The 114,711-nt window shown below is 69.0% G+C and carries 94 protein-coding genes (1 of these 94 only partly in view); 47 read left to right on the top strand and 47 right to left on the bottom strand.

Annotated features, from left to right (window positions below; genetic code table 11):
* Positions 1–2,187, bottom strand: the 5' portion of a protein-coding gene (locus G4D83_RS17805) for a hypothetical protein (RefSeq protein ID WP_163865966.1). Its footprint begins 615 nt before the window's first position; the window shows 2,187 of its 2,802 coding nt (coding positions 1–2,187); its start codon is at positions 2,185–2,187; the stop codon falls past the left edge of the window.
* A 308-nt stretch (positions 2,188–2,495) separates the two neighbouring features.
* Here G4D83_RS17805 and G4D83_RS17800 point away from each other — a divergent pair, with 308 nt between their 5' ends.
* Positions 2,496–3,518 (top strand): AraC family transcriptional regulator, encoded by a 1,023-nt coding sequence (locus G4D83_RS17800; protein WP_163865965.1) that lies wholly within the window; start codon positions 2,496–2,498, stop codon positions 3,516–3,518.
* A gap of 19 nt (positions 3,519–3,537) precedes the next feature.
* On the opposite strand, the gene G4D83_RS17795 is transcribed toward G4D83_RS17800, so the two are convergent.
* On the bottom strand, positions 3,538–4,368 hold the full coding sequence (locus G4D83_RS17795; protein ID WP_163865964.1) for a LysR family transcriptional regulator: 831 nt from the start codon (positions 4,366–4,368) through the stop codon (positions 3,538–3,540).
* 199 nt (positions 4,369–4,567) lie between these two features.
* Between G4D83_RS17795 and G4D83_RS17790 the strand changes: the two genes are divergently transcribed.
* Positions 4,568–5,341 (top strand): pirin family protein, encoded by a 774-nt coding sequence (locus tag G4D83_RS17790; protein ID WP_240356388.1) that lies wholly within the window; start codon positions 4,568–4,570, stop codon positions 5,339–5,341.
* A 58-nt stretch (positions 5,342–5,399) separates the two neighbouring features.
* On the opposite strand, the gene G4D83_RS17785 is transcribed toward G4D83_RS17790, so the two are convergent.
* The 7 genes from G4D83_RS17785 to G4D83_RS17755 form a co-directional block, all read right to left on the bottom strand.
* On the bottom strand, positions 5,400–6,146 hold the full coding sequence (locus tag G4D83_RS17785) for a hypothetical protein (RefSeq protein ID WP_163865963.1): 747 nt from the start codon (positions 6,144–6,146) through the stop codon (positions 5,400–5,402).
* Between the two features lie 25 nt (positions 6,147–6,171).
* Complete coding sequence (locus tag G4D83_RS17780; RefSeq protein ID WP_163865962.1) at positions 6,172–6,942, bottom strand: hypothetical protein; 771 nt, start codon at positions 6,940–6,942, stop codon at positions 6,172–6,174.
* Positions 6,943–6,957: 15 nt separating this feature from the next.
* Positions 6,958–7,986 carry a DUF4150 domain-containing protein gene (locus G4D83_RS17775; RefSeq protein ID WP_163865961.1) on the bottom strand — a complete coding sequence of 343 codons (1,029 nt, stop codon included), beginning with the start codon at positions 7,984–7,986 and terminating at the stop codon, positions 6,958–6,960.
* The gene (locus tag G4D83_RS17770; protein ID WP_163865960.1) at positions 7,976–9,079 is read right to left on the bottom strand and encodes a 3-oxoacyl-ACP synthase; all 1,104 of its coding nucleotides are present in this window, start codon (positions 9,077–9,079) and stop codon (positions 7,976–7,978) included. The genes G4D83_RS17775 and G4D83_RS17770 overlap by 11 nt, the downstream gene beginning before the upstream one ends.
* A complete protein-coding gene (locus G4D83_RS17765) occupies positions 9,079–10,179 on the bottom strand; it encodes a DUF2169 family type VI secretion system accessory protein (protein ID WP_163865959.1) in 1,101 nt (366 codons plus the stop codon). Before G4D83_RS17765 ends, G4D83_RS17770 begins: the two co-directional genes overlap by 1 nt.
* Positions 10,176–11,411 carry a TIGR02270 family protein gene (locus G4D83_RS17760; protein WP_240356422.1) on the bottom strand — a complete coding sequence of 412 codons (1,236 nt, stop codon included), beginning with the start codon at positions 11,409–11,411 and terminating at the stop codon, positions 10,176–10,178. The genes G4D83_RS17765 and G4D83_RS17760 overlap by 4 nt, the downstream gene beginning before the upstream one ends.
* A gap of 112 nt (positions 11,412–11,523) precedes the next feature.
* Positions 11,524–12,423, bottom strand: a complete 900-nt coding sequence (locus tag G4D83_RS17755) for a GNAT family N-acetyltransferase (RefSeq protein WP_240356387.1) — start codon at positions 12,421–12,423, stop codon at positions 11,524–11,526.
* Positions 12,424–12,634: 211 nt separating this feature from the next.
* Between G4D83_RS17755 and G4D83_RS17750 the strand changes: the two genes are divergently transcribed.
* On the top strand, positions 12,635–13,657 hold the full coding sequence (locus G4D83_RS17750) for a linear amide C-N hydrolase (protein WP_163865957.1): 1,023 nt from the start codon (positions 12,635–12,637) through the stop codon (positions 13,655–13,657).
* 173 nt (positions 13,658–13,830) lie between these two features.
* Entirely contained in the window at positions 13,831–14,577 is a 747-nt protein-coding gene (locus G4D83_RS17745) for a hypothetical protein (protein ID WP_240356386.1), read from the top strand.
* A 120-nt stretch (positions 14,578–14,697) separates the two neighbouring features.
* Here the strand turns inward: G4D83_RS17745 and G4D83_RS17740 are convergent, their stop codons facing one another.
* The gene (locus G4D83_RS17740; protein WP_176436452.1) at positions 14,698–15,678 is read right to left on the bottom strand and encodes an NADP-dependent oxidoreductase; all 981 of its coding nucleotides are present in this window, start codon (positions 15,676–15,678) and stop codon (positions 14,698–14,700) included.
* Between the two features lie 199 nt (positions 15,679–15,877).
* Between G4D83_RS17740 and G4D83_RS17735 the strand changes: the two genes are divergently transcribed.
* On the top strand, positions 15,878–16,348 hold the full coding sequence (locus tag G4D83_RS17735) for a hypothetical protein (RefSeq protein WP_163865956.1): 471 nt from the start codon (positions 15,878–15,880) through the stop codon (positions 16,346–16,348).
* Positions 16,349–16,354: 6 nt separating this feature from the next.
* On the opposite strand, the gene G4D83_RS17730 is transcribed toward G4D83_RS17735, so the two are convergent.
* Positions 16,355–17,164, bottom strand: a complete 810-nt coding sequence (locus G4D83_RS17730) for an HNH endonuclease family protein (protein WP_163865955.1) — start codon at positions 17,162–17,164, stop codon at positions 16,355–16,357.
* On the bottom strand, positions 17,161–18,516 hold the full coding sequence (locus tag G4D83_RS17725) for an AAA family ATPase (RefSeq protein WP_240356385.1): 1,356 nt from the start codon (positions 18,514–18,516) through the stop codon (positions 17,161–17,163). Before G4D83_RS17725 ends, G4D83_RS17730 begins: the two co-directional genes overlap by 4 nt.
* A gap of 167 nt (positions 18,517–18,683) precedes the next feature.
* Between G4D83_RS17725 and G4D83_RS17720 the strand changes: the two genes are divergently transcribed.
* Genes G4D83_RS17720 through G4D83_RS46840 form a run of 4 tightly spaced genes read left to right on the top strand, consistent with a single transcriptional unit; the run spans position 18,684 to position 26,173 of the window.
* Positions 18,684–19,769 (top strand): ATP-binding protein, encoded by a 1,086-nt coding sequence (locus tag G4D83_RS17720; RefSeq protein ID WP_163865954.1) that lies wholly within the window; start codon positions 18,684–18,686, stop codon positions 19,767–19,769.
* Positions 19,769–22,081 carry a DUF5682 family protein gene (locus G4D83_RS17715; RefSeq protein WP_163865953.1) on the top strand — a complete coding sequence of 771 codons (2,313 nt, stop codon included), beginning with the start codon at positions 19,769–19,771 and terminating at the stop codon, positions 22,079–22,081. The genes G4D83_RS17720 and G4D83_RS17715 overlap by 1 nt, the downstream gene beginning before the upstream one ends.
* Positions 22,078–23,289: a VWA domain-containing protein gene (locus tag G4D83_RS17710; protein WP_163865952.1), complete on the top strand. Its 1,212-nt coding sequence runs from the start codon at positions 22,078–22,080 to the stop codon at positions 23,287–23,289. Before G4D83_RS17715 ends, G4D83_RS17710 begins: the two co-directional genes overlap by 4 nt.
* Positions 23,282–26,173: a HEAT repeat domain-containing protein gene (locus tag G4D83_RS46840; RefSeq protein ID WP_163865951.1), complete on the top strand. Its 2,892-nt coding sequence runs from the start codon at positions 23,282–23,284 to the stop codon at positions 26,171–26,173. The genes G4D83_RS17710 and G4D83_RS46840 overlap by 8 nt, the downstream gene beginning before the upstream one ends.
* Before the next feature lie 151 nt (positions 26,174–26,324).
* Here G4D83_RS46840 and G4D83_RS17700 read toward each other — a convergent pair whose 3' ends face one another.
* Together G4D83_RS17700 and G4D83_RS17695 are read right to left on the bottom strand one after the other, a co-directional pair.
* Positions 26,325–27,158: an alpha/beta fold hydrolase gene (locus G4D83_RS17700; RefSeq protein ID WP_163865950.1), complete on the bottom strand. Its 834-nt coding sequence runs from the start codon at positions 27,156–27,158 to the stop codon at positions 26,325–26,327.
* A gap of 121 nt (positions 27,159–27,279) precedes the next feature.
* Positions 27,280–28,521 (bottom strand): AAA family ATPase, encoded by a 1,242-nt coding sequence (locus tag G4D83_RS17695; RefSeq protein WP_163865949.1) that lies wholly within the window; start codon positions 28,519–28,521, stop codon positions 27,280–27,282.
* Between the two features lie 146 nt (positions 28,522–28,667).
* Here G4D83_RS17695 and G4D83_RS17690 point away from each other — a divergent pair, with 146 nt between their 5' ends.
* The 9 genes from G4D83_RS17690 to G4D83_RS17650 all read left to right on the top strand — a co-directional run bounded on the left by G4D83_RS17690 (position 28,668) and on the right by G4D83_RS17650 (position 42,574).
* Positions 28,668–29,687, top strand: coding sequence for a hypothetical protein (locus G4D83_RS17690; RefSeq protein WP_163865948.1), 1,020 nt, complete (start codon positions 28,668–28,670; stop codon positions 29,685–29,687).
* Positions 29,688–29,834: 147 nt separating this feature from the next.
* Positions 29,835–31,895, top strand: coding sequence for a HEAT repeat domain-containing protein (locus G4D83_RS17685; protein WP_163865947.1), 2,061 nt, complete (start codon positions 29,835–29,837; stop codon positions 31,893–31,895).
* Positions 31,896–32,037: 142 nt separating this feature from the next.
* Complete coding sequence (locus G4D83_RS17680; RefSeq protein WP_163865946.1) at positions 32,038–33,678, top strand: TolC family protein; 1,641 nt, start codon at positions 32,038–32,040, stop codon at positions 33,676–33,678.
* Positions 33,666–34,811, top strand: coding sequence for an efflux RND transporter periplasmic adaptor subunit (locus G4D83_RS17675; RefSeq protein WP_163865945.1), 1,146 nt, complete (start codon positions 33,666–33,668; stop codon positions 34,809–34,811). The genes G4D83_RS17680 and G4D83_RS17675 overlap by 13 nt, the downstream gene beginning before the upstream one ends.
* A 9-nt stretch (positions 34,812–34,820) precedes the next feature.
* Positions 34,821–37,994 (top strand): efflux RND transporter permease subunit, encoded by a 3,174-nt coding sequence (locus tag G4D83_RS17670; RefSeq protein ID WP_163865944.1) that lies wholly within the window; start codon positions 34,821–34,823, stop codon positions 37,992–37,994.
* A gap of 78 nt (positions 37,995–38,072) precedes the next feature.
* On the top strand, positions 38,073–39,992 hold the full coding sequence (locus G4D83_RS17665; protein WP_163865943.1) for a patatin-like phospholipase family protein: 1,920 nt from the start codon (positions 38,073–38,075) through the stop codon (positions 39,990–39,992).
* Positions 39,989–40,957: a 3-oxoacyl-ACP synthase III family protein gene (locus G4D83_RS17660; RefSeq protein ID WP_163865942.1), complete on the top strand. Its 969-nt coding sequence runs from the start codon at positions 39,989–39,991 to the stop codon at positions 40,955–40,957. The genes G4D83_RS17665 and G4D83_RS17660 overlap by 4 nt, the downstream gene beginning before the upstream one ends.
* Entirely contained in the window at positions 40,954–41,712 is a 759-nt protein-coding gene (locus G4D83_RS17655; RefSeq protein WP_163865941.1) for a lysophospholipid acyltransferase family protein, read from the top strand. The genes G4D83_RS17660 and G4D83_RS17655 overlap by 4 nt, the downstream gene beginning before the upstream one ends.
* Before the next feature lie 25 nt (positions 41,713–41,737).
* Complete coding sequence (locus tag G4D83_RS17650; protein ID WP_163865940.1) at positions 41,738–42,574, top strand: SDR family NAD(P)-dependent oxidoreductase; 837 nt, start codon at positions 41,738–41,740, stop codon at positions 42,572–42,574.
* Here the strand turns inward: G4D83_RS17650 and G4D83_RS17645 are convergent.
* The 4 genes from G4D83_RS17645 to G4D83_RS17630 form a co-directional block, all read right to left on the bottom strand.
* A complete protein-coding gene (locus G4D83_RS17645) occupies positions 42,564–43,448 on the bottom strand; it encodes a methyltransferase domain-containing protein (protein WP_240356384.1) in 885 nt (294 codons plus the stop codon). The two genes, G4D83_RS17650 and G4D83_RS17645, sit on opposite strands and share 11 nt — an antisense overlap.
* Positions 43,441–46,983, bottom strand: coding sequence for a serine/threonine-protein kinase (locus tag G4D83_RS17640; protein WP_163865939.1), 3,543 nt, complete (start codon positions 46,981–46,983; stop codon positions 43,441–43,443). The genes G4D83_RS17645 and G4D83_RS17640 overlap by 8 nt, the downstream gene beginning before the upstream one ends.
* A gap of 149 nt (positions 46,984–47,132) precedes the next feature.
* Positions 47,133–47,792, bottom strand: a complete 660-nt coding sequence (locus tag G4D83_RS17635) for an exopolysaccharide biosynthesis protein (protein ID WP_163865938.1) — start codon at positions 47,790–47,792, stop codon at positions 47,133–47,135.
* Positions 47,793–47,830: 38 nt separating this feature from the next.
* Positions 47,831–48,373 (bottom strand): DUF2378 family protein, encoded by a 543-nt coding sequence (locus G4D83_RS17630; protein ID WP_163865937.1) that lies wholly within the window; start codon positions 48,371–48,373, stop codon positions 47,831–47,833.
* 143 nt (positions 48,374–48,516) lie between these two features.
* Between G4D83_RS17630 and G4D83_RS17625 the strand changes: the two genes are divergently transcribed.
* Both G4D83_RS17625 and G4D83_RS17620 read left to right on the top strand, forming a co-directional pair.
* On the top strand, positions 48,517–49,728 hold the full coding sequence (locus G4D83_RS17625) for a phospholipase D-like domain-containing protein (protein WP_163865936.1): 1,212 nt from the start codon (positions 48,517–48,519) through the stop codon (positions 49,726–49,728).
* Positions 49,729–49,805: 77 nt separating this feature from the next.
* Positions 49,806–50,459 (top strand): SDR family oxidoreductase, encoded by a 654-nt coding sequence (locus G4D83_RS17620; RefSeq protein WP_163865935.1) that lies wholly within the window; start codon positions 49,806–49,808, stop codon positions 50,457–50,459.
* Positions 50,460–50,525: 66 nt separating this feature from the next.
* On the opposite strand, the gene G4D83_RS17615 is transcribed toward G4D83_RS17620, so the two are convergent.
* On the bottom strand, positions 50,526–50,864 hold the full coding sequence (locus tag G4D83_RS17615) for a hypothetical protein (RefSeq protein WP_163865934.1): 339 nt from the start codon (positions 50,862–50,864) through the stop codon (positions 50,526–50,528).
* Positions 50,865–50,867: 3 nt separating this feature from the next.
* Positions 50,868–55,622, bottom strand: a complete 4,755-nt coding sequence (locus tag G4D83_RS17610) for a hypothetical protein (protein ID WP_163865933.1) — start codon at positions 55,620–55,622, stop codon at positions 50,868–50,870.
* A 408-nt stretch (positions 55,623–56,030) separates the two neighbouring features.
* Here G4D83_RS17610 and G4D83_RS17605 point away from each other — a divergent pair, with 408 nt between their 5' ends.
* The 4 genes from G4D83_RS17605 to G4D83_RS17590 all read left to right on the top strand — a co-directional run bounded on the left by G4D83_RS17605 (position 56,031) and on the right by G4D83_RS17590 (position 59,402).
* On the top strand, positions 56,031–56,987 hold the full coding sequence (locus G4D83_RS17605; protein WP_163865932.1) for an alpha/beta hydrolase: 957 nt from the start codon (positions 56,031–56,033) through the stop codon (positions 56,985–56,987).
* 740 nt (positions 56,988–57,727) lie between these two features.
* A complete protein-coding gene (locus tag G4D83_RS17600) occupies positions 57,728–58,093 on the top strand; it encodes an SMI1/KNR4 family protein (protein ID WP_240356383.1) in 366 nt (121 codons plus the stop codon).
* A complete protein-coding gene (locus G4D83_RS17595; protein WP_338041928.1) occupies positions 58,089–58,457 on the top strand; it encodes a DHCW motif cupin fold protein in 369 nt (122 codons plus the stop codon). The genes G4D83_RS17600 and G4D83_RS17595 overlap by 5 nt, the downstream gene beginning before the upstream one ends.
* A gap of 75 nt (positions 58,458–58,532) precedes the next feature.
* Positions 58,533–59,402, top strand: a complete 870-nt coding sequence (locus G4D83_RS17590; protein WP_163865931.1) for an RpnC/YadD family protein — start codon at positions 58,533–58,535, stop codon at positions 59,400–59,402.
* 74 nt (positions 59,403–59,476) lie between these two features.
* Here the strand turns inward: G4D83_RS17590 and G4D83_RS17585 are convergent, their stop codons facing one another.
* From G4D83_RS17585 to G4D83_RS17575, 3 genes are read right to left on the bottom strand one after another with little or no spacing between them, the layout of a single operon-like run.
* Positions 59,477–60,289, bottom strand: a complete 813-nt coding sequence (locus G4D83_RS17585) for a carbohydrate ABC transporter permease (RefSeq protein WP_163865930.1) — start codon at positions 60,287–60,289, stop codon at positions 59,477–59,479.
* Positions 60,286–61,197 carry an ABC transporter permease subunit gene (locus G4D83_RS17580; protein WP_163865929.1) on the bottom strand — a complete coding sequence of 304 codons (912 nt, stop codon included), beginning with the start codon at positions 61,195–61,197 and terminating at the stop codon, positions 60,286–60,288. Before G4D83_RS17580 ends, G4D83_RS17585 begins: the two co-directional genes overlap by 4 nt.
* A gap of 23 nt (positions 61,198–61,220) precedes the next feature.
* Positions 61,221–62,510, bottom strand: a complete 1,290-nt coding sequence (locus G4D83_RS17575; protein WP_163865928.1) for an ABC transporter substrate-binding protein — start codon at positions 62,508–62,510, stop codon at positions 61,221–61,223.
* A 234-nt stretch (positions 62,511–62,744) separates the two neighbouring features.
* On the opposite strand from G4D83_RS17575, the gene G4D83_RS17570 reads away from it, so the two are divergent.
* From G4D83_RS17570 to G4D83_RS17555, 4 genes are all read left to right on the top strand, one after another.
* Complete coding sequence (locus tag G4D83_RS17570) at positions 62,745–63,164, top strand: SpoIIAA family protein (RefSeq protein ID WP_163865927.1); 420 nt, start codon at positions 62,745–62,747, stop codon at positions 63,162–63,164.
* Positions 63,165–63,315: 151 nt separating this feature from the next.
* Positions 63,316–63,726 carry an STAS/SEC14 domain-containing protein gene (locus G4D83_RS17565; protein ID WP_163865926.1) on the top strand — a complete coding sequence of 137 codons (411 nt, stop codon included), beginning with the start codon at positions 63,316–63,318 and terminating at the stop codon, positions 63,724–63,726.
* Between the two features lie 438 nt (positions 63,727–64,164).
* A complete protein-coding gene (locus G4D83_RS17560; RefSeq protein ID WP_163865925.1) occupies positions 64,165–65,469 on the top strand; it encodes a cytochrome P450 in 1,305 nt (434 codons plus the stop codon).
* Between the two features lie 327 nt (positions 65,470–65,796).
* A complete protein-coding gene (locus tag G4D83_RS17555; RefSeq protein ID WP_163865924.1) occupies positions 65,797–66,861 on the top strand; it encodes a fatty acid desaturase family protein in 1,065 nt (354 codons plus the stop codon).
* A gap of 106 nt (positions 66,862–66,967) precedes the next feature.
* On the opposite strand, the gene G4D83_RS17550 is transcribed toward G4D83_RS17555, so the two are convergent.
* Positions 66,968–67,960, bottom strand: a complete 993-nt coding sequence (locus tag G4D83_RS17550) for a DUF4846 domain-containing protein (RefSeq protein WP_163865923.1) — start codon at positions 67,958–67,960, stop codon at positions 66,968–66,970.
* Between the two features lie 205 nt (positions 67,961–68,165).
* Between G4D83_RS17550 and G4D83_RS17545 the strand changes: the two genes are divergently transcribed.
* Entirely contained in the window at positions 68,166–68,759 is a 594-nt protein-coding gene (locus G4D83_RS17545; RefSeq protein ID WP_163866225.1) for a CDP-alcohol phosphatidyltransferase family protein, read from the top strand.
* 17 nt (positions 68,760–68,776) lie between these two features.
* On the opposite strand, the gene G4D83_RS17540 is transcribed toward G4D83_RS17545, so the two are convergent.
* Together G4D83_RS17540 and G4D83_RS17535 are read right to left on the bottom strand one after the other, a co-directional pair.
* The gene (locus G4D83_RS17540) at positions 68,777–68,995 is read right to left on the bottom strand and encodes a hypothetical protein (protein WP_163865922.1); all 219 of its coding nucleotides are present in this window, start codon (positions 68,993–68,995) and stop codon (positions 68,777–68,779) included.
* Between the two features lie 66 nt (positions 68,996–69,061).
* A complete protein-coding gene (locus tag G4D83_RS17535; RefSeq protein ID WP_240356381.1) occupies positions 69,062–69,706 on the bottom strand; it encodes a hypothetical protein in 645 nt (214 codons plus the stop codon).
* A gap of 221 nt (positions 69,707–69,927) precedes the next feature.
* On the opposite strand from G4D83_RS17535, the gene G4D83_RS17530 reads away from it, so the two are divergent.
* Positions 69,928–71,256, top strand: coding sequence for a DsbA family protein (locus G4D83_RS17530; protein ID WP_163865920.1), 1,329 nt, complete (start codon positions 69,928–69,930; stop codon positions 71,254–71,256).
* A 21-nt stretch (positions 71,257–71,277) separates the two neighbouring features.
* Here the strand turns inward: G4D83_RS17530 and mltA are convergent, their stop codons facing one another.
* The 5 genes from mltA to G4D83_RS17505 form a co-directional block, all read right to left on the bottom strand.
* Positions 71,278–72,492, bottom strand: coding sequence for a murein transglycosylase A (mltA, locus tag G4D83_RS17525; RefSeq protein WP_163865919.1), 1,215 nt, complete (start codon positions 72,490–72,492; stop codon positions 71,278–71,280).
* 112 nt (positions 72,493–72,604) lie between these two features.
* Positions 72,605–73,972, bottom strand: a complete 1,368-nt coding sequence (locus G4D83_RS17520; RefSeq protein WP_163865918.1) for an amidohydrolase family protein — start codon at positions 73,970–73,972, stop codon at positions 72,605–72,607.
* A 304-nt stretch (positions 73,973–74,276) separates the two neighbouring features.
* Positions 74,277–75,368: an isopenicillin N synthase family oxygenase gene (locus G4D83_RS17515; RefSeq protein WP_163865917.1), complete on the bottom strand. Its 1,092-nt coding sequence runs from the start codon at positions 75,366–75,368 to the stop codon at positions 74,277–74,279.
* Between the two features lie 131 nt (positions 75,369–75,499).
* Positions 75,500–79,237 carry an ATP-binding protein gene (locus tag G4D83_RS17510; RefSeq protein ID WP_240356380.1) on the bottom strand — a complete coding sequence of 1,246 codons (3,738 nt, stop codon included), beginning with the start codon at positions 79,235–79,237 and terminating at the stop codon, positions 75,500–75,502.
* 249 nt (positions 79,238–79,486) lie between these two features.
* Entirely contained in the window at positions 79,487–80,308 is an 822-nt protein-coding gene (locus tag G4D83_RS17505; protein ID WP_163865915.1) for an SDR family oxidoreductase, read from the bottom strand.
* Between the two features lie 132 nt (positions 80,309–80,440).
* On the opposite strand from G4D83_RS17505, the gene G4D83_RS17500 reads away from it, so the two are divergent.
* Positions 80,441–81,397 (top strand): dioxygenase family protein, encoded by a 957-nt coding sequence (locus G4D83_RS17500; protein ID WP_240356379.1) that lies wholly within the window; start codon positions 80,441–80,443, stop codon positions 81,395–81,397.
* A 23-nt stretch (positions 81,398–81,420) separates the two neighbouring features.
* On the opposite strand, the gene G4D83_RS17495 is transcribed toward G4D83_RS17500, so the two are convergent.
* A complete protein-coding gene (locus G4D83_RS17495) occupies positions 81,421–82,311 on the bottom strand; it encodes a LysR family transcriptional regulator (protein WP_163865914.1) in 891 nt (296 codons plus the stop codon).
* 65 nt (positions 82,312–82,376) lie between these two features.
* On the opposite strand from G4D83_RS17495, the gene G4D83_RS17490 reads away from it, so the two are divergent.
* Positions 82,377–83,333, top strand: coding sequence for an MBL fold metallo-hydrolase (locus G4D83_RS17490; protein WP_163865913.1), 957 nt, complete (start codon positions 82,377–82,379; stop codon positions 83,331–83,333).
* Between the two features lie 68 nt (positions 83,334–83,401).
* Here G4D83_RS17490 and G4D83_RS17485 read toward each other — a convergent pair whose 3' ends face one another.
* Entirely contained in the window at positions 83,402–84,412 is a 1,011-nt protein-coding gene (locus G4D83_RS17485) for an extracellular catalytic domain type 1 short-chain-length polyhydroxyalkanoate depolymerase (RefSeq protein WP_240356378.1), read from the bottom strand.
* A 43-nt stretch (positions 84,413–84,455) separates the two neighbouring features.
* Positions 84,456–85,271, bottom strand: coding sequence for an alpha/beta fold hydrolase (locus G4D83_RS17480; RefSeq protein WP_163865912.1), 816 nt, complete (start codon positions 85,269–85,271; stop codon positions 84,456–84,458).
* Positions 85,272–85,342: 71 nt separating this feature from the next.
* Here G4D83_RS17480 and G4D83_RS17475 point away from each other — a divergent pair, with 71 nt between their 5' ends.
* The gene (locus G4D83_RS17475) at positions 85,343–85,987 is read left to right on the top strand and encodes a TetR/AcrR family transcriptional regulator (RefSeq protein WP_163865911.1); all 645 of its coding nucleotides are present in this window, start codon (positions 85,343–85,345) and stop codon (positions 85,985–85,987) included.
* 138 nt (positions 85,988–86,125) lie between these two features.
* On the opposite strand, the gene G4D83_RS17470 is transcribed toward G4D83_RS17475, so the two are convergent.
* The 5 genes from G4D83_RS17470 to mhpA all read right to left on the bottom strand — a co-directional run bounded on the left by G4D83_RS17470 (position 86,126) and on the right by mhpA (position 91,437).
* Entirely contained in the window at positions 86,126–87,730 is a 1,605-nt protein-coding gene (locus G4D83_RS17470; protein WP_163865910.1) for a M56 and MltD domain-containing protein, read from the bottom strand.
* Positions 87,727–88,125 carry a BlaI/MecI/CopY family transcriptional regulator gene (locus tag G4D83_RS17465; RefSeq protein ID WP_163865909.1) on the bottom strand — a complete coding sequence of 133 codons (399 nt, stop codon included), beginning with the start codon at positions 88,123–88,125 and terminating at the stop codon, positions 87,727–87,729. Before G4D83_RS17465 ends, G4D83_RS17470 begins: the two co-directional genes overlap by 4 nt.
* 64 nt (positions 88,126–88,189) lie before the next feature.
* Positions 88,190–88,534, bottom strand: a complete 345-nt coding sequence (locus G4D83_RS17460; protein WP_163865908.1) for a protealysin inhibitor emfourin — start codon at positions 88,532–88,534, stop codon at positions 88,190–88,192.
* Positions 88,535–88,537: 3 nt separating this feature from the next.
* Positions 88,538–89,668: a M4 family metallopeptidase gene (locus G4D83_RS17455; protein WP_163865907.1), complete on the bottom strand. Its 1,131-nt coding sequence runs from the start codon at positions 89,666–89,668 to the stop codon at positions 88,538–88,540.
* Positions 89,669–89,850: 182 nt separating this feature from the next.
* The gene (mhpA, locus tag G4D83_RS17450) at positions 89,851–91,437 is read right to left on the bottom strand and encodes a bifunctional 3-(3-hydroxy-phenyl)propionate/3-hydroxycinnamic acid hydroxylase MhpA (protein ID WP_163865906.1); all 1,587 of its coding nucleotides are present in this window, start codon (positions 91,435–91,437) and stop codon (positions 89,851–89,853) included.
* A 250-nt stretch (positions 91,438–91,687) separates the two neighbouring features.
* On the opposite strand from mhpA, the gene G4D83_RS17445 reads away from it, so the two are divergent.
* Positions 91,688–93,760 carry an ATP-binding protein gene (locus G4D83_RS17445; RefSeq protein WP_163865905.1) on the top strand — a complete coding sequence of 691 codons (2,073 nt, stop codon included), beginning with the start codon at positions 91,688–91,690 and terminating at the stop codon, positions 93,758–93,760.
* On the opposite strand, the gene G4D83_RS17440 is transcribed toward G4D83_RS17445, so the two are convergent.
* Positions 93,761–94,744 carry a LysR family transcriptional regulator gene (locus tag G4D83_RS17440; protein WP_163865904.1) on the bottom strand — a complete coding sequence of 328 codons (984 nt, stop codon included), beginning with the start codon at positions 94,742–94,744 and terminating at the stop codon, positions 93,761–93,763.
* 103 nt (positions 94,745–94,847) lie between these two features.
* On the opposite strand from G4D83_RS17440, the gene G4D83_RS17435 reads away from it, so the two are divergent.
* Both G4D83_RS17435 and G4D83_RS17430 read left to right on the top strand, forming a co-directional pair.
* Positions 94,848–95,894: an NAD(P)-dependent alcohol dehydrogenase gene (locus G4D83_RS17435; RefSeq protein WP_163865903.1), complete on the top strand. Its 1,047-nt coding sequence runs from the start codon at positions 94,848–94,850 to the stop codon at positions 95,892–95,894.
* A gap of 141 nt (positions 95,895–96,035) precedes the next feature.
* On the top strand, positions 96,036–96,326 hold the full coding sequence (locus tag G4D83_RS17430) for a FruA-associating protein, FapA (protein WP_163865902.1): 291 nt from the start codon (positions 96,036–96,038) through the stop codon (positions 96,324–96,326).
* Between the two features lie 56 nt (positions 96,327–96,382).
* Here the strand turns inward: G4D83_RS17430 and G4D83_RS17425 are convergent, their stop codons facing one another.
* Positions 96,383–97,609: an acyltransferase family protein gene (locus tag G4D83_RS17425; RefSeq protein ID WP_163865901.1), complete on the bottom strand. Its 1,227-nt coding sequence runs from the start codon at positions 97,607–97,609 to the stop codon at positions 96,383–96,385.
* 150 nt (positions 97,610–97,759) lie between these two features.
* Between G4D83_RS17425 and G4D83_RS17420 the strand changes: the two genes are divergently transcribed.
* A complete protein-coding gene (locus tag G4D83_RS17420; RefSeq protein WP_163865900.1) occupies positions 97,760–98,377 on the top strand; it encodes an RNA polymerase sigma factor in 618 nt (205 codons plus the stop codon).
* Positions 98,374–98,877 carry a zf-HC2 domain-containing protein gene (locus tag G4D83_RS17415; RefSeq protein WP_163865899.1) on the top strand — a complete coding sequence of 168 codons (504 nt, stop codon included), beginning with the start codon at positions 98,374–98,376 and terminating at the stop codon, positions 98,875–98,877. The genes G4D83_RS17420 and G4D83_RS17415 overlap by 4 nt, the downstream gene beginning before the upstream one ends.
* Before the next feature lie 9 nt (positions 98,878–98,886).
* On the opposite strand, the gene G4D83_RS17410 is transcribed toward G4D83_RS17415, so the two are convergent.
* Both G4D83_RS17410 and glpD read right to left on the bottom strand, forming a co-directional pair.
* Positions 98,887–100,668, bottom strand: a complete 1,782-nt coding sequence (locus G4D83_RS17410) for a S8 family serine peptidase (protein ID WP_163865898.1) — start codon at positions 100,666–100,668, stop codon at positions 98,887–98,889.
* Between the two features lie 227 nt (positions 100,669–100,895).
* Positions 100,896–102,593 (bottom strand): glycerol-3-phosphate dehydrogenase, encoded by a 1,698-nt coding sequence (gene glpD, locus G4D83_RS17405; RefSeq protein WP_163865897.1) that lies wholly within the window; start codon positions 102,591–102,593, stop codon positions 100,896–100,898.
* 1,042 nt (positions 102,594–103,635) lie between these two features.
* On the opposite strand from glpD, the gene G4D83_RS17400 reads away from it, so the two are divergent.
* The 4 genes from G4D83_RS17400 (at position 103,636) to G4D83_RS17385 (ending at position 108,043) form a co-directional block, all read left to right on the top strand.
* On the top strand, positions 103,636–104,055 hold the full coding sequence (locus G4D83_RS17400) for a hypothetical protein (protein ID WP_176434343.1): 420 nt from the start codon (positions 103,636–103,638) through the stop codon (positions 104,053–104,055).
* A gap of 213 nt (positions 104,056–104,268) precedes the next feature.
* Positions 104,269–106,440 (top strand): TonB-dependent receptor, encoded by a 2,172-nt coding sequence (locus G4D83_RS17395; protein ID WP_217911248.1) that lies wholly within the window; start codon positions 104,269–104,271, stop codon positions 106,438–106,440.
* Positions 106,437–107,207, top strand: coding sequence for a hypothetical protein (locus G4D83_RS17390; RefSeq protein WP_163865896.1), 771 nt, complete (start codon positions 106,437–106,439; stop codon positions 107,205–107,207). The genes G4D83_RS17395 and G4D83_RS17390 overlap by 4 nt, the downstream gene beginning before the upstream one ends.
* The gene (locus G4D83_RS17385; RefSeq protein ID WP_163865895.1) at positions 107,204–108,043 is read left to right on the top strand and encodes a hypothetical protein; all 840 of its coding nucleotides are present in this window, start codon (positions 107,204–107,206) and stop codon (positions 108,041–108,043) included. The genes G4D83_RS17390 and G4D83_RS17385 overlap by 4 nt, the downstream gene beginning before the upstream one ends.
* A 75-nt stretch (positions 108,044–108,118) precedes the next feature.
* Here G4D83_RS17385 and G4D83_RS17380 read toward each other — a convergent pair whose 3' ends face one another.
* Positions 108,119–108,325: a hypothetical protein gene (locus G4D83_RS17380; protein ID WP_163865894.1), complete on the bottom strand. Its 207-nt coding sequence runs from the start codon at positions 108,323–108,325 to the stop codon at positions 108,119–108,121.
* A gap of 217 nt (positions 108,326–108,542) precedes the next feature.
* Here G4D83_RS17380 and G4D83_RS17375 point away from each other — a divergent pair, with 217 nt between their 5' ends.
* Positions 108,543–108,965 (top strand): hypothetical protein, encoded by a 423-nt coding sequence (locus G4D83_RS17375; RefSeq protein WP_163865893.1) that lies wholly within the window; start codon positions 108,543–108,545, stop codon positions 108,963–108,965.
* A 4-nt stretch (positions 108,966–108,969) separates the two neighbouring features.
* Here G4D83_RS17375 and G4D83_RS17370 read toward each other — a convergent pair whose 3' ends face one another.
* A complete protein-coding gene (locus G4D83_RS17370) occupies positions 108,970–110,817 on the bottom strand; it encodes an ATP-binding protein (protein WP_163865892.1) in 1,848 nt (615 codons plus the stop codon).
* A gap of 332 nt (positions 110,818–111,149) precedes the next feature.
* Between G4D83_RS17370 and G4D83_RS17365 the strand changes: the two genes are divergently transcribed.
* Positions 111,150–111,494, top strand: coding sequence for a hypothetical protein (locus G4D83_RS17365; protein WP_163865891.1), 345 nt, complete (start codon positions 111,150–111,152; stop codon positions 111,492–111,494).
* A gap of 156 nt (positions 111,495–111,650) precedes the next feature.
* Positions 111,651–112,535 (top strand): tetratricopeptide repeat protein, encoded by an 885-nt coding sequence (locus tag G4D83_RS17360; protein WP_240356377.1) that lies wholly within the window; start codon positions 111,651–111,653, stop codon positions 112,533–112,535.
* A gap of 139 nt (positions 112,536–112,674) precedes the next feature.
* Here the strand turns inward: G4D83_RS17360 and G4D83_RS17355 are convergent, their stop codons facing one another.
* A complete protein-coding gene (locus G4D83_RS17355; protein ID WP_163865889.1) occupies positions 112,675–112,974 on the bottom strand; it encodes a hypothetical protein in 300 nt (99 codons plus the stop codon).
* A gap of 64 nt (positions 112,975–113,038) precedes the next feature.
* On the opposite strand from G4D83_RS17355, the gene G4D83_RS17350 reads away from it, so the two are divergent.
* The gene (locus tag G4D83_RS17350) at positions 113,039–113,239 is read left to right on the top strand and encodes a SlyX family protein (RefSeq protein WP_163865888.1); all 201 of its coding nucleotides are present in this window, start codon (positions 113,039–113,041) and stop codon (positions 113,237–113,239) included.
* 4 nt (positions 113,240–113,243) lie between these two features.
* Here the strand turns inward: G4D83_RS17350 and G4D83_RS17345 are convergent, their stop codons facing one another.
* Entirely contained in the window at positions 113,244–113,690 is a 447-nt protein-coding gene (locus tag G4D83_RS17345; RefSeq protein WP_163865887.1) for a hypothetical protein, read from the bottom strand.
* 259 nt (positions 113,691–113,949) lie between these two features.
* Between G4D83_RS17345 and G4D83_RS17340 the strand changes: the two genes are divergently transcribed.
* Positions 113,950–114,492 (top strand): quinone oxidoreductase family protein, encoded by a 543-nt coding sequence (locus G4D83_RS17340; RefSeq protein ID WP_163865886.1) that lies wholly within the window; start codon positions 113,950–113,952, stop codon positions 114,490–114,492.
* Positions 114,493–114,711 lie beyond the last annotated feature (219 nt).

Raw genomic sequence — 114,711 nt, 5'->3', positions numbered from 1 at the left:
GGGGATGTTCTCGAAGCTCACCCGACCGTCCGTCCCGAAGAAGCCCTGAGACGCGTCGATGCGGTGACATCCCTCACACGTGAAGCCCAACCCCTCTCCAAACGGAATGCCGTCCGAGCGACGCGTGCCCGAGTAGAAGTTCAGGCCCCGCTGCTGCGCCGCCGTCAGCGTGTTGTCCAGGTTGCGCACCGGGTTCGGCGGCAACTGGACTTGCAACTGGAAGTCGGTGAAGCGCTGCATCTCCGCCACCGTGGGCATGCTCGCCCGGCCCAGCAGGCCCTCGAACGCGACGATGAAGTTCATGAAGGACAGGTTCGGGTCCAACTGCCCCACGCCGAAGAAGCCGGTGGAGCGGTCCCCACGCCAGTGCATCGCCCCGGAGTTCACCATGCCGCGCAAGGTCTGCGTCGTCATGGGGCCCTTCATCGGGTGGAAGTCCTCCACGTTGCCGGAGCCGTTGATGTGCGGCTTGAGCAGCTCCGCCGCGCCCAACAGGCGCCCCGGAATCGTGTTCACCGTCACGTCCTCGTCCGGATTGCCCAGGTCCCACGCGAGGTCATCCATGTCGCCGAAGATGTGGCAGCTCGCGCACGAGGCCTCGCCGTTGGCGGAGAGCGTCGAGGCGTCGTAGAGCACCGGCCGCCCCTGCACCACCGACGCCGGCTCCGGATTGGCCAGCACCTGCTTGCCCGTTTCCGCGCGCGTCGCCAAGTCGATGACCTTCACCGCGTTGTCGAAGCGGGTCATCACATAGAGCCGGTTGCGCGTCTCATCCAGAATCAGGCCGCTGGGCCCACCGCCGCTGACCGGGATGTACGCGGCGCTGGCGACCTTCGGATTGAAGCTGTCCGCCTCCAGGGCCTGCGTGTCGAACACGCCCACCTTGCTGGAGCTGTACGCGGCCACGTAGAGCTTGCGGCCGTCGCGGCTCACCACCATGTCCAGCGGCATGGAGAGGCTGTGCGCCTTCGCCGCCGGGTCGAACCCGGGCTCGTTCGCCAGCTTCGTGTAGTCCAGGTGCTTGTTCAGGTGCCGGGGCAACACGCTGCCACCGAGGATGGCGGTGATGCGCGTCTCCGCCAGGTGGCCCTGCACCGTGGTGCCGCCGTAGTTGCCAGGGCCTTCGAAGCGGACGTGGTTGAAGGCCTCCGTGTTGGACACGTACAGCGTGCCCGTCACCGGGTTGGTCACCATGTTGAACAGCGTGGTGCCCACGTGCGGATAGGCCGCCTTCTGGCCCAGTGTGTTCGCGTCGAGCGCGAAGACGTCCTGGTCCGGCAGCCGGAAGCGCACCGCGTTGTTCCAGTTGCGCCCCAGCTCGTCCCTCCACTGATTGACCTGGTTGTTGTACTTCACGATGAGCGCCACTTCGGGCGCGGGCACGCCCTGGTGGTTGGTGGCCGGGCCCGGGCTGCCGCCTGGATAGATGGAGCCATTCACCAGACAGGGCAGATAGGGATTGAAGCCCTCACACACCGTCTCCTCCAGGAGGGAGGTCGTCTGGTTGCCGGACTTGAACACGGCCGCGTACACCGTCTGTCCATCCGGGCTCACCGTCAGCGCCCGAGGCGTGTCACCGAACAGGTTGAGGATGCGCACCGGCGTGCCACCCAGCGTCGTGCCCAGGCTCGCCGGGTCGAAGACCCAGACGTCCGCGCGACCCACGCCCGGCGTGGTGAGCTGAGGGTCTCCCGCGCCCGGCACTCCCGCAATCGACGAGTGCGTGCGGTGCTGTCCCCGGTGCGCCGTGGTGATGAACGCCCGGCCTCCCGTGCCCGCGAAGACGATGTCTCGTGGCTCGTCGCCCACCAGCAGCGTGCGCACCACGCGCGGCGTCCCCGTGAGCGAAACGACGCTGACACTGTCCGACAGGTGGTTGACCACCCAGACCTCGTTGTTGCCTCGAGGCGCTACCGCGACGGGCTCCAGTCCCACCGGAACCTTCGCCTGCAGCGCGAGCCCCGCGGCCCCCACCGTGAAGATGGACAGACTGTTGTCCGGCGTGTTCACCGCGAACAGCCGCGTGCCATCCGGTGACAGCGCGAGCGGACGGACATGGCCGCTCTCGAAGGCGAGGAAGGAAGGTGCCGCCGCTTCCGCCGGAGTGAAGGCCGGAGTCATGACAGCGAGCAGCGACAGCGCCGCCAGCAAGGACTTCTGGATGCTTCTGAGTCTCGGGGGAGTCATGGGGAAGCCAGACCTCTGGGTATGACGAGGGGGACGACGCACACGCCGACCAAGGCGCGGCGGGCATCTGCCGACGGACGGGTGAAGCCGGAATGTGAGCGGGGTGGAAAAGCGTGGAGCCTCTGAACCGCTACGTTCGAGGCCGTCTACAGACAGACATAATGCAATGCGTCACAAGGAGGGCACGCGATGCGAGGGCAAGCATCCTCACCTCCGACATGGCAGGATTCCGAGGAAGACAAGGTACCGGGGGACGCGCCTTGGGTGCTTGCTCCGTTCCGCCAATTCCTTTGACCAAAGGCGACAACATGAGCTCTCCGGCGACCATGTTGACGAGCTGGGCGCTGGCGCTCCACCGCACGCTGGAGCTGCGCGGCGTGGACTCGCATGCGCTGTTCGTGCAGGCGGGGCTGAACCCGGGGCTGCTCGGCGACGCCAACGCGCGGTATCCGCAGGAGGGGATGACTCGGCTGTGGCGGCTGGCGGTGGAGCGCTCGGGAGAGCCGGCCATTGGACTGGCGATGGCGCGGCAGGTGAGCCCCACCACGTTCCACGCGGTGGGCTACCGGCTCAATGCCTCGAGCACGCTGCGCGAGGCCTTCGAGCGGCTGGTGCACGCGGTGGCGCTGGTCTCCGACGCGCTCCGGCCCGCCTTCACTCGGGATGGAGATTGCTATCAGGTGATCCTCTTCGACGGGGGCGATGGGCCGCACCTGTGCGAGGAGGAGACGGATGCGGTGGCGTACCTGCTCGTGCGCTTCTGCCGGGTGGTGTACGGCAAGGAGCTGTCGCCGCGCGAGGTGCTGCTGCGTCGCCCGGCGCCGGCGGACCTGACGCCCTACGCGAAGCTGTTCCGGTGCAAGGTGACGTTCGGGGCCAACGCGGACGTGCTGGTGTACGAGCGGGCTCCGTTCGAGGTGACGCTGCCGGGAGCGAACCCGGAGCTGGCGCGCATCAATGACGAACTCATCACCCGGCACCTGGCGCTGCAGGCGGGGCAGGACGTGGTGGCGCGCGTGCGCGCGGTGCTGCTGGAGCTGCTGCCACAGGGTGAGCCGTCACAGGAGAAGGTGGCAGAGCGGCTGCACATGAGCGCGCGGAGTCTGCAGCGGCGGTTGGTGGACTCGGGTTCGGGGTTTCGTGAGTTGCTCGCGGAGACTCGCCGGACGCTGGCCCTGTCGTATCTCTCCGAGCCGGGGCGGTCGGTGAGCGAGATTGCGTATCTGTTGGGGTTCTCTGATGTGAGCACGTTCACCCGCGCGTTCCGGCGGTGGACGGGACAGCCTCCGAGCCGCTTCGGCACGCCGGCTCGGGCTCGCTCGGGTTCGTGAGGCGTGCCTTGAGAGGAACTCATTCGACGAAGGCTCCTTCCGTCGCTCGCAGCGCGGCGAAGATGTCCCGCTGCACCTCGCGAAGCGCCTTCGGGATGCCATGGGCCATCGGCGCGAGGAGCCAGAGGGGTGGCCCTGCGTCGAGCTCCCTCTCGAACTGGAGCCGGGCGTCTCCATGCGCGAGGAAGGCCGGGAGCGCGGCTCGTCCGAGGCCAGCGCAGCACGCGTCGCGCATGGCCAGCAGAGAGCTGCACGTCACGGCCCCAGGCACGTCCTTGGGCACCTCGCGCCACCAACTCATCGAGGCCCTGGCGCGCAGGTCCACGCTCGGCTGCAGCCACTCCGGCGCTCCGCCTCGTGCGCGATAGACTCCGACCTTCAACCGTCCAAGCCGTCGACCGCGCAGCGCCCCGCTCGGGTTTTGACCAGGACGCAGCGCGAGGTCGACCTGACCTGGCAGCAGCTCGAGTTCGTCGTCACTCACGAGCACCTCTACCGCCTGCGCGGGCCTGGCCTTCGAGAGCGCGAGGAACAAGAGCGGAGCGAGCACGTCGCTCGTCGTGATGACCACGGTTCGTTCCCGGCCCCGTCTCTCGGCCCCCACGAAGTCCTCGATGTCCCTCGCGGCCACGCGCATGGTCGCGGCCCGCTCCGCGATTCGCAGCGTCAGCGCGCTCGGCACCAGGCGCGCGCCCCTCGCAAACAGCGCCGTGCCGAGGCGCGCCTCCAGCGCCGCGATGCGCCTCGACACCGAGGAATGTCGAAGCGACAGCTCACGTCCGGCGGCTTCGACGCTGCCAGTGCGTACAAGCGCCTCGATGGTCTGAAGCTCGTCCCAGGAGATGTGCATTCGCGCACATCTTCTGTGCGCCTATCTAGGGCTGTCAAACGAGCCGGGCCGGGCTAACTCCTTCACCGCGCACCCCAGCGTGGGAGGAGACGGACATGGGCAGGCACTGGGACAGAGGGCCCGCCACACTCAAGGCACGGACGTCGATGCGCTCCTCCCGCTCGATGCCGACGGCTCGCTCTTCGACGAGGCCGACATCGTGAAGCTCTCACGTCGCACGTTCGTCGCCGGAAGCGCCGTGGCCCTCTCCGGTTGTCACACCGAAAGAAACCTGCCCATGCCGCGCCTCGAACACCGCACGCTCGCATCGCTGCCGCGCACCACGCTTTCGTGGCTCTCGCTCCGGGACCACTTCGTCGCGACGGTGGGACCCCACTCCGGCCAGGGTCGACCACTGGGGCCACTGCTCGTCCTCGCGGATGCGACCTTTGCGCCGCGGTCCCGGTTCCCGCTTCACCCGCACGAGGAGATGGAGATCCTCAGCATCGTCGTGGACGGGACGCTGTCTCATCACGGAGACCAGGCTCACGGCGCGACGCTGGGTCCGAGGACCGCGCAGTTGATTTCGGCGCGGAGCGGGATGTTGCACGCCGAAGGAAACGACACGGACCAACCGACGCGGATGCTCCAGTTGTGGTTCCGGCCGCACACCTACGGCGGCCCCCCTGCCTACTACTCGCGCCAGCTCTCGGATGACGGGCGTCAGCTCATCGCGGGCGACGAAGGAATGCCTCTGCGCGCCGACGTGCGGGTCTGGTGGCTCCCGCTCGTCGCGGGCCGACCCGAGCGACTGACGCTCGACCGCGCCCGTACCGGATACCTGCTCGCGACGACGGGACCGCTCCGGGTGGAGGCGCTCCAAGGTGGCTCGGGGGTGGACCTGGCGCTCGGTGAGGGCGCAGCGCTCGGCGACGGTTCGGTCGCGGTGATGGCGGACACCGCGAGTTCAGCGCTCTGGATTGACCTTCCTTGAGGTGGAAATAGGAGGAATCGGGTTTGGCATCGGCATACCGGCTCGGGCGCGCCCGGGCTCATGAGCCCCGGGGCGATGGGGTGTATTGATAGGGTTTCGAAATCCCCCCCTCGCCAGCGAGCTCCCCTGGACTTCGCAGGAAGGGATTCAACTCGGGCCGCAGCCCGAGCAAGAAGGCATCCAGTAGCGCGGGGGCCGCGACGGGCGAGTAGGCCAATGCGGGATCGAATGCCTCTCTCGGCACCGGCGAGCCTTGCGAGGGAGCATCAGCGAAGATGTCCTCCTCACCCTGGCTGTCGACGGCCTTGTCATGAAACTGCTCCATCCGCTGGATGCACGCCTCGAACCAGGCTTCGAAGGCGCGGAGGTCCGGGAGGACGTGACGGGTCAGGTTGTAGAGCCAGCAAACCCGCACAGCCACACGAGGGTCATACGCGAGACCGAACAAAGCGTCGTTCACCAGCGCAATGGTCAGGGCCAGAGGCGCCCGGATGGGTCCTCTCCAGTCATCGTCGTGGGTCTCCGTGTACTTGCAGTACGCGGGGTGGATGGCACCAGCCCACGCCGCCTCGAGGTACGCCTTGGGCGTAGGGTCTGGCTCCACCGTGGAGAATCGCTCGCAGGTCCACTCACCCGTCGCGATGGCGAGGCCGGTGTTGGCCTTGTTCGTCAGGTGCTCCAACCGCGCCAACATCGCGTCATCCACGCTCCCGTAATACTGCCTGCAATTCCATTCATCCCAAGGGAAGCGGACCACGTTCAACGCTATCCCTGCCGCGGTGATGTACTGGGGGGTCGGACGCATTCAGGATTTCCACTCGAGCACGTGCTCAAGACTGACGATAGGGCGTACCCTCGAAGCCTTGCGCGCGCATCTCATCGGGCGACTGCAGATAGCGGTTCGAGCGCCAGTCGAGCTTCGCCAGATGCGCATCGAGCAGCGCCTCCCGCTCTTCGGGCCGGTACTCGATGGAGGGGTCGAGTACCCGTGGAGGAAGGGCCACTCCTCGGTGGGGCGCGAGGAACGCGTGATACGCCTCAATGGTGGCGAAGGTGGACTTCTTCCGGAAAGGCTCGTCGGGCTTCGGGGCAATGGCGTCGAGCCTCTTCGAGACGTTCTTCAACCAGTCACCAAAGGTCTTCTGAGCGGGCTCGGGAAGAATATGGCGGACGAGGTGAGCCCCGTGGAAGACCTCCGAAATGGGGGCATAGTAGCTGTACCAGTAGCGCTCGGGATTCGCGGCCTTCACCATGAGCCATCCGACCTGCAGCGCGGCGGACAAGGCAGGCGGCTGGTCGGGAGGGGTTCCCTTCGGGTGAGCGCTTCGTTTGAAGTACCGCGGATCGACCTGGTAGGCGAAGAGCGCATCGGAGAGCTCCAGGAGGAAGCCGACCTCCGTCTGATTCAGCAGCCTCCATCCGGCCCACTGAAGGAGGCCCGCGCCCAACGTCAGGTAGGCGGTGATGGACTTGTTGTCCAACATCTTCATGAGAGGGGTGACGGCTTCCGCGGGCCCGAGGTGTTCCAGGGCCCCCTGCCAGGGGAAGTCGATGGGGGCCCCTACGATGGTCTCAGGGATGTAGCCAGGTCGTGTCGTCATCGAAAGCGGCTCCGGTCATGGACAATCGGGCTTCGTCGGCTCGTTGTTCGCGTCACAGAATTGAATGTCCATGCACTCGGAGGCCGCGCATAGCAGCGCTTCACACTGGACGCAGGGAGATCTGCTCGTCCTGGTGCTCGGATGAGTGGGCCAGTCGATGGACATGAGGAGCTTGCCACCCCCATTGGGATACCTCGCGAACAGCTCTTCGATGATTCGCGCCTCCGCGTGGCTGGGGTAGTGCGGATACTGGTAGGGCTTCGAGGCATAGGTGAACTTGCCTCCCCCGCACGCCTGGGACATCACCCGTTCATTCTCGGCGATGAGGCCGCCCTTCTTGATTCGCTCCATGAGGGCCTCCTTCTTCTCTTGGGTCAATCCACGGGGCAGGAGGCCATTGAGGAAGGAGTTGTCATACTTCGAGAGCAGACCTCGACTCGAGGCCCTCACCACTTCGCGCCGCCCGTCTGGATTCGTGAAGATGCCCTGCGTGACGACGTCGCCGTCCGTCAGCTGGCCTTCGCTCGGGGCCTTCTTTTCCTCACGGGTCTTCTGATTCGCCGCTTCGAGCTGCTCGCAGGTCACCTCATCGGTCTTGGCCTCCTGGGCCATCTTCAAGGCGGCGATGCTCGAGGTGACAGCCCCGCCCCCGGTGTTCGCGTGGTTGTGGGTGGTCAGGTCCATGAACCGGACCACGTTCTGGCCTTCCACCTTCACGTTGAAGGACCAGGCCGCGAACTTCATCGCCCCCGTGATTTTGTGGGTGATGACGTTCGCACCGAAGTTGTTCGTGGCGGGCTGGTTGCCATTGCTCGTCTTGTAGGACGACTTGTTCTTGAGGTGGACCTCCTTGCCCTCTATCTGCACCGACTTGCTACCGTCGGTGGTGTCCGACGTCGTCGCGGTGTTTGGATAAGGAATGGGCACCGGCCCCGCCGGGGGCGGCGGGGGAGACATGCACACGTCCGGCATGGCGGCGATGGACTTGTTGCCAGATGACTTGCTGGAGATTTCCATGCCGTTCGCGAAGACTTTACCGCTCATCGTGTTTCCCCCCTTCGAACATCGTGACGACGGCAGCCCGGGTTCCCTGGTCCTCTCCCGAGAACAACATCATCTTCGCCCCCAGGGCATGGCCCGTACGCCCCGCTTCGAAGGCCCACCCAAGGAGGCACGGAAACACCGCGGACCCGATTTCGCCGAGGTATTCGATGGGATGCCACTCGTCCACGTAGCCGAGCGGGCGGGTGGACTTGCCGGATGGCGGCAATCGGTCCAGGCGACCGGTTGCGATGGTTCGCTCCTTGAACTTGAACCGCTCACCGTTGAGGTCGGAGAGCGACGTATTGATTTGGTGGTACTCGGTGCCCGCCGCGGAGAGGGCCGTCCGCATGGCCTTGGTCAGGCCGTCGCCCGTCACCGGTGACTGGGGTGTTCCTCCCGCCTGGCCGGGCTCATGGCCTTCACCCACACCCGCGATGACGAGCCGGGGGCCCTGGGCATCCGAGGCCCGGCTCACCACCACGGCACAGGCCGCCTCTCCTGGGATGAAGCCATTGCTGTTCGTTCCGCACAGCAGTCGGCCCTGCTGGATGTAGTGCTCCACAAGGACCTGCCGGAGGAAGCTCTCGACGCCCGCGATGATGACCAGCTGTACTCGTCGACTGTCGAGGTACTTCCGCGCGACGTCGAGCGCCGTCAGCAGGCCCGTGCGGCCCTCCGGGATGACCTCGGAGCCCGGAGGAAGAGCACCGCCCAGCTTGTGCGCGAGACCTCTCGCCACCCGGGTCTCGAGATCTGAAGCCCGGTGGGGCCGGTCTGGCGGGGCCACCAGGGTGAGGATGGGAATGTCCCCTGGCCGGACGGGGCCCGAGCGGAACTTGAGGGCGCACGCCTTCTCCTGACACTCGGCGATGGCCGGGGCCAGGAGCTCTGGCAGCATGTCCGGCCCCTCCCACCACTGAGGCATCGGCGGCCGCCCCGCCGACAGCCACTCCCCAATCGTGAAGTCCCACAGGTTCGCCTGATGGATGCCGCTGATACCCGCCCGCATCGCCGCACAGGTCGCGGGACCATTGAAGCCCACCGCGGTGACCATTCCGTACTCCACCACGGCCAAGGGCGTTGTCCCTGCCATCAGCGCCTCCTTCGCGGTGGCAGGTCCGCCAGACTGGCGTAGTACGTCTTGCCCGTGGCTCGCGCCCTGCTCTTGCCTGGGCTTCGGTCTTCGCCGCGCTCCACCACCATCTCGGACAGCTCGAAGGGGTCGCGCTCCAGGATGTACCGAGCCCGCCACGTGAGACAGAGCTGGTCCTTGTCGGGCTCGATGAAAACGGTGTCGAGGTTGGCTGCCGTCTCCACGACGCCTCCCTTCTTCTTGAGGAAGGTGACGAACACCTGCGTGCGCGGGAGTTGGGAGACGAGTCTGCCTTCCTGGCTCAGATTCACCAGCACGATGGGCTCGCCCCCGGTGGGATAGGGAAGGGTCTGGTCTGGCGGAGCGGCTTGAAAGTAGTGGAAGTCGAAATCGTCCGGAAGGAACGGGAGCTTCTCCTCCTGCCACCGGGTGTCATAGGTACCGGCGTAGCGGAAACGCGGAGCCCAGGATCGGCCGATGGGCCCCAGGGCCATCGGGGTATAGGCGCCCATGGGGTCTCGGATGGGAACGCCACGCTCTTCGGTGAGCGGCATGCGCATTCCATCCAGGTTCTTCTTGAACTTGCAGAAGCCGATTCCCACGGGATTCGGAAGGTAGGTTTCAGTCCGGTGGGGCGACCCGGGCTCCACGTCCGTTCCACCGAAGGCGGTGTCGTACGAAATGGGCTGGACCCCGAACTCGAGCGGGTCACTCGCGGTCGTGCCCATCAGCCCATGTACCCAGACGCGAGGGCCCACCACGGAGAAGGTCTTTTCGACATTCCCGACCCTGAGCCCCACATCCACTCTTTTGATGGTCCGCCCCTGGGGGGCATAGGCCTGACCCTTCATGAGGACGTCGCACCTTGGCTTGAACAGGGCAAAGTCGTTCTCGTGTCGAGGTGCATCGGCAGCGGGGTCGTCGCCGAACTCGTCGGCCTCCCGAAGCTTCTCCTGTGTTTCGGCCAGGGCGGGTGGCGCCCCCTTCTCCGCGCGGAGCCGATAGGTGGCCTTCACCGCCACCATGACCATCTCCCGGCCGTCCGGCATGAAGCCCACCGTCCAACCAGTTTCGAAGGATGTCTGGTTCGTGAGCTTCATGGCCAGCCCAGGAGCTCCCGGGCCTGCGCCCAGCCGGGTTTCGACGTGAGATAGAGCGGCGTCTTCGCATCCAGCAGGACCTGCTCCAGAGCGGCGGCTCGGCGGTGTGGCTGTTTCCCGACAGCCAATACCCGCTGGAGGCTCGTGCGCTCCACTGGCAGCCCCATCAGGTATCGGCGGCCCGCGACGTAGTCTTTCTTGTACTGGGTCCACCAGTCTCGAACCCGGGCCACGTGCGGCCATGGCAGCTCCGCGTCTGGGTCCTCGATGGCCGGGTCCACGTCTTCATCCGAGGGCTCCGGCGGCTCCCTGTTGAGGTCCAGAAACTCCAGATCCGCGCCGGTCAGCATCGTGAAAGCGAAGCCCGCGACTCGAGAGATGGACTCGTCCTCCATCACGGAGAGCAGGTCGTCCACCAGCTTCGGATACCCCGCGGCGCCCACCGCGAATACGGCACGGCGGCGACGGTCATTCCGCCCCAGGCCCTGGCGAATCCACTTCAGGGCGGACTGCTCGTCCAGCCGACGCACGAGCAACTCCGCCGCGGGCTGGGCCTCGGAGCTGTCCTCGTCCGCCAAGGCGTGGAGGACAGGCATCGCGGGCGCAGTACGTTGGAGGTGCAGGTTCGAGCGAGCCCACAGAAGACGCAGCGGTGCCGGGCCTTTTGGCTCAGAGGGAAGCAATTGAACCGAGCGCCCCACCGCCATTTCACCCACAAGACGCAGCGCCTCTTGGATGACCCCAGGGTCAACCATGGCGAGAGCCCTTTGCAGGGTGACTTCCGGTGGAGGTTTCTGGTGGACTCGAAAAGCCGTGAGCCCCAGGGCCTTGAGCAAGGGCGCCTCCGACTCCACCCAGGACCGAGCATGAGTGCTGATGCTCGGCCACGAGCTGAAGCCAAGGCCGCCAACGAACCCCCTCTGGAGCTCCGGGGTGGACTCCAGTCGGGCCAGGAGGGTCTCGAGCCTCGACGCCAGTTTGTCGGGCTCTGTTCGGAATACGAAGGCGGTCGCGGCGAACATCTCGCCGGGGCCATCCTCCAGGGCTTCTTCACAAGCGACCCAGGCCGGCTCTCCAGCCAGTCGCAGGCCGGCGACATGGGCCTCCACGCGGTTGTCGAGTGCGGCGACATCCTTGAGCGAGTACCTGGGCGACCGGATGGCGCTGGACCTTCGCGCCCACTGGAACGCAGCCTCCTCGGCGTGCTGATGCACCACCGACTCCACGACCATCCGACCAATCTCGCCGGGCTTGAAAGCAATGAAGTGGTTCGACACGTCGGCCCCCATCCGACAATAGCAGACGCACATTTGGCGGGTCAAAGAAGCCCTGCCGAGCCAAACATCACGTCCGCGCCATCACCGGAAAGCGATTCGGGCCCTCGGGCAGCGGCAGGTTGCGCACGAAGAGGTCCGCCTCCATGTCCTCACCCAACACCTCAGCACCCGGCCACCACCGCTCGGGCGTGAAGCCGAATTGGACTGTCTTCACGGGCTCTTCCACCAGTCGCGACAGATGCGGGCGCAAATCAAACCCCTCTCTCGCGAAGATGTCTTCGATATGGAGCGTGCCGTCCTCGACTCCCGCGAAGACCCACGCATCCTCGCTCAACTTCCGCAGCGGACGCGCGAAGTTCGCCGCCGCGTACCAGGTCGCGATTTGCCCGTGCCGCCGCGCTCCGAAGCGCTCCGTCACGGGCACTCCCTCCTCCGCCAACTCGACCAGCCTCGCACGCACCGACGCCTCGGCCACGTCCAACACCGGCGCGGGCTCGCCTCCCGGCACCACGTCCCGCGTCACCCCGAACAACGTCTGCTCCCGAGGCACGAAGCCAAAGCGCGGATAGAAGTCGAGCACCTTCTTGTTCGCGAACAACAACACCGGCGCATCTCCACACGCCTCCATCGCCGCCTCCATCGCCACCCGCGCCAGGCCCTGCCCCCTTCGCTCGGGCACACAACCCACGGCGCCGAGCTGATAGCCGACGACGTCCCTTCCCTCCACGCGCAGGCACATCCGCATCACCGAGGCGTTCGCCACCACGCGGCCTCCATCCACCACGCTGAACGCGCGGTAGTCGTCGGTCCACTCGCCCCATTCGCACCAGCGGCGGAAATCCACCGTCCGGAAGACCTGGGGCACGTACTCACAGAAGGCGGCCTGCTGCGCGGGAGCTCCGTGTTCGACGACCACGACCTGGGGTGACTTCGACATGGGATGCATGAACATCACAAACGTCCTCATGTTGGGAAATTCCCTCGGGTCGCCGCGTTTTCTCGGGACGCAGGTGCCTTCCGCGGGAACGCACCTCGCGACCGCCCCACGTGCGATAGACAACACGCCCCGGGCCGCCAGACCCGCGTGCGATTTCAACCTCCGGGATTCACTGACAGGACGTCGCTGGCGCGGCGACTGCACAGGGCCGGCGCGCCAACCCCTCACAAGGAGCCGCCACATGTGCACCGACTTCCTCGTCGTCGCCTCGGACAAGACTGTCGTCAATGGCCGCAGCATGGAGTTCGGCGTCGACCTCGACTCGAAGCTCCTCGTCCGCGCCCCCGGTGAGAAGTTCATCTCCCCCTCCCCCAAGGGCCTCAACGGCCTGACCTGGACCTCCACCTACGGCTACGTCGGCCTCACCGCCAAGGGCAGCCTCCCCATCATGGTCGACGGGCTCAACACCTCGGGCCTGTCCACCGGCAGCCTGTGGCTGCCCAACTCCCGCTACCCCAAGGTCACCGACAACTCCAAGGCCGTGTCCCTGGCGCTGTTCCCCGGCTGGGTGCTCGGCAACTTCGCCACCGTCGCCGAGGTGAAGACCGCCCTCCAGGAAGGCGCCGCCCAAATCTGGGAGAGCGACTGGCTGGCCCAGTACCTCCCCCTCCACTTCCCCATCCACGACGCCCAGGGCAACAGCCTGGTCGTCGAGTTCATCGACGGGGAGATGCACCTGCACGACAACCCCGTCGCCGTGCTCACCAACGCGCCCCCCTTCCCCGTCCAACTCCAGAACCTCCGCGACTACGTGGGCCTGTCCCCGTGGGACGCCAAGGCCGTGGACCTGGGCAGCGAGACCTTCACCCAGCCCGGCCACGGCAGCGGCCTGCGCGGCCTCCCCGGCGACCCGATGCCGCCCTCCCGCTTCGTGCGCGCCGCGTACCTCAAGCAGTTCGCCCGCCCCGTCGCCAACGCCACCGAGGCCACCACCCTCGCCTTCCACCTGCTCAACACCGTCGACATCCCGCGCGGCACGGTCCGCTCGCTCGACGAGAAGTCCCTCAAGGAAGAGGACGACTACACCCAGTGGACCGTCGTCAAGGACCTCACCCACACCGTCCTCAACGTGCGCTTCTACGAGGACCTGCTCATCTACTCCGTGAACCTCAAGACGCTCGACTTCAAGGCCGCCAACGGCAAGACGTTCGCCGTGCCCACCCACCCCACGTCCATCGACATCACCTCCAAGCTGACGACCTGATTCCCACGGAGTCTCAAGCTTCGAGACAGAGAGAGCTTCTCGACACGCCCGTCCCTGGAATCTCCGGGGGCGGGCTTTTTCGTGTCGGGCTTGAATGTGTCATCGGTGTACACGTCCACCGCGCGACGCCGTCGGGCATCCCCGCGCGGCCTCATTCCCCAGGAGCACATCTCATGAAGCGCCTCATCCAGGGACTGTCCCTGACGTCTCTGTGTCTTTCGCTGGCGGCCTGCGGTGCCAACAAGTTCTACATGCTGCCCGTCGACTCGCATGACGTCTCGGCGACCAAGACGTCCATCGGCGTCTGCGCCCTGGAGAGCGGGCTCGAGTCGCAGTCCCTGGACCACTCGGCCATCGCCGTCACCTACGACGCGACGTCCACGATGTATTACCGGTACAACGGCCAGGACGCGTACACCTTCCAGGTCTCCGTGGATGACAAGCAGGTTCCTCCGGCGGAGCTGGAGGCGAAGCTCACCACCGTGCGCAAGAAGGGCGAGGAGCTGTACGTCTGCGCCCAGGACCGCATCAACCCGCGCTTCGTCGCAGTCGCCCCCGCCCACGAGCCCACGCAGACGAACGTCACCATCAACGTGAACACCCCGGGCGCGAACTCGAGGGACACCATGTCCGCCGGCGCCTCTGTCTCGACGAACACGAACACGGCCTCGGCCTCGACGACGTCCTCCTCCGCCTCAATGGACGTGGGCGATGGCACCTGCGCTCGCGCCGTGGACTGCTATGCGCGGCTGGCCAGGTCGGTCTGCGAAGGTGCTCAGGACTGCAGCTTCAAGGTGGAGATGTCTGGCAATGACGAGACGAGCTGCCGTGAGGCGCTGCTCCGCGTCCCGGACCTGCTCCAGCCGTTCAAGATGATTCGCCCCAACCTCTCCGCACCGGCCGTCTGCCGGGCCGAGTAGTCCTCGCCGTGCGACCCGCCTCCGGCGCCGTGCCGGAGCTCGGGCGCTGGAAGGACTTCCGCCGGAGCCCTGCTTCAGGGCCCCGGCGGCGTTCATCCGCGGGCACGTGCTTCGCGCGCCTCAGTTGATGCGCAGGGCCAGCTTGCCCAGGTGGTGCTTGCCCACGGCCTCGTGCGCGCCGCGGACGTCATCCAGGCGGTAGACCTTCGATATCTCCACGTGGAAGGGGCCGGACTCGATGAGGCTGTTGAGGCGGCCGAGCACCTTGGGGTTCGCCTCGCCGTTGTAGGCGGTCGCCTTGATGCCATCGGCGCCCTTGGGCGCGGGCTCGACGCCGTTGGGGTACGCGATGTGGCCGCCCTTCTTCACGGCGCCCTTGAGCAGCTCGTCCACCTTGTCTCCACCCACGAGCACCAGCGCCGCGTCGAGGCCATCCGGGGCGAAGTCCCGCACCGCCTTCGCGACGTCGTCGGAGCGGCCGTCCACGGCCTTGTCCGCGCCGAGCTTCTTCATCAGCTCCACGCCGTCCGCACCGGAGGCCACCGCGAGGACCTTCGCACCCAGCCGCTTGGCGAGCTGCACCGCGAGGTGCCCCACGCCGCCGCTCGCGCCGTACACCAGCAGCGTGGTGCCCTGGCCGACCTTGAGGGTGTCCTCCACGCCTTGGAGGGCCGTGATTCCATCCGCCGCCAGCACGCCCGCCTGCTCCGCGCTCAAGCCCTTGGGCACGAGCGCGGTGTCCACGGCCCTCACCGCGGTGTATTCCGCGTAGAAGCCGCCCTTCTCGTTCAGGAAGCCGAAGGCGTAGACCTTGTCACCGACCTTGAGGTTCTTGACGCCTTCGCCCAGGGCCACGACGGTGCCCGCGCCATCCGTGCCGAGCACGTATGGGAAGGAGGCCTTGCTGCCCGGCTTGTAGCCTTCCATCTCGCCCGCGCGCTCGGCGGGGTCCCACTGGCCGATGCCAGCGGTCTCCACCTGGATGAGCACCTCACCGGGGCCTACCTGGGGGACGGGCACCGTCTTGGTGCCGAGTACTTCCGGTCCGCCGAAACGGTCGATGGCGGCGGCCTTCATCTGAGAGGGAACGGAGGTCTTCATGGAAGTGGCTCCTCGCGGGTGGAGGCCCGCGTCGGACAGGGTTCCTCCGCAGGCTGGGCATGGGCGGGGCGGATTGCAGTCGGAGTGACGAAGCCCCGAGCCAGGGCACGGCCTCATGCTCGCCTTACAGGCACGGGAGGACACCAGGCTGGCGTACAGTCGCGCGGCGGATGTGACCTGACGGTTTCCGGAGGTGGAGATGTCGTCGCGAACGAAGCTGCTCTCGCTGCTCGTGAGTGGTGTCCTGTTGCTGTCCTCCACCGCCGGGAGCGCGAGCGCTCCGAGCGTGTCCCTGGGAGGAGTCGTGCTGCGGGTCTTCGACCGGCAGAAGGCCTCCATCGTCACGACGGACGAGGCCGCGGACCCGTATGGGATGAACGTGGACGCGCTGCTGCTGGTGAAGGTGCAGGGCACCTACGAGGGGGACAAGCCGCTGAAGCTGAAGCTCGTGGTGAGCGCGCCGAAGGAGGAGTCGGAGGCGGGCTCGCGGCGCGCGTGGAAGGTGACGCAGACGCGTGAGCTGCATGCGCTCGCGGAGAAAGGCGAGACGACGGTGCCCTTCCTGCTGCCCTACGAGTGCTCTTCCGCCGTGAAGGTGGTCGTCACCCTGACGGGCCCGGGCATCAACGGGAGCAAGACGCTGGACACCTCGTTTCCGTGCGCGGAGTGAGGCACGTCACCAGTCGAGTGCTTCGGGCGCCTTGGAGAAGGGCAGTAGCAGCTCTCCGATGAGCGCGTGCTGACGCTTCATTTCGAACCAGACCGAGGGGTGCTGACGCGCTCTCAACCGCCCTGCAAACATGTCGAGGTGAGCCTGCGGCATGCCCTGTGACTTGTCGTGGACGTAGACCTTGAGGTGATTGAGGTAGTCCAGATAGGCGTCGCGTCGCGCACTGGGCAGGATGTCGCGCAGATTCAATCGGAGCTCGCGAATCGTGTACTCGGCGCGAGCATGTTCGACGGTCCCCGGCTTTGCGCGTGGAAGGAACCAGAAGGTGTCCCGCAGGTCGAGGGACAGGAACTCGGTCGGGTCCTCGATGCGCGGGTCGATGAACACGGGCGTGCCCACGATGGGGGGCACGACTGGCGCCTTCCACGTACGCTGCACGCTGGTGAGGAGTCCCGTGTCCTCGGCGAAGACCGCGAAGTGGTCATTCTTGTGCAGATTGCAGATGCCGCACGCGTAGAGGTAGTTCATCCACGCGAAGACGACCTCGGGATACAGCGACTTCGGGCGGATGTGCTCCACTTCGTCCGCACACGAGTCCTCGCAATAGGCGCAGCGGCGCGCTCCGGAACACATCCTCGTCAGCGTCGCCTTGACGTCATCGAAGGTGGGATTGCCGACTTTGTTCACCGAGGAGAATCTCTTCTTCGCGCTCGCCACACGCTCCGCGTAGTCCGGCAGCGAATCGATGGCCCGCTGGTGCTCCGCGAGGCCCTTTAGCGCATCGGCCGACAACGGGCTGTCCGGCAGGCGAATCACTTGAGCAGGTCCTTCACGTCGGGGGCAGGCAAGGCACTCGCGGACGTGGGGGTCCGAGCGCGCAATGTCTGCTGCTCCGTACGCTCGTCGTCGCTGAGCCCTTCGGCCAACTCTTTCTGGTTGAGCACGGCGAGGCGTTCGAGCTGTTCGAGCGCCTCCGGTGAACGCGTGGAGATATCTCCAAAGACGCCCGTTCCGTAGGCGTCCAGCACGTTCCCATAGAGGAGTCGGTCCCTCGCGAGGCCGGTGACCATGCCACCCGAATCATCGCTCCCCGGCTGCGGAAGCCGGAAGATGCTTCCCACCGTCGCGGCCTGACAGATGAGCGGGCTGTGCGTAGTGACGATGAACTGGATGAAGGGGAAGTGCTTGCGGAACCACTGACCCACGCGGCGCTGCCAGGTGGGGTGCAGGTGCACGTCGATTTCGTCGATGAGGACGACGCCCGGAACGCGCACGGTCGTCGCATCATTCAGAGCGAAAAGCTTCCCGGCACCGTAGGTCTTCGCGAGCTGGCGGATGAGCTCGAACGTCATGCTCAGGATGGAGCGATATCCATCGCTCAGGTTCTCGACAGGAACCTCGCAGCCATTGCCGTCGACGAAGCGCACGCCATTCGAGGAGATGGACTCCAAGCGGGCTTCGTTCGGCAGAAAGTCGGGCTGGTTGACGAACTGTTTCAGTGGCTCCAACAGCGCGCCTTCGGGTCCGCCTTCCAGTCGCTTGAATTCAAGAAGCTTGAGCCATTCCAAGCACTCCGAGAGCGCTACAGACTCCCCGAAGACAGACAAATGGCGGGCAAGCTTGGGGTTTGAATAGAAGAGCTTCTCCTGGTCCTTGTCGCCCCCGGTGAAGCGGCGGAAAGGACCGTATGAGGCAGCGAACCAGCCCTGGCCATCTCCCCAGATATTCCGACTGGGGTCCGCGTTGCCAGACGCCGCAGCGGACAAGCGGACATGCGGGGACTCTGACTCGGGCCGATCCAGCTTGAGGCCCGCGGCAAGGTCCGCATGCGCGGCCTTGGGTCGCCTGCCGCTCCCCGTGAAGAAGTCCTGCGTCTCGTCCCAGGTCAGGGTCAGGTGAATCGAACCTGACTGGGTTCGTGACCGCAGCCACTCGTTCCAGTCCTGACGCAGCGCAATCGCCTCACTGGGCCCCACCAGGGCGAGCGCGATGGCTCGGAGGACGGAGCTCTTGCCCGCGCCGTTGTCCCCGAGAATGACGTGCCATCCCGCCAGTGAGGGCGCCGCTGGCGGCTCCCACTCCAGTTCGGTGATGGAGCGGATGTTCTCGAGGACGACTTTCTTCAGGTACATGCCGCGCAGCACGCCCGAAACGACGCAGAGGGTCAACCGCCTCGTGGCCACATTGTGAAGCCACCGTGCGTCGCTGCCTCGTGGCGAAGCACTTCGTCACCAGGACCGCTCCAGCTTCGCGCTCCCGGAGGTCGGTTTCCGAGCCACAGCCCAGACAACCCCTCGGATTGCGGCGTGTCAGACCGAACCGGTAGTTTGCACGCATGCCGGACATCCGACTGCCCGCCGAAGCGAAGTTCAAGACCGAGCTGGAAGCCCTCGCCGCCCATGACGACAAGCCCCGTCCTCCTGGATGGGCGCTGTCGCCTCGCGCCGTGGAGACATACATCCTCGGCGCCGCCAAACCCGTGGGCGGCGTGACGATTACGCCCAAGTACGTCGGCGACAAGGGACTCATCCAGGTCTGCATCGCCACACTCGCCTCGGACCGCGCGCTGATGCTCGTGGGCGAGCCCGGCACCGCGAAGAGCTGGCTGTCCGAACACCTGGCCGCCGCCGTCAGCGGCACCTCCGCCCTCATCGTCCAGGGCACCGCCGGCACCAGCGAGGACCACCTCAAGTACTCGTGGAACTACGCGCTGCTGCTCGCGCAGGGCCCCACCCCCGAGGCCCTCGTCCCCTCCCCCGTCCTGCGCGCCATGCGCACCGGCAAGTTCGCCCGCTTCGAGGAGGTCACCCGCACGTCCCCAGAGATTCAGGACGCGCTCATCTCCATCCTGTCGGAGAAGCAGGTCTCCATCCCCGAATTGGGCGAGGTGGTCAGCGCCCAGCGCGGCTTCAACCTCATCGCCACCGCGAACACGAGAGACCGGGGCGTCAACGAGATGAGCGCCGCCCTCAAGCGCCGCTTCAACTTCGTCACCGTCCCCGTCGTCGAGGACCTGGAACAGGAAATCCAGATCGTGACGAAGCGCGAGGCGGAGCTGCGCAATGACTATCAGGTCGGCGTGCCGCCTCCGGAGGAGCTGTCGCGAATCCTGCTCACGCTCTTCCAGGAGCTGCGCAAGGGCGTGACGAAGGACGGCAAGACGAAGGTCCGCACCCCGGGCGCCGTGCTGTCCACCGCGGAGGCCATCAGCGTGCTGTTCAACAGCTCCATCCTCGCGGAGCAGTTCGGCGGCGGAAAGGTCACCCCCCACGAGCTGGCCGCCTCGCTGGTGGGCGCCGTGGTGAAGGAGCAGGAGGACGACGTGAAGGCCCTGCGCGAGTACATGGAGACCGTCGCCAAGGGCCGCACTGGCGCCTGGAAGGACCTCTACACCGCCAGCAAGAAGCTCCTGAGGGGCTGATGGACCTGGACCTGCTCTCCCGGGTGCACCTGTTCCCGGTGCGCCACCACTCGCCGCGCACCACGGCGGTGCTCGGGCGCTGGCTGGAGCGCGTGAAGCCGGAGGTCGTCCTCATCGAGGGACCCTGTGATGCCTCCGACCTGATTGACGTGCTGTGTGACTCGGAGACGAAGCCACCCATCGCGCTGCTCGGCTACCGCACGGATGACACCCCGGGCTCGGCGCTGTGGCCCTTCGCGGACTACTCTCCCGAGTACGCGGCCCTGCGCTGGGCGAAGGTGAACCGCGCCCGCGCGTCGTTCATCGACATCCCCGTCGGCGTCAGCCTGGGCATGGACCGCCACGCCGAGACGGCCAGCGTCGAGAGCGAGGATGTCCCGGAGGCCGAGCGTCACGAGCACGTCCATGACGAAGAGCCGCTCACGGAGCGCTTCGCCCGCGAGCAGGGCTACCGCTCCTTCGAAGAGCTGTGGGAGGCGCTGTTCGAGGCGCCCGACTGGACGCCCGAGGGCTTCCGTCCCGTGCTGCTCGCCTGGGCGGATGTGCTCAACGCGGGTCCTCGACAGGACTACCACCGCTGGCGCGATGCCTTCATGGCGCGCAAGGTGCTGGAGGTGGTGGCCAGCGGAGTCTCGCCGGACAAGGTCGCCGTGGTGGCCGGCGCCGCGCACATCGCGGCCTTCCTGGCCCGGGACGTGGAGCCCGCGCTGGAGGCGAAGCTGCCCAAGGCCGTGCCCTGCGCGGTGACGGTGATTCCGTACAGCTTCCCCCGGCTGTCCGAGCAGCTTGGCTACGGCGCGGGCAATCGGGCGCCGCACTTCTACCAGAAGGCCCACGAGGCCCAGTGCGACTTCCGGCGCGCGACGCTGGAGGTGCTCATCGACTTCGCCGCGCACCTGCGCATGCGCGGCTTCACCGCGTCCCTGTCGGACGTGCTGGAGGCGTACCGGCTGGCGATGACGCTGGCGGACCTGCGCGAGAAGAGCGCACCGGGACTCGACGAGCTGCGCGAGGCCACCGTGGCCACGCTGTGTCGGGGAGATGCGACGCATGTCGACGCCTTCCTGTGGAAGAGCGTCGTCGGTCATCAAGTCGGACGGGTGGCCAGTCGCATCGGCAAGAACTCGCTCCAGGCGGAGTTCTGGCGGGAGCTGGACTCGCGCCGGCTGCCGAGCACCGACAGCCCGGAGACCTTCACGCTGCGCTTGAACAACACGGTGGAGGTCGGCTCCTCGGTGTTCCTCCACCGCCTGCGCGTGGCCGGGATTCCGTATGCGACGCTGGCCGCCACGGGACAGCAGCGCGCTTCGCCACAAGAGGCCGGAGGACAGGCCGCGCTGACGCGGGTTCGCGAGTCCTGGCAGGCACAGTGGACCCCGTCCACGGACGTGGCGCTGGTGGAGAAGATCGTCCTCGGCGACTCGTTGGAAGCCGTGACGACCCGCGTCCTCCAAGAGCAACTGGACCTGGCGAAGACCACGGGCGCGGCAGCGGAGGTGTTGCTGGAGTCGGTGATTACCGGCTGCCCGCAGACCATGGCGTCGGCGCTGCGCGCCTGTGACACGCACGCGGCCACGGACGTGGACCTGCCGTCGCTCGCGTCGGCGGCTCGCGCGCTGTCAGGACTGGTGGCCTATGGCACTTCGCGCGCTCACACGGACGTGGGCGACGAGGCGGTGACGGTGCTCTGCCAGAAGACCTTCTCCCGCGCGCTGCTGCGCGTGCGCGAGTCCTGCGCCTGCGGTCCAGACGCCCTGCCTTCCGTGACGGAGGCGCTGCGCACCCTGCACGAGGTGGCGCTGTCCCAGCCGCTCGCGGACAAGGCCGGTTGGCTGGTGGAGGCTCGCGAGCTGATGGGCAGCAACACCGTGCACCCGGCGACGTCGGGAATGGCCACGGGGCTGTTGTACCTGGCGCACGAGCTGAGCGAGGCGGAGGTGGCGACCATCGTCGGATTGCGGCTGTCGCTGGCGGTGGCTCCGGAGGAGGGCGCGTCCTGGCTGGAGGGCTTCCTGGGCGTCAACGCGCTGGTGCTGGTGAAGAACCGTGAAGTGGTGAAGGCCCTGGATGACTTCCTGGCCAGCATCGACCCGGAGCGCTTCCGTCAGACCCTGCCGGTATTGAGGAGGGCACTGGCCGTGCTGGGTACCACCGAGCGTCGCTACCTGATGGAGAACGTGGTGGCGGTGCGCCAGCTCGGAGAGAAGGGGCGGGCCGTGAAGACGGTGCTCGAGGAGAAGGACACGGCGAAGCTCAAGGACATGAGCGCCGAGCTGGGCAAGGCACTCGACGACCTGGATGACCTGCTATGAGCGTGGACCCCAAGGAGCTGGCGGAGAAGGACCGGGATGCGCTGCTGCGCTGGCGGCTCGCGCTCGGTCCAATGGCGGAGAAGACGGGGGCATGTCCCTCGCTGCGCGCACTGGGCGCCCAGGCGAGTTCGGTGGGCGTGGGCCAGGGGGACCTGGAGGCGCTGGATGACGCGCTGTCCTTCGTCTACGGCGACAAGCGCGGGGGTTCGTCCGGCTCGCGCCCCTACATCCCCGAGTGGCTCGGCGCGCTGCGCGGCTTCTTCCGCGATGATGTGATTGCGCTCGTCCAGAAGGACGCCATCGAGAAGAAGGGGCTCACCCAGCTCCTCTTCGAGCCGGAGACGCTGCCCTTCCTCGACAAGAACGTGGAGCTGGTGACGACGCTGGTCAGCGCGCGCGGCCTCATCCCCGACGAGGCGAAGGCGATTGCCCGGCAGATTGTCCGCGAGGTGGTGGAGGAGCTGCGCAAGAAACTGGAGTCCACCGTCCGCACGGCCGTGTTCGGCGCCCTGCGCAGGGACAGGACGAGCCCGCTGCCGATTGCGCGCAACATCGACTGGAAGCGCACGATTCGGCAGAACCTGAAGGGCTGGGACGCGGAGCACAAGCGGCTGGTGCCGGAGCGCTTCTCCTTCTGGCCCAACCAGCGCCGTCACCATGAGTGGGACGTGACGCTGGTGGTGGACCAGTCCGGCTCCATGGCCCAGAGCGTGGTGTACAGCTCCGTCATGGCGGCCATCTTCGCGTCCCTGGATGTGCTGCGCACGCGCCTCATCCTGTTCGACACGGAGGTGGTGGACATGACGCCGCTCCTCACGGACCCGGTGGAGGTGCTGTTCACCGCGCAGCTCGGCGGCGGCACGGACATCAACCGCGCGGTGGCCTATGCCCAGGCGAACCACGTGCAACGGCCGGAGAAGACCCTCTTCCTGCTGATTACCGACCTCTATGAGGGCGGCGACGCGGAGGAGCTGGTGGCGCGGTTGCGCCAGCTCGTGGACTCGCGGGCGAAGGTGCTGTGCCTGCTGTCGCTGTCGGATGGGGGCCAGCCCACGTACGACCACGCGATGGCGGAGAGGCTCACCGCGCTGGGCATCCCCTGCTTCGGGTGCACGCCCAAGCGGCTGGTGGAGGTGGTGGAGCGGGTGATGCGCAACCAGGACCTGGCGCCGCTGCTGGCCGCCCACAAGGAGTCGCGCCATGGCTGAGATACGCAAGGTGGTGGCCAGCGTCGGAGGGCTGACGGAAATCATCGGCGACCCCTCGGAGGTGTCGAAGGGGACGCGCATCTTCGATGACAAACAGCTCCTGCACCTGTCCCGCTTCGAGAACCGCCTGTTCGCGGACGCGCTCGGCTCGGGGGCCACGCCCTACAAGGTGTCGCTGGTGTTCGGGGACGGGCGTGAGGTGAAGGGGCGGTGCTCCTGTGTCGCCGCGCGCTCGCGGCCGTTCTGCAAGCACGCGGCGGCGCTGCTGGTGGCCTGGGCTCGCGCGCCAGAGGCCTTCGTCACCACCGACTCGGCTCCGGCGGGCGCGGGCGGGCCCGCGAAGAAGAGCGTGAAGAAGGGGAAGACGGAGACGGGCGAGCTGATGAAGGCGGGCGTGGCGCAGGTGTCCACGCTGGTGCGGGAGCTGGGCCTGTCCGGCGTGGCGTCCCTCTCCGAGGACCGGGCCGAGCAGGTGCGCGCCCTGGCGGAGTCGCTGCGCGCCAATGGGCTGCGGCGACTGGCGGCGCGCGCGGTGGAGGTGGCGGCCCTGCTGGAGCAGGCGGCGGCGCGCACGGGCACGTTCGAGCCGCCCGTCTTCACCGACCTGGTGGCGGACATGCTGCTCACCGCGCGCAAGGTGGAGAAGCACCTGGGCGGAGAGCCGCTGGAGGACCGCTACGTCGAAGAGCTGATTGGGAAGACGTGGACGAAGAAGGACCGGGCGCCCATCGAGGGACTGACGCTGGTGGAGTATTCGTTCACCACGCGCGTCACGCCCGACAACTTCCTCGTCCGGGAGAGCCGCTTCCTGGAGCTGGGCTCCGGAACCCACTTCACGGAGAAGCAAATCCTCCCCGCGTTCCTCAAGACGGTGGAGCCCAAGAAGAGTCACGCGGGCGTCATCCTGGAGGAGGCCAAGGGCGGGCAGTACCCGGGCTTTCCTCCTCGACGATTGGATTTGGAGAGCACGAAGACGACGCATCCGCAGGACGACTCGGCGCTGCGGCAACTGGTGAAGGCGGCGCTTCCGGACGTGGGGGCCGCGCTGGCGGCCTTCCAGGAGCATCGCAAGGACGTCTTCGCGCCGGACCTGCTGCCGGTGGCGCTGCGCGTGCAGACGCTCCTGGCGAGCGGACAGCGCTCGCAGCTGGTGGACTCGGGCGAGCGCGGACTGTTCCTGCCTGCGGACCCGCGGCTGGAGGAGCCCTTCGCGGCGGCGCTGGAAGGGGCCACCCTGAAAGTGGTGTTGGGCGACGTGGGGCTGGAGGCGGCGCTCCCCACCCTGTTTCCGCTCGCGGTGGTGGTGGAGACTCCGGACGGGCTGGAGCTGCGCGGCCTGGGGCTGCGTGAAGCGCCGGAGGAGCCCTCGCGGCGTCGGCGTCGGCGCGCGCGGCCGGAGGCGCCGGTGGCGGTGCCTCGCAGCGGGTGGGCGGAGGCGGCACGCGCGGCGGGAGCGTCTCGCGCCGCCATCGCCCTGGCCGAGGTGCGGGACGAGCTGGCGGAGAAGTTCTCCAATGGCCTGCCGTCGCTTTCACCTCGCGCGGTGGAGCCGCTGGTGGCTCGGCTGCGGGAGCTGGGGCTGGAGAAGCCCGGGGCGCTGCTGGAGGCGCTGGCGCAGCGGCCTGACGCGGCGGAGCGGCTGGACGACTTCATCAAGGTGTATCAGGTGCTCGGCATCGCCCTGGTGCGGCTGGCGGGCGCGGCGCAGGTCCAGGCCGACACGCTGGAGCCGGTGCCCACGCACCCGAGCATCCACATCCGGAAGCCCGAGACGCCGCTGCCTCCGGGCGAGGCGCTGCTGAAGCGGGCTCGCGGAGAGCTGTCGCGCTACGAGGCCACGGCCCATGCGGCGCACTACTACGCGAGCCTGGGCGCGGACTCGCTTCTGGAATCGCTCTATCCGGCGTGGAGCGACGGCGCGGCGAGCACCGCCGTCGTCCGGGCGCTGGCGTCATGCCCGCCGGAGCGCGTGCTGGAGGTGACGAAGCAGGCCCTGTCCGAGCACCACAGCCGGATGGTGCGCCGCACCGCCATGCAGGTGCTGGGACAGCTGGGTGTCCATGAGGCGCGAGTGCTGCTGGACGGACTGACTCGCAAGGGCCACGACGCGGGGTTGCGGCTCCATGCGCGCGAGGTGCTCAACGACATCCAGGCCCGGGAGACTGGCCCTGGGTCCGTGGCGGCGCTCGCGCAGGTGAGACAGGGAAGAGTCCGCCCGCTCGCGCAGCGGGCACTGTCGGAGCCGACTCGAGAGGCTCGACTGGCGGCGGTGGACCAGCTCGAGGGACTGGGGCTGACGCAGGCGTGGCCGGTGCTGCGACAGGTGTTCTACGGAGACCCGTCCAACGAGGTGCGGCGACGCGCCGCCATGGCCCTGGCGTGGCTGGGAGACGCGGAGGTGCTGGACAAGTACGTGCACAGCGTCGAGGCGCGCGACGCGGACGATGAGGAGGCGAAGACGGCGGTGTACGCGCTGGGCGTGCTGGGTGACGTGCGCGGGGCGGAGACCTTGCTGGCGGCGTTCGTCGACGGGTGGAAGCCGGGCGTCGTGTCCGACTCGCTCAAGACCTTCGGGCTGGCGATGCTGGAGCCCCTTGTCCGGCTGGCGGAGATTCGGCCAGAGGCGCTGGAGCGACAGGCGCTGCGCAATCTGTTCGAGCGATTCCCCGCGGACGCGCTCTCCAAGGTGTTGCTGGCCCGTTTGGAGGCGGCGCGCTCACACCCCGAGCGACTCACGCGCTTCGGGACGTACTTGAAGCTGGCGAACGAGAACATCCACGGCGCGGGCAAGGCGGTGGCGGCGGCCCTGCTCGACATCCCCGACGCGGCCGGGGACAAGACGCTCTCGCGCGCGGCGAAGAAGACGCTCGGGGTGAAGACCTAGGCTCGCCTCCGGGCGGGTTCCGCTCGCGCCTCACGACGCTCGCATCATTCGCGAGCGTCGCCGTGAGGACGGAGCGAGCCACCAGCCTCGTCGCATCACCCCGCCCGCGCGGACGACCACGGGCGGCCTCACCCGCGACTGCCTCGGCGCTTCACCCCGCCCGCGAGGACGGCACGGGCGAGCGCTCCAGCGACTCCAGGAAGGAGCCGAGCGCGGCGTTGACGAGCGCGGGCTCCTCCACCGTGGACGAGTGGCCTCCTCTTGGCAGCCGCGACAGCCTCGAGCCCGGAATCAACTGGTGGAGTCGCTCGGCCTTCGCGGGGACGGTGGCCACGTCCTCCTCTCCCACGACGATGAGCGTGGGCACGCGGATGTTCGGCACCTCGTGCGACACCGCGTTGCGGCGGATGACGCCGTTCACCGCGCGCCAGATGTCCCGCCGGTTCTCCAGGAGGCGCGCCCGCCACAGCGCCCGCTCCTCCGCCCGGTTCGGGTCCGACAGGAACGTCCGGCCGAACATGATGCGCATCACCGCGTCCACCACCGGCCGCAGCCCCGCCATCCGGGCGATGAGGTTGAGCAGCGTGTAGCGCGGCACGTTGGCCAGCGGCTCCGGGTCCGCCGAAGTCTCCAGCAGGCTGAGCGAACGCAGCAGCTCCGGCCGGCGCGCGGCGATGCGCATGCCGATGAAGCCCCCCATCGACAGACCGACGAAGTGACAAGGCCCCAGGTCCAACTTCTCCATCAGCCCCACCGCGTCCAGGTACAGCGTTTCCATGTCGATGGTGCTCACGTCGGGCACCGCGCTGCGGCCCTGCCCCCGGTGGTCATACGCGATGCAGCGATAGCGCCCCCGCAACGCATCCACCTGGGGGTCGAACAACCGCGTGCTCCACAACAACCCATGGCTGAACAGGATGGGCTCTCCAGAGCCTCCCGTATCCTCGTAATGCAACTCAGTTCCATTCACGGACAGCATCGGCATGGCGGTTCCCTCCCCACTCCCCGCAGGATAGGCCAGCCCGTGACGCGACATGGCAACAGTCATGCCGCGGTGCGCCGGCTGTCGACTCGCGGACTCCCACGGGAGAACGGACGTGCCTGGGTTACCAGAGCCCCTGGGCCTGGAGCAGGGCCCCTGTCTGGCCTGGCGTGGCGGCGCTCGCGGTGAACAGTCGTTCGGCGGCCTCCGGCGACGGGTCCTCCCACGTCAACAGCCCCGTGGCCTCCTCCCGACGACACACCACCAGGCTTCCGCGCACGTGCTCGGCGGACTCGAAGACGAGCAGGTCCATCAACACGGGGCTCTGACTGGTGAAGAAGCTCTGCCGCCCCTTGAGCGGCTCGACGCTGGCCCGCACCAACTGGGGGTGGAGCGAGTGGGCCACCTCGTCCACGACAACCACCGCGCGCGCCCGGGCCAGGTAGTGCTGGAGGGCGAGCAGGCGCTTCTGGCCATGCCCCAGCTGACGCGCGGACACCCGCGTGCCCCCGGGCCCCAGGAAGTCCAGCTCCAGGCCCCCGAGCGTGAGGGACTCGTACTTGCCCGCGGGCGGTGCCTCCATGGGGACGAGGGTGGCCTCCGCGGAGGTGAAGCCGAGCAGCCGCGCCGCGTCGCGCAGGAAGGGCACCGCGTCCGACGGGACGACGTAGCGCGCGGAGCCCCACTGCGCCGCCGCCAGCCGACGCAGGCCGTCCAACAGCACCTCCGACGCGAGCCCCGTGCCCGTGGCCAGCACGCCCTCCGCCCTGCGGGAGAGGCGCAGCTCGACTTGATAGAGATGCTCGAAGTAGGCCAGCCCCTCGTCGAAGCGGCACAGCCCCGCCAGCGCCGACACCTCACGGGCCATGGCCAAGAGCGGCTCCACCGTGGCCGCGCCCTCGCCCGTCTTCTCCACCCAGGCGATGCCTCCGGACATGAGGACCAGCCACAGCCGGCCGGCGACCTCGGGGGCCAGTCGCTCCTGGACGACGAGCGAGGTGTCACCCTCGCGCGAGACGGTGACCTGGAGCCCCTCGCGGCGGATGACCAGCGGCCAGGCCATGTCGCGTGGCGACACGACGATGTCCATGGACAGCCCCGCACCCGAGGGCCCTTCCTGGGGCACGTTTCGGACCCGCACCGTGATTCGGCCGGTGTCCGCGCTCAGCGCGTACTCCAACTCGAAGGGCTCCTGTGCCATGGCCGTGAAGTCCGAGCTGGCGACGGCGGCCAGGAGGTCCAAGAGCAACGTCTTCCCCGTGCCGTTGCGGCCCAGCAACACGTTGAAGGACGGGCTGAACGACAGCCGCGTGCCGGGCTTCACGGAGCGGTACTGGTGGACCTGGAGCCACTGGAGCTTGAGCATCGCCCGCCAGCCTCTCCCCCGGACACGCCAGGGTCAACCCTGCCTGTGACACAAAACGCTACTCCCCGAGAAGTCAATCAACACCCATTGTGAATAATCCCAGTGACAGTCAGGCTGCTGGTGCAACTCATTGACGGAGGTCACTCATGTTTCCTCAGCCGCGCCTGATTCGTTTCACGTCGAGGATTTCATTGCTCGGGCTCCTGGCCACCCTGAGCGTCGTCACCTGGAGCACGCCGGCCCAGGCGCGCACCTTCGGGGGCGTCATCGGATTTGCGTCCAACGGAACTGGCGAGCCTCCGAAGGGATTCGAGCCGTATTGCAAGTTCACATGGGAAATCCCCTGTCATTGCCCTCCGCCCACCGTCACCAACTTCAAGTTCGCCACGGGCTGCTCCACGGAGAACGTGGAGGAGGCCAAGAAGGACGCCCCGAACGCCTGTACCAACCTCTGCGACCAGGCGAGGAATGATTCGGGAACCGGCGGCGGTGTCGCGGGACGTCCGGGTGGCTCGACGGGCGGAGGCGTCACGCTCGACGGCGCCGGAACCCTGGCTCCCCTGGAGTCGGGAGGCTACGTGGGGTTCGTCCCCTTCAAGCTGGAGCCCATCGGACACACGTGGGAGAAGGAGCGACTGGCGGAGGAGCTCGTCCAGCGCACCTCCGTCCCCTGGGTCCGGCTCCAGGGCCTGGGTGAGTCCATCCAGTGGGAGGACCCGACGGGCTCGGCGGCCTTCGTCCAGGCCTTCTGGAGCGAGCGCGGCGCGCCCGAGCCCATCGGCCACTGCAAGCACTCCCTCCAGGTGTCCTGCCCGCTCGAGGACGTGAAGCTCGGTGACAGCCTCCAGGTCTGCTCGGGTGAGAGCGACACGGACGCCGCGCGAATCGCCGAGACGAGCTGCGCACCGCTGCGCTACGACGCGCTGAGCCGCTCCTGGAAGACCTGGGGCCTCTACGGCTTCCACAACGAAGGCCCGTACCGCGCGCCCTCCGCGACGGTCCGCGCGGTGGGCCCCCAGAAGTTCCTCGGCTACGTGCCCTCCAGCCTGGAGGTCGTGGGCCCCTACGAGGACTGGAGCAAGCTGGCGGACGAACTGCTGGAGCGCACGGAGGGCACCACCGTGTGGCTCTCCGGACCGGTGAAGTACTACGAGCCCAAGGAGTAGCGACACACCGCTCGCTCCCGCCCCGCTGCTCGCACGCGGGGCGGGGTGACGGACGGTCCAACCTGGGAGGACGGCTCAATCCCGCCATCCCTGGGAGCCCTGCTTGTCACGACAGGGCGCGACGGGCAGGCTGAGGGGACTTCCGACATGCGCCCCGCTCGTCCCGCCCTGCTCGCCCTCGTCCTCCTCGCGTTGATTGGCACGGCCGCGGGAGTCACCTTCGCGCTGCGCACGCCGGCTGCTCCGGCCACCGCGAGCGCCTCCGCTCCCACGCCTCCCAAGCCCGCTCCCGTGCCCGTGGCCCAGGCCACGCCGCCTCCCACGGAGGTGAAGGACGGACACCCGCCACGCGGTGTCTACGCCGGCGCCGAGGCGTGCGGTGAGTGCCACGAGGACGAGCACTCCGAATGGAGCAAGGGCTGGCACTCGCGCGCGCTGTCCCCGGCGACGTCGAAGTTCGTGGTGGGCGACTACCGGAAGAATACGCACTTCAAGGGAGACTCCAGCGAGGCGTGGATGCGCCGCGACGGCGAGCACCACTTCATGCGCACGAAGGGCGCGGACGGTCAGCTCGCGGAGTTCCCGGTGCAGTGGGTGGTGGGCGGCAAACGCATGCAGGACCCAGTCACCGTGCTCGCCGACGGTCGCTGGCAGGTGCTGCCCGTCTACTACCACGTCACCGGCAAGAGCGAGTGGGTGGACTACTCGGAGACGAAGCAGGGCGCGCTCACTCCGGACCATCCGTTCTTCTGGGCCAACTTCCGTCGCAGCGCACAGCACGCGTGTCTGGACTGTCACGTCACCGGGCTCGACGCGCGCCATGACCGCGCGACCCACACGTGGACGACACGCTTCACCGACGCGGGCGTCGCGTGCGAGAGCTGCCACGGCCCCGGCGCCAGGCACGCCGACACGCAGGACCCGAAGGACATCGTCCAGCCATCGAAGCTGTCCTCGGAGCTGGGCTTCGCGGTGTGCGCGCAGTGCCATGGCCCGCGCCGTCCCCTCTTCCCCATCCTCGACGGCGCGCACCGCTTCCAGCCCGGCCAGAAATATGAGGACTTCTACCAGCCCATCGTCCTCTTCGTGGGCAACGAGCGCTCCGGCGACTACTTCACCGACGGTCGCCCCAGCACCTCCAGCTTCGAGTACCAGGCCCTCATCCAGTCGCAGTGCCACCTCCAGGGCGGCGCCACCTGCCTCACCTGTCACACCGCGCCGCACGAGCCGCACGCCCCCAACGAGCTGAACCTTCCGGAGAAGACCGCCGCGAAAATCTCGGTGGGCTCGGCCACCTGTCAGCAATGCCACGCGGACCTGTTCGCCGCGGGCACGAAACACACCCAGCACACCGGCCGCGCCGCGCAGGACTGCCTGGCCTGTCACATGCCGCCCGTCGTCTCCGGCGTGCTCGACAAGTTCGCGGACCACGCGCTCGACGTGCCCGCGCCCGGGAACACCACGCGCCACGCCATCCCCAATGCCTGCAACACCTGCCACACGAAACAGACGCCCGAGGCCATGGACCAGGCCCTGACGAAACTGTGGCCGGACTCCGCGAAGCGGCAGGAGCGGCGCGTGCGCCTGGCGGATGCCTTCGATGACAAGACGGCGGACACCAGCCGGCCCGCGCTGGAGGCCGTGCTCGCCGACTCGAAGGAGGCGGCGTCGCTGCGCGGCGTGGCGGCGAAGGTGCTCGGGCGTCGGTACAAGAAAGAGGCCGTGCCGGCCCTGCGCGCCGCGCTAAAGGGAACGCAGGACAGCGTGCTGCGCGCGGACGTCATCGATGCGCTGGGCGCCGTGGGTGGCAAGGAGGCCACGGAGGACCTGGCGGCGCTGCTCCAGGATGGCTCCACGTGGGTGCGCCAGTCCGCGGCGCTGACGCTGGCGAGCTTCGGCGACACGCGCGGCACCGCGGCCGTGGAGGCGCTGGCGTCGCGGCCGGAGACCTCCGGGCTCGTGCAGCCGCACATCATGCTGGGGCAGCTCGCCGTGCGCCGGAAGGACCTGCCCACCGCCATCCGCGAGTTCGAGCGGGCGTTGGATTTGCAGCCCTACAACGCCGACGCGCTCGTCCGTCTGGCCGACCTGTATGTCGTCCAGGGACAAGTGGAGAAGGGCAAGGAGCAGCTCGAGGACGCGCTGCGCTTCGACCCGCAGAGCCGCGCGGCGAAGCAGCGTCTGTCCATGCTCAAACAGGGCCGCTGAGCGGCAGCCACGCGGCGAACGCAAGCCCCGCACGCTCCATCCACTGCTGAGCAGCCTCTCGTCCCTTCTGTCCGACAGGCGTGGACCGGCCCTGGGGTACGTGGCCGGTATCGGGTGCCTCCCCTACCTCAGGGCACCCGATATGAACGCCCTGCTGCTCGCCCTCCTCCTCTCGCACCCTGGCTCCGAGCCAGGGGTGCCGCTCGCCCAGGCCAGACCGCCGACCGCCGTGCGACAGCGGACCCAGGGACACGGCGCGCCCAAGGTGCTGCCCATCCAGAATCCCGGCGCGCCCAGGCCACCGTCGACCCCAGGACAGGGCACACTCGCGAAGCCCCCTGGAGCGCCGTCACGGGCGTCGAGCACCTCCTCTCAGCGACAGGATGCGCCCGTCCAGGAGCCCGACGACGAAGCCACGGAGACGAGCGAAGAGCCACCCGCGGCACCACAGCCCGAGGTGTCGGACCCGCTCCTGACACCCATGCCGCCCGCGCCCATCCAGGTGAAGTCCTGGGAAGAGGCGCTGAACCTGGTGCGGCAGCGGTCCACCGATTTGAGGACGGCGCTGGCCCAGGTGGAGTCCGCGGCGGGACAGGCGCGAGTCGCCCTGGCGGGCCTGCTGCCCGTCATCACCGGCACGGTGGGCGTGCAGTACAACGTGCTGGACCCCGAGTCGACGACCTTCATCGGCGGAACGGGCGACAGCATCAGCGGCGGCATCAGTGGCGGACTCGGAGGCACGGGGTCGGGGACGGGAAGCACCCTGACCCCCACGCAGCCCCCCTTCGCCGGAATCCTCTCCGCGTCCGTGCCGCTGTTCGACCTGCAGGCCATCGACCAGCGGCGCACGGCGCGCGAGGCCCAGCGCGCCGCGGGGTGGTCGCTCGCGGAGACGCGGCGTCAGCTCAGTGCCTCGCTCGCGCGGGCGCTGGTGCAGGTGGCCGCGCAGGAGCGACTGGCCGAGGTCAACCGCGTCAACCTGCGCACCGCCCTGGAGCGGCTCGCGCTCGCGCAGCGCCGGTTGGATTTGGGCGCGGGCACCAAGCTGGACGTGGTGCGCGTGAAGCAGGACACCGAGTCCGCGCGGGCGCTCGTGGTGACGGGTGACGAGGACTTGCGACAGGCGCGCGAGGCGCTCGGGCTCGCCCTGGGCCTGCCGCAGGCGGTGGGCCTGGCCAAGGGCGTGCGCGTGGACGAACTGCTCCAGAGCGCGAGGAAGGACTGTCGCCAGCTCCAGGAGCTGGAGGGGCGCTCGGACCTGGCGGCGGCGCGCTCGCGCTTCAAGGTGGCGCAGCGGCAGGTCAGCTCGGTGAAGGCGCAGTACGCGCCCTCGATATCCCTGACGAGCACGACGATTGCCCTCACGGTGACGGACGACTTCGTGAACGTGCCCATCTGGAACATCGGCGCCAACCTGCTCCTGCCCTTCTGGGACGGCGGGGCGCGCGAGGGGTTGCTGCGACAGGCCCGCGCGGAGGCGGAAATCGCGCGCCAGCAGGTGGTGGAACTGGAGCGCTCCGTCACGGTGGAAGTCACGCAGGCGCGACGCGGGGTGGAGGTCTCCCAGGCCTCGCGGGACATCTCCTCGCACGAGCGGGTGCTGGCCGAGGAGAACGACAGGCTCACCCGACGCAGTTTCGAGGTGGGCACGGGCACCAGCCTGGAGCTCATCCAGACGGCGGCGCAGTTGCGACAAGCGGAGCTGGCGCTGGTGGTGCGCGAGTTCCAGTTGGAGCAGGCGCGCGTCGAGGCATTCCTTGCGGAGGCGGCATGCGACTGGTGAGGACATGGGGCGCGGGGTGGGCGGTGGCCCTGGCGCTGGCGGGGTGCAAGGGCTCGAAGGACGCGGACGGTCCCCAGGGCGGTCAGGCGGGCGCGGGCACCGCCCTGCCCGTGCAGACGCTGGCGCTGGCACCCGGCGAGGTGCAGGACGCGGGCGAGTACGTGGGCACGCTCATCTCCCGCAGCAGCATCTCCATCTATCCCCAGGTCGCCGGCTACGTGCAGGCGATTCCGGTGCGGCCCGGCTCGCGAGCGCAGCGTAACGAGGTGCTGCTGGTGGTGGACCCGCGTCGGGAGGCGGCGGGGCTGCGCGCCACCCAGGCCCAGCGTGCGTCGGCGCTGGCGCAGCGCGAGTTCGCCCGGAGCACCCGCAAGCGCAGCGCGCAGCTCCTCAAGGAGGGGCTCCAGAGCCGCCAGGACTATGACCAGGCGGTGGCGCAGGCGCAGCAGGCGGAGGCGAGCGCGCGGGCGATTGAAGCGCAAATCCAGTCGCAGCGCGTGCAGCTCGGCTTCTACGAGGTGAGCGCGCCCTTCGATGGCGTGGTGGGAGACATCCCGGTGAAGGTGGGCGACTACGTGACGCCGCAGACGCGGCTCACCTCGCTGGACCAGAGCAAGGTATTGGAGCTCTCCGTGCAGGTGCCGGTGGACCGCGCCCTGCGCGTGCAGGTGGGGAAGACGCCGGTGGAGGTGCTGGACGCGGACGGCAAGGTGGTGGTGTCCGCGCCCGCCTTCTTCGTGGCGCCGACGCCCGCCTCGACGACGCAGTTGGTGGAGGTGAAGGCCGCCTTCGAGAACACGGGGAAGCTGCGCGCCGGCCAGTTGGTGCGCGTGCGCGTGGTGTACGCGGCGCGCGAGGCCCTCATCGTGCCCATCGTCGCGGTGACGCAAATCAGCAGCCAGTCCTTCGTGTACGTGGTGGGCAGCGCCGACGGAGGCACTGTCGCCCGCCGCACGCCGCTGGAGGTGGGCGACGTCACGGGCAACGACTACGAGGTGACGGGAGGGCTGGACGCGGGAGCGCAGGTCGTGGTGACCGGATTGCAGTTGCTGCGCGATGGCCAGCCCATCAAACCCACGCCCGCGAAGCCCGAGGGCCAGGGCGTGGGCGGCGCCTCCGACGCGGGCCAGTGAGAGGACGGCATGTTCACTGACTTCTTCATCCGCAGGCCCATCTTCGCCAGCGTGCTGTCCATCCTCATCACGCTGACGGGGGCCATCAGCATCCCGTCCCTGCCCATTGAGCAATATCCGGACCTGTCGCTGCCGGAAGTGCAGGTGACGTCGACGTACATCGGCGCGTCGGCGGAGACGGTGGAGAGCGCCGTGACGACGGTGCTGGAGCGCCAGCTCAACGGCGTCCAGGGGATGCGCTACATCTCCTCCACCAGCAGCAACACGGGGGCGAGCGCCATCACCGTGACGTTCGACCAGGGCCGGGATTTGGACATCGCGGCGGTGGACGTGCAGAACCGCGTGTCCACCGCGGCGCCGCAGCTCCCCGCCGCCGTCAACGCGCTGGGCATCACCGTCAACAAGGCGCAGACGCAGTTGCTCATGGCCTTTGGCCTGTTCGACGCGGAGGGCCGCTACGACACGGGCTTCCTGAGCAACTACGCGGACGTCTACATCCGCGACGCGCTCCTGCGAGTGAAGGGCGTGGGCGACGTGCGCATCTTCGGCGAGCGGCGCTTCGCGATGCGGCTGTGGCTGGACCCGACGGAGCTGGCGCGGCGCGGGCTGCAGGCCTCGGACGTCGTCGCGGCGCTGAGCACGCAGAACGTGCAGGTGGGCGCGGGGAAGGTGGGCCAGGCGCCGGCGCCTCCGGGGCAGAACTACCAGTTCACGCTGCAGGTCCAGGGACAGCTCGCCACGCCGGAGCAGTTCGGGGCCATCGTGGTGCAGCGGGGCCAGGACGGCTCGCTGGTGCGGGTGCGGGACGTGGGCCGGGCGGAGCTGGGCGCGGAGGACTACTCGCAGCTGTTGCGCTTCAACGGCCGGGACGCCGTGGGTCTGGGCATCTTCCAGCTCCCGGGCTCCAACGCGCTGCAGGTGCGCGACGGCGTCGTCACGGAGCTCAACCGCCTGAAGGCGAGCTTCCCTCCGGGCATGGACTACCAGGCCGCCTTCGACACCACCGTCGCGGTGCAGGCGTCGATTGAAGAGGTGCTCATCACGCTGGGCGAGGCCGTGCTCCTCGTCGTGCTGGTCATCTTCATCTTCCTGCACGGCTGGCGCAGCGTGCTGGTGGTCGCCACCACGCTGCCGGTGTCATTGATTGGCACCTTCCTCTTCGTCAACGCGCTCGGCTTCTCGCTCAACACCCTCACCCTCTTCGGCCTCACGCTGGCCACGGGCCTCGTCGTCGACGACGCCATCGTCGTCATCGAGAACGTGGAGCGCACCATGGAGGAGGGCCTCTCGCCGCGCGAGGCCACCCAGCGAGGCATGCGCCAGGTGGCCGGCGCCGTGGTGGCCATCGCCCTGGTGCTCTCCGCGGTGTTCGTCCCGGTATCCTTCTTCCCAGGCACCACCGGCTCCATCTACCGCCAGTTCGCGCTCACCCTCGCCTTCTCCATCAGCCTCTCCGCGCTGGTGGCGCTGACGCTCTCCCCCGCCCTGTGCGCCCGGCTGCTCAAGCCCCAGGAGGGCCAGAAGTGGAAGGTGTTCCGCCAGTTCGACAAGGGCCTGGACCGCTTCCGCGACGGCTACAGCCGGCTCCTGGAGAAGCTCATCGGTCCCTTGAAGTGGCCGGTCATCGCGGTGTTCGGCCTGTGCCTCGTCGGAACGGTGCTGGTGTACCGGTCCACGCCCTCCGGCTTCATCCCGGACGAGGACCAGGGCTACATCATCATCGCCGTGCAGGGCCCGGAGGGCACGTCGCTCGACTATACGCGGCGGGTGCTGCTCCAGACGGAGGACGTGCTGAAGAAGCAGCCCGAAACGGTGGACATCTTCACCGTGGGCGGCTTCTCGCTGCTGGGCACCGGCGCCAACTACGGCACCCTCTTCGTCAACCTGAAGCCCTGGGACGAGCGCAAGACGCGCGAGTCGAGCGTGGCGGGCCTGATTGAGCGGCTGCGCGGTCCGCTCATGGCCATTGGCGGCGCGCGCGTACTGCCCTTCCAGCCGCCGGCCATCCGCGGCGTGGGCAGCGTGGGCGGCTTCGAGTTCATCCTGGAGGACCAGCAGGGAGGCCGCTCGCTGGCGGACCTGGCGAAGACGACGGAGGCGCTGGTGGGCAAGGCCAACCAGTCTCCGGTGCTGCGCGGGGTGTTCTCCTCCTTCACCGCGAACACGCCGCTGCTCGACATCGAGGTGGACCGCGAGAAGGCGCTGTCGCTGGGTGTGCCCCTGGACGCACTTTTCTCCACGCTACAGGTGTACCTGGGTAGCCAGTACGTCAACGACTTCACTTTCTCAAATCGCGTGTATCGCGTGTACGTGCAGGCGGCGATGCCCTTCCGCAGCGTGCCCAACGACATCGGCGCGCTGTATGTCCGCTCGGCGGGCGGGGAGATGGTGCCGCTGGAGGCCCTGGTGCGCATCAAACCCATCACCAGCGCGCAGAACATCCAGCACTACAACCTGTATCGCTCCGCGGAATTGAACGGCCAGGCGGCCCCCGGCTCCAGCAGCGGCCAGTCCCTGGATGCCATGGAGAGCGCGGCGCGAGAGGTGCTGTCGGAGGGGTACACCTTCGAGTGGACGGGCCTGTCGCTGGAGCAGAAGGAGGCGGGCGGGCGCGTGCTCATCATCTTCGCGCTCGGCATCATCTTCGTGTTCCTGGTCCTCTCCGCGCAGTACGAGAGCTTCGCCTTGCCCTTCGTCATCCTCCTCGGGGTGCCGGTGGCCATGCTGGGCGCGCTCGGGTTCCAGAACCTGCGCGGGCTGCAGAACGACGTCTTCTGCCAGGTGGGACTGGTGATGCTGGTGGGCCTGTCCAGCAAGAACGCCATCCTCATCGTCGAGTTCGCCGAGCAACTGCGTCACCAGGGCAAGAGCGTGACGGAGTCCGCGATTGAGTCCGCGCGCACGCGCCTGCGTCCCATCCTGATGACGTCCTTCGCGTTCCTCATGGGCGTGATACCGCTGGTGCTCGCGTCAGGCGCGGGCGCGGCGGCGCGCAAGTCGCTGGGGACCACCGTCTTCGGCGGCATGTTGCTGTCGACCTTCGTCAACCTCATCTTCATCCCCGTGCTGTACGCGGTGGTGGAGTCCGCGCGCTCCCGTCTTCTCAAGCGGCACGAACACGCACGGCCCGATGGCGGAGGGACACCACCGCCCAACGAGCCGCCGCGTCCGCAGCCGGCCTGAGCCACGTGGCGGGGCCGATACGACCCAATATCCCAAGCCGGAGGGTTCGCTATCCTCCGGTGATTGATGGCCCGCTCCATGCCCCTCGACGTCCAGCGTCGTCGGCTGTACGCACTCAAGCGCGCTCCCGCCCTGCGGCACACCAGCAACACCGTCCTGCTCCAGATGTTGGATGTGGCCTGGGATGTCACATGGGCCAAGGACACGGTGCTGTGCGAGGAAGGCCAGGAGGCCCACGGCTTCTTCCTGCTGCTGGAAGGAGAGCTGGAGGCACACCGTGACGGCGAATTGCTGCTGACACTGCGCCCTGGAACACCGCTGGGATTCGAGGCGCTGATGGGCGGCCACTACTCCGTCACGGCGCGCGCGGCGACGTCCTGCAAGGGCCTCTTCTTTCCACGCGACGGCGTGTGGACGCTCGTCCAGGCGCGCGCGGGGCTGAGACAGGACCTGAAGCGGCTGCTGGCTCACGCCGAGCCACCGAAACAAGAGGACCCGCTGCCGAACGTGGAGGTGGTGACGTTCGCGAGCGAGGTGCGAGACACGCCCCTGTCGCGGCTCATCGAGCTGGTGGCCAAGGTCATCACCCACGACTTCAAGGACAGGGTGTTGCTGGTGCGCACCGCGGAGCCGGGCTCGGACGAGCTGCCGGTGAAGGGCGCGGACGGCGTGCTGCGCGCCACGGTGCCAGCGCCCGAGCCGGGCGCGCCGGGACGCCTGAGCGTGGAGCGGCTGCGCGAGCTGGCCCGGGAGCACGACCCCCACTACGTCTTCCTCGACGGCTGCCGGGTGGAGGGCGACGCGCCGCTGGTGGACAAGCACGTGCGGCTGGTGACACGCCACGAGGACACCCGCGTCTCGCGCTCCGGCAAGCACCGCGTGCTGCCCACGGTGGTCATCGACCCGAGGAATCCGACGCGGGAACCGGAGCTGCGAGGCCGGGCGTACACGGGCCCGCGCGAGGATGCCCACGTCCTGCCACCTTGTCGCCTGCGGGTGGACCTGCGACGGCTGGCTTCGCTGGTGGTGGATGCGAGGCCGCTGAAGGAGGTGGGCCTGAGCCCCGCCGAGCGGGACGCGCTGTCACGCTGGGCCCGGGCCATCACCCACCGTCGCGTGGGGCTGGCGCTCAGCGGCGGCGGCGTGTGGGGCTTCTACCACGTGCACATCTTGCGCTGGCTGGTGGAGCACCGCGTGCCGGTGGACTTCATCAGCGGCTCCAGCATGGGTTCGCTCGTGGGGGCGTACTTCTGCGGCACCGCGCTGGATGGACACAGCGGCCTCGAGGGGCTGCACCGGCTGGAGGAGCGGGCCATGAGCCACCGGCTGTCGCTGGCGGCGATGGCGGCGGTCGTCTCCACGTACTCGCTGGAGCATCTGGTGACTCAGGATTTGGGCGACGTGGGGCTGGAGGAGCTGCCCATCCGCTTCCTGCCGGTCGCGACGGACCTGACGAGCGGCGAGTGCGTGGCGCTGGAGCGGGGCCCCGTGGCACGCGGAGTGCGTGCGAGTGGCTCCGCGCCTGGACTCTGGGCCCCCACGCTGGTGCCTCCCGCACGCTACGTGGACGGCGCCTTCACCAGCATGGTGCCCGCGAGCGTGCTGGTGAGCGCGGGCGCGGACCTCGTGTTCTCCAGCAACATCTTCCCCTTCGGCATGCGTGAAACCGCCTGGATGCCGGAGTCACGCGTGGGCCGCTTCCTCGCGGGTCTCAATCCCGTGTCCAGGGCGCTGGACCTGATTGCCAGCGGTGTGTTGCTGTTGCATCACAGCGGTGATGCGGAGAGCTCGATGGCGGACGTGAGTTACGACATCCGGTCAGCGGACACACCGCTGCGGACGGCGATGGAGTTCAGCAAGGCGCGAGACATCCTGAAGCGCGCCGCGTCGGATGAAGCGCTGGCCTCGAAGCTCACGGAGCTGCAGGCCCACTGGCAGCAGATGCGCCTGCACTGCGGTCCCCATGGGCGGCGCTGTGGGGGACAGCAGGCGGCATGATTCCCGTGCGAATCCTGGGGACCGCGAGCCTGCAGCCGGGCCCGGCGGTGACGACGGAAGCGCTGTGCGCGCGCGTGGGCCGCGACGCCACGGAGGTGCTGCTCAAGACGGGCATCCGCACGCGGCACTTCGCGCCGCCGGGGACGACTTCAGCGGACGTGGCGGCGCAGGTGCTGCGCGGCGCGCTGGAGGCGGCGGGGCTGGAGGCGAAGGCGCTGCGGCGCATCTTCTGCGTCTCGTCCATGGGGGGCGACCTCACCACGCCCGCCACGGCGAACCGGGTGGCGGCGGCGCTGGGCCTGTCGGGCAGCTGCGACGCGATGGACCTGAGCAACGCGTGCATGGGCTTCTTGAGCGCGTTCGACCTCGCGGCGCGCTCGGTGGCGACGGGGCTGGGGCCGGTGGGCATCGTCTCCGTGGAGCTGTTGTCGCGCACGACGACGCCGGAAGACCCCAGGCCCTACCTGGTGCTGGGAGACGCCGCCGCCGCCGCGGTGCTCGGGGCCGGACGTCCGGGCGAAGGCGTGCTGGGCGTGGCGCTGGGCAACGACGGCACGCTGCCCGCGGACGTGGTGCTGGAGAACCCTCACGTGACGGGCAGGCCGGAGCGGATGCGCTTCCTGACGCCCAACAAGGCGATGACGCGCGTGGCGTTGGACGCGCTCTTGCGCGCCGCTCGCACGGTGCTGGAGGAGGCCCGGGTGGAGCTGCGCGACGTGGAGTGGGTGCTGACGCATCAGCCCAACGGGAGGATGTTGGAAGCGGTCCTGGATGCGATGGGCGTGGAGCAGGAGCGCGGGGTGCGCGTGGTGGACACGGTGGGGAGCGTGGGCTCCGCGTCGCTGCCCACGAGCCTGGACCGGCTGTTGCGCACCCGTCCGGTGAAGGCCGGGGACCGCATCCTCATGGTGGGCGTGGGCGCGGGCGTGGCGCACGGCGCGGTGCTGTACCAGGTGGGAAGATGAAGCGCGCGGGCGGACTCCCGCTCGCCGCGTGGCTGGGTGCCTTCGGGTGGCTGCGGCGCTACCACCGCTACGAGGTGGTGAACCTGGAGCCGCTGCTGCGTCCGGGGGCCAAGCTCATCGTCGGCTATCACGGGCGTCCCCTCGCGGTGGACCTGTGCATGCTGACGGTGACGCTGCACGAGCACCTGGGCTACCTGCCGCACGGCGTGGCGCATGGCGCGTTCGACCGCATCCCCGGCATGCGCGCGGTGGTGGACGGGCTGGGCTTCGTCACCGGAGACGACCCACGGCTGGCGGAGGCGGTGGCGCGAGGCGAGCACGTGCTGTTGCAACCCGGTGGCACGCGCGAGGGCTGTCGCAGCTTCCGGCATCGCTACCGGGTGAGCTGGGGCGAGCGGCTGGGCTACCTGCGGCTGGCGGTGCGCTACCGGCTGCCGATTGTCCCCGTGGGGGGCAGCGGCATGGATGACGCCTACGTGGGCCTCAATGACGGGTACGCGCTGGGGCGGCGCGTGGGGATGCCGTCGCGGATGCCGCTGTGGCTGGGGCTGGGCGCGACGGGGGTGTGGCCGCTGTCGCTGCCCTTCCCCGTGAAGATGACGCAGTGGGTGGGAGAGCCGCTGACGCGCCATCTGGAGCCGGGCTTCGACGCGGACGACAGGGAGTCGATGTTGGGAGCACACCAGGAAGTGGCAGGCGCCGTGCAGGCACTGCTGGACCGGGCACGCGGCCGGCGGCCCGGGACGATGGACTGAGCGAAGCAGGGAAGGCAGTGGAGCGATGAGCGACTCGGAGGAGGAGAGAGGCACCGGAGGGCGGCAGTGGGCGCTCATCCTGGGGGCCTCGTCGGGCACGGGCGCGGCGATTGCCAACGCGGTGGCGCGCAAGCCCGGGCTGGACGTGTTCGGAGTGCACCGGGGCCGCTACGTGGACAGCGCGGCGCAGGTGGAGCGGCAGGTGAAGGAGGCCGGGCGGCGCGCGCTCCTGTGGCAGGCGGACGCCTCCACACCCGAGGCGGCGGAGGCGGGCGTGCAAGCCCTGCGCGAGGTGGCGGGGCCGCGCTCGGTGAAGCTCTTCGTCCACTCGATTGCAGGTGCATCCGTGGGGCGATTCCTGTCGGAAGGCGAGGACCGGCTCCACGCGCGGCGCATGCGCAGGACGTTCGACACGATGGCGCACTCGTTCGTGTTCTGGGCGCAGGCGCTGGTGGCCGGGGACATGCTAGCGCCGGATGCGAGGCTGCTCGGGTTGCAGAACTCGCTGGACGAGACGCACCTGTCGAACACGGCGCTCATCAGCGCGTCGAAGGCGGCGTTGGAGATGTACGTGCGCTACCTGGCGATGGAGCTGGGCGGCCAGGGGCACCGGGTGAACCTGCTCAAGTTCGGCACGGTGCTCACGCCCGCGCTGAAGCACGTGTACTCACCCGAGGCCCTGGCGCGGCTGGAGGCGGCCCACGCGCGGATGAACCCCGCCGGACGCATGTGCACGCTGGAGGAGGTCGCGACTTTCGTCAGCGTGCTCGCCGGCGACGAGGCCGGCTGGTTCAACGGCGCCACCATCGACTACTCGGGAGGCATGACGCTGCGCCTCTTGGATTTGGTGCTCAACCCGTGACGGGGGCCACCGCGAGGGCCGGCATCCGGAAGCGCAGGCAGTAGAAGAACGGCGACACCTGCTCCTCCAGCACGTCCATCGCGCGGGAGGGCAGAAGCTCCCGGGGACAGTGCGCGTCGCGCGTGTAGAAGGTCAGCGCGCGGAACGCGGCGCGCTGGAAGAGCGAGGGGCGGTGGGCCGCGTCCAGTTGCTCGTCCACCACCACCACCGGCGTACCCGGCTTCGCCACGCGCGCAAGCTCCCGCAGGCCCGCGGCCGGGTCGCGATAGCCGCCAATGCCTCCCACGCTCAGCACCCGGTCGAACATGGCCGAGGGGAACGGCAGCGTGTGCCCGTCCGCCATCATCAGCCGCACGCCCGGATAGCTCCCCTTGCGCAGCCGGCGCTGACAACGCTCCAGCATCCCCTCGCTCAGGTCCACGCCCCAGACCTCCACCTCCTGGCCCATGGCCAGCTCCCGGCGGATGAGCGGCAGGTTCGCGCCCGCGCCCACGCCCACCTCCAGGATGCGCAGGGGCGCGCCATCCCCGGTGGGACGCAAGGCGCCCAGCTCCAGGCGGCGCAGGTAGCCCGCGCGCATCTTCGACTCGGTGACGGACTGGAGCAGCGGCGTCAGCACCGTCGTCAGCGGGTCATGCAGCGCGGGCAGCCCGTCGTAGATGACGCGCATCAACCGGTCCGTGCCGCGCACCGCATCCTCGCGATACAGCCGCGCGAGGCCCCGCTTCACCGGCCACGCCTCGCCACAGCCTCCGCAGCGCAGCCAGCCCCACGACAGGCGACCCTCCTCCTGCTGACCGTGGAACACCAGCGTCCCCGTGCAGGCCGGGCAGGCCAGCAACGCGACGTCCCCCGCTTCCAATCCGCTACGCACCGGGACTTTGTAGCACCCTCGCCAGGGCCAGGTCGTCTTGCGCGCCCATCTGTTCGAAGCGCTCCAGCGCGCGTGTCAGATGCGGACGTCGCGCCGGGTCCTCGGAGGGCAGGTGTCGGGCCAGCTCGAACCGCGCGCGCGCCTCCTCGTACGCCGTCTCCTTCGCCGTCGCCACGGCGACACACTCGCGCCACGCCGCATACGCGCGGGGGGCGTCACCCGACAGCCACGCCTCGCACCCGCGCCACAGCTTCGCCGCGGGCTCCGCGAAGGTGAACACCCGCGCGAAGTCCTCCACCGCGCGGCACGCCGCCCGAGCGTTCTCCATCAGCGACACGTCGCGGCCACCCTCGCGCTCCCACAGCGTGAGCAGCACCTCCGCCACCGCCGTGACGGGGAAGTAGATGAAGTGCGCCACCGACTTGCCCGCCACCAGCTTCGCCAGCGCCTTCTCCGCCGCCACCCGCGCGCCCGCCGCATCGCCTTCGCGCAGCCGCAAGAGCGCCAGCGTGCCGTCCAGGATGATGCGGTCCGTGAGGCCGCCCTGCGCCTCCGTCCAGGCCACCGTCTGCTCCAGGGACGCGCGCGAGCGCGCGTGCTCCCCCAACCGCAGGTGGATGTAGCCCTGGTAGTGCAGCGCCCAATGCTGCGTCTGGAGCGCCCCGCGACGGCGCGCCGAGTGCTCCAGCCAGTCCATCAGCGGCAATCCCTTGTGGAACTTCCCCTGGTAGCAGGACACCACGGTGAGCAGCGCGCGGCACTCCTCCGCCAGCCGCATGTCGCCGACGGAGTCGACGATGCCGATGGCCCGCTCCAGCCACGCCTCCACCTCCGCCCACCGCGCCATGTACGTCGAGTACACGGCGTTGCGACACAGCACGTAGGCCAGGTCCGCGGGGTTGCCCATGCGCTCGGCCACCTCCCGCGCGCGCCCCACCCACGCCTCCGCCACCGGGCGCACCGGCACCGTGCCCGCCACCACCGCCATGTTGGTGTAGCCACGCGCCAGCTCCGACGACGCGCCCGCCGGCTCGCACAGGTTGAGCATGCGCAGGCCCGCCCAGAGCACCGGCAGCGCCTCCTGCCCGTAGATGAACGCGTCCGTCAGCCGCATCAACAGCCGGCCCGCGACGCGGCGCACCCGCCGCCGCTCCTCCGTCTCCTCGTCGTATGCGTCCGGGCGCGCGCTCTGCGCCAGCCGCAGCCCCACCTGCACCAGCGTGCCCACGGCCCAGCCCAGGCGCGTGGTGGGCACCGGCCAGCCGAAGTGCCGCAGCGCCCGCTCCGCGTGTCCCCGGAACGCCGCCAGCTCTCCCAACTGGAAGCGCGCCTCCGCCAGCAGCGCCTCCAGGTGGCCCTGGTGCAGCGAGTCGCGCGCGGGCACCCGCTCCAGCGCGCGCGTGAGGAAGGGCAGCGCTTCGCGACAGGCGCCGACGCGCAGGGCCTCTTCACCCGCGCGCTGCGCATACGCCGCCTCGCGCGCGGAGTCGCCCGCCTCACCCCAGTGGTAGCAGAGCGCCGCCGTGCGCTCGGAGCCATCGCGGTACGCCGCCTCCATCGCCTCCGCCACCCGGCGGTGCAACAGGGGCCGCTCCGCGGCGGCCAGCTCCTCCAGCACGCCCTCCCGCAGCTTGTCGTGCGCGAAGCGCCAGTGCCCGTCCGCCACGTCCAGCACCGCCGCCGCCGCGCAGTACGACAGCCAGCGCTCCACGTCCACGCCCGGCGCCGCATGCCTGAGCAGCGTCACGTCCACCTGCCGCCCGACGATGGCGGCCACGCGCAGCAAGTCCCGCGAGCTGGCGGACACCTTCTCCAGCCGCCGCCGCACCAGCCGCCGCACGCCACCGGCGAACACGCGCTCCGGCAGCGGCATGTCGCCCAGCCTGTCCAGCCCGCCCGCCTCCTCCGCCAGCGCGCGCGCCACCTCCACCAGGAAGAACGGATTGCCCTCCGTCTCGCGGCGCAGCAACTCCACCAGGTGCGGCCTGCTGCCCGCCGGGCCAATCATCGACTCGCTGAGGACGGAGATTTCCACCGCGTCCAGCCGAGGCAGCCGCAGCACGTCCAGCCCGGGCAGCTGCGTGGGCAGCGTGGGGGCCTCGTCATCGCGGAAGCTGCCCAGCAGCAACAACGGCAACCCCGTGGCGCGAGCGGCGAGCCGAGACAACAACAGCAGTGACTCCGCGTGGGCCCAGTGCAGGTCCTCCAGGAGCACCACCGTGGGCTGCGTCAGCCGCGCGAAGATGTCCTCCACCACTTGCAGCAGGCGCGCCTGCGCCATCTCCGCGCCCAGCTCCGCGGGGTCCGGCACCGCGCGCCCCAGGATGACCTCCAGGTCCGGCACCAGCGGCTTGAGGACGCTGGCCTCGCGGTCATCCAGCGGCGTGAGGATGGACAGCCAGCGCAGCACCGGCCGCCACTCCTGATACGGACTGCCGCCCGCGGCCACCGCCTGACCGCGCAACACCACCGCGCCGCGCACCAGCGCCAGGGGCCGCAGCTCGTCGAGCAGGCGCGACTTGCCCACCCCGCTCTCTCCGCCCACCAGCAGCCCACCGCCGCGCCCCAGGAGCGCCGCGTCCAGCACGGAGGACAACAGCGACAGCTCGCGCGCGCGGCCCACGTAGCGCGCGGCCTGCAGGAAGCTCTCGCGCGTGGTGACGGACTCGGACGGCACGGGGCGACGGGTGGCGGCGCACAGCGCGGCAATCACCTCGTCCGCGCCGCGAGGACGGCGCCGCGAGTCCTTGGAGACGAGCCGCTCCAGCACCTCGTGCAGCGCCTCCGGGAAGTCCGGGGGCGCGGGCGGAGCCTTCCCGTCGAAGGGCAGCCGTCCGAAAATCATCTGGCACGCCATGGCGCCGACGCTGAAGAGGTCCGTCACCTCGGAGGGCGGCTGGTCCTCGAACAGCTCCGGGGCCAGATAGCCCGGCGTGCCGCCCGGCTGCGCGCTGTGCACCTGCTCGCGTCCCACGGCGAGCCCGAAGTCGAGCACCTTCACCTGCCCGCGTGCCACCAGCACGTTGGCGGGCTTGAGGTCGCGGTGGATGATGCCTCGGCGGTGCAGGTACGCGAGCGCCTGGAGCGTCTGCACCAGCAGGTCCACCTGCACGTCGAGCGGCTGATTCGTGCCCGCCTGCACCAGGTGCCGCGCATCCTCCAGCAGGTCCATGGCCAGGTACGGCCGGTGCTCGGCGTCGAAGCCGTAGTCGAGCACGCTGATGACATGGGGATGTCTCACCGAGGCCAGCGTCTGGAACTCGTGAGCCAGTGACAGCGCCAGCTCATGGCGCGCGGCGGAGGACGGGGTGTTCTCACCCGGCGGCGCCTTCACCAGGTCTTCCACCGTCTTGTGCAGCCGCTTGATGGCGACCGGGCCGTTCAGCAGGTCCTGCGCCCGCCACACCGTTCCCGCGCCGCCCCGCCCCAGGAAGTCGGAGATGCGGTAGCGCCCACCCACGACCTCGCCGTCGAAGAGGCGGCGTGCCGGGTCCTCGAGCCGAGGCTGTGTCGCATCCAGTGGGATTGAACGCATGTACGGGGGGCCGCCCGCCGTCATGATAACGAAGATTCAGGTTATCCGGGGGGTTGCTTTCCCCGGCTGATACACGGGGTGTTACACACCCGGCACGGGACGGCCTGCCCACCACCCCCCAGGATAGGAGGGCCCGCCTGCTGGAATGTTCAGCGGCCGATGAGGCTCGCCAGGCCGCGGCCGCCCTGGATGGCGCCCAGGATGAGCGCGCCGAAGTAGGCGATGGTCCCCAGCGTCATGCCATGGCCCGCCAGGATGGCGTAACCGTCCCGCTGGAGAATGCCGATGGCGAAGAACAGCGCGGCCAGCGCGGGCAGGGTGTTGCTGAACGGCACGAGGCCGAACGGCGCCATCAGCAGCACGCCGGCGACGAACAGCATGAAGCCGTTGAAGCGGTTGGTGCTGGCGCCGTGGGTGAGCGCGAGCAGCCGCGGCTTGCTCAGGCGGTCCACCTTGGTGAAGACGTCCGCGCCCTTCTCCAGCGCGGGCTGGAGCGATGCGCGCGCCAGCTTCTTGTCCATCAGCCTGCGCGGCAGCCAGGGCACGCGGTTGAACGTCACGCCCACGCCGATGAGGACGATGAGCGCGCCGAACACGGTGGAGACGCCGGGCACGGAGACCGGCAGGAGGAAGGGGAAGGTGAGGATGCAGCAGAAGAGCAGCAGGCCCTGCTCGCCGCATGACTGCATCAGCTCGCGCACGGTGAGCGACTCGGGCAGCCGCGCGGCCAGGGCCCGCAACGTGGCGGACAGCTGGGTCTGGGTGTCGGAGAACTGCGCGGAGGACGAGGACGGCGAGGGCGTGGACATGGACGCCCCGCTGACTATCACGGCCGGGCGACCCCAGGTCAGCTCCAGGCGATGTCGTACACCGCTTCCTCGCCCTGTCGACGGACCACCTGCACGGAGGGGTGACGAGCGCCGCTCGCCTCCAGTCCCGCGAGGAACAGGCCCACGTAGAAGCCCGCCACCACCACGGGCCGGCAGGTGAGCGCGTAGTGCCCGGGTCCCCGAGGCTCCAGCGTGGCCTCCAGGTAGTTGGTGCCCGTGCGCAGGTTGCGCGTCATGCGCGCCAGCATCCGTTCAGGTCCCAACAGGCGCACGGTGGTGAGCAGCGCGCTGCCGATGAGCGTGGAGCCGAAGCCCTCCACGAAGCGGCGGCCCACGACGACGGCGCCCTCCTCCAGCGGCATCTGCGGCGCCAGCGTGTCGGCGGCCACCTTCAGCGCGCCCAGCCACACGTCCAGCGGATACGCGGGCGCCAGACGCCCCTTCGTGTCGATGCCCACCTGCTTGAGCCGGCCGATGCAGCGCTCATCGAGCTGGTCTCCCAGCGCGCGGATGAGGCCTTCAAAGCTCTGGGGGAAGACGAGAGGCTCGCGGGTGTCCAAGGCGGGCGGATGCTACGCACAGGACAGTGCGCTCCGCATCCGGCAGGTTGCCGAATTCGAGGTGGATTGAAACATCCACAGGTGAACATCTGTCTCGTCCTCCGGGATGACCCAGGGGGTGCGCGTGCCTATCTCGAAGGCGCATGCGGTGGTGGGTGGCCTGGGTGGTGGCGGCGTCGGTGCTGACGGGGTGTCCCGTCGCGTGCACGAAGGAGCGGTCGAAGCCGTTCCAGCTCACGGGTGAGGTGGGCTCGCACGGGCCGGACTTCGCGGTGGCGCTGTATCAGACGGTCGGCGTGCGCATGGCGCCGGGCAACCGGCTGACGTGGGCCAACAACGGCACGGTCTTCGACGTCATGGTGGAGGAGATTGGCCGCGCGCGCTCCTCCGTGCACCTGGTCATGTTCATCTGGCGACCGGGGCGCGCATCGGACCGGCTGGTGGAGGCGATGGCCGAGCGGGCGCGCGCGGGGGTGGCGTGTCGAGTGCTCGTGGACCCCCTGGGCAGCGCGGGCTTCGAGACGAACGTGAAGCCGCGCCTGGAAGCCGCGGGCTGTCGGGCGCACCTGTTCCGACCGCTGCCCGCGGACGAGAACCTGGCGCGCAACCACCGCAAGCTGCTCGTCGTGGATGGACGGGTGGGCGTCACCGGCGGGCTGGCGATTCAAGACGAGTGGCTGGGCGAGGGCCTGCGCGAGTCGGAGTGGCGCGACACGAACGCGCGCGTGGTGGGCCCGGTGGTGGAGCAGATGCAGCAGGCGTTCGCGGAGAACTGGCAGGAGACGACGGGAGAGCTGTTGCCCGTGAGCGACTTCCCCACGCTGGCGCAACCGGTGCCGGGGCTGGACGACGCGGGCGCGGGCTGGGCGGCCTTCGTGGGCAGCACGGCGAACCCGGAGGTGACGCGCGCGGAGCGGCTGACGCAGTTGATGGTGCGCGCGGCGACGAAGCGGCTGTGGATTGCGCAGTCGTACTTCACGCCGAACGGGCCGCTGTCGGAGCTGTTGCGGGAGCGGGCGCGCGCGGGCGTGGACGTGCGCGTGCTGGCGCCAGGGGACCTCAACGACCAGGGAATCATCACCGTGGCGCAGCGGGCGTCGTATGAGGCGCTGCTGGAGGCGGGCGTGCGCGTGTGGGAGTACCAGCCGTCGATGATGCACGCGAAGACGATGCTCGTGGATGACCGGCTCGTCCTGGTGGGCTCCATCAACTACGACCCGCTGTCCTTCAACGTGCTGGAGGAGGGCTCGCTGGTGATGGAGGACCTGGACGCCGCGAAGCAGATGGAGGCCTTCTTCCTGGAGGACCTGTCCCACGCGCGCGAGGTGGGCGACACCGGACAGGCGCGGCGCTGAGCGCGTCCGACGGGCTGGGCAGCCACCCTCCAGTGTGCTGAAGAGGGCCCTCTCTTCCCAACGCTGGAGCCGCCGCCATGACGCAGCCGTCCCGCCTTCTCTTCGTCGCCGGAGCCACGGGCGCCACGGGGCGCAACGTGGTGAAGCAGGCCCTGGCGCGCGACGTGCCGTTGATTGCACATGTGCGCCCCAAGAGCGCGGACACCGAGCCCGCGAAGAGCTGGCCGCGCAAGGCCGTCGTCGAGCTGGCGCGCGGCGAGCCGCTGGCGGAGGCGATGAAGGGCAGCACCACGGTGCTCCAGCTCATCGGGACGATGCGCAAGCGCTTCGCGTCGGGAGACACCTACGAGACGAGCGACATCGGCACCACGCGGCAGCTCGTGGAGGCGGCGAAGCACGCGGGGGTGGACCACCTGGTGCTGCTCAGCTCGGTGGGCGCGGGCCGACCGGTGGGGGCGTACTTGAAGGCGAAGGCGGAAGCGGAGCGGCTGGTGCGCGAGAGCGGCATCCCCTGGACGGTGGTGCGCCCGCCCGCGTTCGAGGGCGAGTACCACCACCCGCCCGCGCTGCTGCGCATGCTCGCGAAGCTGCCGCTGATGGGCGGCCTGCGCCCCATCCACCTGGACCAGCTCGCCGCGGTGCTGCTGCACGTGGCCCTGAAGCGAGCACCGCTGAACACGGTGCTCGAAGGGGAGAGCCTGTGGAACGAGGTGGCGGCGAGCGGAGCGTGAGTCGGACCTGAGAGCGCCGCGCGGCGATGAGCCCCCGAAACCTCCCGGGGGCTCATGCGCCCGACATCAGACGGCCTTCTCGTCCACGAACTCACCGAGCAGCCGCAGATTGAACTGCTTCTCGAGCGGCTGGAGCGCCTCCGCGGACACGTCTCCCGGCGTATACGTGAGGTTGAGCCAGATGACCGGGAGCTCTCCTCCCGAGACCTTCAGGACGACCTTCGGGTCCAGCAGCTCGTTCTCCAGCTCCTCCACCTTGTGGAAGGCCTTCGCCTTGAAGCGCAGGCTCTTGCGCTGCTTGAGCAGCGGGTCGAGCGCCTGCTTGAGCGCCATGAGCCGCTCGTAGTCGTCCTTCTTCGTGCCCGCGCGATAGGGCGTCACATACTCGCGGCATGCCAGCGCCATGAACTAGCTCTCCTCTCCGTTGAGCACTCGGATGATCAAATCGCGAGTGCTCTCACCTTCCCGTGGGTTCACGACCTTCAGGCGACCATCCTTGTCGAATATCTTAATCGACTCCCCTGGCACCTGGGTGTTCTGAAGCGCGGGCGCATCATCTCCAATCACGAGCGGCACGTTGAATTCCAGATGGCTGATGCTTCCCGAGTCCGGCAACCCGGAGCTCGGGAGCCGCAGCGTCGGACGACCATCATCGCTCCCGATGGACGGGACCTGGTCCTCGAACCCAAGTTCCTCGCGCATCCAGTTGACGCGGAACTCCAGGTTCTTGTCGGGATGCGCCTTGCGCACGTCGTCCATGACCTTCTGGAGGCCGTTGGCGAAGCCGCCACCCATGTAGGCATCCACGAAGGCGAAGCGCGTCTCCCCGTTGGCGATCTTCCTCTCGAGCTCCTCGCGAATCTTGTCGTAGGGCTGGGTGCCCTTGGCCTTCTCGATGGTCGTCCGCCTGGCCTCGAGCGCCGGGTCGCCATGCGTCAGGACGTCGCCCAGGAACGCACCACCTCGCTCCACGACAATCAGTGAGTCGGGGTTGAAGGCGTTCAGGTTGTCGCGAATCGCGGAGACCTGCTGGCGGTTGGCCGCCAGGTTCGAGTCGGAGACATAGGTCTGATAGCGGCCAGGCTTGCCACCCACCTCCCGGAAGTCCCTGAGGATGGCATCACGCTGCTCGGAGGTGCGCTGCTCCGGGCTGGCGTCCTGGCTCATGGGGCCCGCCGCCGTGGAGAGCTGCTCACGCAGCCGGGTCATCTCGGTGGTGAGCTGCTCGGGCGTATAACGCCGCGTGGAGAGCCGCTCCAGCGTGAGCTGCTGCTCTCCTGGTGTCATGTTGGAGAAGGTCTCCTGGAACCGCGTGTCGTTCGCGAACTGCTCGCGCAACGCGGGCGGGTAGAGCTTCTCGGGCGTGTTCTGGAGCGCCGTTTGAATCCGCTCCGCGGGGGGGCGCGTGACATCGTCCACCATGTCCACGTGGCCCTGCCCCGAGGTGAGCGAGTCCACCTGGGAGGCATGGGTGCGCAGCTGGTTCTCCACGCTCGCGATGCGCTGCTCCAGGTCCTTGAGCTGGTCTGCCGTCGCGGGCGTGGTCTTGCCCGTCGCGCCAGAGACCGCGTCGTTGAGGCTGGCCTGCGTGGCCTCCAGGTTCTTGAGGATGCCTGAGAGCTTCTGCACCTCCAGCCGCGACTCGAAGCCCTGGGTGCCGTAGCCGGGCATGCCGGTGATGGCCTGCTTCACCTTGTCGATGAGCTGGCGCACCTTGCCCGTGGCGCCCTCGTAGCGCTGGAGCACGCGCGCCGTCTCCATGTGCGCCTGGATGTCCTCCTTCGTCGCATCCGGGCCCGCCTCGATGCGCACCTTGCCGTCGTCGTAGCGCACCTGCGTCGTGCGGCCCTGGAGCTCCGGGTTGCGCACCACGGGCACGGGAGGACGTCCCGTGTTGTCGGTGCCCACCTCGGGCCGCGTGGGGGCCGCCGTCGGAGGCAGGGGCACCAACTGCCCCGTCGCCGGGTTCACCCGGTACTCGGTGGGAGTCGTGGGCCTGTTCTCCACCCGGTTCCCGGGAGGACGCCCGGTCTGCTCGGGGCCACCCGTCGGAGCACCCGTGCGAGTGTCAGTGCCAGGGCTCGTCGTCGTGGTGCCCGGCTTCGGCTTGTTCGAACCGTTGGTTCCGTTCGAACCATTGGTGCCGTTCGTACCGTTGGTGCCATTGGAGCCGTTGGTTCCGTTCGAACCATTCGAGCCGTTGGAACCATTCGAGCCGTCACTGCCGTGGCGTCGTCGTCCGCCGCCGAGGCTGACGGTGGTGCCGGCGCCGCCGCTGCCGCCTTCGGCCGTGACATCGCGGTGCCGAGCGTTGAGCTCGAAGTCCACCACACCCAGCTTCGCGCCGATGCCCAGCTCGCGGTCCGTGAACGAACCGGTGGTGAACTTCGCGTCCACGTCCAGGCCGTCGAAGGCGGTGTCGAACTTCCCGTCCATCAGGTTCTTCGTCACCTGCTGGAGCTGCTCACCCTTCAGCCCGCTGATCTCCGCGGTGAAGAACTGCCCCTTCGGCCCCGCGTCCACCGAGCCCTCCACGGAGATGCTCGTCTCCGCGGGTCCCGCGAACGGCGCGGTGCCCGGGCTCGCCAGGAACGCCAGCACGTCCTTGGCGTCCAGCTTGCTCGCGTCCAGCGGAATGCTCGTCTCCAAGCTCACGGAGCCGGTGATTTCCCCGCCGAGGTTGAGGCCCGCCTTGCCCTTGAGTCCGCCGGCGATGCTCGCCGCGCCGGAGCCCTCGATTTCGAGCGAGCGCACCAGGTTCGTGGGCTTGCCCTTCTCGAACTCCACCCGGAAGCTCGTCGTCGCGCCGATGCTCGCGGACAGCTCCGCGCTGGCCGGGCCGAACTTGCCGCCGAGACCCGCTTCCGCCTCCGCGCCGATGTTCACTTCCATGGCCGACAGGTGGTCGAGGAGGAACTTGTGGTCCTCGCCACCGGACGCCAGCGCCGCGGGCCCCTTGCCCAGGATGACGGCCGCCTTCGCCGCTTCCTCCGGCGTGTCGAACGTCATCTCCATGCGGCCACCGGCCGACAGGGACGCCGAGCCCACCAGGCCCACGCCCACGTCACCCGTCACTTCGGCCGAGAGCTGGTACTTGCCGTCGGCGGTCTTCTCGACCTCGACCTCGCCCTCGATGCCGGCCTTGAGACCGACCTTGACGTCCAGGTTGCCGCTCAACGTCAGCGTGTCGCCCGCGCTGTTGAGCTTCTTGATTTCGTCCGCCACCGCGCCTTCGATGGGCGCGGTCACCTGGTCGATGACGTAGTCAATCGGCTTGAGCACCACGTCCTTGGCGAAGCCCAGCGCGTCCTTGGCGAAGTCCCCCGCCATGCCCGCCAGGTCACTCAGGCCCTCGGTGACGAAGTCCTTCGCGTCCTGGTACCAGGGGAGCTGGCGCTCCTTGTCGAGCTCCTTGGGCTTCGCGCCCGACGCCACCTTGCCGTCGGCGCCCGTCTCGAAGCTGACGTGGTCGTACTTCCAACGGTTGTCGTCCGCCTCCTGGAGGCTCTTCACCTCCGTGGGCTCGTGCTTCATCTGAAGCTGACCGTCGGGGCCCACGGTGCCGGAGGACTTCAACGACGTCTGCGTCCGGTTCGCGTAGCCGTCGTCGAAGCGGCTGCCGTCCGGGTCATACCCCGTCACGGTGGTGTTGCTGGTGATGTGGCCCTGCGCCTGCCGGGTGAGCGCGGGCAGCGAGTCCGTGGACGCGGCGTCCTTGGGCCCGTAGGTGACTTCTTGCTGGCTGCGCGCCACCTGCACGCCGTTGCCGTTCTTGTCCGACGCGAGCGGCTGCGTGGACACCGACTCCGTCTTCTGCGTGGAGGTGGCGGGCTCGCCCTTCGCGTTGAAGCGAATCTCCTCCGTCGTCGTGAGGCTGGACTCGCCGGGCTTGAGGGAGGTGGGGTCCCGGTTCGTGTCGTGGTGGTCCTCGCCCTTGGAGGCGTCGTTCAGGGCCTTGCCCTGCTTCGCCTCGAAGTCGCTCACGGCCTTCCCATCGAAGCCCGGGGTGTGGATCTCCGTCTTCTTCACCTGCTTGGCGGGCAGGCCCTGCGCATTGAACTCCGTGTCCGTCGTCACCGTCGTCGGGCCCTGGGGCGTGCCGGGCCGTCCCACCAGCGCCGCCGAGGCCTTCTCCATGCGCACCTCTTCGGAGCGCGACAGAGGCACTGACGTGGCGGGGTTGTACTTCGTGGTGGACGTGGTGGTGGTGAGGCCCGTCTCCGGGCTCTGCGTCGACTGGCTCTTGCGCGACTCGAGGCTGGTCGTCTGGCCCTTGGCGTCCGCGGACTTCGTCCACGTCGTCTCGCGCGTGCCACCTTCCTTCGGTGAGTCCTTCGCCGTCACCGTGGAGGTGTAGCTGCCGTCCGGTTTGATGGTGACGGTGTTGCCGCTCTTCGCGTCGGAGAGCTGCGTCTCGCCGGTGAGGGCGTTCTTCTTCACGTCGTACGTCGCGCCGGAGGACGGGTCCTTGAACTTCTGGCCGTCCTTCAACTTCGCGGCGTCCTGGACGTCCTTGGCGTCCACCGCGTTGAGCGCCTCGGGAGGCTTCTCGCCCGCGACGGGTTGCCGCGCGGGGGCCTCGGCCTTTGGCGGCGCGGTGGTGCCGAGCAGCTTCTCCAGCTCGGCCTTGCGGCTGGTGCCCTCGAAGGCGGAGACCAGCTCGTTCTTCTTCGGCTTGACGCCGTCGATGTCCTTCTGCGTGTAGGGCTGAGGCTTCTTCTCCTCGGTGGCGGCGGTGTTCGCCTTGCCCATGGCCTCTTCGGCCTTCTTCGCGGTGAGGGCGACCTTCTCCTCGGCGGCCTGGAGCTGCTTCTCCGCGGCGGCGGTCTTCCGCGCGGCGGCCTGCTTCGCCTTCTCCGCGTTGGCGGCCTCCGTCTTCGTCCTCTGCGCCTCTTCGGGTTTCTGCCCGGGCTTCCGCGCGTTCTTCTGGGCGTCCGCGGCGGCCTTCTGCGCGGCGGCTTGCTGTCGTTTCGCGGCCTCCGCCGCCTGACGAGCGGCTTCAGCGGCCTTGCGTGCGGCCTCCGCTGCCTTGCGCGCGGCCTCCGCTGCCTTGCGCGCTGCTTCCGCTCGCTGGCGAGCTTCCTCGGCGCGACGTGCTGCTTCCGCTGCCGCCGCCGCGCCCGAAGCGCCTGAACCACCACCCGTGGGTGACAGACCGCCCATGGAACAATCCCCTTTTCGTCAGAACTGACACCCTATTATCGAGAAGGCAGGCACAGGGTTACGTCCCAACTTTCCTGGATCTGCGAATAGTTGCGGAATGAGCCCTATCTGGAAACAGGCGCTCAGGACCGACAGCCTTGCCTGATTGGATGCCAAGGACTCGCATGGACCCCGCGCAACTGCTTGCAGCGACGCCGGGCGAAGCCTGCCTTGCCCGCACCGCGTCTGGGTGGGGAGCCCGCACCGCGTGAGCGCCCGAGAGATGGCCTCACCAGAATTCTGGGAGACCCATCGAAACCCACCAGGTCGCGACGTTCGCTGTGCGGAACGTGGGGTGGTGAACAGCGGTCTGGGGCGACGGGGACGCGGTAGTTTGGGGTCCTGTTCATCCTTCGCCCGAGACACCCCATGCATCGATTCCTCGTCGCCGCCCTGCTCACGCTGTCCCTCGCTGCCTGCTCGGATGACCCGGACCCGGTACCGCCGACGACGGATGGAGGCGCGGACGCGGGCATTCCCGACGGCGCGGATGGGGGCTCGGATGCCGGAACGGATGCGGGCTCGGACGCGGGGGCGGAGCCCTTCCCGGATGCGGGCAGCTCGCACGGCACGGGGAAGCTGCCGTGTGACAGCACGGGCACGGTGGTGGCCGACAACCAGACCTATACGTTCTGTGTCGCGCAGGTGGCGGGCGTCGAGTTGAAGATTGTCGAGCCCCGCACGGGCATCGTCGCCGTGCCGTTGAACCTGGCCATCTATCTGCATGGCGACGGGGCGCGGGCGCACACGGGGAACACGGCGCCGCGCCTGCAGGCACCGTGGGCGTTCGACCACGACACGCTCTATGTGTCAGCGCTCGCGCCGAACAAGTGCGCGTGGTGGACGAAGCCCACGTTGACGACGTGCTCGGACACCGCGACGGAGGCGGACCGGGATACCGCGGGTGACAACGCGCGGGCGCTGACGGAGGTCATCGATACGTTGCGCAAGCGATGGGACCTCAACAACGAGCCCATCCTGTTCGGCGGGTCTTCAGGTGGCGCGGTGCTCCTCACGGCGAGCTTCCTGCCGAAGTACGGCAATCGCTATCGCGGTGTCTATGCACTGGGGTGCGGTGGAGAGGCGCCGTGGAGTGGCTCGCTGGACTGGGACAGCACGCGGCCCGAGGTGCGTGGGCCGACGAAGCTGTTCTATTCGTACGGCGACCAGGATGAGTACCTCACGGACATCCGTGCCAGCGTGACGGCGTACCGTGGATACTCCGTGCCGCTGGAGGAGAACGTCATCGCGGGAGCCGCGCACTGCGCGTTCGACCATATCGGTGGCGTGAAGGATATCTGGGCGGGAGCGCTGGACGCGCGGTAGTCGAGGGCGGGGCGCCCGGCATCGACGGTGGGTTCTGGATGCCGGACTCCGCGGTTATTTCCCTGTCGAACGGGCCTGCGCTATCTCGTCGGGGCATGCCACTCCAGGGTCCTCGTCTACGCATCGCCACCATCGCCCTGGGGCTTTCAATCGTGGGCTGCGGTTCACTACGGACCCTGGCAGTGCAGCGCACAGTGGATGGCGCGATGTGGGCGACAATGCGCGTCGCAAGGGCACACCTTGCTCGGCGGCATCTGGCTCGCTGATTTCAAGGGGGATTGGACAGGACGCTTTCTTGGCCTGCCAGCAAAGGGCGGTGGCCGCCTCGCCATCACCCATTGCCGCTGTGACTACCCCGCGGTGGCGGATGCCTCAAGCCGCCGGCGCACGTGGGAGAACGCACGCGAAGGATTCCGTGCGGACTGGGGCGCCGAGTATGGAGCATGGCCACGAACAGCAGACGGCCGTAGCTGGCCAGGGCACCACATCCCTGACTTGCTTCATGGTGGCCATCCCACTGCGCAATCGAACGTTCTTCCGGTGCCGCAGGACGTCCACGACGTCATCAATCTTGCGTATCCGGCCTGCTACGTCCGGGGTGGCCCCTGGAGCACTGTCGGACCCGACAGGCCGTACATCGATTAGCCATGACACTCGAACAACTGCTGGATGAAATCTCGCGCGCGCATTTCCCACGCCCCGCCGCGAAGCTGACGCAGATCGCGGCGTTCTAGACAAAGATGGGCTGGAAGCTCGACGACGACCTGCGCGCGCTCTACCTACGCTGCGACGGAGCGGAACTCTTCAGGCCACTGCCTGAGGCGAACTACAGCATTCTCTCTCTCTCGGACATTCAGCTTGCGTGCCTCCGCCTTCGAAAGCGAGATGAAGGCTCGGTTGCGACCGCGTCCCACTTTCCACTGGTGGATTGCCAGGACTCCGATTGGGTCCTCGTTGATGTAGCTCAGCCAGGTGGCCCCTACCCCATGCTCGACGCGTACCATGAGACGTATTCGCGAGGAGTCCGTCAGATCGCCGGCTCGTTCCACGAGTTTCTGGAGCGAGCACTGAGGAGCAACGGTCGCCTTTACTGGCTGAACGATTAGGTCGCGCGAGCCCGGTTCCTCGAAGGAGCTTCCTCTGAAAATCTCGAACATTCCCTTCTGCACGACGGACTGGAGCACGCTTCAACCCACGGAGCACCCTGGGGCGACTGGGAAGGCATTCTGGCGGACGCTGCAAGCAGGAGACATCCGGGTCCGGCTCGTTGAGTACACACAGGGGTACGTGGCGGACCACTGGTGCAGCCGGGGACACATCCTGCTCGTGCTCGAGGGGACGCTGCTCACGGAGTTGAAGGACGGCCGGCGTTTCGTGCTCGGGCCGATGATGAGCTACCAGGTCGCGGATGACGACGGAGCCCACCGCTCATCGACTGAGACTGGGGCGAAGCTGTTCATCGTGGACTGACGTCACGGAGGGGTTCTCGCGGCGAGGCCCCTACCTCTTGGATTTCAGACCCATGGACTACCTTTCAAGTAGCCCATGGGACCCTACTTCGACCTCGTGCTTCGTCGCCTGGTGCAGAACCATCCGGAACACCTGCTCCTGCTCCTCTTCGGTTCTGACGCGCCAACCTTCGTGCACGCCGCCGACACCAGCCTGCCGCAGTCCGAGCGCCGCGCGGACGCCATCCTGGTCGTCGAGGCCCCCTCGGAGCGCTTCGCGGTGGAGCTGGAAATCCAGGCGCAGGCCGACCCCGACTTCGCCCGGAGGTTCCTGGATTACACGGTGCGCATCCATCTGCGTGAAGGGCTGCCGGTGTTGCCCGTGGTCCTCCTCGTCGTGCCGGAGGCGGAAGGTGTTCGTCCGCCCTACCTCGTCCGCTGTCGCGGCCGGCAGGTGCTTGCCTTTGATTTCTTGGTTGTCAGGCTTTGGGAGGTGGATTTCTCCCAGCCGGCCCTCCAGGCGGCCACCGGACTCGTGCCGCTCTCCGTCCTGGATGCACGAGCGGGGCCCGAGCGCGCGACCTGGGCCGAGGAACGCTTGCGACAAGCCACGGACCTCTCGTCGCAGGAGAGGCTGGATTTGCTCGTCGTCCTGGGTACCCTTACGTCACGCCGCTTCGGCAGTCACCATCTCAGCCAGTCCTTGAGGAGCATCATGATGGACTCACCTTTCTGGGAAGAACTGCGCGCACAGGAACGAGCTCTCGAACGGACCAGAGATCGCGCTCGAACCCTCGTCACCTTCGCGCACAGCCGGGAACTCACGGTATCCCCCGAGGAGGAACAGCGCCTCGCGGCCATGGACGAATCGGAGCTGGCGCGGCTCATCTCCCTTGCCTTCACTTCTCCGGATGCGGCCCTCCGAGCGGTTCGTGAGGCCATTGGCCTCCCGACACGTCATCACTGAAGGCCCGACGAGGTTCCCAAGGAGAGCACCAGACGGAGCGGGCCTGCTTCAACTCATGGGGATGGAGGAAGAACCTACTCCTTCACCGCCCCCGCCGTGAGTCCCGACACAATGCTCCGCTGGAACAACACGGTGAGCACCACCAGGGGCAGCGTGGCCACCACGGAGGCCGCGGCAATCTCTCCCCACGGTTCGCGGTACTCGCTGGCGAACAGGCTGATGGCCACGGGCACCGTGCGCTTCTCCGGCGTCGTCAAGAACGTCAACGCGAACAGGAACTCGTTCCACGCGAAGATGAAGACCAGAATCGCCGTCGTCGCCAGCCCCGGCGCCGCCAGGGGCAACAACACGCGGCGGAACGCCTGGAACGGCGTGCAGCCATCCACCCGCGCCGCTCGATACAGCTCGTCCGGGAGCTGCCGGAAGAACGACGTCAGCACCCACAGTGTCAACGGCATCGCGAACGTCGCATAGGGCAACGCCAGCCCCACCAGACTGTCTCGCAACCCCACCGCTCGCAGGATGAGATACAGCGGGCTCACCGTCGCAATCGGCGGAAACATGCTCACCGCCAGCGCCGCGCTCAACAACAGGCCCTTGCCTCGGAACTCCAGCTTCGCCAGCGCGAACGCCGCCGCCGAGCCAATCACCAGACAGAACACCGTCGTCAGCGCCGCCACCACCAGCGAGTTCAACACCACCCGCAGGAACGGCCGCCCCCACAACACGCTCACGTAGTTCTCCAACGTCAGGTGCGAAGGCCATGGACGGGTCAGCTCTCCATCCGGCCACAGGCTCGTCAGCACCTGCCAGAAGAACGGCCCCAGGAAGAACGTGAGGAACGCCACCACCGCCAGCGCCGTCCCCAGCCCCGCGCGCTGCTTCATCGCGCCTCCTCCTGCCGCCCCAGCAAGCGCAGCCACACCGCCGCCAGCACGACGACGCACAAGAACGTCGCCACCGACAGCGTGCTCCCGTACCCGAAGTCCCCCGAGCGCATCAGCGTCTTGTACGCGTAGATGCTCAGCGTCTCCGTCGTGTTCGCCGGCCCTCCCTCCGTCAGCACGTAGATGGCATCAAACACCCGGAACGCATCCAGCGAACGGAACAACACCGCCAGCAGCAACGCCGGCTTCAACAACGGCAAGGTGATGGAGCGGAACGTCCGCCACGGTGACGCCCCATCCACTCGCGCCGCCTTGTAGAGGTCCTCCGGAATGCCTTGCAGCCCCGCCAGCACCAGCAGCGCCACGAAGGGCGTCGTCTTCCACACGTCCACCAGGATGGCCGCGTGCAACGCATACCCGGGCGCCCCCAGCCAGTTGATGTCACTGCCCAGGAGCAGGCGATTGATGAGCCCGTAGTCCGGATTGAACATCCACGCCCACAGCCGCGCGCTCACCACGGTGGGAATCGCCCACGGCACCAGCACCGCCGCGCGCAACAACCCTCGCCCCGGAAACGCGCGCTGTAGCAACAGCGCCAGCGGCACCGCGAGCAACAACTCCACCCCCACCGCCACCCCCGTGAAGTACGCCGTGTTCCCCAGCGCCGACCAGAACCGCGCGTCCCCGAGCAGGTACGCGTAGTTCCCCAACCCCACGAAGCGCCGCTCACCGAAGACGAGGATGAAGCGGTGCAGGCTCAGCCACACCGCCGCGAGAATCGGATACAGCGCCACCGCCGCGAGCACCAGCACCGCGGGCGCCACCAACCAGTACGCCTGTCTCCGCTCCCGCTCCAGCGAGCCTCGCGCGCGCCCCGGGCCCACCGGCCCTGGCACCTGAGACGTCATCGCGTCGTCTCCGCCCCCCGCGCTCATCGCCCCTCCCCCATCAAATGGTCCACCTGCTTCTGCGCGCGCCTCAGCGACTCCTCGGGCGAGCGCAGGCCCGCCACCGCCGCGGAGAACTCGCTCTGCAACACATCTGAAATCAGGTTGTAGTACGGCGTCACCGGCCTCGGCTTCGCGCGCTCCGCCATCTCCCGCAGGCCCGCGATGAACGGCGAGCTCTCCTTCAACCTCGCATCGTCGTACACCGCCGCCCTGGGCGGATTGCGCGCGTAGTGCACCGCCAGCACCAGGTTCGCCTCCGGCGACGTCAGATGCGCGATGAGCTTCGCCGCCAGCTTCCGCCGCTCCGGCGACACATGCGCATTCACGGCGAGTTGATACCCGCCCAGCGTTCCAAATCCCGGCTCGCCACTCACCGTGGGCAGCGGCGCCATCCCCACCTTGCCGCGAATGGGCGAGCCCTCCTTCTGCGCCTCGCTCCACGCATACGGCCAGTTGCGCATGAACACCGCGCGCCCCTCCTGGAAGATGCGCCGCGCCTCCTCCTCCCCAAACCCCATCACCGTCTCCGGCGACACCCCACTCACCAGCAACCCGCGCAGATACGCGAGCGCCTCGCGCGCCGCCTCCGTCTCCAGCAACACGCGCCCGTTCTCCCCCATCGCGTGTCCGCCGTGCCCCCACAGCGCTTCAAAGACATTGCAGCTCAAGCCCTCGTACTGGCGGCCCTGCCACACATACCCCTGGATGCCCGGCACCTTCGCCTTCGCGTCCAACGCGAAGCGCTCCAGCTCCGCGTACGTGCGCGGCGCATGGGGCACCAGGTCCGTGCGGTAGTACAGGACGCCCACGTCCAGGTACCAGGGCACCGCGTACGTCCGCCCCTCCACGACGACGGCCTCCACCGGCCCCGGCAGGAACTCCTCGCGCAGCCGCTCCGGCGGGAACTCCGCCGACAGGTCCGCTATCCACCCCGCCCGCGCGAACTCCGGCACCCACACCACGTCCGCCACCAGCACGTCGAAGTCCTTCGCCCCACCCTCCAACGACGTGAGGAAGAACTGGTGCGCCAGGTCCGACGAGTTCGGCAGCGCCTCGGTGACCAGCTTCACCCCGGGGTTGGCCTTCTCGAAGCCCGCGAGCAGCTCCCGGAAGGGCTCCGGAGGTCCCCACAGCGGCTGATACTTCAGCACCAGCCGCGTGGCCCCCGCGCCGTCACGCCCATCCTCCGAGCCCGAGCCGCCACTCCGCCGGCACCCCACCGACAGCACGCAGACACCCAACACGAGCACGACGAAGAACGAGCGGACCATGGGTGCCGGCAGTCTCCAGCCCCCCACCCCACCGTCAACCCGCGCTTCGGCCCACGGTTCTCACCCCAACACCCTGTTTCTCCTCGCGGCCAGGCCACACCGGGCAATTCGGGCCCATCTGGAGAAAAACGTCCCTCTGGAACTCCAGGGACCAAACCCAGTGCGTCCGTTTGCCTTCACCCCAGGAACGAGCGTTATCCTTCTGACAGGCAGGACTTCTGGGTGGGGGATGCAATGGCGGAGAAGCCTCGGGAGTGGAAGTACGGCGCGCATCGGGTTCGCATCGAGCCGCCAGACATCGCGGTGGCGACCTTCGAGGGTCCCATCACCATGGACGACGTGAAGCGCACCTCCGAAATCTACAAGGAGGTCTACGACATCCTCGGCCCCTACTACATCCTCGCGGAAATCGGCCGCTCCCAGATTGAGGCCGCCGGCCGCCGCTACCTCTCCGAGAACAACCGCTCCGAGTGGTTCAAGGGCTGCGTCTACGTCGGCGCCGACATCGTCCAGCAGACCTTCGGCAAGGCCATCTCCCTCGCCATGCTCTTCACCGGCAAGTCCAGCTTCGAGACCACCTTCGTCAAGACGCTCGACGACGCCCGCGCCTGGGTCCTCCAGAACCGCGCCCGCTCCCAACGCAAGGCCGGCTGAGACGCGTCTCACCGTCGTGTGAAGTCCGACCCCCTCTGTCTCCTTCCAGACCCGGGCCCCGCTGAAAGTCCTGGTTTGGGAGGGAAGACTGGATTCTCGCTCCCGGTGGCCCTGGGCGGTATGCTCGCGCGGTCAGCCCAAGGGAGCGCCCATGCAGCAACAGGAATGGAAGTTCGGTGCCCACCAGATTCGCCACGAGGCCCCAGACCTGGTGGTCGCCGTGTTCAGCGGCATGCTGAACCTGGAGGACATGAAGCGGGCCGTTGAAATCTACGGCGACGTCGCCAAGAGCGGCGGCTATTACATGATTGCCGATATCGGCAACTCGCAGCTCCAGGCCGAAGCGCGCCGGTACCTCTCCGACAACAGCAAGGCGGAGTGGTTCAAGGGCTGCGTCTATGTCGGCGCGGACATGGTCCAGCAGACCTTCGGCAAGGTCATCTCGCTGGGCATGTTCCTGACGGGCAAGTCGGAGTTCAAGACGGAGTTCGTCAAGACGATGCCCGAGGCCCACGCCTGGGTGGAGCAGCAGCGCCGCGCCAACGTCCGCAAGAGCGGCTGAAGCGGCCTCACTCCCGCCGTCGTCGCCATCCGCTTCACCCATCGCGGTGGCCCCTCCGGGGGCCCCGCCGCCTCTCCTGTCCCGCCCCGCATGTAACCGGGTTGAGCCCTTCCGAGGCGCTCCCCGCACGCAAAGTGTCCACTGGATTTCCCAGAGTCCGAGTCGATGCGACATTTGCGCCTTCGGCCAACCCCCTGAAATCACGCCCCTCCGGCCGACGCTGAGCCGCTCCAGTGACGCACAAGGCCAGTTTCACTGAAAAAATCGCACCCTACTGGTGCGATAACTGGAAATTGAGGTATAGGCGGTCATTCTGGAGCCCCCATCGCGCCCGGTTTTCCAAGTCGGGCTCCGGAACCGGCTGTGCCCCATGCCTCAACCAACCCTTGTCCGAGCAGTGAGCTGGGGGGGCCCGCGCTCGAACTGCCGAGTGAGTCCATGCCCGTAACGGTTCAGAAGCAGGAAGAGACCGGTGTTCCGGCCCATGCCCCCGCGGCGCCTCGCTGCCCTCACCTGGGCGCGCAGTACAACCCCTTCGCGGGACCCCACGTCGACAATCCCCACCCCTTCTTCGAGAAGCTGCGCAAGGAGGAGCCGGTCAGCTTCAACCCGATGCTGAACATGTGGTTGGTGAGCCGCAACGACGACATCCTCCAGGTCCTCAAGGACACGGCGCGCTTCTCCAACCGCGACATGCTGTTCAGCGGGACGACGCTGACGGAGGAGGCGAAGGCCATCCTCGGCGAGGGCTTCCCGCTGGCCCACGTGCTCTTGGGCATGGACCCGCCGGACCACACCCGGCTGCGCAGGCTGATGAACCGGGGCTTCACCGCGCAGCGCATCGCCGGCATGGCGCCGTTCATCGAGAAGCTGGCGCGAGAGATGGTGGGCAGCTTCGCCCAGGACGGCCACGCGGACCTGGTGGAGCAGCTGGCGTACCCGCTGCCCGCCCACGTCATCCTCGGCGTCATGGGCGTGCCGCAGGAGGACGTCTGGAAGATCAAGCGCTGGAGCGCGGACTGGCAGCAGCTCACCTTCGAGCACGTGCCGCCGGAGAAGCAGCCGGAGCTGGCTCGAGGCGTGATTGAGTTCCAGAAGTACTGCGTCCAGCTCATCGAGGCGCGCCGCGAGGAGCCCCAGGAGGACCTCACCAGCTACCTCGTCGAAGTCGAGGCGAACGGCGAGGCGCTGACGGTGCACGAGCTGGTGATGGCCATTGGCGCGTCCTTCCTGTCCGCCGGCCACGAGTCCACCACGGCGATGATGGCGAACACCTGGAAGCTCGCGCTGGAGCACGGCATGTGGAAGCGCCTGCGCGACAACCGGGAGCTCGTCCCCAAGTTCATCGAGGAGGGCTGCCGCTACGACTCCGTCCAGCACGCGATGATTCGCACCGCCCTGGAGGACGTGGAGGTGGGCGGCATCAAGCTCCCCGCGGGCTCACGGCTCCTCATGCTGTACGCCGCCGGCAGCCGGGACGAGTCGCTCTGCCCGCACTCCAACAAGCTCGACGTGGACCGCGAGAAGCCGCCCCAGCACCTCACCTACGGCCGTGGCACGCACTTCTGCCTGGGCGCGCCCCTGGCCCGGCTCCAGGCCCAAATCACCACCAACATCCTCCTGGACGCCCTGGAGGACCCGCGCATGGTGCAGGGACAGGACCATGGCACCTGGCAGAGCATCGTCCTGCGCCAGATGCGCCACCTGAAGGTCGAGTGGACGCCGTCCACGCCCAAGCCTTAGTCGCGGGTACGGCATTCGGCGCTTCCCGCGCACCCACATCCATGTCATGAGCCGGGCCCTGGAGACCTTCATCGTCTCCAGGGCCCTTCGCATGTCTGGGGCCTGACTTCAGTGGACCCGACCCGCCCACAGGCGGTCCACTCGCACCCGGCTTCCGGCAAAAGTCGGAGTCAGTGTCGACACCCATGGGGTTTCGGCGGACTTCACTTGGCTGTTTGAAACGGGCGTGCGTACGTTACGGAGAGAAATTTCTTGCCATACTGGCCGTTTTCGCGAGAAAGAGTCCTTGATTACCCCGCTTGCTCGTAAAGACGAAGGAGCCCCCTCATGTACGCCGAAGTCGTTGACGAAGCGGATGTGCAGTTTGCGCGACGCGTCGACAGGCAGGCCCTGGCAAAAAAGACCCGGGAGATGTCCCAGGTGAGCAATGTGCGGGCGCTGTGCGCGCTCGGCACTCAGTGGCTCGTCATTGTCGCCGCGTTTGCCGCGGTGGTGTGGGTGGACCGGTGGTGGGCGTGGCCGATCGCCGCCCTGGTCATCGCCACGCGGCAGCACGCGATGCTCGCGCTGATGCACGAGGCCGCGCACTACCACTTCCTGTCGAACCGGAAGGTGGGCGACGTGGTGGCGGACTTGCTGTGCGCCTTCCCGCTGAACATGACGACGGCGGGCTACCGGCACCAGCACATGGAGCACCACCGGTATGTGAATACGGACAAGGACCCGTACTGGGCCTCCATGCAGCAGGACCCGTCCTGGCACTTCCCGCGCACGCCGGTGAAGGCGGCGGCGGTGTTCCTGGGCGATGCGCTGGGCCTGTACGCGCCGAGCCACCTCAAGGTGGTGATGCCCTGGACGTACTGGGGTCGGCTCCTGGGTGGCGCGAAGCCCAAGGTGTCCGCCGCCGAGCACGTGCGCTACGTCCTCTACGTCTCCGCGCTCATCACCGTGCTGGTGACGACGGGCGCGTGGCTGCACTGGCTGCTCCTGTGGGTGCTGCCGACGACGACGGTGATGATGGCCTTCTTCCGGATGCGCGCGCTGGGCGAGCACCCGCTGGACGCCGAAATCAAGGGCGACGAGACGCGCGAGACGCGCGACGTGAAGGGCACGCTGCTGGAGAACTTCTTCGTGGCGCCGCTCAACTGCAACTACCACCTCACGCACCACGCCTTCCCCTCCGTGCCCTTCTACAACCTGCCCGTCATGCACGAGGAACTGGACAAGGCGGGCATGCTCGAGGACGGCGTGAATCGCTTCGACACGTACCTGGGCAAGCACAACAGCCTGGTGCAGTACCTCACGCGCAAGCCCGAGGGCTCCAGCGAAGAGACGCTGGCCACCACCACGCCGCCGCCGTCGCAGGGCGTGCGGATGCCGCTGCACTCGTAGGGAAGCAACGACGCGCGCATCGCCCTGGCGAGCGAGGCGTCGGTACCTGTCAGTCACGTCGGGGTGGGGGCCCCGAGGCGGATTGACGGAGGACCGACGGAACGCCTCACGGGAAGCGGCGCAGCGACGTCCACGGGAAGGGCTTCCAGAAGGGCGTCGTCACCGCGTCGGAGTCGAGCGGGAACCAGGGCCCCACGGAAGTGTCTCCCGAGGAGAGGACATGGAAGTCCTGGGCGGGCATGAAGCCTTGACCCAGCAGTGCCACGCGGCGGCCCCCCGCGTCGGCCGCCAGGTCCAACACCAGCACCGTGTGCCCCGGGCTGCCGCCCAGCACGAAGAAGTCCCCGGGACGCAGAGCGTCTCGCGCGGGATGATTCCTGGCGCCCTCCAGCGACAACGTGCCCGCGTAGGTGAAGACCAGGTCCAGATACGAACGGAACGCCGCGCGTGAGCTGTCCGCCGCCGCGCTCCGCGCCCACGTCACCTTCGAGCCGTTGATCCGCGCCCTGTCACCTTCCGCGTACTTCGGCCACGAGGCCAGGTGTCCGCTGGTGAAGCGGTAGGCGATGAGCTCGCGCTGCTTGCTGGACCACAGCCACTCCGCATGCAGCCGGATGATGGAGTCCGCGCACTGCTGCAGGTTGGCCGAGCCGATATCCAGCTCCGCCACCGCCGCCAGCCGAGCATCGTCTCCGGGCAACACCTCTCCGCCCCGGAAGTGCAGCACGGGCGTACCTTCCGCGCGCAGGGGAAGGCCGCGCAGCCACGCGCCGAACGAGCCCGCCTCCAGCGTCACCCGCGTGTAGCCCTCCGGCGCGGGGATGGCGGCGTCCAGTGGACGGACCTGGGCGTCCTTCGACAACCAGGCGTAGCGCGCCAGCTCCTCGCGCGTGGCGGCGCGAGGCTCCACGGGCACCGCCTGCTCGGGAGCCCGTGAGGCCGCCGTCGCGAGCACCGTGCCCCGCAGGCGAGTCTCCAGCGGGGCAGCGCCCGAGACGCCCGACCACAGCAGCGCCAGCAGGCAGGCCCGACCTGGCCAGGTGGAACCGGTGCGCGGTGGAGAGGACGGCTGGAGGGAGGGGCACTCGGGCGCAATCACGACGGGGAGACTCCAGGCAGGTGGGAGCGGCGCTCCGGATGGGAGGATTGTCGCCGCCCGAAGGTTCCCTCGTGGAGTCCATTTCAGGAAAGGCGCGCGCGCATGGTCGCCTGCCCTGCCGACGCGGCGATGACCGACGACTCGACGACACCCCGTCCCCCGCGGCAGGTGCGTGATGACGGCCGAGCATTACCTTCCAGAGAAGATGCGCCGCCAGGCGAGCCTCGTGCTGCTCAACATCCTGTCGCTGTCCCGCCTGCCCATGGCGGTGGCCTTCATCGTCGAGTCCGACGTGAGGGTGCGCGCGGCGCTCGTCATGCTGGCGGCCTTCTCCGACTTTCTCGATGGCTGGATTGCGCGACACAAGGGCCTGGCCACGCGACTGGGCGCGCTCATCGACCCGGTGGCGGACCGCGCCTTCATGGTGACGGCCATTGTCGTCTGCTACCTCGACGGCCTCATCGCCCTGCCGGAGGTGCTGCTGCTGATGGTGCGGGACATCGGCACCGCGGTGGGCTTCATCGTCACCCGGCTGGTGCCGAAGCTGCGGCAAGCGGAGCTCAAGGCGCGGATGCTCGGCAAGGTGGTCACCACGCTGCAACTGGTGACGCTGCTGTGCGTGCTGTTGTTTCCCCCCGCCGTGCGCCCGCTCGTCGCGCTCATCGCCGTGCTGTCGCTCGCGTCGGTGGTGGACTACACGCTCGCGGTGTTGCGGTCTCGAAAGGTGCCCCGGAGCGCCGAGCGGCGCCCGGATGAACACGGGCCGCGAGGCACGCCCGTGCCCACGGCCCGCGAGTAATCGATTCGGTGTGAGCTTCAGCCCGGCGGCGGCGCGGAGTCCTGCGACTCCGAGAGCCCCAGGGCCCTGTCTCGCTCGGAAGATGCGGCGGCGCGCTCGCCCTCACTCATCTCCGCCCAGACATCATCCAGGTCGTCCAGCAGCGCATCCTCCTCCGGTGAGCCACCTTCTGGATGCCGCGCACGCACATTCTCGAACTTGCGCAGCAACGCGCGGTATCGGTCAAAGGCCGTCATGACGGGAACCTCCCTTCGAGCGACGACGAACCTGAACGGGAGCGACTGACGCGCCGCTCCCACGCCTCACCTGTTCGGGTCCTCCTTCCGGACCACCGAGATTTCCACCGTCTCGTGCTCACCCACCATGTCCACCACCGCGTTGACCCTGTCTCCCGGGTCCAAATCCCTCAAAGCAATGCTCTTGCCGTTCCTCAACACGCGGGTGCGCGGAGTCACGTCCAATGTCAGCGCCTCGCCGTCGTCCTGCGCGAGGACGAGTTCGGGAGGCTCCACCGAGCGCACCGTCCCCGTGAAGGTGGCCAGCACCACCGCCGTCCCCGTGGGCGCGGGGACGTTGGTGCCCGCGGGCGGCACATCGTTCTCCACCTGCCGTGCCCCTGTCCCGGCCGTGCCCGAGCCTCCCGTGCCGCGCGCCTGGGCCTCCGAGCCGTTCGGCTCCCGCTGAGCCTGGGTGCCATTCCCCGCGCCGCCCGTGCCCCGCTGGGCCTGAGCGTTCACCTGCGCACGCAGCTTCGCGACGTCCTGCTGGAGCTGTCGCACCTCCGCGCGCAGGCCGGACACGCTGTTCCACGGCTCGGACACCTCGGCGGGTGTCGGCGTCTGCGCGGGCGCCTTCGCCGCTTTCGGCGCCTCCTGCTCCGACTGGGCCTTCGCCGTGCAGCCCTGCGCGCACAGCATCAGCGGCAGGCTCGCGACCACGACCGCCATCCAGGCAACCTTCCCTCGCATGTGTCACGGCCTCCCTTCGTCTTCACAAAGGTGGGGCCTGCCCGCTCACGGACAACCGGCACGGCGGCGGGCAAGCGCCCCAGGAGCAGGCCAGCGGGCCAGCGCTGGACGGCTCGCCTTTTCGGGCCTCCCGAAAATCACCCTGAAACTTTCCGAGGCCTGGCCGCACTCCGTCCGGTCATCATTTCCAGGAGTCATGTGTGAGCAAGCCATCCGTCTGGGTGAGCCTCGTGGTGGGGCTCGTGTTGGGTTTCGTGGGAGGCCGCACGACGTCGGCGCCCGCGACCGCCGCCGCCGTCGCCAGGGGTGCCTCCGCCCCCGCCGCCGCGGCTCAGCCTCCCGCGCGCCAGCGCCCGCCCATCTCTCCCGTCGTCTACAAGGTGCCGGTGGATGGCTCGCTCATCCACGGCGAGGAGACGGCGCTCGTCACGCTGGTGGAGTTCTCCGACTACGAGTGCCCCTTCTGCGCTCGCGGCCACGCGACGGTGAAGCAGCTCCAGAAGCAGTATGGCGACAAGCTGCGCGTGGTGATGAAGCACCACCCGCTGGAGGACATGCACCCGCGCGCCAAGCCCGCCGCGCTCGCGGCCCTGGCGGCCGGAGAGCAGGGGAAGTTCTGGGAGTACCACGACGTGCTCTTCGCGAACCCGCGGGCCCAGTCCGACTCGGACCTGGAGCGCTACGCGAAGGAGCTGGGGCTTGACGTCGCGCGCTGGAAGCAGGACCTGGCGGCCCCGAAGCTGGCCGACCGCATCCGCCAGGATGACGCGCTGGCGAGGCAGCTCGGCGCCAACGGGACGCCGGGCTTCTTCGTCAACGGCCGATTCATCAACGGCGCCCAGCCGCTGGAGGTCTTCACCCAGGTGGTGGACGAGGAGCTGAACAAGGCGGAGGCGCTGGTGAAGGGCGGCGTGCCGAAGACGGAGGTCTACGCGCGCACCATCGAACGCGGCGTGGACCGTCCGCCCGCGCCTCCCGCGCCGGCGGAGCTGCCCCGGCAGCAGGTGGAGGTGGGCACGGCGCCCTCGCGCGGCCCCGCCAACGCGCCCGTCACCGTCATCGCGTGGTCTGACTTCGAGTGCCCCTTCTGCTCCCGCGCGGTGCCCACGCTGAAGACGCTGGAGAAGGAGTACGAGGGCAAGCTGCGCCTGGCCTTCAAGCACCAGCCGCTGCCCAACCATCCGCACGCGAAGCTGGCCGCCGCCGCGTCACTCGCCGCGCACGAGCAGGGGAAGTTCTGGGAGTTCCATGACCTGCTCTTCGCCAACCAGCGGCAGTTGGACCGGGAGTCGATGGAGGGCTATGCGAAGCAGGTCGGCCTGGATGTGACGCGCTTCAAGCAGGCGCTCGACTCCGGGAAGTTCGACGCGCGCATCGACGAGGACTCGAAGGAGGGCACGCGCGTGGGCGCGGGAGGCACTCCCACGTTCTTCGTCAACGGGCGCCCCGTCGTCGGCGCGATGCCCGTGGACCACTTCCGTCGCATCATCGACGAGGAGCTGAAGAAGGCGGGCGTGGCCCAGCGCTGAGCCACGCCTTCGAGCCTCGCGTCACCGGGCGGCTTCGGCCACCGGGACGCGAGGCTTGGGGACGAGGAAGAGCAGCCGGCCCTTCTGCTTCATCATGCCGGCGGCCAGCTCCGCCTCGGGGCCTCGGCCCCAGAAGACATCCACGCGCCCCGCGCCCTTGATGGCCCCGCCCGTGTCCTGGTTGAACACGAAGCGCGACAGCGGCCTCCACTGCACGGAGCCATCCGCCATCTTCACCGGGTGGTCCGTGTGGATGAAGGCCAGGCCGCCCTTGGGGAACAGGCGCGCGTCCGTGGCGATGGAGCGCCCCGGCGTCACCTCGCGACCCAGCGAGCCCACCGCCGCGCCAGGCAGGAAGCGGAAGAAGACATAGGACTCGTTGTAGTCCAGCACGCGGTCCTGCTCGGTGGGGTTCGCGGCCAGCCATGCGCGCAGCGCCTGCATGGACATCTGCTCGCGGGGGATGACGCCCTCCTGGATGAGCAGCGCGCCGATGCTCCGGTAGGGCCGGCCATTCGACGCGGCGTAGCCCACGCGCCGCTCGCCGCCGTCATTGAGCCGCAGCGTGCCGCTGCCCTGCACCTCCATGAAGAAGAGCGACACCGGGTCCTTCACCCATGCCAGCTCCAGCTTGCGCGGACTCAGCTTGCCGCCGCGAATCTCCGCGCGGTTCCAGTAGGGCACCACCTTCTTGCCCTCCAGTCGTCCGAAGACGCGCTCCGAGGCGAAGCGCTCCGCGAAGGGCTCCAGCGGCACCTCGATGAGGTCATCCGGCGCGGAGATCACGGGGACGCGGTACTCGTCGGTCCGCGTCAGGCTCCCTTCGAGCACGGGCTCGTAGTAGCCCGTGAAGAGCACCGTGCCGTCCTCGCCTCCGGCGGACTCGAGCAGCTCGAAGTCCTCCATCACCGCCTTCGACACGTCCAGGGACGACATGCCGTCGGTGAGTCGCCCGCGCAGCAGCTCCAGCGCGGACACCAGCGCTCCGGCTGTCACCTCGCGCGGACCGTAGACGAAGCGGTGGTCCACCGGCCGCGTGCGCAGCCAGATGAGGCTCTGGTCCAACGCGACTCGCAGCGACGCGGACTCGCCGTCGTCCACGAGCTGCACATTGCTGGAGAGCTCCACCAGCGCGTCCTGCGGACGGGTGACCGCCGGACGTGGCGCGTGCGCGCAGGAGACGCCAACGAAGAGGAGGACCGTGAGGAAGACGCGTCGAGCGGACCGGGTAGGCATGGCCCCTCGTACCTACTCCAGCCTCCGCCCTCGCGACAGCTTCAGCGCGGCGGTGCCGGGACATGCCGTGCTCCCCGTGCCGTCACCACCGCCCTTGGCCCTCGCGACAGCCTCAGCGCGGCGGTGCCGCCACCGGGGCCCGCTGCGCTTCCCTCGCGTCCACCACCACCTGGCCGTCCTTCATCACGAAGCGCACCTGTCGCAGCACCTTGAGGTCCTTCAACGGGTCGCCCTTCACCGCCACCAGGTCCGCGAGCTTGCCCGCCTCCAGCGTGCCCACCTGGTCCTGCATGCGCAGCAGCTCCGCCGCGTTCGCCGTCATGGAGCGCAGCACATCCACCGGAGGGACTCCCGCTTCACCGGAGGCACTGAGCGCGCGCACCGTGGTCTCGCCCCGCGTCATCCCTGGCACGGCGAAGTACATGTCCGAGCCCGCCGCCAGTCGCACGCCTGCGGCCAACGCTCGACGGGTCCGCTCATATCCCTTCACCGCGAGCTTCCGGCAGCGCTCCGCCATGGCACGCCGCGTCTCCGCGTCACCCAATTCAGGGGGGAACTCGTCACAGACCTCCAGCGGCCCCACGGTGGGCACCAGGAAGATGCGCTTGCGCACCATCGGCGTCAGCACGTCATCCGGCATCGAGTACCCATGCTCGATGGAGTCCACGCCCGCCTCCACCGCCGCGCGGATGCTTTCGTCCTTCGTCGTGTGCGCGGCGACCGGGCGCTTCATGCGGTGCGCCTCCTCGACGATGACCTTCAGCTCCTCCACCGAGAGGAAGTTGTAGCCGTTGTCGACGATGACCTTGATGCAGTCCGCGCCGTCATACACGGCCTGACGCACGGCACGCCGCGCCTCGTCCACGCCCGTCACCGTCACGTATTCCTGCTCGATGAGCCCCTGCACCGGCTGCTGAATCACCCCGAACTGGCCTCCGTGCGCCGCGAGCGCGCGCGTGCACGCGGAGATGCGCGGCCCCTCCACCCAGCCTCGCTGGATGGCATTGCGCAGCGCCAGGTCGCCATTCACTCCGGAGTTGCCCACGTCGCGCACCGTGGTGACGCCCGCCTCCAGCAGCTCACGCCCCATCTTCGCGCCCAGCAAGGCCCGCTCGGCCGTGCTCATCCGCGCGATGATCAACTCCATGCTCGACCCCTCTCCGCCGTTCCCCATCTCGACGTTCAGGAGCAGGTGCGAATGGGTGTCGATGAGCCCCGGCATCAGGGTGACGTCTCCCAAATCCAGCACCCGCGTGCCCTCGGGAATGGCCAGATTGGAGCCCACGGCCTGGATGCGATTGCCCTCCAGGAGCACCACGGCGTTCGACAGGGGCTTGGCGTTCTTGCCATCGAACAGCCGCGCCGCGCGCACCGCGACCTTCGCCGGACCGGGCGCCTGGGCCCTCGCGGGAGCGGCCAGCCCCGAAGACAGCAGGACACCCACGACCAGCCACACCGCACGCCAGGAACCGAAGGTCATCGCGCACCGCTCCAGAGCGACAGGGAAGCCCTACGCTCGCCTTGCCGGAGTGCAAAAGGCAAGCACCCGCCCTTCACGCCGAGCCAGGGGTCCGCGCGCCAACAAAGCCCTCACGCGGGGACCCTCGTCGCGGCTGCCCGAGGGCCTCCACCTGGACGCGCACGTCACCGTCGAGTTGGAGCTGACCCTCGAAAAGGCTTGCCCTGGGGCCTCCACCTGGACGCGCCCGTCGCCGTCGAGCTGGAGCTGACCCTCGACGAGGCCGGCGAGGCCCGCCTCGTGGGCGAGCCCCGCGCGCCACGTGTCACGCGTAGGGGTTGTAGAACTTCGCGAACGTAGCGCGGGCGAAGTCGCCGAACGTCATGCCCGGCTGGAAGGCGCCCACGCGCAGCTCCGCCGGGTCCGTTCCCTCGGGCGGACGCAGGCGCTCCTCGTTGTCGGGCTGCATGAAGACGGCGAACGTCGAGCGGGAGATGTTGCGGCTCGCCGGGTGCGCCAGCGCCTGCACCGCGTGCGGCGTCGAGCGCAGCAGGCCGCCCGTGACAATCTGCGCGCTCTCGCCAATCTGGAACGCGAGGCAGTCCTTGGGGATGACCACCTTGCGCTCCTCGCCGCCACGAGTGCGCACGTAGAGCCCCGCCTCCGGGTCCGGCACCGCGATGTCCTGCCGCGTCGGCTCCGAGGCCCCGGGCTCCGCGTCGAAGTACATCGCCGGACACAGGCCCGTCAGCGAGCCGTGGTCGCTGTGCCAGCCGCACCAGGAGTCGCGCGTGCGCGGCGTCGCATCCTCGTTGATGGCGAAGTAGTAGAGCAGCCGCGCCTTGCACGCGCGGGACTCGCGGATGGTGCGCTCCAACTGCGCATCCGGCGAGAGCTTGGCACCCAGCCGCGCCGTCACGTACCGGTCGCACTGCGCCGCGACGAGCAGCCCCACGTCCACCATCTTCCGCCCCAGGGCCTGGAAGGCCGGGCGCAGCGCTGGGAAGTCCGGGTCCGGCCACACGTTGGGCAGGTAGTTCTCCGGGTACTTCTCCACCAGCGCCGCGTCCACCTGGGGCGAGTCGTACTGGGGATTGTTGTAGTAGGAGCCCTTGAATTCGTCGAACTGGCCGGGCTTGAGCACTTCCTTGCCGTGGCTCCAGCCGAAGGAATAGCTGCTGCGCTCGTGGACGTAGCGGTCCTTCACCTCATTGGGCAACGCGGCGAACCGGAAGCCCAGCGGCAACAAGCCCTGGCGCAGCTCCACCAGCCCGGGGATGCCCCGGACGATGAGCAGGCCAATGCCGTCATACCCATACGCGCGCTCGATATCGGCGGACAGGTCATCGCCGTCCACCAGCTTCGCGTAATCGAGCACCACCACTCCGTCCTTCGCTCCAGCCACTTCGCCGCTCATCCCGAACGCCTCGTCTGTTCTCCCCGGGCCACGAGGGAGAGGGAGGCGGCGCGCGCCGTGCCCCTCCAGGGCCATGCGGAGACCCCCAGCATAGCCGACGCCGAGCCCCGCCGCGCGCTCGGCGGGGTGCGTCAGTTCGACTGGGCCGAGCCCAGGCGCTTGAGCAGCGAGCCCAGCGCCGCGAAGTCGATGGGCTTCACCAGGTGCGCGTCGAAGCCCGCCTCCTTCGAGCGCTGCCGGTCCGACTCCTGGCCATACCCCGTCACCGCCACCAACTGGAGCCCTCCCTCCGGCCGCTGGGTGCGCAGATGACGCGCCAGCTCATAGCCGTCCATCACCGGCAGGCCGATATCCAGCAGCGCCAGCTCCGGGCGGAAGGACGGCGCCACCTGGAGCGCGCTCGGGCCGTCGTAGGTGACGCGCGTCTCGCAGCCCAGCATGTCCAGCGCCTCGGCCAGCACGTCCGCCGCGTCGCGGTTGTCGTCGACAATCAACACCCGGTGCGGCACTGGAGCGGACTCCTGTACCTTCTCCACGCTCTCGGGCACCGCGCTCGCGATGGAGAGCTGGGTCTCCACCGCGGGCAGGCGCACGGTGAAGGTGCTGCCCTGGCCCCGGCCCTCGCTGTGGGCCTGGATGGAGCCGTCGTGCTGGGCCGCGAGGCTCCGGGCAATCGCGAGCCCCAGCCCCAATCCCCCCTGCGAGCGGTCCAGCTCCTGCCGCTCCTGGAAGAACAGGTCGAAGATGCGCGGCAGCATCTCCTGGGTGATGCCGGTGCCGTTGTCGCTCACGGAGGCCACGACTTCGTCACCCTCGCGCGCGCCGGAGATGGTGATGCTCCCCCCGGGCTCCGTGTACTTCGCGGCGTTCGTGAGGAGGTTGGAGAACACCTGTCCCAGGCGCGTCGCGTCCGCGTCCAGCAGCAGGCCGTGGCGAGGCACCTCCACGGACAGGTGCTGGCCGCGCTGCTCCAGGAGCGGACTGGCCTGTTCGATGGCCTTCGCCACCACCTCCGCCAGCTCCACCCGCTCGCGGCGCAGGACGACCTTGCCGCGCGTCACGCGAGACACGTCGAGCAGGTCATCCACCAGTCGCACCAGGTGATGCACCTGCCGCTCGATGACGGTGCGCTCACGCTCCGCGCCGTCGGCTCCGCGCAGCCGCATCAACTGGAGCGCGGTGAGGATGGGCGCCAGCGGATTGCGCAGCTCGTGGCCGAGCATCGCCAGGAACTCATCCTTGGCGCGGCTGGCGGACTCCGCCTCCCGGCGCGCGTTGGACAGGTCCGTCACGTCGAAGGCCACGGTGACGATGGAGTCCACCCGGCCCTCGTCATCCAGCATCGGCTGGTAGACGAAGTCGAAGAACACCTCGCGCGGAGGGCCTCCCTCGCCGGAGACCATCATCAGCCGCAGCGAGCGGCCGATGTACGGCTCTCCCGTGGTGACGACCCTGTCCAGCAACTCGAAGATGCCCTGGCCCTCCAGCTCCGGCAGCGCCTTCGCGATGGGCTGGCCGACGACGGGGCGGTTGGCGACGAGCCGCAGGTAGTTCGCATTGGCGAACTCGAAGATGTGCTCGGGCCCCCGCAGGATGCAGATGCCCACCGGGGCGTACGTGAAGACGCGCGTCAGGAGCCGGGCATGCGCCTCCTGGGTGGCTTGCAGTCGCGCCTTGGTGAGCTGTGTCTCCACCCGCGCCAGCAGCTCCCGCGCGGAGAAGGGCTTCACCAGGTAGTCGTCGACGCCAGCGCGCAGACCCTCGATGCGCGCCTCCTCGCCAGCCCGCGCGGAGAGGACGGTGACGGGGACTCGGCGCGTGCGCTCGTCGGCGCGCAGCTCTCGCAGGAGACCAAAGCCATCCAACCCCGGCATCATCACGTCCGTCAGCACCAGGTCCGGCGGCCGGGCTCGCGCGGACTCCAGCGCCGCGAGGCCGTCCGCCACCGCCTCCACCTCCCAGCTCCGCGACAAGAGCGACGTCAGGTACGCGCGCATGTCGGCGTTGTCGTCCGCCAGGAGGATGCGCGCGCCCTTGGCGACGTTCTCCGCCTCGGGCACCTCGGCCCCCAGCTCCAGCGACTTCACCTCCAGCCCGCCCGGCAGCCAGCGCAGCGCCTCATTCACATAGGGCGCGGCGCCCAGCGCCGTGACGGACCGCGAGTCGCGCGCGCCGACATGGTCCTTGGGCAGATGGTCCGCGCCGGAGGGGATGCGCAGGGTGAACGTCGTTCCCGCGCCTTCCTTGCTCGTCACGGCCAGCACGCCGCCGTGGAGGCGGACCAGTTCGTGCACGAGCGCCAGGCCGATGCCGGAGCCCTCGTACGTCCGGGCACGCGCGCCCTGGACGCGGTGGAAGCGCTCGAAGACGCGAGGCAGCTCCTTCTCGGGAATGCCGATGCCCGTGTCGGAGACCTGGAGCTCGACCTGTCCGTCCACCCACCGCTGGGTGATGCGGATGGTCCCCTCGAAGGTGAACTTCAGCGCGTTGGAGAGGAGGTTGAGGACAATCTTCTCCCACATGTCCTGGTCGACGTAGATGTCCTCGGGCAGCGGCGCGCAGTCGACCTCGAAGCGCAGACCCGCGCGCTCCATCGCGGAGCGGAAGGCGCTCGCCAGGCCCGCGGTGAGGGCGGGCAGGTTCACCGGCTCGTACCGGGCCTCGATGCGCCCCGCCTCCAGGCGGGAGAAGTCGAGCAGCGAGTTGACCAGCTTCAAGAGCCGCTGCGAGTTGCGATGAACGGTCTCCAGCGGCTCGCCGGAGAGGGTGCGCGAGGGCGAGGCCAGCGCGTCCTCGGTGGGGCCGAGCATCAGCGTCAGCGGCGTGCGGAACTCGTGGCTGACGTTGTTGAAGAAGGCCGTCTTCGAGCGGTCGATGGCGGCGAGGGCCTCGGCGCGCTGGCGCTCCTCCTCGTAGGCGCGGGCATTGGCGATGGCCGTCACCACCGGGTCCGCGGTGAGGCGGAAGAGGCCCAGGTAGCGGTCATCCAGGATGCGGCGCGGGCTGACGCCGGCCACCAGGAAGCCATACGGGTGGGACTGTCCCGAGCGCGCCAGCGGCAGCACCACCGCGCGAGTCGGCGCCGTGCCCCAGCGGCCCCCGGGAAGGTCCCCGAAGCGCGAGGCCAGGTCATCGACGAGGACCTCCCGTCCGGTGCGCGCCGCCTCGGCGAAGGGCCAGGTGCCGGGCGCATCCAGGGAGGGGGTGAAGGGGGCGCGCTTGGGCCTGGCGAGGCCCGAGTAGCCGTCCATTCCACTGGAGCCCACGCACCGCAGCTCGGTGCCGTCCTCGTCGAGCAGGTAGAGCAGCGTGAAGGGCAGGTCCAGGTCGTAGCCGGAGAAGATGGACGCGGCGGTCTGACAGGCCTCCTCGGCCGTCTTCGCGGCGGCGGAGCTGGTGGCCAGCTCTCCCAGCATCTTGAGCTGGCGGTTGTCCTGCACCTGCTCGGTGGTCTCCTGCACCGTGACGAGGACGCCGCCGACCTGGCCGACCTCGTCATAGACGGGGCTGTACGAGAAGGTGTGGAACGTCTCCTCGACGAAGCCGCGGCTGTTGATGAAGAGCTGGAGGTGCTCACTCCACGTCGCGGGGCTACCGCTCAGCACGCCCTGGGCCATGGGGCCAACGACGTCCCAGATTTCAGCCCAGACGACGGAGGCCGGAGCGCCGAGCGAGCCCGGGTGTTTCAGGCCGAGCACGGGCCGGTAGCCGTCGTTGTAGATTTGCAGCATCTGGGGTCCCCACCACAGGAGCATGGGGAAGCGGTTGCCCAGGACGACGCCCACCATCGTCTTCAGGCTGGTGGGCCAGCCGGAGAGGGGGCCGAGCGGCGTCGAGGACCAGTCCTTGGAACGGACCAGCTCCGCCATCTCGCCGCCTCCTCCGAGGTGGCCCTCCTGGAAGCCAATGGTTCGCGATGTGGGAAGGTCCGACGCGGACATCAGGGCTCGTGGGAAAAATGGAAGTGACCTGGGCTTCTAGTGTCGCGTCCACAAGCACGCAATCACCGCAGCAGCGTCCCTCCTCTCCCGAACATTTTACCGGTGGTGTGGCCGGACCCAGGGCAGGCGGGCCCGCCGTCCCAGTTGGAACAGCGAGCAGGTTTTACAGCCCACCCCTCAGATGAAGTAGTCGGGGAACAGCTCCGCGCCGGGCACGGACTGATACTTGTCGAAGTTCGTCACGCCGTCCGCGCGCAGCACGTCCTCGTCGATGCAGAAGTTGCCGGTGAAGCTCTTGCTCGGCTTGGTGAGGATGGCATACGCCGCGTCGGCCATGATGTCCGGCGAGCGGCTGCCGCGAATCGTCTCCTCACCGCCCAGCAGGTTCTGCACCGCCGCCGTCGCGATGACCGTGCGCGGCCACAACGCATTCACCGCGATTCCATCCGAGCGCAGCTCGTCCGCCATCCCCAGCACGCACATGCTCATGCCGTACTTCGCCATCGTGTACGCCACGTGCGGCGAGAACCAGCGCGCCTCCATGTTCAACGGCGGCGAGTTGTTCAGGATGTGCGGATTGCTCGAGCGCTTGAGATGCGGGATGCACGCCTGCGAGCAGGCGAATGTCCCGCGCGTGTTGATGCCGTGCATCAGGTCATAGCGCTTCATCGGCGTGTCCTCCGTGCCGGTGAGGCTGATGGCGCTCGCGTTGTTGATGAGGATGTCGATGCCGCCGAACGTCTCCACCGTCTTCTCCACCGCCGCGGCAATCTGCTTCTCGTCGCGGATGTCCACCGCGAAGGGGAGCGCCCGTCCGCCCGCCTTCTCGATTTCCTCCGCCGCCGTGTAGATGGTGCCCGGCAGCTTGGGGTGCGGCTCCGTCGTCTTCGCGGCGATGACGATGTTGGCGCCGTCGCGCGCCGCTCGCAGGGCAATCGCCTTGCCGATTCCTCGGCTGGCCCCGGTGATGAAAAGCGTCTTCCCCTTGAGTGTCGTCATGCGGCCGGTCTCCCTGGGTGCCACGTAAGGTCTGCTTAAGAACCCCCTGGGTATAGCGATTCTCGGCCCCAAGAACACGGGCGACATGGACCGGACCCTCCCAACTCGCACCGGCCCAGGAGAGGACTCGCGATGAGCGACCACGACAGGAAGGACACCCTCACCTCGGTGATGTCCCGCCGGAGGGTGCTGCGCGGCATGGGCCTGACACTGGCGGCGATACCGCTGGTGCAGGTCCTCGCCTGCGGCACGGATGACTCGGGCACCCCAGGAACCCCAAGCTCTGGAGACACCGCCGACTCGGGCACCAACCCCGACTCAGGAACCGCCGCCACCGCCTGGGCCACCGGCGGCACCGCGGTGATGGCCGGCAACTACGCCAACCCCTTCACCGACGACAGCGGCACCACCTGCGCCCTCACCTGCGCGGCCACCCTGGGTCCCTGCTACGCGGAGACACTGGTCCGCAAGGACATCAGCGAGGGCCACGACGGCCTGCCCGTGCGGCTCGCCTTCCGCGTGCTGGACGAGGCCTGCGAGCCCATCCAGGGCGCCTCCGTCGACATCTGGCACGCCGCGCCCGAGGGCCTCTACTCGGGTGAGGACGCGAGCACCTTCTGCACCGGGGACGACCCGACGGCCACGTCCGCCCGATGGTTCCGAGGCGTGCAACTCACGGACGCCGACGGCCGCGCGGACTTCGATACCTGCTTCCCCGGCTGGTACAGCAGCCGCACCGTCCACATCCACTTCACCATTCGCGTGGGCGACGCGGAGTACGTGACGTCACAGCTCTTCTTCGACGACACGCTCAACGACGACGTCATCAACCACCAGCCGCTCTACAACACGCGCGGACCGCGAGACACGACGAACGCCAACGACAACGTCGTCTCCGCCGAGTCCGTGGGCAACTACCTCTTCCAGACCTCGCGGCAGGAGGACGGCGCCATGCTCGCGTGGAAGACGCTCATCATCCGCTCCTCGCTCGACACCGCGCAGTGCCAGATTCCGGGCGGCGGTGGAGGCGGTGGCGGCCCCGGTGGCCCTCCGCCGGGCTGGGACGGCGGCATGCCTCCCATGCCGTAGTCCGCTTCAACGAGCGCGCGGAGTCACCGAGGCTTCGCGCGCTCCAGCTCCTCCACCAACAGCTCCGACACCTTGCGCACGCGAGGGATGTCCAGCGCCGACTTCGCGCAGATGAGGTGGAGCTGGCTCTTCTTGTACGGCCCCAGGTCGACGTCGAGCGGCACCAGGTTGCGCTCCCGCTGCTGACTGAAGCGGTGCGGGGTGTTCGCCAGTGCAATCGCACCCACGCCCGCCTCCGCCGCCGCCAGCAGCACCAGGAAGTTGTCGGCGGTGAAGACGGGGGCGAAGTTCGGGATGAGCGATTCGAGCTGGGGATTGGGCGGCATCGCCTCGAACGGCGGAGCCCATGCCACCCAGGGCAGCTCCTGGAGCGTCGGCCGCTTCGGCAGCGTCGCCTTGAGGGACTTGGAGACGAAGACGCCGGTCTCCACCTCCAGCGTGTACACGCGGGTGAGGTCCGCGTGCCGCGTGGACTTCGTGCGCAGCGCGAGGTCCGCCTCCCCGCGCCCCAGGTCCGCGTAGCTCACCGACGACTGCACCTCCAGCCGCAAACCCGGGTGCTTGCGCGCCACCTGGCCCGCGAAGGGCGCCAGGAAGTCGAAGCTGACGAAGGGGCTCGCCGTCACGCGCACCAGTCCCTGGGGTGACGAGTCCGCCGACTCGGCGGCGCGCTGAAGCTCTCCGGCCCACTCCGCCATCTTCCGGGTGGGAGGCAGCAACCGCTCGCCCGCGGACGTCAGCGTCGCGCCGTCCACGCTCCGACGGAACAGCTTCGCCCCCACCTCGTACTCCAGCGCCGCCAGCCTGCGGCTCACCGTCGGCTGGCCGATGCGCAGCCGCTTCGCCGCGGCACTGAAACTGCCCGTCTCCGCGATGGCCAGGAACAGGCGCGCGTCATCCCAGGGAATATCCATATCTGGATGGCTTCATACCAAAATGGCCATTTCCCATGCACCTGCGCATCGGTACCTTGGCGTCCATGAAGAACGCCAAGCGCATCAGCCTCGCCGTCGTGTCCGCCCTCGTCGTCGGTGCCGTCGTCCTGGGAGTCGTCGGCGTGGCGTCCACCTCACACCCCCATCAGCCTTCGTCGCTCGGCACGGCGCGGCCCGTGAATGACCTGCTCGCCGTGCTGGACGAGCCCGGCCCCGTGGAGCTGGAGTCAGTCGTGTCCTCCGACTGGGCCGTGGACCGGAGCGGCCTCATCAACCTGAAGCACCCCACCGCGAAGGCGGCGAACCTGGAGGACGGGGACGAGCCCATCCAGGTCTTCTTCCACGCGCTGCGCCACCCGACGAAGGGCCTCTTCATCGTCGACACCGGCATCGAGACGGCCCTGCGGGACGCGCCGGAGAAGGCGGCCATGCAGGGCATCGTCGCCAGCGCCATGCACATGGAGAAGCTCAAGGTGCACCAGCCCCTGGGCGAGTGGCTCGCGAAGCAGCCCCAGCCCCTGGCCGGCGTCTTCCTCACGCACCTGCACCTGGACCACGTCACCGGCATGGCCGACGTGCCCGCGGGCACCCCCGTCTACACCGGCCCGGGCGAGGCGGAGGCCCGCGCCGTCCTCAACGTGTTGCTGAAGCCCAACACGGACCGCGCGCTGGCGGGCAAGGCCGCGCTGTCCGAGTGGACCTACGCCGCCGAGGCGAGCGGCCTCTTCGACGGCGCGGTGGACATCTTCGGCGACGGCTCCGTGTGGGCGCTCTGGGTGCCCGGCCACACGCCGGGCAGCACCGCGTACCTGGTGCGCTCGACCAAGGGCCCCGTGCTGCTCACGGGCGATGCCAGCCACACCCGCTGGGGCTGGGAGCACGACGTGGAGCCAGGCACCTTCACCGCCGACGGGCCGCGCGGCGTGGACAGCTTCAAGAAGCTGCGCGCCTTCGCCGCCGCGCACCCGAACGTCGCGGTGCGCTTCGGCCACCAGCACTGACGAGCAAGAAACAGCCCGCGCCCCTCCTCGAATCGAAGAGGAGCGCGGGCGAAGAAGCTCCAGCGCTGCTACGGCAGGTCGAGCGCGTGCTGCTTGAAGAAGTCCCACATGAACGTGGTGGCGTCGGGGCCGGACGGGTCGGCGAAGGGGTAGCTCGCATTGCCTCCCGGCCACGCGTGGTCCATGCCGCGAATCTCGTACTTCTGCGCCACCAGCTCACCGCCGTAGACGTAGTCCTTCACGACGTAGGTGCGGCCACCGGGGACGCTCAAGGTCCTCGTGCTCGTCGGCGTGCCCTTGATGCTGTCATTGGCCACGCCGTCATCGCCGTAGTCGCTCGTCTGGAGGAACTGCTTCACCGCCTGCTCGCCGTTGAGCGGATTGACGACGCTGTCCTCGGTGCCGTGCACCACGAGCACCGGCACCGTGCGGCGCGGCCGGCCCGAGCAGACCCACGCGTCCTTCCCCTTGTCGTCCGGCGAGTAGATGCTGCCGAAGAGCATGGCGAAGGCCGTGCCCGACACCGTCGTCGCCGCCTTGTACATGGCGCCCGCGCCCACCATGCCCGCGGCGAACACGTCCGAGTAGCAGGACATCAGCGTGGTCGTCAGCACGCCGCCCGCGGACACGCCGCCCACATAGACGCGGCGCGCGTCCACCGAGTAGCGCTGCTTCATCAAATCCACCATGCCGACGATGAGCGAAGGCTCGCCCGTGCCGCGCTCCTGGTTGTTGCCGAGCATGAAGTTCCAGCACTGCGTCGCGTTCACGAACGTCGCCTGGTTGGGATAGAGGACGAGGAAGCCTTCGGCATCGGCCTTCTCGTTCAGGCGCGTCAGACCCGCGAACTGGTCCGGGTTCTGGAGACAGCCGTGTAGCGCTACCAGCAGGGGGCGAGGTGTCCCCGGTTGGTAGCCGGTGGGGACCCAGAGTTGATAGCCCCGCGCTCCCCATGCGCCCACATAGTTGCCATGGACCCACGAGCCAGCGTAGGCGGGGGCTCCCGTGGAGAGCACCAGCCACATCGTGAGCAGGAACAGCGACCGCGAGAGTGCGACACCACGTCGATGCATCGACATCGTCCAGCCTCCTGGGTTGTGGAGCTCGGGTTCGCTGCTCGGCTCAGGCGCCGAGCGAGGTGCCGGGTGCGGCGCTGTCGACGGCGCGGAGGAAGTCCTCCACGGCGTCGGTGAGCGGACCGGGCTGGTCCAGCGGAGCGGCATGGCCGGAGTCCGCGAGGACCTGGAGGCGCGCGTGGGACAGCAGGTCGACATAGACCTGCTTCGCGGACCGGGGCGTGTAGTCGCGCTCGGAGTGGAGCACGAGCACCGGACAGGTGATGTCCTTCAGCCGCGCCATGACGCTCCAGCCCAACAGCCCGCGCGTCGAGCGCAGGTAGGCATCCGGGTCATTGGCGGAGAACGTGGCGATGGCGCGCTGACGCAGCCCTTCCTGCTCCGGCTTGGGGAACAGCTTGGGCGCCAGCACCTTGGCCATGGCCTTGGGTCCGAAGAAGCGCAAGAGGAAGAGCCGCAGCGCGAAGTCGAACTTGCGGCGCGCCGTGCGGGCGACGAGCTCCGGGCCGCTGTTGACGATGACCAGGCTGCGCACCAAATCTGGCCGGTCCACCGCGAGCTGGAAGCCCATCATCCCGCCCATCGACAGGCCGATGACATGCAGTTGCTTCAGACCCAGCGCGTCGCAGAGCGCGGCGATGTCCTTCGCGAAGAGCGGCACGCCGTAGGCACCCGCCGGCTTCCCGCTGCGCCCATGCCCCCGAGCATCCGGGACGACGACGCGGTAAGCGCTCGCCAGCCGTGGTGTGACGAGCTCCCAGTCGACTCCGGAGGAGCCGAGCCCGTGAAGCAGCAACACCGGAATGCCCTGGCCCGACTCTTCGTAGTGGAGAGTGAGGCCTTCGAGCTGCAACGTGGACATCCTCGGACTCCAGGCGCGGAAGTGACGCAATCCACCCTATCTGAACGAACGTTCGTTAAGCAAGAACCCACATGAGCACACCGACTCTCTCCCGGCTTCGCGCCCAGCCGGCGAGCCTTCCGCCGTCAGCACCGTCGGATGGCACCCGGCGTCGCATCCTGGAGACGGCCCTCCAGCTCTTCGCGAGTCGCGGCTACCACGACACGTCGATTCGGGATTTGGCCAAGGTGCTGGAGCTGCAGCCGAGCGCGCTGTACGCGCACTTCGCCTCGAAGGAGCACGTGCTCGCGGAGCTGGTGCGCATCGGCCATGAGGCCCACCACGAGGCGTTGCAGACGGCGATGAAGGAGTCCGCGCCCGAGCCCAGGCAGCAGGTCCAGGCGCTGGTGCGCGCGCACACGCGCACGCATGCGATGCATCCCCAGCTCGCGGTGGTGGTGAACGAGGAGCTGTATGCGCTGACGCCGGAGCTGGCCGCCCCGGCGGTGGCCCTGCGGGACAAGTCCGCCGCGCTCCTGGCGGAGGTCATCGAGCGCGGGGTGGCGCAGGAAGTCTTCTCGCCGCCCCATCCTCGCATCACCGCCGCCGCCATCTCCGCGATGGGCGTGCGCCTGCCTTATTGGTACGACCCCGCCAGCGCGCTCGACGTGGAGACCCTCGCGGATGTCCACGCGGAGCTGGCGCTGCGCATGTTGGGAGCGACGCCGGAGCGGTGAGGTTTCACGACAGTGCCGAACTCACGGCCTTCAGTCGCGCGGAAGGTTCCTGGGCGTCGCGGCTTCACCTGCTCCACCGACGTCGGGGCCTTTCGTCGACCACACCGCGAGGTCATCGCGGTGGCGCATGGAGCGCACTCAGTCCAGCAGGTGCGGATTGCGGACGATGAGCAACCCGGCCTGCACGGTGGCCACGTAGTCATTGAGGTGGCCGCCCGCGATGAGCGCGGACACGTCTCGGCTGCCACCCTCGGCCAGGGCCTGGTCCACCTTCTTCTCGCCCTGGTTGTACGCCGCGAGCGCCAGTCGCCAGTCGCCGTAGCGCGTGTGCAAGTCCGACAGCAGGGCCGATGCGGCCTGCGTCTCGCGCGCCACGTCCAGCCGTTCGTCGCGGGCCTCGCTCACTTCCAGCCCATAGCGACGCGCCGTCTCGGGAATGAACATCCACACCCCCGCGCCCCGCATGCCCGGAGCGAGCGACGGTCGACCATCCGTCTCCGCCATGTTCGTCACCGCCGACTCCACCACCGCCACCGCGAGCAGTCCCTCGGGCAGGCCCTTCGCCTTCAGCGTCGACGCCAGCGCGTCACGATGCGTGCCCAGGTTCGTCAGCGCCCGCTTCATGAATGCACGGCCCTTGTCGGTGCCGACGAGGCGGTTGAGTTGCTCCAACACCTTCGCATCCACCACGACGGCCAGGTCGCCCTTCGGCTGAGTCGTCCGGGCGAGCGCCTCCGCATCGGCTTGCGTCACCGTGCGTCCCTTCGCAGCGCCTTGCGCCAGCACGGCCACGGGGAGCAGGAGCAACGACAGCGCGGCGAGCAGCGCGGGGACGGCATGGGTGCGACGGGGACGCGGCTGGAACAGCATGTGAATCCTCCTCTGTGTGGGGTGAGACATGCCGGTGGCACCGGCGGGAACGGGCGGAGCGCCCGGGAGACGAAGCGCCGCCTGGAGCAGACAGCGCGCATACGCTTGAGCCTGGGCACGGCCACTCATGACGAGCGCCTCGTCACAGGCGAGCTCCTGGAGCGACGCGAGCCACGCCGACAGGCCATGCGCCGCCGGATGCCAGAAGAAGGCCCCCGTCAAAACCAGTCGCCCCAGGGCCAGGTGCGTGTCGCGCTGACGGTGGTGCTGAAGCTCGTGCAGCACGGTGAGCCGGAACGCCTCCGCGTCCTCCAGCAGCGCGGGAGGCACCACCACCCACGCCGACGGACGCCGTCCAAAGCGAGGGAACCACGCGGAGAACGCCGGAGTCCCCTCCTCGCCAAGCACCACCACCACGCGCCCCACCGTGCGGACCCGAGGCAGCGCCTCCAGTCGACGCAACAGCCTCCGATGCCGAACGAGCGCCCGCCCGATGAAGCACCCCGCGCCCACGAGCCAACCCAGTGACAACAGCACTCCAATGGACACAGGCACGGAAACAGCCCCGCGACTCACAGGCGCGGACGCACGCACCCCACCCGTCCACACGGCGGAGGGAAGCCGCTCCGCTTGTCTCGCCACCGAGCGCTCGAAGGTGAACAGCGGCCCCGCCGGAGTCAGCGCCCGCGCGCCCATCGCCAGGAGCGGCAACAGGAACACCAGGGCCAGCGCCCCGCGCCCCACTCGCAAGGCCTGCCTGGAGGACAACGCCAGGCCCAGCCGCGCCAGCAGCGCGAGCGCACCCCACGCGAGCAGCAACGCCACGGGCAACAGCAGCGCCACCGCGAGATAGAACGACACCAGAGCGCTCATGGCTTGCCTCCCTTGGCCTTGAGCAGCTTGCGAATCTGCTCCACCTCGTCGGGCGCCAGCGGCACCGCCTCCACCAGTCGCGCCACCAGCGCGGACGGCGTGCCATCGAAGACGGTGTCCACCAGGTGGCGCAGGCTCTGGGCCTCGTACGTCTCACGCGGCAGCGTGGCCGAGTACAGGTGTCCCCGCCCCTGCTTGCGGCTCACCACCACGCCCTTCTGCTCCAGGATGCGCAGCACCGTGGAGACGGACGTGTACGCCAGCGCGCGCTCCGGCGGCAGCGCGGCCAGCACGTCCGCCACGCTCACCTCGCCCTGCTTCCACACGATGTGCATCAGCTCGAGCTCCACCGGCGTCAACGGCCGGGGCGCCTCGGGCTCGGGTTGTCTGGCCATGGAGGTCCTCCGTGGCCAGCATTACTACTAAGACCTTAGTTCTTCGTCAACTAAGCCCTTAGTTCTAATGTCCACCACCGCGTCGGCGTGTGGCGCGCTTCACCAGGGACAAGAGCTCTCGCAAGTGGGGGTCCTCCACCGGCTCCACCAGCTTCACGGAGTGTCGCCGCGGTCCCTCCTCCACGGTGAGGGTGTAGCGGCGCTGGTCGGCGCCCTTCGACGCGGAGCCACCACCACCCACCACGGCTGGCAGCTCACGGAAGCGCGCGTCGCGCAGGCCGTGCTCAATCGCCTCGGCCTGCTCGGTGGGAAGCTCGCTCAGCTCCACGCTCCTCGGGCGGGCAAGCCCCGGGAAGGCGGCGAGCCCACCCTCCTGCGAGAGTTGGATTCGGACGTGCTCTCTCGACACGGCTCAAGCTCCCGGCTGGACGCTGCCCCACTGCGGCACGGACACCCTGTCTCGCGAGACGCGGATGCCCACCTCTTCCCAGGCCTCCTTCACGGCCGCCACCTCCTCGCCGGTGCCGTACAGCCGGGTGGCGGACATGACGGTGATGCGCGCGAAGTCGGAGAAGTGGGTGTCCGGCGTGATGCGCGGGTCCCTCACGGCCTCGTACCAGATGCGGCCCGCGCGCTCCCACGCGTTGCCTCCCAGTCGCGTCGCCGCCCCGTAGAAGGCGCGGTTGGGGATGCCGGAGTTGATGTGCACCCCTCCGTTGTCCTCCCACGTGGTGACGTAGTCGCGCATGTGGCCGGGCTGCGGGTCCTTGCCCAGCACGTCGTCGTCGAAGGCCGTCCCAGGCTCCTTCATCGAGCGCAGCGCCTGGCCCTCGACTCCGTCCGCCAGGAGCCCCGCGCCGATGAGCCAGTCCGCCTGGTCCGCCGTGTGTCCGAGCAGCCGCTGCTTCACCAGTGAGCCGAAGACATCCGACATCGACTCGTTCAGCGCGCCCGCCTGCTGGAAGTACCAGAGCGGCCCCTCGTCCTCCGTCACGCCGTGGGACAGCTCGTGCGCGATGACGTCCAGGGCGATGGTGAAGCGGTTGAACAGCTCCCCATCCCCGTCGCCGAACACCATGCGGCGCCCATCCCAGAAGGCGTTGTCGTAGCCCCGCCCGTAATGGACATACGCCTGCAAGGGCATCCCATCCCCGTCGATGGAGTTGCGCCCGAGGACTTCCCAGAAGAAGTCATACGTGGCGCCCAGGCCATCGAAGGCCTCGTCGGCCGCGAGGTCTCCGCACGGCCCCTGTCCCTCCGAGCGCACCAGCGTCCCGGGGAAGGCCTCCTCGCCCTTCAAGTCGTAGATGCTCCGCTGCCGCTGGGACTCCACCATCATCGCCGGCAGCCGGCGGACGGATGAAGACGACGCGGCCACCCGACCTCCGGCGAAGCGCAGGGCGCGGAAGGTGGTGTCCGTGGCCACCGTGCGCAGGGCCTTCACGCGCTGCCGCGGCGTGCCGTTCTCCGCGATGGAGCGCAGGAGATACGGAGGCAGGATGCAATGAATGGAATGAACGTGCCGTCTTCGCCGCGTCAACATGGGTGTCCCCCCTCGAGAACGTCTCGGTCCTCAAGGTGGAGCCACCCTCACCGCGATATGACACCCGGCACCGGGACTCCCTCGCCCCGCCAACGACAGACGTCACGCTTCACCCCGCCCCCGGGGACCGAGGGGCCCGAGCGCCCCTCGGATATCCACGAGGCCCTCGGGCGAGGGGTGCGTCAGACCCCCAGCGCGTCACGCAGCTCCGGCAGCCGCTCCGCCTTCACCGCGCCGAAAACGAAGCGGTCCGGCCGCAGCACCACCACATCCGAGTCATGCCGCGAGAACCAGTCGCCCAACTTCCCGGTGATATCCTCCACCGCCGGCACGTCGCCGCCGTCCACGCCCGTCGACTGGACGGCGAGCAGCCGCCCACCCAGGGCCTCCGCCAGCCCGCGCGCCGCCGCCACCTGCGCGGCCGGAGCGTTGGCCCGGCACAGCACCGCGAAGTCATTGCCGATGGCGTCGTCCAGGAGCACCTCCTGGCCGGTCGGCAACCGCACCTTGGGCTGGATGAAGAACGTGCCCTCCGGCGACTCCGAGGTATGCCCACCGCCCAGGTAGTAGCCGCGCTCGTGCATCGGTGGCTGCTTGAACTCGAAGTCCTGGATGAAGCGGCGCACCCGGGGGATGCGCTGCAGCGCGCGCATCACCATGTCGCGCGCGCCGGCCACCCAGCTGTTGCGCGCGAGGAACAGGTGCCCCACTCGCACGCACAGCTTCTGCACCGCCTCCACGTGCGGACGACGCTCCTCCTCGTAGGTGTCCAGCAGCGACGCCGGCGCCAGGCCCCGGACGACGCGCTGAATCTTCCACGCGAGGTTCGACGCGTCGCGCATGCCGGACACCAGGCCCTGGCCCATGAAGGGCGGCATGGTGTGCGCCGCGTCACCCAGCAGGAACACGTTGCCGTCGCGCCAGCGCGCCGCGTTGAGGCAGTGGAACGTGTAGACCTGCGCGCGCTCCACGTGGACGCGCTCGGGGTCGATGTAGGGCGCCAGGAGCTTCTTGATGGTCTCCGGACGCTCCATCTCCTCGCGCGTCTCGCCCGGCATCAGCATGAACTCCCACCGGAACTGGCCCACCGCGCCCGTCGCGACGAAGGCGGGGCGATTGGGGTCGCACACGAAGCGGCACAGCTCCGGCGCGTCACCCTCCACCCGACCGGACACCGCCAGCCAGGGCTCCCCGTAGGCCTTCCCCGACATCTTGATGCCCAGCGCCTTGCGCACGCCGCTGCGCGCCCCGTCGCACGCCAGGAGGTAGCGCCCGCGCACCGTGCGCACCTCGCCCGTCTGCGACAGCCGGTAGCGCACCGTCACCCCGGTGCCGTCCTGCTCCAGCGCCTCCACGCCCGCCCCCACCTGGAGCTTCACGTGGGGGAAGCGCGCCATGCCGTCGCGCAGCACCCCCTCCACCAGCGGCTGGTGGAAGAACCACAGCGGCGAGTAGCCGAAGCCGAAGTCCGCCGTGCCGGTGTGCACCTCCGCGAAGCGCTTGCCCGTCTCGCCCACGTACTCGGCGAAGCGGTTCTCCCTCATGTCCTTCTGGAGCTCCGGGCCCAGCCCCGTGGCCTGGTAGATGCGCAGCGCCTCGTCATCGCAGGAGAAGGCGCGCGGCTGTCCATGCGGCGCCAGGTCCTGCTCCAACACCAGCGTCCGCACTCCCAGGGAGCCCAGCAGATTGCATGTCAGGGCTCCCACAGGACCGCAGCCGCTGATGATGACATCAACCTCCATGTCGGCCTGCTGCTTGTCACAAACCATGAGAGCCCCCGGGTTCATTCAGTCTGGAGCAATCAATAACGAATGAGGTGTGACCAGGGTGTGACCGCACGAAAGGTTTCGCAACGTCGTCCGTTCGTGACGGCGAGCTGCCGTGTCCTGGAAATTCGAGAGGGAAAGCGGCCGGTACCTCGGACCCTGCCTGGGGTCATCCCTACCCGCGAGGGAGCATCGGGTGCGACGTGTTACGTTGCGCGAAACGCTCTCTCTCATTCTTGGAACCTCGGAGGCCATGGCAGGCGACGACGCGGCAGGGACGCAAGTCTTTCACCTGGAGCTGCTCGGCGAGGCGCGCCTGCGGCATGACGGCGCACACGTGCCCCTGGAGCGCCGCACCGCCGCGGTGCTGGCATGGTTGGCATTGGAAGGTCCCCATCCGAAGTACCGCCTCGCGGGCCTCTTGTGGGCCGAGTCCAGCGAAGTCACCGCGCGTAACAACATGCGACAGCTCTTGCGTCGGCTGCGTCTGTCCACGGGCGCGGAGCTGGTGCAGGGCGGGGATGTCCTGTCGTTGGCGGAGGGAATCACCGTGGACGCCTCGCAGCTCCAGGCCCACGCGCTGGCCGGGCGCCACTCGCAGGTGCTGGAGCAGGAAGGCGTGCTGCTGTCCTCGCTGGAGTTCGACGACTGCCCGGAGTTCCACGCGTGGCTGGAGAGCGCGCGCGAGCGGCTGGACAAGCTGCGACGACGCGCCGCGTCCGCGGAGTCGGAGGCGCGCGAGCGCGCGGGGGATTTGTCCGGCGCGCTCGTCCTGGCGGAGAAGCTGCTGGGCATGGACCCGTACTCGGAAGAGGCGTGGCGCCGGCTGATGCGGCTGCACTACGTCTCCGGAGACCGGGGCTCCGCGCTCAACGCCTTCGAGCGCTGCCGCCGCTTGCTTCGCGAGGAGCTGGACACCCAGCCCTTGCCCCAGACGGTGGCGCTGGCGCGGGAAATCGAGCGGGGCCCCACGACGGCGCATGCCGCGCGCGTACAGCCAGCGAAGCTGCCCCTGTCCGTGCTGCGCCCGCCCGTGCTGGTGGGGCGCGAGCGGGTGTGGGCGCGGATGGAGGAGGCCTGGGAGGCGGGGCTGACCATCTTCCTCAGCGGCGAGCCCGGGGTGGGCAAGACGCGGCTGGCGCATGACTTCGCCGCCTCGCGCGGCGGCCACATCACCCTGGAGTCGCGGCCCGGGGAGATGCACGTGGCCTATTCCTCTCACGTGCGGCTCTTGCGACAGCTCCTGGCCCAGCGTCCGGACGCCAGGCTGGAGCCGTGGGTGCGCCGGGAGCTGGCGCGGCTGATGCCGGACATGGCCGGGCCGGAGGGCCTTCCTCCGCCCATGGTGGACGAGGCGGACCGCAGCCGCTTCCTGGAAGCCAACTGTCAGGCTGTCTACCAATTGTGCTCGGGGCTGGACGCCATCGTCGCGGATGACTTGCACTACATGGACGCGGCCACCGCGGAGTTCGCGCTGCTCATGCTGTCGCGTCGCCACGACACGCAGCCGGGCGGCGCCTTCCCCCACTTCGTGGACACCTTCCGCAAGGGCGAGCTGACGCCGGTGGCCATCGGCTGCATCCAGCAGCTCGTGGAGGCGGGGCTCGCCGTCGTCATCGAGCTGGAGCCCCTGGAGACGGACTCGGTGGGCGCGCTCCTGGGGAGCCTGGAGCTGGCGGGCGCGGAGCGGCTGACGGACAACGTGATGCGCTACACGGGAGGCAATCCCCTGTTCATCATGGAGGCGCTGCGTCACCTGCTGGAGTCGGGCGGGCTGGAGCGGGGGTGGCCCGAGCACGTCCACCCCTCCGGCCGGGGCCGGGACTTGATTCAGCAGCGGCTGGAGCGGCTGTCGCCCCAGGCGCTTCAAGTGGCCCGGCTGGCGGCGCTCGCGAAGACGTCCTTCCAGTTGGAGCTGGCCGTCGAGGTGCTGGAGATGACGCCGCTGACGCTCGCCCAGCACGTCTCTGAACTGGAGGCCGCGCACGTGCTGCGCGGAGAGCGTTTCACGCATGACCTGCTCTTCGAGGTGGTGCGGGAGACGATTCCCCCCTCGTTGATTCCCCTGCTCCATCGCAGGCTGGCCAGCGCGCTGGAGCAGCGCAAGGCCGCCCCCGTCGTCGTCGCGCAGCACTGGCTGGAGGGCAAGGAGCCGGAGCGCGCCGCGCCCCACCTCGTCGCCGCCGCCAACGCGGAGGCCTCCGCCTTCCGGCACATGGAGGCCGCGCTGCTCTACTTCCGCGCCGCCACCGCGCTGGAGGAGGCCGGCGCCTTCGAGGAGGCCGCCCGCGTCAGGGCCCGCGCCCGAGGCATCCCCAGCGCCTGACTACCCACCGGCCTGTCGGCCGCGCGTGGGACGCCCTCCAGGGGACGCTCCTGGCCGCGGCTCCGTGCGGGCCTCGGGCGCCCGCTGCTCCGCCGCCACCTCGCGCGCCACGTCCACGAAGGCGCGGAACGCGGGGGACACGCGGGAGCGGCTGGGGAAGTAGAGGTAGAAGCCGTCCACGTGGGCCGCATAGGGCTCCAGGACGATGCGCAGCGCGCCCCGCTTCACCCGGTCGGCGACCTCCGGCTCGAAGGCATACATCAAGCCCACGCCCGACTCCGCCAGCTCCATCAGCGCGTGGTGGCTGGAGGTGACCAGCGGCCCCCGCACCGGGACGCGCCAGCTCCGGGAGCCGCGCTCCAGCTCCCACTGGTAGAGCGCCCCGGTGGTGCCGGAGCGGATGCAAAGACAGTCATGTGCCAGCAAGTCCCGCGGCTTCTCCGGCGTCCCCCGGCGCTTCAGGTACGCGGGCGAGCCCACCACCACGAAGCGGAAGCCCTCCGACAGGCGCACCTGCACCATGTCGCGCTCCAGGGACTCGGAGAAGCGGATGCCCCCATCCAGCTCCTCGGTGACGATGTCCACCATGGAGTCCTCCACCCGCAGCTCCACCTCCACGCGGGGATGGCGGGCCAGGAAGCGCGTCAGGATGGGCGCGACGACGGGCGACACGGACACCGTCGGCACGGTGAGCCTCACCAGGCCCGTCACCTCGCCTGGCTGGGCCACCGCCACCTTCAGCGCCGCCAGCGCCTGGTCCACCGACGGTCCGGCGCCCTCGAGCAGCCGACGGCCCGGCTCCGTGAGCGCCACGCTGCGGGTGGTGCGCGTCAGGAGCGGCACGCCCAGCCGCGCCTCGAGCTGGCGGACGGACTGGCTCAGCGAGGAGGCGGAGACTCCCAGGTCCGCCGCCGCCGCCGCGAAGCTGCGCCGACGGGCCACGGCGAGGAACGCGTTCAGCGCGTTGAGCGGGGTGAAGGCCATTGCGAAGTTTTTCTACATGCCGCGTTCGGATTCCATTTGTTTCGCGAACGGGGGCGCCTTCGCATATTCCACGCGTTCGCTCACCCCCATCAAGGACCTCCCCATGATTCCCGCACGTGGCTACGCCGCCCAGGACGCCAAGTCCCCGCTGGCCCCCTTCCACTTCGAGCGCCGCGAGCCCGGCCCCGACGACGTCCAGTTCGACGTCCAGTACTGCGGCATCTGCCACTCCGACCTCCACCAGGCCCGCGACGAGTGGGGCGGCTCCATCTTCCCCATGGTCCCCGGCCACGAAATCATCGGGCGCGTCACGCGCGTCGGCGCCAACGTGACGAAGTTCAAGGTCGGCGACTCCGTCGGCGTCGGCTGCATGGTCGACACCTGCCGCGCCTGCAAGGCCTGCAAGCAGGGCCTGGAGCAGTACTGCGAGCGCGGGGCAACCTACACGTACAACTCGCGAGAGCGCGAAAGCCAGCAGCCCACCCAGGGCGGCTACTCCAACGTGCTCGTCGTCGACCAGGCCTACGTCCTGCGCGTCCCGGAGAACCTGGACCCGGCCGCCGCCGCGCCGCTCCTGTGCGCGGGCATCACCACGTACTCACCGCTGAAGCACTGGAACGTGAAGGCGGGCCAGCGCGTGGGCGTCGTCGGCCTGGGCGGCCTGGGCCACATGGGCGTGAAGTTCGCGCGGGCCTTCGGCGCGCACGTCATCGTCTTCAGCCACACGGACAAGAAGAAGCAGGACGCGCTGCGCCTGGGCGCCCATGAAGTCGTCGTCTCCTCGAACGAGGCGGAGATGAAGGCCCAGGAGGGCACCCTCGACTTCGTGCTCGACACCGTCTCCGCGCCCCACGACATCAACGCGTACCTGCGCCTGTTGCGCATCGACGGCAGCCTCGTCCTCGTCGGCGTCCCGGAGAAGCCGCTTCCCGTCCAGCCCTTCTCCCTCATCGGCCAGCGCCGGAGCTTCTCGGGCTCCAGCATCGGCGGCATCCAGGAGACGCAGGACATGCTCGACTTCTGCGGCCAGCACGGCGTCGTCTCCGACGTGGAGGTGATTCCCATCCAGCAGGTGAATGACGCCTACACCCGGCTTCTCAAGGGTGACGTGAAATACCGGTTTGTCATCGACATGAAGAGCCTGAAGTAAAGCCTGACGCGGCGCACAGAAATCGCACCGTCCGGAAGTTTCCGCTCTGAGTGGTTCCTGGGCGCCGCGTGCTCGCTACAAGACAGACACCTGCCCGAGCGGACAGGTGCCTGCTCGGCGCTCGGTTCACATTCTCAATTCATGACTACGACACTTGAGCATGCCGGTTACAACAAGATGACGGTGCTGTATCCCGAAGAGCACGAGCTGCTGACGCCTGGTCAGTCGCTGAAGGACCCTCACGCGGCGGCCAAGCTGCGCCTCCAGGCGAGCCTCTGGCTCAGCCGTGCGCAGCGCGAGCTGCATGACGCCATCTTCCTGCGAGACGGCTCCGACGAGAGCATGGACCGCTACTGCAGCGCCCGCGCGGAGCTGGACTCCGCCGAGGCGTGGGCCCTGATGGTGGCCAAGGCGCTCATCCAACCGGACTGACGGCGCGCACGACGGCGCGCGGGACGCATCAAGCCTCCCGCGCGCGTGTCTGTGCTTCAGCTCGCGGCGCCTGGAGAGCTGCTCGGGGCAGGCGCGGGAGTCGGAGCAGGACGCTCGCTGTACGGGAAGTAGTCCTTGAGCTTGAGGAAGTGCTTCTCGAAGAGGTTCCAGCTCACCAGGGCGATGCCCAGCGAGAGCGACGCGGCCACCACGTAGAAGAGCAACTGCACGGGGAAGTCGGAGCCTCCCACCTGCTTCAGCGGCGTCTTCAGCACGGTGCGCCGGAGGATGGCATCCAGCGGCGAGTGCACCAGATAGATGGCATAGCTGTACTTGCCGTACATCAGGAGCACGCGGTTGGAGAAGAAGCGGTGGAGCAGCGTGCCCTGCTTCGCGGCCACCACGCGGTACACCAGCACCGTGTAGAGGATGCCCACCGCCGTGTAGCCGCCGGTGCGCAGCACCGTCTTGAACGCCGGGCCCACCGGCAGCGCAATCACAGCCGCGACCACGGGCAATGCCAGCCACGGCGCCCAGCGCATCCACGGGAAGGCGGATATCCCCTTGCCCTCGGGATGTCGCAGCGCCAGGGACAACAGCGCGCCCAGCGCGAGCGAGTCCACGCGGCAGAGCGTCACCACGTACGTGCTCTCCTCGCTGGCGCCGTACAGCGTGAGGCCCACCCGCACCGCCACCGCCATGGCGATGGTGCCGAGACACAGGCGGATGGCGCCCTTGTACGAGACGGCGGCGATGAGGAAGGGCCAGACGATGTAGAACTGCTCTTCAATCGCCAGCGACCACACCACGCCCAGGATGGGGTGCGTGGTGTCTGTCCACAGCTGGTAGAAGTTGGAGAGGTAGAGCAGGTACCAGACGGCGCCATCCGTGGTGATGCGCTCGTCCAGGTTCAGCCGCCCCACCAGCGACGGCAGCACGAGGAACGAGACGGCCAGCGCCGCGTAGTACAGCGGGAAGATGCGCAGCACGCGGCGCGCGTAGAAGTTGCGGAAGTAATACGTCTGCCCCTTCGCCTCCCACAGGATGCCGGTGATGAGGAAGCCGGAGAGGACGAAGAACAGGTCCACGCCCGTCCAGCCCGCACCGGCCAGCCACCAGGTGGCGCGCCCCGCGACGCTCTGGTCGCTCAGGTGCGTGGTGTGGAAGAAGACGACCAGCAGGACCGCGAGGCCCCGCACACCGTCGAGCACGGGGAGGTGGCCGTGCAGACGCGGAGCGTGCGCCGCCGGAGCCGCGTCCGGACGGGCGTAATCGGAAGACATGGGATTCTCATACCAACAACGCCAACTTCCCAACAAGGTTGGCTCCCGGCCCTTGGGAGAAGACCAGGCGGGCATCCCGTGACACCCCCACCCGTGAGGGATTCGACGGGGCCGCTGAAACTCCCGGGCCTCTCGTGACACGGTAGGGCCGTGGCTCTTCTCTCCGCCGTGAAGATGGTCCTGGTGGGTACGCCTCCATCCGACACGGATGGGGAGCGCGGCCTGCTGCGCCGGGCGCGCACGGGGGACCCCGCCGCCTTCCGGGTGATTTTCGAGCGGCACTCCCCCGCCGTCTGGCGTTTCTTGCGAGACCTCCTGCGCGACGAGGCGGCCGCGGACGAGGCCACGCAGGAGACCTTCGTTCGGGCCCATTCGCGGTTGGGCGCGCTGCGCGACGAGGACCGGGTGGGCTCGTGGCTGTTGGGCATCGCCCGGCATGTCTATCTGGAGTCCCGCCGCACCCGGGGGGTTCACGTGGATGTGGCGGACGAGGAGCACGCGCACCAGGTGGAGGCGGTGCTGCCCACGCCGTCGCCGGAGGACCTGTTGCTGGACCAGGAGCTGGCGGGGCTTTTGACGGAGGCCTTGGGGATGTTGCACGCGGAGCGCCGGGCGGCGCTGCTGCTGCGCATCGACCATGGGCTCGCCTATGAGGAGATTGCCTCGGTGATGGGCTGGTCGCTGCCGAAGGTGAAGAACGAAATCCACCGCGCGCGCCTGCGCCTGCGCGAGCAACTGGCCGCCCACGTCGGAGGAGGACGCCCATGAGCACCTGCCGCGAGAGCGAGCTGGACGCGCTGCTGGCCGGAGAGCTGGCACCCGAGGACGCCGCGCGGGTGCGCGCGCACGCGGAGGTCTGCGCCGCCTGCAAGCACGCGTTGACGTGGCAGCGGCTGGAGCGCGGGTGGATGACCCAGCGCGCGCGCCGGGAGCCTGCCCGCCCCGCGCTGAGCTTCTCCGCGCTGGAGGCCCGGCTCGCCGTCGCCCAGAAGGCCCCGGCGCCCGTGCGTCACGCGCGGCGAGAGGGACAGTGGCGGCACTGGGGGAAGATGGCGATGGCGGCCGCGGCGGCCGTGGCCTTCGTGGGCCTCAGCCTTCCTCGGGGCGGCACCGGTGTCGGCGTGGGCGTCGGGACGGAGGAGCCGTGGAGTCGCGAGCTCCTCGTCGTCACCGGCGTGGAGGCGTGCGAGGACGCCGCCGCCGCGCTGGAGGCCCGGGTGGGCGCGTGCCTCATCGCCTCACCCATGCTGGCCCTGCGCGCGGACTGACTCGCGCGGTTACGGCGCGGGCGTCGGGCAGCGCTGCTTCGCCAGGTCCACGGCGGCCTTGGCCTGCACCAGCCCGTAGCCGAACCTCTGGTCCTTGCCGGTGTCGCCCAAATCCCTCGCGCTCTCCTGGAGCACCGCGCGCACCTGGTCGTTGGTGAGCGCGGGGCACGCGCTCCACACCACCGCGGCCACTCCGGCCACGTGCGGCGTGGCCATGGACGTGCCCGACTGGCGCAGGTAGTCCAGGCCGGTGACGTCCACCGTCGCGTCCTGTCCCGCCAGGCCCTTGAGGGTGTTGGTGGAGGCGAGCGTGACGGACGTCGTCGGCACCCAGTGGGTGGAGGGCGTGGTGAGCGTGAAGTTGCCCGCGCCATCCTCGGTGGTGTTGTTGCCGACGATGATGGCCTTGGCGCCCGCGCGGATGGCGTTGCGCGCCTTCTCCTCGAACAGGATGCCGCCGCCCCGGTCCACCAGCGCCACGAAGCCCTCGCAGGTGGCGCCCGTGCCGCAGGAGGCCACGCGCTCGCCCAGGCCGCAGTACACCATCTTCCCCGTGTAGACACCGACACCGGTGTACTCGAGCGGTTCGGAGGCGTAGCGCGTGCCGGAGACCTGGACGTCGCCATACGGCGCGCCACCGACGATGGTCGCGCTCAGCACGCCCACGCCCGGCGCCACCAGCGACACGAAGTCGCCGAACTGCGAGAAGGGCGCCCACGCGCTGTTGTTGTCCACCGCGCCCACGGCAATCACCGTGTCGTAGCCGGCGGGATAGGACGTCTCATTCGTGCCGCGGTTGCCCGTGGCCGCGATGGCCACCATGCCCTCGTCGTGCGCTTTCTTGAACGCGAGCTCCTCCGCATCCGACTTGACCGTGGAGCCCAGCGACAGGGAGGCGATGTTCGCGCCCTGCTCCACGCACCACTCCATGGCGGCGATGACGTTGCCGGTGTTGCCGTCACCGTTGACGTTCAGCACGCGGGCCACGAGCAGCGACACGGTGGGCGCCACGCCCGCCACGCCATTGGGCTCCTCGCCGGGGCGCACGCGCGCGCCCGCGCCGAGCTGCGCGGCGATGGTGGCCGCCGTGTGGGTGCCGTGGCCGCCGCCCCACTGCAGCACGCCGTCCACCGTGCCCCGGTCCAGCGGCTCGGCATCGTCGTCGAGGAAGTCCTTGCCGCCGATGTACGCCGCCGCCAGCTCCGGGTGCCGGTTGTCCCAGCCGCTGTCGATGATGCAGACCTTGATGTTCGTGCCCGACGGAGCGCCGGTGTCCAGCTCACCATCGTTGTTCGCGTCCCAGACCTGGGTCGCCTGCACCGCCTTCAGGCCGTCGGTGTATTCACCGATGGAGCCGCGCGTGTTCGGCAACGCTGCCTGCCAGAGCGAGGGAGACAGGCTCGGCAGGGCGAACGCGTGCACGGGGCGGTTGGGCTCCACCCGCAGGACGTCGGGGTTGCTCTCGAGCGCCGCGCGCGCCTCGGGCGTCACCTTCGCGACCACGGTGTTCAGCCGGGGGAAGCGCCGGCTGACCTGGGCGCCCACGCGCCGCGCGTCCTCGGCGAAGGCGTCCGTGTTCGCCATGGCGCTGGCGGACATGCGGGGGCGGAAGGTGATGAGCACCGACTCCGAGCCATCGTCCTGCGCATCGAGAGACGACCGCGCGGGCGAGGGAAGCGACATCTCCTCCGTGCCGGGACAGACGTCCTCGGTCTCCACGGGGGGACGGTCTGGCACCTTGGTGCACGCCACGGCCCCACCGAGCAACCCGAGCCAGACCCAACGCTTCATCGTCATTCTCCTTGAGCATCCCGGCCAGCGGATAGGTACGTCACCTGCGCCGGCGTGGATCCACGGCCGGGGTGAACGAGAGCACATCGCTTCGCGTTCCCCACGTGCAAGTTAAGCACGCTGGCCGTCCGGCTGCTCGCGGGCCTGTCAGGCGGAGGACGACTCTCTCAGGAGGTGAGACATGCGGGCGTAAGCAGGCGAACGCTGGGCGCGGGCTTTCGACCGGCTCAGGACTCCGCGCTGTCGATGCCGAAGATACGCAGCGCGTCGGAGGCATAGGTGTCGAGTTGTCGCTGTGTCTCGGCGGCGTCCCACCCCACGCGGGGGGCGATGACCTCGGCGGCCACCTGGGCGGCACCTCGGCCCAGGTCCCGTGTCTCGAAGGCGACCTTGAGTCGGCGGATGAGCAAATCCGAGAGCGAGTGGACGAACTCGTGGGTGACGCCCCACACGGCCTCGGCGGCGCGGTACGGCAGACCTTCGGCGAGCGGACGAGCCAGCGAGGCGTCCTCGCGCGTGAGGGCCCACACCCGGCGCCAGCGGCTGCCGTAGGCGCGCACCAGGTGAGCGGCGGTGGCCGCGTCGCCCACCGTCTCGCGCGCGGCGGCCAGCTCCGCGTCCATGCTGGGGATGTCTCCGCCGGGCAGCGGGAGCGTCTCGGTGGGCGACTTGCGACGAGGCTGCCCGAGCTGACGCTCCACGGCGTCCACGACATCGCGAGCCATGACGCGGTAGGTGGTGAGCTTTCCGCCGCTGATGGCGAGCACGCCGGTGGGGCTCACGTCGATGTGGTGCTCGCGGCTGGCGCTACCCGGGTCTGCCTGGGTGCCATGGTAGCCGGTGGCGGAGAGGGGGCGGATGCCGGCCCAGGCGCTGACGACATCGGCGCGGGTGAGGTGGGCTTCGGGGAAGAAGGCGTTCGCGGACTCGAGGAGGTACGCGACGTCGGTCTCACTGGCGCGCACCTCGGCGGGGTGGGCTCGCGTGTTCGTCTCCGTGGTGCCGATGATGGTGAAGTCGTCGGCGGGCAGCACGAACATGACGCGGCCGTCCTTGGGGGACAGCAGGGTGAGGGCATCGCGGTTGCCCAGCCGTTCGCGAGGGACGGCGACGTGGACGCCCTTGCTGCCGCGCACCGCGTGCACGTTGCCGCCGGAGGCGTCGAGCTTGCGAATCTCATCGCTCCACGGGCCGGTGGCGTTGACGATGGCGCGAGCGCGCACCGTGATTTCCTGGCCGGTGAGGTGGTCGACGACGACGGCGGCGCGGGCGTGTCCGTCCTCGACGATGAGGCGTTGCACGGAGGCGTGATTGAGGACGACGGCGCCGGCTTCGGCGGCGCCCAGGGCGTTGGCCAGGGTGAGGCGGGCGTCGTCGGTGGCGGCGTCGTAGTAGCGGGCGCCGCCCTTGAGGGCGTCGGTGCGGAGGGCGGGCTCGGCGGCGTGGAGCTGCTCGCGGTTGAGGCGCTTGTAGCCCTTCACGTTCCGGAAGAGGGAGAGGGCGTCGTAGAGCATGAGGCCCGCGTTGAGCTTCCAGCGAGGCACGCGAGCGCCGGCATAGACGGGCCACACGAAGGCGAGCGGGCGCACCAGGTGGGGCGCGAGCCTCAGCAGGCGCTGGCGCTCGATGCTGGACTCGAAGACGAGGCCCAGGTGGCCGTGCTCCAGGTAGCGCAGGCCGCCGTGGATGAGTCGGGACGAGCGGCTGGACGTGCCGCTGGCGAAGTCCTCGCGCTCGACGAGGGCGACCTTGAGTCCTCGGAGGACGGCATCGCGCGCGGAGCCAGCGCCGGTGACACCGCCGCCGATGATGAGGACGTCGAACTCCTCGGTGGCCAGGGACTTCAGCCGCTCGGAGCGAGGCTTCGTCGGTGGGATTTCCCCTTCGGTGGACAACTGGCGCAGCGCCGCGGATTCAGAACGCACGTGCTGATTGTAGTGACGGACCGCCCTCGGTGACACGGGAATCAATGCGCCGCGTCAAGCGGGCTACAGCACCCACATCCCCGAGGGGGACTGGTGGACAACCTCCTGGGTGGAGTGACGAGGCGACGGCGGAAGGCTCGTCCCAGGGGGAGGACGAGGGCGAAGGAGCCCAAGGACCGTGGAGTCGACCTCAGGCGGGCACACCGGGCGACGGTGGGCACGTTCCTGAACCACGGAAGAGGTAGGCGCAAACTACGAGGGCGAAGCATCCGAACGGTGGGCGCTGTACCGCCCCATGGGGGCCGGGAGCGCCATGACTCACGGGCCTCACACACCCAAACGAGGAGTTCAGTGCGGCCCCTTGAGCGCACGACGCGCGGGCCTCACACACCCAAACGAGGAGTTCAGTGCGGCCCCGCGAGGCGCCGTGAGCGCAACGACTCGCGGGCCTCACACATCCGAACGAGAAGCTGAGTGCAGCCCTCCGCGAGGCGCCGTGAGCGCACGACGCGCGTGCCAGGCCACGCGGGCCGCACAGCCTCCGGCCGGCGGGCGCTGCTTTCCGGGCGTTGTGAGATCACACACGGGCCACACATCCGGACAGCGTGCCCTGTCCGTATAGAACGCCGACATGGGTCCATCAGCACGGGTAGAGCACCGGGACGACCACTCCCGGGCAAGGACATCGAGGCGTCATCGTCGCGCCTGGCCCATCGACATCCGCGCGGCACAACGAGCGACACGCGCGGGTGAATCGCCGACTCCAGCGGCCTGGCGAATCACTCCAGCGCCGTCGTCATCCGAACTCCCTGGTCAGGAGAAGCGGTGCGCGAAAGCCGCGCGGTCCGAGCACGAGACTCGACTGCTGAGTCCTCGAGTGAATCGGGCTCCACGCCGCGAAGCCACCCGGGTGCACCCGAGCGAACGCGCCTGCATGTCATTGATTGCAGTAACTCGTGGACACCCAGACCGCGGTTGCCTTGCGCGCACGGAGGAAGCCGGGTAGGAGGCGGCCACCGTCCCCTGCTCCGCTGACCACTCCTTGCTGAATCCCCACGACCGACGAGACCTCGCGAGCCTGGGCCTGATGGTCCTGGTGTACGGGCTTGCCGTCGCGCCGGTGTTGCACGCGGTGGTGGGCCACGCGGGTGGGCTGGGTGGTTCGGCGCATGTCCACCGTCATGGCGGAAAGGCCCACTCCCACGAGGCCCGAGCCGAGACCTCTTCCCTGTCGCCAGAGCAGCCTCGGAAGACCGACGGTCAGAAGAACGAGCGGCACGGTCAGGAGGGGCACAAGCACCTGACCGGCTCGGTGGAGCACCTGAGCGCGGTGGCGACGACCTGGGCCGTGGTCCATGTGCCCGTGGTGCGCTGGGTCTCCTGGACGACTGAAGTCGCACGCGGGCCCGCTGTCGCGCCCGGAGCCTCGCCGAGACCCACGGCGATGCCACAGGGCCCGTAGTCCAGCCCCCCATCACCACAATCCATCGAGCGTGAGCCCGGTGCTCTCGCGCACGTGTGCGCGGAGTGAGCACGAGGTCTTTCACGCGTCATCGCACATCGCTTCCCGTCTCCACGACGGCGGGCTGTCACGGCGATGCGCCAGCGGTGTCACGCGAGCAGTCCGCGTGAGCGAGGGCGCAGGAGCGTGAGCTGTCCCGCCGTGGGTGCCTCCATGTCCGTGCGTGTCCTGGCAGTGCTGTCGACATGTCTTCTCGCGTGGTGTCTGCCCTGCGTCGCCAAGGCGCAAGAGGCCGACGCGCGTCCGGAGCACCAGCCCCGCGTGACGAACACGGAACCCACGAGTGAGCACGAAACCAACCCGAAGGAACAGGACCCCACCACCGCGGACGCACCGCTCCCCCCGGAATCACAGCCCGTGGGGAACACGGTGGTCCAAGGCACGAGGACCCCACGAAGCGCTTCAGAAGTCACGCTCGGCCGAGACATCCTGGATGCGGCCCCGCGAAGCAGCGCCGTCGACCTGTTGCGCGCCATCCCGGGGATGGTGGCCTCGCAGCACAGCGGTGAAGGCAAGGCCCACCAGCTCTTCCTGCGCGGCTTCGATGCGCTGCACGGCCAGGACGTGGAGCTGGACGTCGCGGGCCTGCCGGTGAACGAGGTGAGCCACATCCACGCGTTGGGCTACGCGGACACCAACTTCGTCATCCCGGAGGTCGTCCAGTCGATTGAAGTCACGGAGGGTTCGTATCGCGCGTCGCAGGGCGACTTCGCGGTCGCGGGCACGGTGCGGATGGACCTGGGCGTGAAGGAGCAGGGCGTCCACTTCGCGGGCACGCTGGGGCAGTACCGTCAGCGTCGCCTCGTGGCCACGGTGCGGCCGGGAGACGACCCGGCAACCTTCGCGGCGGTGGAGCTCGGCGAGGGCAAGGGCTACGGCTCGCAGCGAGGCTACGGCCGGGCGTCACTGCTCGCGCAGGCGACGACGCGCCTCGGAGACGGGCTCACCGTGCGAGCACTCGGCGCCAGCTACGTCACGCGCTTCGACTCACCGGGAGTCGTGCGAGAGGACAACCTGCTCACGGGCAACAGCGACTTCTTCTCCGCGTCCACGCCGCGCCAGGGAGGCACGGTGTCGCGACACCAGCTCCTGCTCGGAGTGGACCTCCCCCGAGCAGGCAAGGGTCGCACGAAGCTGGAGCTCTTCGGCGTCATCTCCGACCTGCGCCTGCGCAACAACTTCACGGGCTACCGGGTGGACGACCGGGGCGACGGACTGGAGCAGACGAATGACGCCACGGTGCTGGGAGCGCGAGCGGAGCACCGCCGCAACGTGACGACGTTCGGTCGCCCCGTGACGCTGGAGCTCGGCCTGGGCGCGCGGCGGGACGGCGTGGAGCAGTCACAGCGTCGCTATCGAGAGTCGGACGGCACGTTCTTCTCCGACGAAGTGGACGCGCGCTTCACACAGACGAACGTCTGGGGCTGGGCGGAAGGAAGGATGTCGCTCGGCCGCTGGGCGCTGCGGCTGGGAGGCCGAGCGGACGCGTTGGGCGTGGAGGTCTTCGACGCGCTCGCGTTCCGGGACCCGCGTTTCTACGACGGGCAGGGCTATTCGCGCAGTGCCTTCGGCATGCACCTGGGCGCGAAGGCGGGCCTGGAGTACGCGCTGTCCGATGGCGCGGAGTCGTGGAGGTTCTTCGCCAGCTATGGAGACGGCTTCCGCTCTCCCCAGGCGCGAAGCCTCTCCGAAGGAGAGCGAGCCCCCTTCGTCTCCGTGCACGGCGCGGAATTAGGAGCGAGGAAGGACGGCGAGCGATGGGCCGCGCAGCTCAGCGCCTTCGGCTCGCAGGTGGAGAACGACTTCTTCTTCGACCACACGGTGGGCACCACCGTGTACACGGGCGAAACGTTGCGCTCGGGGGTGACGGCCTCGCTCCAGGCGCGTCCCCTGCCCGGCTTCGTCGCGGCGCTGAGCGGCACCGTGGCGCACGCGTACGTGACGGCGACGGACACGCTCTTGCCCTACTTCGCGCCGCTCGTCGCCAGGGCGGATGTCGGCTGGGAGCGGCCGGTGGAGTGGCTGGGAGGCGAAGGCACCCTGTTCTCCATCGGCACGGGCCTGACGTTCCTGGGTCCACGTCCGCTGCCCTTCGACGAGCGCAGCCAGGCGGTGTTCCTCGCGGACGCGGAGATGGCGCTGCGTCGAGGGGAGCTGGGCTTGCGTCTGGAGGTGCGCAACCTCCTCGACTCGCGCTGGAGGGATGGCGAGTTCGTCTACAGCTCGCGCTTCAACCCGAGCGCCCCGGCCAGCCTCGTGCCAGCCAGACATTTCACCGCGGGGTCGCCTCGGATGGCCTCGCTCACCTTGGAGGTCCATCTATGAAGCGCAGAAACATGCTGAGAGGCGCATTGGCCGTTGCCGCCGCGTCCTCTCTGTCGTTCTTCGGCTGTGGCAGCGAGGCGGAGCGGCGCGCCTTCCCCGTGGAGGTGACGGCGACGACGTTGTCGGAGGAGCGCAATGAGCGCGGGTGGCGCATCGTCCTCGACTCCGCGCACGTCTCCGTGGGCCCGGTGCGTTTCTTCGAGGGCCGCGTGTTGCTGTCGAGCCGCCCCACCCCGCGCTTCGACTGGTACTCGCTCATCGGCGGCACGGCGCACGCACACCCGGGCCACTACATACCGGGCGACGCGCTGGGCGAACTGCTGGAGACGCACACAGTGGACCTGCTCGGCGCGGTCAGCGTCCTGGGCACGGCGAGCGCGGTGACGGGAGAGTACGGCTCGCTGGAGCTGACGCTCACGACACCCATGGAGACGCAGGGCGCATTGCAAGGCCACGCGGTGCGAGTGGTCGGCACGGCGACGAATCCGGATGGAGGCCAGGTGCGTTTCGATGTGAACGCGGACCTGCCCAAGCCGGTGGCCGGCGTACGCTTCGAGAAGTCCCTCGGGATGGAGACGGGCCGGGTACGCCTCACCGTGGACCTGAGGAAGTGGCTGGACCGCATCGACTTCGCCACCGCGACCGACCCGGACGCGGATGGCGTCTACACCTTCCCCGCCGACAGTCAGGCGCGCAATGCGCTGCTGCGCGGCGTGGAAGACACAACCGCCTACGTGGTGACGTGGGAAGAAGGAGCCATGCAATGAGGAACTGGATGCTGGGGTTGTCGTGCCTGGGGCTCGTCGCGTGCAGCGATGGCACGGGCAACGTGACGTTCACCACCTACGGCGAGGACTTCATCGAGAAGGAGATTCCCGCCGCGGTGGGCGAGGAGGCGGGCTTCGTCGATGGCTGGACGGTGCGCTTCCAGAAGTTCGTCGTGGTGCTGAGCGAGGTCAAGGTGGAGACGCACGACGAGGTGGCCGCGCAGCAGTCGCAGGCCCGTGTGTTCGACGTGCACAAGCCGGGGCCCGTGGTGGTGGAGTCCTTCAAGGACCTGGACGCGAAGGAGTGGGACCGCATCAGCTACGCGATTGCGCCGGTGGCGAGCGCGGTGACGGGCAACGCGGACGCGGCGGACGTCGAGCGGATGAAGACGGATGGCCTCAGCGTGCGCGTGGTGGGCACCGCGACGAAGGGCGGCGTGACGAAGCAGTTCGACTGGGGTTTCACGACGAACACCCTCTACGAGCACTGCGAGAGCCCGGAGCTGGGCGCGGGCGTGACGGTGCCCAAGGACGGCGAGGAGACGGTGCAGCTCACCATCCACGGCGACCACCTCTTCTTCGATGACCTGCAGTCGCCGGACGCGAAGATGCGCTTCGACGCGATGGCGGCGGCGGACAAGCTGGGCATCGCCGGGGCGGACGGCGTGGTGACCCTGGAGGAACTGGCGGCGGTGGACCTCACGGAGCTGCCGGCGGAGCAGTACGGCACGGGGGGCGCGGGCAACGTGCGCAACCTGCGCGACTTCGTCACGGCGCTGGTGCGCACGGCCGGCCACTTCCGGGGCGAGGGCGAGTGCTCGCCCAAGTCCCGCTGAGCTGAGCTTCCGTCATTCCATCTCCGGTGCTCTGGTCCGGCCGGAGATGGGATGACGTTTGGGCGAAAACGGACTTCAGTGCTTCGAGGGGTCCGGACGTCCGCCGCCGCTGGACGAGCCACCCGGCGTGGTGGACGGCGGGTTCTTGCTGCCTCCGTGGTTCGGGTTCATCGTGTTGGAGCGGTTGTCCTGCGCGGACTTCTGCGAGGGGTTGTTGGGATTCTTCGAGTCGGAGCGCTGGTCATTCGCGCTCGGCGTCTTGCCACTTCCCTTGTTGCCCATGGGCGAGGCCTCCAGATGCTCGAGTAAGGAGTGCTCGAGCGGGACGCACCGTAGAGAGTGGCTCGCGAGGGAGCACTCGACCGACGGGCTCGCCACGCTGTCCTGAAGCGTACGTCCGCGCGGTGGGTGCCCCGCGTTGCGGGCCTCCGTTCGCACGTGCGGGGATGGCGATGCGCGCCCGAGTGCCTACCTCCCATCCACGGAGGTGATGGGCGTGATGAGGACGATGACCTATGAGCGCAGCGGCCGGACGAACACGGCGGCCCAGGCACTGAAGGTGGAAGGACTCAAGCACCTGTGGGTCCTGGAGCAGGGAGAGGTGGTGTCGGAGCGAGACCTGACGCCCCACGAGGCGCGGAGCCTCGGGCCCCTCCTCGAGGAAGCGACGCGGCAGCCGGCGCCCGCGGTGCTGGTCCCCCAGGCGGGAGGGCCGGACGGCCTCGCGGTGACGCTCGCGTTCGAGGACGAGGAGTCCCCTCGGGTCCGCCTGGCCGCGGAGCGACTGCCCGCGCGCGGAGCGGGACCGCACTACGACGCGCTGCTCGGCGAGCTGGACGCGCTGCTGACGAGCGAACTGCACGCCCGGGCCCCACGGCACGCGCACGTGGTGCTGCCGCATCAGCTTCGACAGGAGGAGTAGCGCCTCACGCGGAGGCGTCGACGGTGGCGGCGCTCTCCAGGGGCAACCGGACGATGAAGGAGGAGCCGGCGTCGGGTCGGCTCTCCACGCGGATGTCGCCGTGGAGGGCCTCGACAATCTGCCGGACAATCCACAGGCCCAGGCCGAAGCCGCTGTAGTGGCGTTGGGACACGGCGCGCTCGAAGCGGTGGAAGATGCGGGCCTGGTCCTCGGGAGCGATGCCGATGCCGTGGTCCTTCACGCACAGCCGCGCGAAGTCTCCTTCGCGGGTGACGTGGACCTCCACGGGCCGCTGCGCGCCGTACTTGAAGGCATTGGAGAGCAGGTTGGTGATGACCTGCTCCACGCGCACGCGGTCCCAGGAGCCCACCAGGGGCTCGTCCACCATGAGGCGCAGCGAGCACCGCGCACCCGCGGCATCCTCCTGGACTCGGGAGACCAGGTCCTGCGTGAGGGAGGACAGGTCCACCGGCTCGCGACGCAGGTCCAACCGTCCCGCGCGGATGCGAGACACGTCGAGCAACGTCGAGACGAGCTGATGGAGCTGCGTCATGGAGCGCAGCGTGCTCTCGACGCGGCGGTGCACGAGCGACACGGCGCCCTCGGGGTCCGTCGCGGGAGCGGCGCGCAGGAGGAACTGGAGTTGGAGTTGGACGGAGGTGATGGGCGTGCGCAGCTCATGGCTGGCGATGGAGAGGAACTCGTCACGGGCCTGGACGGCCTCGCGCAGGTCACGAGCCAGGTCTTCGGCGGCGCGTCGAGCCACGACCAGCCCCGTGACTTCCACGGCCACGGCCATGACGCCCTGGATGACTCCGCGAGCATCACGCCAGGGTTGCCAGGTGAAGTCATGGAACCGCTGCTGTCGGGAGAGCGCGGGGGTGACATAGGGAGAGGTCGACGCCAGGGGCACTTCACGTCCGGAGAAGGGCCGCCCTTCGAGGTAGACCTCATCGAGGAGGCTCAGCATGCCCGGGTCCATGGCCGGCTGGACGTCGCGCAGGGGCTTGCCGATGGCGCCACCGTCGACATCCAGCAGGGCGCGCGCCTGGGGGTTGAGCAGCGAACAGACGTGGTCGGGACCCTGGAAGACGGCGATGGCGGCGGGAGTCTGCGTGAAGAGGGACTCCATGCGCTCGCGCTGCGCCTGGGCTTCTCCCAAGGCGGCGTGTTCGCGTTCGAGCAACCGAGAGCGCTCCAGTTCGAGCTGCCGGCGTGACGTCGCATCGCGGAACATCCACACCGCGCCGGGGTCCTCGCCGTCGCGGCCCTTGAGTGGGGCGATGCACTCCTCGATGGGCAGCTCCCCCCCGTCACGTCGCTTCAGGGCGCGGGGCCACTGGGACCAGGTCGCGAGCGGCGTGGGGGGGCGGATGGTGGGGAAGGAGCCGGACTCGGGGCGGGAGCGCAGCACCTGGGACAGCGGCGCGCCGATGGCTTCTTGTTCCGGACATTGGAGCAGTTGAGCGGCGGCGGGATTGAGGTAGCGCACGACGCCATGGGCATCCGTGGCGAGGACCGCGTCGCCAAGGCTTCTCAGCAGGCGGGCCTCCAGCGGCTCTCCGGGAGGCGCCACGGTTCCATTCGAACGCCGTCCCGCCAGGAGGGCGACGAGCCCGCCGACGGAGAGGAACAGGGCGATCTCCAGGACGGCGGTGGCGACGGGATTCGCGGAGGTATGGGAGACAACGGCGAACGAGCCCAGCAACGTGGCCACCCACGCGGGGCCGGCGCCACCGACGAGCGCGGCGACGAGGACCGCGGCGATGGAGAGGAGGACCCCCAGGGACGTCGGGAGGGGCCCCAGCAGCCACGGGACGGCCCAGGCGGCGCCCGCGCAGAGTACGGCCACGCCATGTCGGGCCCACACCGGGCGCCCGAAGGCGGACGTACTGATATGGAGAGCGTGCGCACGCATCGGACGGCGTCTCGCTTCCTGGACAAAGGCTTCACACACCGGATGACAGGAGCGGGGGGAGGCTCTCGAGCCGACAGTCTGTCGGTGCTGATCTTCACCTGGACGCGCGGTGAAAGGCAAACACGGGGGAGGCGGGGAGATCTGCTTCCGCGCCACTTGTGACAAAGCATGAACAATAAGCAGACGAGCAGGCAGCGGTGAGTGGAGGCACGAGGAGGAAGGCAGGTGTGGTTGCCGAGTGCCTCGCGTTCTGTGAAGAGGGAGACATGACGCGAGTGCGGTTCTCCGTGCACCGCACGGTAGGAGAGGCGCGGTTGCTGGCGGGAACGCTGGAAGCCGAGGGAATGTCCGTGGAGGTGCGTGGCGAGGCCCTCGTGCCACTGAGCGGAGAGATTCCGAGCGGTGAGACGTGGGTGGAGCTATGGCTGCTGCCCGGCGACGTGGAGCACGCCCAGGGCGTGGTGGCGGAGCTGAAGAAGGACGAAGAGGAAGCGTCGCGCACGGTGGAGTGCCCCGGCTGTCGCGAGGAGAACCCCGGCAACTTCGAGCTGTGCTGGAGCTGCGGGGTGGAGTTGCCGAGGGGTCTTCGGACGAGACTTCGCGCGGTGTGAGCGGCGGCGCCTGCCCGGGGAGATGAAGAGGTGCGGAGGATGGAAGCCGAGCAGCCAGCGCCGGTGGAAGACGCGCGCGAGGGGCATGTGGACAACTTGGCCAGGCCGTCGCCCAGGCGTCATCGGGGTCTGCGCGGCATGGGGGTCGTCTGCGCCGTGGCGGTCCTGCTCCACCTCATCCCGCTCCTGCTGCCCAGGAACATGCCGGAGCAGGAGCTGGCCATCGCGCGGGTGACGCAGGGGGTGGACACGCGGGTGAAGCTGCTGCTCCCGCTGCGAGCGCACCCGAAGGCGACCCCCGCCGAGCTGCGTGAAGCAGCCGAGTTGCTCCTGGCCGGAGCGCCCGCCGAGGCGCGCGAGCTGGCGCAGGAGGCGGAGCGACGCGAGCCGGCGGCGGTGGAGACGCAGTTGTTGCTCGCGCGAATCTGTGACGCGGAGCGGATGGAGCGGTGCGTCCGCACCTCGCTGGAGCGGGCCGCGCAGGTGGCACCGGGAGACCCGAGGCCGGAGGTCTTGCGAGCGGAGTTGAAGGAGAAGAGTGGAGACACGGTGGGAGCCGCGGAGGCGATGGGCGTCGCGCATGGCAAGGCGCCGGCGGACCCGCTCATCGGCTTGCGGTATGCGCGGCTCTTGAGCGCGGCCGAGCGGCCCACGGAGGCCCTGGCGGTGCTCGCGGGGTTGCAGGGGAAGGTGCCGCGAGCGCGGCTGCTGGTGGAGCAGGGGCTGGTGTTGAGCGCGGACCGGAAGGACAGCGAGGCGGTGGCGGTGTTCCGCAAGGCCACGCAGGAGGACCCGAGGCTCTCATTGGCGTACTACGAGCTGGGCCTGGCTTTGTTCCGCGTGGGGGACGTCGAGGCCGCGCAGGAAGCCTTGAGACAGGCGGACCGGCTGGACCTGTCGAGCCCCAAGTCCCTCGCGGCGCTCTGCGCGCTTCAACTTCAAGCCAGGCTCATTGACGAAGCACGACTGACGCGGATGGACCTGGAGCGACGCTTCTCGGGGCGGATGGAGCTGATCCGCCAGTCATGCAGCATCCCCTGATGCCGATACATCGAGCCGGTTGCCGAGGCTCGGTTCCTCCAGTCACGCAGCATCTCCCCTGAGCCGAGACATCGAGCGCGTCACCGAGGCTCGGCTCCCCCAGCCTTACGACATCGCCCCGAGGCGATACATCGAGCCGTCACCGAGGCTCGGTGCCTCGAATCTGACGAAGCATCCGCGCGGAGGCCTTGACCTCGGAGTCCACCGCGCCGTCGACCCGCTCGGTGCGGACGACGGCCTGGAGGTAGGCAAGCGCCTCGTCATCGCGCTGCTGCTGGAAGAGGAACTCTCCGAGCGCGAAGCGGGCACGGGTCAGCAGGATGAGGTCGTCCGCGGCGACGGAGGCGTCGATGGCATCACCGAGGGCGGACTCCGCCAGCTCGGGTTGCCCGCGAGCGAGGAGGTCTCGAGCCCGCTGGAGGTGTTCCTGGACGTTCATGGCGAGACGGGAGCGTGTGGCGAGGGGGGACGACGAGGGCTTCTCCAGGGTAAGGGTAGGCCCCATGGACGAGAAGCGCATCGCCGAGCTGGAGATCCGCTACATGCAGCAGCAGGAGACGCTGCAGGAGCTGAGCGACGTGCTCTATCAGCAGCAGCGTGTCATCGAGGCGCTGCGGGTGGAGCTGGACATCCTGAAGAAGAAGCTGGAGGCGGAGCCCGGGCTGGTGGATTCCCGGCAGCACGAGCGTCCGCCCCACTACTGAGGCCTCAGAACTTGTAGGCCAGGCGCAGGCCGATGACGGGGTCGGGGTCCAGGTAGCCCACCTCGACGCCGATGCTGGCCGCCTTTCCCTGCAGGCCGAAGCCGAAGGCCGCGTGGGCTCGGAGTGCGTCTCCCCGGTCGATGACAATCCAGGGGCCGACGAGCCCCTCCACGTAGATTTTCGCGCTGGCGATGTTGGCGCGAATGACGAGGTCCAGGGGGATGCCCACGTCATTGCCATCGGTGATGAGTGACGCGCCGAAGCGGGCGCCAACGGAGACAGGCCCCGCGATTCGGCCTTCCACACCGAGCAGGAAGCTGAAGGCCGCGCTCTGGTCAATCCAGTAGTCGGCTCCGAGACCGACACGGACCGTGGCGGCTTCCGAGCTCATGGGCGCGACGAAGAATCCAGCCGCGAGCAGAACACCGAGCGAGGGACGAAGCAGCTTCATGCGGGAGGCTCCTCTGCCTGAGGGGGGCCACCCACTCAAGCAAGCCAGGCGGAGCGAGGCCAGTCACACGAGAGGTTCCTTCCGTCATTCCGTCGCTTTTTCCGCGCAGTGAACCAACGTCAACGGAACACCGACAGCCTCAACGGACCTGCCGTCGCTGGGCGGAATGCAGATAGCACCCCGTTCACGTGTGACGGCCCAGAGCGCCGTGCGGTGAGAGCGGCGGCATGAAGCAAGGTCCGCCGTTAGGAGGCTCCGCATGAAAGCCATTCGCTATCACAAGGTAGGGGGGCCGGAGGTCCTGCGCCTGGACGACGTGCCCGAGCCGACGCCAGGTCCCGGTGAGGTCCGCATTCGAGTGAAGGCGGCGGGAGTGAACTTCGCGGACACGGAGCGTCGTCGTGGCCTGTACGACGCGAAGTCACCGTTGCCCAGGATTCTGGGAAGCGAGGCCGCGGGAGTGGTGCTGGATTCCGTTGGAGCCAGCACCTGGGAAAGCAGCCTCGAGTCTCTCGCCCCCTTCGGTCACCTGGTGGCCTACGGAAGCGCGAGTGGACACCCGCCCCTCGTGAACGTGGAGGCGCTGTATGCTAGGTCATTGAAGATCAGTGCCTACTGGCTGCGCACGCCGCACCCACCGGCCCTGCAGCGCCAGGCGCGAGAGGCCTTGGGCCAGGCATTGGGGAAAGGGCAGCTGCGGGTGACGCTGGGCTTGGTGGTGGGGCTGGGAGAGGCGGTGCGGGCGCACCAGCAGCTCGAGTCACGCGCGACGGTGGGCAAGGTGGTGCTGCGGGTGCCCTGAAAGCTAGGCGCGGGCCCCACCGGCACGAAAGAGGCGCCTCGAGTCCCCACACGGCCCGCGGCGAGCCGTGAAGACCGCCCTGGCTGGGCCCAGGCACCCCGCCGTCGAGGCAGGGGGACTCCGTAGCCCGCAAAAGGAAAAGCCCCCGTCGCACGAGGCGACGAGGGCTTCTCTCAAAAAGAATCCGGCAGCGACCTACTCTCCCACGCGGTTTCCCGC

Origin of the sequence: Myxococcus eversor, from assembly GCF_010894455.1 — a bacterium.
GTDB lineage: Bacteria > Myxococcota > Myxococcia > Myxococcales > Myxococcaceae > Myxococcus > Myxococcus eversor.
Note: the sequence above shows the minus strand (reverse complement) of the source record. Positions and strands in the feature narration are given on the sequence as shown.

Excerpts from the sequence above, each read along its gene's own strand:
- G4D83_RS17555 (WP_163865924.1), top strand. The coding sequence starts at position 65,797 with ATGTACGCCGAAGTCGTTGACGAAGCGGATGTGCAGTTTGCGCGACGC.
- G4D83_RS17800 (WP_163865965.1), top strand. The coding sequence starts at position 2,496 with ATGAGCTCTCCGGCGACCATGTTGACGAGCTGGGCGCTGGCGCTCCAC.
- G4D83_RS17515 (WP_163865917.1), bottom strand. The coding sequence starts at position 75,368 with ATGAGCGGCGAAGTGGCTGGAGCGAAGGACGGAGTGGTGGTGCTCGAT.
- G4D83_RS17535 (WP_240356381.1), bottom strand. The coding sequence starts at position 69,706 with ATGGCGGTCGTGGTCGCGAGCCTGCCGCTGATGCTGTGCGCGCAGGGC.
- G4D83_RS17500 (WP_240356379.1), top strand. The coding sequence starts at position 80,441 with ATGAGCGACCACGACAGGAAGGACACCCTCACCTCGGTGATGTCCCGC.
- mhpA (WP_163865906.1), bottom strand. The coding sequence starts at position 91,437 with ATGGTTTGTGACAAGCAGCAGGCCGACATGGAGGTTGATGTCATCATC.
- G4D83_RS17545 (WP_163866225.1), top strand. The coding sequence starts at position 68,166 with ATGCGCCGCCAGGCGAGCCTCGTGCTGCTCAACATCCTGTCGCTGTCC.
- G4D83_RS17615 (WP_163865934.1), bottom strand. The coding sequence starts at position 50,864 with ATGGCGCTGGCATGCCGCGAGTATGTGACGCCCTATCGCGCGGGCACG.
- G4D83_RS17455 (WP_163865907.1), bottom strand. The coding sequence starts at position 89,668 with ATGTTGACGCGGCGAAGACGGCACGTTCATTCCATTCATTGCATCCTG.
- G4D83_RS17745 (WP_240356386.1), top strand. The coding sequence starts at position 13,831 with ATGAAGCGCCTCATCCAGGGACTGTCCCTGACGTCTCTGTGTCTTTCG.
- G4D83_RS17715 (WP_163865953.1), top strand. The coding sequence starts at position 19,769 with ATGGACCTGGACCTGCTCTCCCGGGTGCACCTGTTCCCGGTGCGCCAC.
- G4D83_RS17670 (WP_163865944.1), top strand. The coding sequence starts at position 34,821 with ATGTTCACTGACTTCTTCATCCGCAGGCCCATCTTCGCCAGCGTGCTG.
- G4D83_RS17475 (WP_163865911.1), top strand. The coding sequence starts at position 85,343 with ATGAGCACACCGACTCTCTCCCGGCTTCGCGCCCAGCCGGCGAGCCTT.
- G4D83_RS17355 (WP_163865889.1), bottom strand. The coding sequence starts at position 112,974 with ATGAACGTCCAGGAACACCTCCAGCGGGCTCGAGACCTCCTCGCTCGC.
- G4D83_RS17625 (WP_163865936.1), top strand. The coding sequence starts at position 48,517 with ATGCGGTGGTGGGTGGCCTGGGTGGTGGCGGCGTCGGTGCTGACGGGG.
- G4D83_RS17580 (WP_163865929.1), bottom strand. The coding sequence starts at position 61,197 with ATGACGTCTCAGGTGCCAGGGCCGGTGGGCCCGGGGCGCGCGCGAGGC.
- G4D83_RS17660 (WP_163865942.1), top strand. The coding sequence starts at position 39,989 with ATGATTCCCGTGCGAATCCTGGGGACCGCGAGCCTGCAGCCGGGCCCG.
- G4D83_RS17410 (WP_163865898.1), bottom strand. The coding sequence starts at position 100,668 with ATGAAGCGTTGGGTCTGGCTCGGGTTGCTCGGTGGGGCCGTGGCGTGC.
- G4D83_RS17755 (WP_240356387.1), bottom strand. The coding sequence starts at position 12,423 with ATGAGGACGTTTGTGATGTTCATGCATCCCATGTCGAAGTCACCCCAG.
- G4D83_RS17690 (WP_163865948.1), top strand. The coding sequence starts at position 28,668 with ATGTTTCCTCAGCCGCGCCTGATTCGTTTCACGTCGAGGATTTCATTG.
- G4D83_RS17585 (WP_163865930.1), bottom strand. The coding sequence starts at position 60,289 with ATGAAGCAGCGCGCGGGGCTGGGGACGGCGCTGGCGGTGGTGGCGTTC.
- G4D83_RS17680 (WP_163865946.1), top strand. The coding sequence starts at position 32,038 with ATGAACGCCCTGCTGCTCGCCCTCCTCCTCTCGCACCCTGGCTCCGAG.
- G4D83_RS17675 (WP_163865945.1), top strand. The coding sequence starts at position 33,666 with ATGCGACTGGTGAGGACATGGGGCGCGGGGTGGGCGGTGGCCCTGGCG.
- G4D83_RS17770 (WP_163865960.1), bottom strand. The coding sequence starts at position 9,079 with ATGGCAGGGACAACGCCCTTGGCCGTGGTGGAGTACGGAATGGTCACC.
- G4D83_RS17390 (WP_163865896.1), top strand. The coding sequence starts at position 106,437 with ATGAAGCGCAGAAACATGCTGAGAGGCGCATTGGCCGTTGCCGCCGCG.
- G4D83_RS17795 (WP_163865964.1), bottom strand. The coding sequence starts at position 4,368 with ATGCACATCTCCTGGGACGAGCTTCAGACCATCGAGGCGCTTGTACGC.
- G4D83_RS17655 (WP_163865941.1), top strand. The coding sequence starts at position 40,954 with ATGAAGCGCGCGGGCGGACTCCCGCTCGCCGCGTGGCTGGGTGCCTTC.
- G4D83_RS17565 (WP_163865926.1), top strand. The coding sequence starts at position 63,316 with ATGCAGCAACAGGAATGGAAGTTCGGTGCCCACCAGATTCGCCACGAG.
- G4D83_RS17570 (WP_163865927.1), top strand. The coding sequence starts at position 62,745 with ATGGCGGAGAAGCCTCGGGAGTGGAAGTACGGCGCGCATCGGGTTCGC.
- G4D83_RS17505 (WP_163865915.1), bottom strand. The coding sequence starts at position 80,308 with ATGACGACACTCAAGGGGAAGACGCTTTTCATCACCGGGGCCAGCCGA.
- G4D83_RS17575 (WP_163865928.1), bottom strand. The coding sequence starts at position 62,510 with ATGGTCCGCTCGTTCTTCGTCGTGCTCGTGTTGGGTGTCTGCGTGCTG.
- G4D83_RS17695 (WP_163865949.1), bottom strand. The coding sequence starts at position 28,521 with ATGCTCAAGCTCCAGTGGCTCCAGGTCCACCAGTACCGCTCCGTGAAG.
- G4D83_RS17775 (WP_163865961.1), bottom strand. The coding sequence starts at position 7,986 with ATGAGCGGTAAAGTCTTCGCGAACGGCATGGAAATCTCCAGCAAGTCA.
- G4D83_RS17640 (WP_163865939.1), bottom strand. The coding sequence starts at position 46,983 with ATGCGTTCAATCCCACTGGATGCGACACAGCCTCGGCTCGAGGACCCG.
- G4D83_RS17685 (WP_163865947.1), top strand. The coding sequence starts at position 29,835 with ATGCGCCCCGCTCGTCCCGCCCTGCTCGCCCTCGTCCTCCTCGCGTTG.
- G4D83_RS17750 (WP_163865957.1), top strand. The coding sequence starts at position 12,635 with ATGTGCACCGACTTCCTCGTCGTCGCCTCGGACAAGACTGTCGTCAAT.
- G4D83_RS17735 (WP_163865956.1), top strand. The coding sequence starts at position 15,878 with ATGTCGTCGCGAACGAAGCTGCTCTCGCTGCTCGTGAGTGGTGTCCTG.
- G4D83_RS17395 (WP_217911248.1), top strand. The coding sequence starts at position 104,269 with ATGTCCGTGCGTGTCCTGGCAGTGCTGTCGACATGTCTTCTCGCGTGG.
- G4D83_RS17430 (WP_163865902.1), top strand. The coding sequence starts at position 96,036 with ATGACTACGACACTTGAGCATGCCGGTTACAACAAGATGACGGTGCTG.
- G4D83_RS17710 (WP_163865952.1), top strand. The coding sequence starts at position 22,078 with ATGAGCGTGGACCCCAAGGAGCTGGCGGAGAAGGACCGGGATGCGCTG.
- G4D83_RS17470 (WP_163865910.1), bottom strand. The coding sequence starts at position 87,730 with ATGAGCGCTCTGGTGTCGTTCTATCTCGCGGTGGCGCTGCTGTTGCCC.
- G4D83_RS17350 (WP_163865888.1), top strand. The coding sequence starts at position 113,039 with ATGGACGAGAAGCGCATCGCCGAGCTGGAGATCCGCTACATGCAGCAG.
- G4D83_RS17425 (WP_163865901.1), bottom strand. The coding sequence starts at position 97,609 with ATGTCTTCCGATTACGCCCGTCCGGACGCGGCTCCGGCGGCGCACGCT.
- G4D83_RS17375 (WP_163865893.1), top strand. The coding sequence starts at position 108,543 with ATGAGGACGATGACCTATGAGCGCAGCGGCCGGACGAACACGGCGGCC.
- G4D83_RS17495 (WP_163865914.1), bottom strand. The coding sequence starts at position 82,311 with ATGGATATTCCCTGGGATGACGCGCGCCTGTTCCTGGCCATCGCGGAG.
- G4D83_RS17560 (WP_163865925.1), top strand. The coding sequence starts at position 64,165 with ATGCCCGTAACGGTTCAGAAGCAGGAAGAGACCGGTGTTCCGGCCCAT.
- mltA (WP_163865919.1), bottom strand. The coding sequence starts at position 72,492 with ATGCCTACCCGGTCCGCTCGACGCGTCTTCCTCACGGTCCTCCTCTTC.
- G4D83_RS17435 (WP_163865903.1), top strand. The coding sequence starts at position 94,848 with ATGATTCCCGCACGTGGCTACGCCGCCCAGGACGCCAAGTCCCCGCTG.
- G4D83_RS17650 (WP_163865940.1), top strand. The coding sequence starts at position 41,738 with ATGAGCGACTCGGAGGAGGAGAGAGGCACCGGAGGGCGGCAGTGGGCG.
- G4D83_RS17620 (WP_163865935.1), top strand. The coding sequence starts at position 49,806 with ATGACGCAGCCGTCCCGCCTTCTCTTCGTCGCCGGAGCCACGGGCGCC.
- G4D83_RS17540 (WP_163865922.1), bottom strand. The coding sequence starts at position 68,995 with ATGACGGCCTTTGACCGATACCGCGCGTTGCTGCGCAAGTTCGAGAAT.
- G4D83_RS17665 (WP_163865943.1), top strand. The coding sequence starts at position 38,073 with ATGCCCCTCGACGTCCAGCGTCGTCGGCTGTACGCACTCAAGCGCGCT.
- G4D83_RS17345 (WP_163865887.1), bottom strand. The coding sequence starts at position 113,690 with ATGAAGCTGCTTCGTCCCTCGCTCGGTGTTCTGCTCGCGGCTGGATTC.
- G4D83_RS17590 (WP_163865931.1), top strand. The coding sequence starts at position 58,533 with ATGGGACCCTACTTCGACCTCGTGCTTCGTCGCCTGGTGCAGAACCAT.
- G4D83_RS17610 (WP_163865933.1), bottom strand. The coding sequence starts at position 55,622 with ATGGGCGGTCTGTCACCCACGGGTGGTGGTTCAGGCGCTTCGGGCGCG.
- G4D83_RS17765 (WP_163865959.1), bottom strand. The coding sequence starts at position 10,179 with ATGAAGCTCACGAACCAGACATCCTTCGAAACTGGTTGGACGGTGGGC.
- G4D83_RS17385 (WP_163865895.1), top strand. The coding sequence starts at position 107,204 with ATGAGGAACTGGATGCTGGGGTTGTCGTGCCTGGGGCTCGTCGCGTGC.
- G4D83_RS17720 (WP_163865954.1), top strand. The coding sequence starts at position 18,684 with ATGCCGGACATCCGACTGCCCGCCGAAGCGAAGTTCAAGACCGAGCTG.
- G4D83_RS17520 (WP_163865918.1), bottom strand. The coding sequence starts at position 73,972 with ATGACCTTCGGTTCCTGGCGTGCGGTGTGGCTGGTCGTGGGTGTCCTG.
- G4D83_RS17780 (WP_163865962.1), bottom strand. The coding sequence starts at position 6,942 with ATGACGACACGACCTGGCTACATCCCTGAGACCATCGTAGGGGCCCCC.
- G4D83_RS17480 (WP_163865912.1), bottom strand. The coding sequence starts at position 85,271 with ATGTCCACGTTGCAGCTCGAAGGCCTCACTCTCCACTACGAAGAGTCG.
- G4D83_RS17760 (WP_240356422.1), bottom strand. The coding sequence starts at position 11,411 with ATGGTCGTGGAGTCGGTGGTGCATCAGCACGCCGAGGAGGCTGCGTTC.
- G4D83_RS17340 (WP_163865886.1), top strand. The coding sequence starts at position 113,950 with ATGAAAGCCATTCGCTATCACAAGGTAGGGGGGCCGGAGGTCCTGCGC.
- G4D83_RS17415 (WP_163865899.1), top strand. The coding sequence starts at position 98,374 with ATGAGCACCTGCCGCGAGAGCGAGCTGGACGCGCTGCTGGCCGGAGAG.
- G4D83_RS17635 (WP_163865938.1), bottom strand. The coding sequence starts at position 47,792 with ATGTCCACGCCCTCGCCGTCCTCGTCCTCCGCGCAGTTCTCCGACACC.
- G4D83_RS17740 (WP_176436452.1), bottom strand. The coding sequence starts at position 15,678 with ATGAAGACCTCCGTTCCCTCTCAGATGAAGGCCGCCGCCATCGACCGT.
- G4D83_RS17785 (WP_163865963.1), bottom strand. The coding sequence starts at position 6,146 with ATGCGTCCGACCCCCCAGTACATCACCGCGGCAGGGATAGCGTTGAAC.
- G4D83_RS17365 (WP_163865891.1), top strand. The coding sequence starts at position 111,150 with ATGACGCGAGTGCGGTTCTCCGTGCACCGCACGGTAGGAGAGGCGCGG.
- G4D83_RS17485 (WP_240356378.1), bottom strand. The coding sequence starts at position 84,412 with ATGTCGATGCATCGACGTGGTGTCGCACTCTCGCGGTCGCTGTTCCTG.
- G4D83_RS17440 (WP_163865904.1), bottom strand. The coding sequence starts at position 94,744 with ATGGCCTTCACCCCGCTCAACGCGCTGAACGCGTTCCTCGCCGTGGCC.
- G4D83_RS17600 (WP_240356383.1), top strand. The coding sequence starts at position 57,728 with ATGGGCTGGAAGCTCGACGACGACCTGCGCGCGCTCTACCTACGCTGC.
- G4D83_RS17445 (WP_163865905.1), top strand. The coding sequence starts at position 91,688 with ATGGCAGGCGACGACGCGGCAGGGACGCAAGTCTTTCACCTGGAGCTG.
- G4D83_RS17605 (WP_163865932.1), top strand. The coding sequence starts at position 56,031 with ATGCATCGATTCCTCGTCGCCGCCCTGCTCACGCTGTCCCTCGCTGCC.
- G4D83_RS17510 (WP_240356380.1), bottom strand. The coding sequence starts at position 79,237 with ATGGCGGAGCTGGTCCGTTCCAAGGACTGGTCCTCGACGCCGCTCGGC.
- G4D83_RS46840 (WP_163865951.1), top strand. The coding sequence starts at position 23,282 with ATGGCTGAGATACGCAAGGTGGTGGCCAGCGTCGGAGGGCTGACGGAA.
- G4D83_RS17490 (WP_163865913.1), top strand. The coding sequence starts at position 82,377 with ATGAAGAACGCCAAGCGCATCAGCCTCGCCGTCGTGTCCGCCCTCGTC.
- G4D83_RS17700 (WP_163865950.1), bottom strand. The coding sequence starts at position 27,158 with ATGCCGATGCTGTCCGTGAATGGAACTGAGTTGCATTACGAGGATACG.
- G4D83_RS17380 (WP_163865894.1), bottom strand. The coding sequence starts at position 108,325 with ATGGGCAACAAGGGAAGTGGCAAGACGCCGAGCGCGAATGACCAGCGC.
- G4D83_RS17465 (WP_163865909.1), bottom strand. The coding sequence starts at position 88,125 with ATGGCCAGACAACCCGAGCCCGAGGCGCCCCGGCCGTTGACGCCGGTG.